Origin of the sequence: Paenibacillus sp. OSY-SE, from assembly GCF_000283315.1 — a bacterium.
Taxonomy (GTDB): domain Bacteria; phylum Bacillota; class Bacilli; order Paenibacillales; family Paenibacillaceae; genus Paenibacillus_B; species Paenibacillus_B profundus.
Genome location: NZ_ALKF01000185.1, coordinates 1 through 114,389, shown reverse-complemented (window position 1 = coordinate 114,389; position 114,389 = coordinate 1). Strand labels below are relative to the sequence as shown.

The following is a 114,389-nucleotide window of genomic DNA, read 5'->3' as shown; positions in this document are numbered from 1 at the left end:
TCAACTCCCTTTATCTCGCCTCCAATGCAAAAAGCCGACCTCGTGCGGTCGGCTCTTTCAGGTTTTTGGTGGAGGCGAGGGGAGTCGAACCCCTGTCCGAAGATAACGCAACAAAGGCTTCTACGGGTGTAGTCACAGTTTTGATGTCACCCGAGCATCGCCCCGTAACCGGCTATGCTTTGGGTCAGCCTGATTGTCTTCTTCAGCACACCCCAGACGGAGATGTGACAGCGTATCCCACTAAAGTTGAGCCCCTATCCCGCCACATGGGCGATGGAGAGTAGAAGCACGCTAACAGGTTATTAAGCTGCTAAAGCGTAGTTTGTTTGTTGTTTGCCGTTTAAATTGGCGTTCGCGTTGTTGAAGTGGACGCAGCCCCACTACCCGCTACCCGAGCCCGAACTATCCCCGTCGAATCCAAGAACGCCCCCATAATGATAAGCGACACATCTCGCCCATCTGGGGAGTTGGGTCTTGAATTAAGAGAAAAAGTTAAGACATAGATAGTGCAACATTCCACACTATTCAGTTGTCAAAGTGTAGCACTCGTTGTCAGCAACAATCGGATGACTAACTTCTTATCGTTACCGATACGTTTATTATAACACATGAGAGGCGAAGATGTTAGTCAACTTGTTGCCAACGTTACATGCCTTTTCCTTGGTTACTTCTGAGAACTGAGCCAGCACCATAACCCTTAATACTTCTGCCTCTCACGCAGCGCCCGCTGAATCTGGCGGTCCGCATCACGCTTGGCTTCTGTTGCGCGTTTATCATAATTCTTCTTACCGCGGCCGAGGCCAATCAGCAGCTTCGCAAAGCCGTTGCGCACATATATCTTAAGCGGAACAAGCGTATACCCTTCCTGCTTCGTCTGCCCGATGAGCTTGCTAATCTGCGCCTTGTGAAGCAGCAGCTTGCGCGCACGCGTCGGATCCGTAGGATTGTACCGATTCCCTTGCTCAAACGGACTGATGTGCATATTATGGATGAATATCTCACCTTTACGAATGGTCGCGAACGAATCGCTAATATTGGCTTTCCCCATCCGCAGCGACTTAATTTCCGTACCTGTCAGCACCATGCCTGCTTCATAAGTGTCCTCGATAAAATAATCATGGGACGCCTTCTTGTTTTGGGCCAGCACTTTATTCTCACTTTTTTTACCCATGATTGTCCTCCAACGTTACGGCGAATTACATGCTTCCAGCGAGAACATAATCTCGCTTAATGTTACTGCTCTATATACTATTGTATCAAAAAAGATCCATCGGACTCAAGAGATTAACCTTCTTTATCAAAAACCTGCTTTACGAAATCATGCGCACATCCTTGACACCTTTCATACTGAGCAACGCCTCACAACATGCCGCTATCGATTTCATATCCTCTGCCAACACCTTCAATTCGATACTAATCTGGTGCGGTTCATTCGAAGCATCCGATCGTTGAACGCTAGCAGTACTCGTGTCCCCTTCACCTTCCATATCGACCTCATCGTCATTTTCTTGCTCATGTTCATCTAAGTGCTCTTCTTCCTTCTCAGGACTCAGCCGTTTCGCCCAAGACTTCAGACCGGCCCCCTCTTTGCGCATCCGGATGCTGCGAACCGACATTCCCTGCTGCTCCACCTGAGTTGTCATCTCCGTCAGCCATCCTTCTCGCTCTTCCGCGATTACTTCCAGCTGATGAATGCGATGCGCCACCCGGTTCTTAAAGTCATATTTGTTCAATACCCATAACGCTACAAGGGATAATCCACACCCAACAAGTGCAGCCGAAAAAAAACCTGATCCGCAAGCCAAGCCGATAGCAGCCGATACCCACAGTGACGCTGCCGTCGTCAGCCCTTTGACGCTTGTGCCATTACGGATGATAGTCCCCGCTCCCAAGAACCCGACACCGCTGACCACCTGGGCAGCAATCCGCGCAATATCAACATCTGCCTTGTCATCAGCGCTAAGCTTTGGGAAGCCGTACACCGAAATAAGCATAACTAAAGCCGATCCCAAGCTAACCAACATATGAGTGCGAAGCCCAGCAGCCTGACTTCGTTTCTCCCGCTCCAACCCGATAAAGCCACCCAATATTAAAGCTAACACCATGCGCAGCACGACGTGGTAGACGGAAATATCTGAAGGACTCATCTGGCTTCACCCCATTTCTGTGGCTTTAATGTAAAGTATGTACATTATATCATAGGTATGCAGAAAGGGCTTACATGATGCGGAGATTCGCATCATCCACACCTTTGCTTCATTCTCCCCTTCCATCAGAAATACACAAAGTCCGAAGATGACAATAAACTTTGCCTAGTAAATGCGCCATCATGACTCAGACTTTTCTGTCATTACGTCTATACAAAATTATGACTTGTCCTCAACGCAAACCTTTCTGATGGTACGGGAGAATGATCATAAGGACTAGCTACGGACCGCAAGACCGACATCTATGAAAAATACGCAAATGCATGAACGTATGCTCGGCTCGCTGTTCTGAATGAAGGGGAGAGTGAGACTAAGAAGGAATCGACAACCCTTCTCCGAAGCATGACATCACGTCAGAAGGAAAAAGATCTTCCATCATAAAAACGGCCCTCCGCAGAGGACCGCTCCTTGTTCATTTACGAGCCATGAGTTACGAGTTACGAACTGCTTGCTTTACCGCTTCTTACGCACAAACTTAGCGGTTTTGCTGTTAGCTTTGCCTTTCTTGCGCGCAGCTTGCCCCGCTTCCTTCGTTTGCTCGCGAGCTTGGGCGGCAGATTCACCGATGAAAATGCCGCTCTCGGATGTTTTGCGGCCTTTCTTGCCTGCGCCTAATTTGCTGCCCCGGCCTGAACGATAGTCCCCGCCGCGGCTGCCATTCCGGTCGCTCCGATCGTTATCTTCTTGACTCGAACGGCCATAACCGCCGCGCCCCGATCCGAAGTCAAAATTGCGCGGACCGCGATCCACTTCATTTTCTGCATTCGCGATTAGGCGATCAACCCAGTTCGCATTATCTTGGTTTTGATTACCACGGGAACGCTGAGACTGATCGGCACCATTACCTTGGCCAAGGTGAATACCACCTTTGCCACGCTGGTGCGATCCTAAAGGTCTGTGTCCATTTCCCTTGTCAGCGGGTTGATGGGAAGCTCCAGCTCCTCCACTGCGGCGCCCATTACGACCATTCCGGTTCTGGCGCGCCCGGAATTCGCCTTGGTTATACCAATCACCATCGAACTCTTCGGCCTCGGGCGCATGAGGCACCTGCCCTTCAAGGCGTTCCGGAGCATGCTCATCTCTCATGTGTCCTTTCGCATGAGAGCGTCCTTGTCCGCCGCGGACATGCTGCTCACCGCCTGCACCGTACTCGTTATACACGGTATCGTCCGTACGCGATGGTCCGCGTCCTTCTTGATGAGTCGCTTGTGGCAGGTTCGCTTCATGCCGATTCGTGCGTCCACGATCCGTGGATCCACTGCGCCCTGCTCGAACTGTCTGTCCATTTCGCTGGGAACTACCGCGTCCTCCACGCTGCTGCTGGCCACCGCGCCCGTCACGCGATGTTCCGCCCCCACGGGTTTCGCGTCCATTGCCGCGGCCTTTTCGTTCTCCGCCGCGCTGATCCGTACCAGCACGACCGTGCTTGCGCTGCTCAAAGCCGAATTCCCGCGCATCACGCCCACCATAACGCGATGTGCTTGCCACAAGCTCGAAGTCAATCGTATGTTCCTCCATATTGACGCGGCCCACTCGGATGCGGACTTCATCGCCAATCCGGAACATTCTTGACGTACGCTCGCCAATGAGCACCATATGCTGCTCATGGAAGTGATAATAATCGTCGGACAGTTCGCTGAGGCGAATTAATCCTTCTACTGTATTATCCAGTTCCACGAACATGCCGAAGCTTGTCACGCTGCTAATAATACCGTCGAATTCTTCGCCCACCTTGTCCAGCATGAATTCAGCCTTCTTAAGAGCTTCCGTATCCCGTTCGGCATCAACCGCAACGCGCTCCCGTTCCGACGACTGCTGTGCAATATCCGGCATACGCGCATGCAGCTGCTCCAACCGCTTCTCCGGCAGCGCTCCGCCATGGTCGATAACTTCGCGAATAACACGGTGAATGACCAAGTCAGGGTAGCGCCGAATCGGCGATGTAAAGTGCGAGTAGAACTCTGCAGCCAAGCCGAAGTGGCCTGTGCTCTCCGCATCATACTTCGCTTGCTTCATCGAACGGAGCATCATCGTGCTAATGACGGTCTGCTCGCGTGTCCCTTCAATTTCCTCCAGCAGCATCTGCAGCGCGCGTGGATGGACCGAGTTGCCCTTGCCGCGCACGACATAGCCGAAGTTGGCAGCAAAGGACATGAAGTTGAACAGCTTCTCGCTATTCGGCTCCTCATGGATCCGATATAAGAACGGTACGCGCAGCCAATGAAAATGCTCTGCAACCGTCTCGTTCGCTGCCAGCATGAATTCTTCAATCATTTGCTCCGCGATCGAGCGCTCGCGCTTAATAATGTCGACCGGCTTGCCCTGTTCATCCACAATAACTTTTGACTCCTGGAAGTCAAAGTCAATGGCGCCGCGGTTCATACGTTTGCCGCGCAGCTTCAGCGCAAGCTCCTTCATCAGCATGAAGTTGTCGACCAAATACGCGTACCGTGCCGACACTTCCGGATCCTCATCCTCGACAATCAGACGAACGTTATTGTACGTCATCCGTTCCACCGTACGGATAACGCTTGAAAAGACATCGTGCTTGACGAGCTTCGCCTTCTCGTCGAACTCCATCTCACAGGACAGCGTCAAGCGGTCCACACGCGGATGAAGCGAACAGATTCCGTTCGACAGCCGATGCGGCAGCATCGGAATGACGCGATCGACCAAGTACACGCTGCATCCGCGCGCGTACGCTTCACGGTCGAGCGCCGAACCTTCACGGACGTAATAGCCAACATCGGCGATATGGACCCCGAGCTTGTAATGGCCATTCGGGAGCTTCTCCACATAGACGGCATCGTCCAAGTCCTTTGCATCCTCACCGTCAATCGTCACAATATTCAAGCCGCGCAAATCTCTGCGGCGCTGGCTTACAATTTCCTCTTCCGTAATGGCATCCGGAACCGACTCTGCTTCCGCCATTACTTCATCCGGGAATGCCTCTGGCAGCTGGTGCTTGCGGATGATCGACAAAATGTCGACGCCCGGGTCGTCTTTATGCCCGAGAATCTCAATGACCTCTCCTTGCGCAGCCGCTCTGCCTTCCGGATAATTTACAATACGGGCTACGACCTTCTGTCCGGTCACGGCTCCGTGCGTATCTTCCAGCGGAATAAATACGTCGCGGTTAATCCGCTTGTCGTCCGGCACTACAAAGCCGTACGTTTCATAATGCTGAAACACACCGACGATCTGTTCTACGGCGCGTTTCACGATGCGTATTACTTCACCTTCCATACGCGTACTTTCAAATGTTTTATTTGTCACGCGAACAAGCACCGTATCCCCATGCATCGCTGTCTTCAAATCATTCGCATGAATATATACGTCGGGATGACCCGTTTCTTCCGGAATAAGAAAGGCGAATCCTTTCGCATGCGCTTGCAGACGTCCCCGCAGCAAGTTCATGCGCTCCGGCACGCCGTAGCGATCCGAACGGGTACGAATGATCTTTCCCTCTTCCTCCAAGCGATTAAGCATAATTAAGAAGGCTTTAAATTCAGCCGCGCCTTCAATCGTAAAATGCTGCTCCAATTCCTGATAGGTCATCGGCTTATAAGCGGTTTCACGCATAAAGTCCAACAACTGTTGTTCCGATATCATTACCTCACCTCACACCTTGCCATGACCTGCATGATACAGTATACCAATATATAACCTAGTATACACGAAATTAAATGGTTACATCCCGGCTCTTTGCCACCATGTTAAGCCCATTAGGACAAAAACCTGAAATTGTTCTTATTTGCACCAATAAGGCCCCTTACTTTTCCATAATCTATGCCATAGGACGGTAATGTAATGGACCAGCCAGCAAGGACTTGTCTCATTTTTTCCACGATCATCGCCAACTATCCTCATGCATTCCTCTCATGATTCCGTGTTGATAAACAAAAAAAGCGAGGATCTCGTCCCCGCCTTGCGTTCGAATTTATACGTTATGCTTTTACAAAGTAAGCCACAATCATAGAAAGGATAAAGAATCCAGCCGCAAGACCGACTGTCGCACGTTGCAGGAACAACTCCAGACCGCGTGCCTTTTGCTTTCCGAAGAGATGTTCCGCACCGCCGGAGATGGCGCCTGACAGACCGGCACTTTTCCCTTTCTGCAGAAGCACAATGCTAATCAAGCCAATCGAAAAGATGACAAGCAGAATCTTCAAAAAAATTGTCACATTTACACCTCCTAATGCGTGTTACACGTTCGAAAAGCATAAAAACAGTATTATTATTGTAACACAAGGCTAAGCAACAGGCAAGGCTTGCCCGCTCTGTTCTGTTTATAGTTCTGTAATAGTGCCATTATCGTACCGCGCAAAGGGAAAAACAGGGGGCTTGGGCGCTCTAGCCTCATCTTCACTCCAACTTGGCCAGCCAGCGACCTTGAAAAAGAAAAAGCGAGTTCTGCGCTGCCACGCAAACCCGCTGCAATCTGCCACACTAGAGGACATCGCCCCTCTATTCTTCTCCGTGTTCCACCAAGCGCAATGCATTATGGCGCACAGGGCCCACATATTGGTTCAGTCGGAAAGAATGCCGAATCGCCTCTGTAATGAAGCGCTTGGCCGTATGGATGCTGTCGATAACGCTATGCCCCTTCGCAAGCTCTGCCGCCACTGCCGCCGAGTACGTACAGCCTGCCCCATGCGTATACGTTGTATCGATTAAATCGGCCTCCAACACTTCAAAGCCCTTGCCATCATATAACAAGTCGATCGACGTCGGGAGGCCAATTTTGGAGCCGCCCTTCACCAGCACATAACGCGCGCCATGCTCCTGAATAATCGCAGCAGCCTGCTTCATATCGTCCAAGGAGCGAATTGGCGCTGTGCCGGCGAGCTGTGCCGCCTCGAACAGGTTCGGCGTAACTACCGTTGCCTTCGGTACGAGAATGTCACGCAGCGCATCATTCGTCTCTGGATGCAGCGCTTCGTCCGCGCCTTTGCATACCATAACCGGGTCAACGACAATATTTGGAATGTCGTGCTTCTCAATCGTACGTGCCGCAAGCTCAATAATATCGATAGAACCAAGCATCCCAGTCTTCATCCCTTGGATGCCAATGCTTAGAATCGTCTTCAACTGCTCCTCTATCGTGGATAGCGCCACCGGAAAAACGCGATGCGCCCAATTGTCATTCGGGTCCATCGTCACAATTGTTGTCAACGCGGTCACACCGTATACTCCGCGTTCTTGGAAGGTTTTCAAGTCCGCTTGAATGCCGGCGCCGCCGCTGGAATCCGAGCCTGCTAACGTAAGAACTTTCATGATTGATTTCATCGTTTCGTAACCCCTTTATATGCCGCATTGTATACATTCATTATAACCGAATTATAGCGGCATATCTCGAGTTGACAAGCTATTTTTCGACAATGGAAATATTGCCGGCGTCCGTCCGCACTTGAATGACCATATTGCTCTTCATCTTCGATTCCGGCGAGGATACATTACCCAAATTCGCTCTTGCATCATACACGCCGTCGAACAAAGGGGAAACCAATATTTTGATGTTGCCTAAATTGCTTGACGCCTGTATCGGATGAGAGTTCTGCTGTTCAATAAATACGTTGCCCGCACTCGCATCTACATCGACCGGTCTGGTCGTATTCAACAGCTTCACTTCACCCAGTGAAGCATTAACTGTAATCGCGGCATCCACGTTCTCGGCTACGATTTTCCCGGCATCCGATTTCAAATTCACCTGCTCACCCTTCACCTGCTTCACAATCACCTGACCCAAGTTGCTCTCGGCATCGAGCTGCTTGACCTGTCCGTCCGTCATCACGAACGACCCCATTGCTAGCCTTGCTTGAAAGCGATCCAGAACCAATTCCTTCGGCGCATGAATATGAATCTCATGGTGCTGTTGACGGGAATTGAACTGGAATAAATTCAACCATTCCGCACTTTCGGTATCATCATAGTCCAGTCGAAGCACACCGTTCTCAACTTTCGTATTGCCGAGCTTCTGTATCGTCTGTTCAGGCGCTTGCCCGGATAGTTCAATTTTACGTTGCTCGTCAAAGTGCCAATTCACTTTGATCTCGCCCCGGTTCGCCTTCATTTCAATCTGCTTCAAATCAGGCTCTATCGCAAGGCTGTAGTTATAGCCGGGAAGCTGGGAATATAATAGTTTATCCATTCCGAAGTAAAACAGGCCTGCGATGCCTGCCACAATGCAGCCGATGCCCAGCAGGTTTAACCATACTCTTCTCATCTATCTTCTCTCCCTTCCCACATGAGCAACCCAGCGGATATAGCTCATATTGAGCCGCGCATAATTGCGGAACAAAGCGACCATTGCTTGAGTCAGGAAAATGCCAATTCCGAACGCGAGAACGATCAATGACATTTCCGCCCCATAAAAAACTCCGCCCAACGCCAGCTTGACAACATACAGAAGCGGAGAAACTAAAAAGCTGATTGCTGCGCCGCCTATTCCAATGCATACGCCCCAGCCTGCGACTAACAATGGCACAATCAACATACTCGCAAAGAAAACGCCAATGATGCCAAAGACGGTGCGGGAACGAACTGCGCCCGCTTCAGGCCCCGGGGGATACGGCATGGAGTGGTTCCCTTGACCATTATCCCATCGGCTGTCATAACCATGCTGCATTCCTGGCTGATGATTCATCTCTTGCCAAGGCGGCGGCATTTCATTGCTCCCGTTCATATGAGCGGCGTTCATAGGTCCATTGGAGAAGGATGGCTTCTCATCACGGTCCCCTAATAGCTCAACAGCAAGCTCTTCTGGATCGCCTAATTCCTTCGCGATTTCTTCCTCTGTCCGCCCCTGCTGCTTGCCAAATTCAAAGTGTGCATCATATTCCGCTAGTATTTCATTCCTGTCTTCCTCAGGAAGCGGCAACAGTCCAAGCTTCAGCTTTAATAGAAAATATTCTTTATGCACCTTATCTCACCCCTAGATCATATCGTTTGTATTCTTGTTCATTTCCACATTTGCTTATGGATTAGCTTCCAAATTTACTTCTGAAGATACATCTGCATCTCCGTCCACGGCTTCCGCCAGTAATGTGGCTACACCCGATACGAAGCTCTCCCATTCCGACACCAGCTCATTCATGTACGCTTTGCCTGCCGGAGTAAGCTTGTAATACTTGCGCGGCGGCCCTTCCGTCGATTCCTGCAAATAGGTCGTGCAGTGTCCGTCCCCTACCATGCGGCGGAGTACCGGATATAAGGCGCCTTCCGCGATTTCCACATGCTTCGAAATTTGCTGCGCCAATTCAAAGCCGTAGCGGTCGCGTTGATTAATGAGCACCATGACGCATAGACCAAGCACGCCTTTTTTAAATTGTATGATTTCTTTCAACCCCGTCACCCCCTAAACGATTCGTTATATACATCATTCAGTATTGTTCATTAAATAGTAGCTAGCAATAATTATATCGTCCTCACTTCCATTCAACAAGAGATTTTCATCAAAACTAGCCTCAGGTCCAGCTCGATCCCGTCTTGCGACGAGTGTGTCCGCATAGCGCCACAACAAAGAAGCCGAACTCCAACGGAGTCCGGCTTCCAAATCTAACGTTCCGCTAATGCGGATACGTCTTATTTCTTCAAGTTGTAGAAGGATTTCAGGCCTTCATAGCGAGATACGCTGCCCAAGTTGTCCTCGATGCGGAGCAATTGGTTGTATTTAGCCACACGGTCCGTACGGGAAGGAGCACCTGTCTTGATTTGACCCGCATTTGTCGCAACTGCGATGTCTGCGATTGTGCTGTCTTCGGATTCACCGGAGCGGTGGGACACAACTGCAGTGTAACCTGCGCGTTTTGCCATTTCGATCGCTTCGAACGTTTCTGTCAGCGTACCAATTTGGTTCACTTTGATCAAGATGGAGTTACCGATGCCTTCGGAAATACCTCTTGACAGACGCTCTGTGTTCGTAACGAACAAGTCGTCACCCACGAGCTGAACTTTGCTGCCCAATTTGTCAGTGAGCAATTTCCAACCTTCCCAATCGTCCTCGGAGCAGCCGTCTTCGATAGTAAGAATAGGGTATTTGTCCACCCAAGAAGCGAGCAAGTCAACGAATTCAGCGGAAGTGAAGGATTTGCCTTCGCCTGCCAACGTGTATTTGCCGTCTTTGTAGAACTCAGTAGAAGCTACGTCCATGCCCAAGAATACTTCTTCGCCTGGTTTGTAGCCGGCTTTTTCGATCGCTTCGATGATGATTTGGATTGCTTCTTCGTTCGAACCCAGGTTCGGTGCGAAGCCGCCCTCGTCACCTACAGCCGTATTCAAGCCTTTGCCTTGCAGTACGGATTTCAGGTTGTGGAAGATCTCAGCGCCCATGCGAAGCGCTTCTTTGAAGTTCGGAGCGCCAACTGGCAGAATCATGAACTCTTGCACGTCCACGTTGTTGTCCGCATGCTCACCACCGTTGATGATGTTCATCATTGGCACTGGCAATTGCTTCGCATTGAATCCGCCAAGGTACGTGTACAGTGGCATATCAAGCGCGTGAGCTGCTGCGCGTGCTACAGCCATGGATACAGCCAGAATTGCGTTTGCACCCAATTTGCCTTTGTTCGGCGTGCCGTCAAGCTCGATCATCGTACGGTCGATCAATACTTGATCCAAAGCGTCCATGCCGATAATTTCAGGCGCGATAATTTCATTTACGTTTTTAACAGCAGTTTCTACACCTTTGCCCATGAAACGGCCTTTGTCACCGTCGCGAAGCTCAACAGCTTCGTGAGCGCCTGTGGATGCGCCGGATGGCACGATAGCATGGCCAAATCCGCCGGATTCCAATTTCACTTCTACTTCTACTGTAGGGTTACCACGAGAGTCAAGCACTTCGCGTGCGTAAACGTCCATAATCATTGTCATGGTTGTACAACTCCTTTATTCTTTGTTGAATTTATTATAATGCAAGATAGGCAACGTACAAAATCCATACAGTTATTTCTTGGAAATCATCGATGTTCCGGTCATTTCCTTCGGCTTCGGCAGCTGCATCAAATCGAGAATCGTCGGTGCGATATCGGCCAAAATGCCGTCTTCACGCAAGGTGACGTTCTTGTCCGTTACGATGAACGGAACCGGATTTGTCGTATGCGCCGTGAACGGACGGCCCTCTTCGTCGAAGACCATATCCGCGTTGCCGTGGTCCGCCGTAATCAGGCAGACACCGCCTTGAGCAAGCACCGCTTCTACGACCTTGCTCATGCATTCGTCCGTTACTTCCACCGCTTTGATCGTCGGCTCCAGCTTCCCGGAGTGACCGACCATATCCGGATTCGCGAAGTTCAAAATGATCGTGTCGTGCACGCCGGATTCGATCTCGCGCACAGCCGCTTCCGCTACTTCATATGCGCTCATTTCCGGTTTCAGATCATATGTGGCAACTTTAGGCGACGAGATAAGCACTCGTTTTTCGCCAGGGAGCTCCACGTCGCGGCCGCCACTGAAGAAGAACGTAACGTGCGGGTATTTCTCCGTCTCCGCAATACGCAGCTGCTTCTTGCCTTGTTGGACAAGCACTTCGCCAAGCGTATTGTCGAGCTCTTTCGGTTTGTAGGCTACGAAGCCCCCGACCGTTTCTGCGAACAGCGTCAAGCAGACGAAGTACAGATCTTTCGGACATTTGTCTCCACGATCAAAGCCGCGGAAGTCTTCGTTCGTGAATACTTGCGACAATTGGATCGCGCGGTCCGGACGGAAGTTCGAGAAGATGACTGCATCGCCATCTTGTACAAGACCAACCGGTTGATCGTTCTCGTCCACAATAACCGTCGGCATGACGAACTCGTCAAATACAGAGTTCTCGTACGATTCCTTTACGGCTTGGATCGGATCGCGATATGTCGGGCCGTCGCCGTATACCATGGCGCGATAGGATTTCTCCGTACGCTCCCACCGTTTGTCGCGATCCATTGCATAATAACGGCCTTGAACCGTTGCAATTTGTCCGACGCCGATATCGTTAATCTTCGCTTGCAGACGCTCGATGTATTTAATCGCACTATCCGGAGCTACGTCGCGGCCGTCCAGGAAGGCGTGAATGTAAACATTCTTCAGCCCTTCTTTTGCTGCCAGCTCCAGCATGGCCAACGTATGGTCAATGTGGCTGTGCACACCGCCGTCAGACAGCAGTCCGTACAGATGCAAGTTTTTGTTGTTGTCTTTCGCATGGCGTACTGCGCCGAGCAGCGTGGCGTTATCGAAAAACTCCCCTTCACGAATCGACTTCGTAATCCGGGTCAAGTCTTGATAGACGATACGGCCGGCGCCGATATTCAAATGTCCTACCTCGGAGTTGCCCATTTGCCCTTCAGGCAAGCCCACCGCTTCGCCGCAAGCTGTCAGTGTCGTGTGCGGGTACATGTCCATATAGCGGTCGTAGTTCGGTTTGTTCGCTTGAGCAACAGCGTTGCCCTCAGTTACATTTCTAAGTCCGAAGCCGTCCATGATGATGAGTGCAACAGGTCTAGGTGCAGACATTCTACTTCGCCCCTTCCACCAAGGAGACGTAGGAAGCCGGCTGCAAGCTAGCGCCACCTACCAATGCGCCGTCAATGTCGCTTTGCGCCATATATTCACGCACATTCTCCGGCTTCACGCTGCCGCCGTATTGAATGCGGACCGCTTGAGCCACTTCATCGTTGTACAAGCCTGCAACAACGCTGCGGATGTAGCTGATGACTTCATTCGCATCTTGCGCTGTAGAAGATTTGCCTGTGCCGATCGCCCAGATTGGTTCATATGCGATGACGACTTCTTTCGCTTGTTCCGCAGACACGCCTTGGAACGCCGCTTCCGTTTGCACTTTGCACACGTCGTTCGTCTTGCCGGATTCACGCTCTTCGAGCGATTCGCCCACGCATACGATTGGCAGCAATCCGTTACGGAATGCCGCGTGCACTTTCTTGTTTACGATTTCGTCCGTCTCTGCGAAATAAGCGCGGCGCTCGGAGTGGCCGATAATAACATAATGCACGCCAAGATCCTTCAGCATCACACCGCTGATCTCACCTGTGAATGCGCCGGAATCTTCAAAGTGAAGATTTTGTGCGCCAATTTTGATGTTCGTGCCTTTCACTGCTTCAACAAGCGCAGGCAAGTTCGTAAATGGCGCGCAGATGACGCTCTCCACGCCGTCTACTTCCGCTTTGCCCTTCACTTCTGCTACAAAGGCAGTCGCTTCCGGTACCGTTTTGAACATTTTCCAGTTCCCTGCGATAATCGGTTGTCTCACGTGAATCACTCCTCTACACGTAAGGGAAGCGGCTCATTAGCCGCTGTCGCTTACTTGTTTAGTTGCTAACTGCTTACGATTACTTATCGTTCAATGCCACAACACCTGGCAATACTTTGCCTTCCATGAACTCAAGGGAAGCGCCGCCGCCTGTGGAGATGTGGTCCATCTTGTCTTTCAGCTTGAATTTCTCTACTGCCGCTGCAGAGTCGCCGCCGCCGATAATGGTGTAGCCTTGCGTTTCCGCACATGCTTCAGCTACCGCACGCGTGCCGTGAGAGAATGGCTCAATTTCGAACACGCCCATTGGTCCGTTCCATACGATGAGCTTAGAGTCCTTGATTACGTCAGCGAAAATTTCACGCGTCTTCGGTCCGATGTCAATGCCTTCCCATTCTGCAGGAATGCTGTCGACTGGCACGATTTGCGTGTTTGCATCTGCACTGAAGTCATCAGATACGACGATGTCAACGGGCAGGTACAAGTTTTTGCCGAGCTCTTTTGCTTTCTCGATAAAGCCAAGCGCAACCTCCAGCTTATCGTTGTCGACCAACGATTTGCCGATTTCGTGACCTTGCGCTTTGAAGAACGTATACGTCAATCCGCCGCCGATGATTACGTTATCAGCAATCTCCAGCATTTTGTTGATAACATCGATTTTGTCTTTTACTTTCGATCCGCCAACGATAGCGGTGAACGGACGTTCCGGGTTGGACAAAGCTTTGCTCAATACCGACAATTCTTTCTCCATCAACAGGCCGGACACGGCTGGCAAGTGATGCGCGATACCTTCTGTGGACGCATGGGCACGGTGCGCTGCACCGAACGCGTCATTCACATACAGATCCGCGAGCTCCGCGAATGCTTTCGCCAATTCTGGATCGTTTTTCTCTTCGCCTTTGTGGAAACGCACGTTCTCCAATACGATCACGTCGCCGTTTTCCATTTTTGCAATCTCGGCCTTCACGTTCTCGCCAATCGACTCATCGAGCTTCTTGACTGATTTGCCGAGCAATTCGCCAAGGCGAGCCGCAGCAGGCGTCAGGCGCATGGAATCAACCACTTCGCCTTTGGGACGACCCATATGGCTGGCCAGAATGACTTTCGCACCTTGCTCCACCAAGTATTTAATGGTTGGCAGCGTTTCTTGAATGCGTGTATCATCCGTAATCTTTCCGTCTTCCAATGGAACGTTGAAATCTACCCGCATAAATACGCGCTTACCTTTTACGTCTACATCACGTACGCTTTTCTTGTTCATCCCCGTGTTCCTCCTATCGTGTGCTTGAACCGCTTCACGCCTCTCTTAGAAAGAATCGTTATCAGGTTCTGTTATTCTGTATGGTTCATCATTCTTTCTCTATATCATCTGTATTTACATTACGGTGTTCGATATGTGTATGATTCTGTATCAATCGGTTCTATCTATAATAAAAATTCGTTATCATCGCATAATGACAGGCTTCGCTATGACTATGGCGATGTAATATTCCGTATCGGTTCTCGACATGCCTTGCTTATGGATCAAAGAGGAGACCGCAACGGTTACTCCTCTTTGATTGTCAAGCTATATAATTACAGACCTTTTTTAGCGATGAAAGCTGCCAAGTCTACAACGCGGTTGGAGTAGCCCCACTCGTTGTCGTACCAGGAAACAACTTTAACCATGTTTCCGCCGATTACCATCGTCGTCAAAGCGTCGATTGTGGAGGAAGCTGGGTCGCCATTGAAGTCGCTGGATACCAATGGCTCTTCGGAGTAGTTCAAGATGCCTTTCAAAGGACCTTCAGCTGCTTCTTTCAAAGCTGCGTTAACTTCTTCAACCGTTACGTTTTTCTCGAGTTCTACAACCAAGTCTGTAACAGACACGTTAGGTGTAGGAACGCGCATGGACATACCATTCAATTTGCCTTTCAATTCAGGCAATACGAGGGATACCGCTTTAGCAGCGCCTGTCGTAGTAGGAATGATGTTTTGAGCTGCTGCGCGTGCACGACGAAGGTCTTTGTGCGGCAGGTCAAGAACGTTTTGGTCGTTAGTGTAGGAGTGAATTGTGTTCATCATACCTTTAACGATACCGAATTTGTCGTTCAATACTTTAGCGAATGGCGCCAAGCAGTTCGTTGTGCAAGAAGCGTTGGAGATGATAGTATGGCTAGCTGCATCATACTTGTCTTCGTTAACGCCCATAACGATTGTGATATCTTCGTTCGTAGCAGGTGCGGAGATGATAACTTTCTTCGCGCCGCCTTTCAAGTGCATTTCAGCTTTGTCTTTCGCTGTGAAGATACCAGTGGACTCAACAACGATTTCTACGCCGTTAGCGCCCCAAGGCAAGTTTTCAGGGTTGCGCTCTGCAAATACTTTAACTTCTTTGCCGTTAACGATAAGCGCGCCTTCTTTAGCTTCAACCGTAGCGTCAAGAACGCCATGAGTTGTGTCATATTTCAACAGGTGAGCCAGTGTCTTTACATCTGTTAAATCGTTGATTGCAACGATTTCTACTTCCGAGTTGTTCAGAGCCGCGCGGAATACGTTACGTCCAATACGACCAAAGCCGTTAATACCAACTTTCACCATGATGATTCCTCCCATTTCCGTAAAAGGTTTAATTATTTATTGCTCAAGACGGCCCGAAGGCACATCGAGACCACATTGGTTCACAACTTCTTCTGCTGCCGCTTCGTCGATGACCAGAATATCTTCATGGCCTGAGCGCAAGACTGCGGTAATCGCCTCACCCTTGCTCTTGCCCCCGGCGACAGCAATGACGACCTCGGTGCGGGAAATATCTTCTAGACGCAAGCCTAATGTAAGCATCGTATGAACGACACGCCCGTCTCGGTCAAAATAGTATCCGAACGCTTCGGCGAGCGCTCCCGCTTGCACTAGCTGCTGCACAGTGGCATCGTCCACACTGCGCCGCTTCGCCATCACCAAGGCATCGCCGATTCCGTGCACGACGATGCGCGCTTGACGGATGACCTGCAATATATCTTGGATATTCGGCTCTTGCTTCAATGACTGGTACGCTTCTTCACTCAGCAAATCTGGCACGTGCAGTAATCGATACTGTGCGCCTAGACGCTTTGCCATCGTGGAAGCGATGGTGTTCGCTTGATGCTCTAAGCTCTCGCCAAGCCCTCCACGCGCAGGAACGAACCAGATCCCTTTCAGCGGCGATGAACTCGTCAATTGGTCTGCCATAGCAGCCAACGTGGAGCCGCCGGTTACTGCGACAACATCTTCCTTGCCCATAGCGCTGTTGAGCGCTTTGCACGCCGCTTGGCCCAACTCTTGCTTCACGGCAGCTGATACATCCGAATTGCCTGGTACGACAATAACCTGCTTCAAACCGAATGCTTGGCGGATACTTTCCTCTAGCTGACGCATACCGAGCAGCTCGCCCATGAAGGGCTCCAGTTGTTGAACAAGTTGCCGTCCCTCTTCACTGATTCGCATACCCGTGCTATCCGTTTCAATCAGGCCCTGCGCCTTCAAGAGGTCGGTTTCGGCACGAAGCACACGCTCGGTCATCTGCAATGATGTCGCCAGCGTTCTTCTTCCGATGCTTTCGGACAACATGATTTGATGCAGGATGGTGTAACGCTTCTTCAACAGTTCAATGAGTTCGGGCAGAAGTCGTTTCTGTATCTCTAACCAATCACGCATTCTCTCCACTCCTGATCTCCCAACCATTGGACTCAAAACGTCCCATCGCAACATTTTTTGTCCCACCACTATTCTACCGAATAATTGTGCATCTTGCAAGTATCCCGCATCTAGAATGTACAAGCATCGTGAAACTTATTCATAGCTTTACATCTTAGCTTTCAGGGACGAAGGCGCCTAAGACTTACTTAACCGTTTTCCTGTGTCAAAACGACAAATTTATTGCATTTTTTTATAATTTAGTTTTTATAATTTAGTTTTGGATAGCACACAATGACTTATTCCTGCTTTACTTTTTATTTCGCATATTTTAAAATGAATGACAGTCAGTCATTTTTGAAAGATGGGCGGTGTATACGTGAATTATAAGAAAGAAGCAAAATACGAAGCGCTGCTGCAATCCGCAATCGCACTTATTTCCGAAAAGGGCTTTCAGAAGACTTCCGTCGGTGACATCGTGAAACAGGCAGGCGTCGCACAAGGAACCTTCTATATCTATTTCCCGTCGAAGAATGATATCGTTCCGGCCGTAGCTGAGCATATACTTGAGCATTTGTTATCGCTGGTACAGGCAGAAGCCGAACCACTGGATAGTTTCTGGGATAAATTGAAGGCGGTCATCGACGCGTCCTTTGACATGACGTCCAAGTACAAGGAGGTCATTCTCTTATGCTACTCCGGTCTCGCGCTCCATCATTCCTTTCCGAAGTGGGAAGCCATCTACCAGCCTTATTATGACTGGTTTGCGGAGCAGCTTGCGGCAGCGCGGCATCATGGGGAGGTGTCTCTACAGTCCGATAGCAAGTCCGTCGTGCGCATGATCATTAATATGATTGAGCAGACGGCGGAAACCTACTTTTTCGTAGATATTCAGCAAGGTCGTGTGGACCCGCAGCCGTTGAAGGATGAACTGTTCTCTTTTATACAGCGCTCTTTGAAATAACTAACGGCTGTCATGTTTAATGCGTGTTCAAAAGGGCCACTTTTCAGCACCGAGAAGATTACAAGAACTCGAAGAAGGAGGAGCGCAATGTAGACGAGACTACATGAGCACCGGACTTCGAGAGTGAATGCAAGATTTGATGTCGAATCACATCTTGGGATGCATCGTGATCAAAAGGGGGCTTTTTGAACAACTTCGTTCACACTAATCATCCGGATTGACACAAATACAGGAGGTAATATACGTGGCTTGGCTACTCGTGCTTGGTTCTGCGATACTGGAAATCATTTGGGCGTCCGGTCTGAAGTATGCGACCCACACTTGGGAATGGATCATCGTCATCACCTTGATTACCGTGAGCTATTTAATGCTCATCCAATCGTACAAGAAACTTAACGTCGCAATCGCCTATACAGTGTTTGTCGGCATCGGAACGATAGGCACTTATGTAACAGGGATTTACTTAGGTGAAGATTTCAACGCCCTGCAAATTATGTTCTTACTCATTCTGCTCGGGGGCATCGTCGGCATGAAGATGGCTACTCCCAATGAAGAGAAGAATGGAAAGGAAGGCGCATAATGGCTTGGTTATATTTGATACTGTCGGGATTTGAAGAAATTATTGCGGTCATTGCCATGAAATATGTAGATGGATTCAAGAAAAAAACTCCATTAGTCATCATCACTCTCGGACTGGCCGCTTCCATCTGGCTGCTCACGCACGCCATGTCCGTTATCCCGTCCGGAGTGGCTTACGCAGTATGGGCCGGCGTCGGCGCGGTTGGCATTACGCTGGTCAGCTTGTTCTGGTTCAAGGAGAAATACAGCCGGACGCAATTCGTTTATTTAGGACTCATAGTCGTCGGCATTATCGGTCTTCGCCTCACGACATAATTACTAGTCACACCGGGCCGAACGGGCATAGAGGTTGGTTTTAACGCCATAAGGAATGTTTGCTTTCACTTTATCGCTTCACGGAGCTCAAACATTCCTTAATGGTCAAAAGGGAGCTTTTTGAACAACCTCTACTTGCAATTCACACATAGTTGTTTTATAATAATTCTTGCACCTTTTATACAAATGCGCCCGTGGTCCAATGGATATGACGTAGGCCTCCGGAGCCTGAGATCAAGGTTCGATTCCTTGCGGGCGCGCCAATAGTATCTTGTTGGTGCCTTAATATGAAGCACTCGTACGTATATAGGCTACATAAAGTCGAAAGCATCTTGATCCTCTCCTTACGCATAGGGGGACGGAGAAGGGTGTTTTTTTCATTTTATACCGCTCTGTCGGGACACTCACTGCAACAGCATATCTCCTTCACGCCTTATTCGTTACGCGCCCATCATCGCTGCTATGCAACACAAGCCCACCGAGTATTTCAGCTCCTTTATTGTACTGGTCGCATGTAGCATCTATTTTTCATTATTATCACGAAAAGTAGACCTCGAAGCTGTAGATGTAATTTTACAGTTCATAGGCTTAAGCATGACTTATTGCAAAGCGTAAGCTCCGCTCCTTTCCGTATTTTTATTACAACTATATAGGTAGCTGCAAGGTAGGCCGGTGTCGAAGTTAACCCATTGGAAAATGTACAATAGAATATAAGGTTTCGGTCGCTCAACGGCCTGTAGACTGGATTATGTCCAGTGAATTGGGCTATTTTCCTCAACTGATGTAGAAAAAGTGCCAAAGCACTGTATAAAATCCAATAGAACCTGCCGTAAAAGGCATACACGCCGGTTCTATTGCACAAAATCCAATGAAGTGAGGCAAGCAGGCAGGACTATGCCGACTTCTTCACCAACTCTTCTTCCTTTCTCCTCTATCCCCTTTCCAGCACAAACTGCCAACGCTCTGATTGCACCGGACATCGCGCGGTCATGCTCAGACGATAGAGCGAGTCGCCCCAAGCGGCACGCAGCTTCTCGCCTTCCAATGCAATCGTCTCCACCTGGATATCCCACATCGTCTCGTCATACGACATGTGCGCCTTCACTCCGCCCGCTTCATCTTGCAGCGCAATGACGCTGCGATGAACGTGCGGTTCATAAGCACACATCCAGTTCAGCACCACGTTCTGGCTTGGCTCCGCGAGCTGCACCGCCTCTTCCAGAATGATGCGGGACGGGGCGTCCGCCTCCCGCTGCAACGTGTACGTTCGTGTCCATTGACGTATGCCGGAATCGGCCGGATAGGCCGGAGCAATGTCCACAGTAAGCCGGGATACCACGCCGTCTGCCTCATGACGAACTTTACGCGTGCGATATTGACCACCATCCGCTTGCTCTATTCCGTTCACTTCCGGAACATTATGATAGCCGGACTGCATCGTCCAGATCGAATAGCGCTCCGGGCTGAACGTCTTCGCTGTATACGTGCCGACCCCTGCATCGATCCATAGCGGGCTGCCGTCCGCATATACGATGAAGCTGCCGATATCGTTATGGTTATGGCTTTCTCCGTTATGACCGCCCTTGGCGGCAAGGAACCAGCCCTGAGCGCCGCCCCGCTCCCGCGCGACCATCACTTCTACGCCAGCCATCCATATATCAAGCGGCAGCTCCAGCTCCGATTCAAGCTCATCCGCTTCCGGCATCGAGAAGAGCTCAGACAGCATACGCTGCAAACTAGGAATCTCTTCTCCTTCCCAGTGACGGTATTCATGCTGCTGCCGATATGCGTGCAGCCCGAATGCCTGCAGCTGCGCATCCCCGATCACATGTCCGAATTGGGCGATTAATCCGGCGGGTACAGAAAGCTTGGCAGCCGAATCTGCAAAATTCACATACGCCTCGCCTCCGATGTGCATATGAAGGATGTATTTTGCCATGTTCCGAATTTTAGTGTCATCGAACACCGATACTGCTCCGTCCGTGGCGCTATGCAACAATTGCAAAGCATCATACAGCGATGCAGCAGCACGCCCCCAATAAGCTGGCCCTTCATCGCATCCCCCGTCCTCTTTATAGGAAGCGATAAAGCGGTCCAAGCTGCGAAGCGCCTTGTGAACCAAGGAGACGCGGCGCCGCTCGTCCTCCTCGATAAGCAGCAGAACAGCCAAACAGTTGGAATTGCACCAAGGATTCCAATTGTTTACGAGCATATCAGGCTGGAAAGACATCCACCAGTAATTATCCTCCCGCTCGTACGAGTCCAGAATGCGCACATGAAGCTCCCGGCGCACACGCTTCCCTAGCTGCGGACAATGCGCATCCAACGCTTCTCCCAGCAAGTAGTACGACCAAGCTACCAACGCAGCCGTCTCTCCCGCACCCAAATCGATGACCGGCTCATCGATATCAGGAAGCGAGTAGACCTCTTTGCGGCTAATATCGCTTAAATGGGCCGGCCAGCACCAGGTGCTCTCCTCGCATACCGCCCAGATGCCGTTCACGATATCGTCGAGAAAGCGTCCATTGTATTCCATGCTCTCGGCCAAGACGAGGCGGACCAGCGCCTTACGGCGCGCAAAGTAGGCCTCCTGGTATCGTGTGCGGTTGCCTGTCCGCACATAATCCATATACAATGAGGCCGGCAGCACGGGCCACTCCGCATGAAGATAAGTCTCCCCTTGCGCTATCCAGAACGCCCGTATATCATCCGCTAGCCGCAGCCAGCTCTCCCGGCGTGCAGCCTTGGGAAACGGCTCATATGCATAGGATGGAATCAGCTTCTCTTGCAACAGGTCCAGACTATACCGTTCTATCAGCATATACAATCCTCCCATTTTTCTCTTTATGAATTGCTTTGGAACTTAACGCAAGCGCTTACATTTATGCTATACTAGAGCATGTTTCACCCCAACATCTTAAGATCATGTTAGGAGGGGCCGTACGTTGCTTGCTGCCATGACCAAAAAAGTCTCCCATCTGCTGCGTCCTGTCTATCACAAGCAAAAGATGCTTATTTCCATGCTGCTGCTGGCGACCATCCCCGTGCTTGTGTTGGGGCTGACCATTTCTAACGTCCTGACTTCTACAATACGGGAACAAGCCACTCTATATAATACGACTTTGCTCCAGCATGCCCAGAGCAAGATGAACGATCAGATCAAAAAAATTGATGAACTCCTGCTTCAATATACGTATTCCGATAAACGTGCCTATCCCGGCATTCTAGCTCAATTCGCGATGAAAGAACTGTCCGCGCGCCATCCTGAAGTGGTGCGCCAGCTTCAGAACGTGCTCGTTAACATCCGCAGCGGCATGGAGCATGTCATCGAGCTCGATTTTTATTCCTTCCAGTCTGCACGCATTCTGACCTCGGATAATCACTTGCTGAGCGAGGAAGAGTTCCGCGACCCGCTCGCGCTGGATATGGCCAGGCACATCTCACTGCAAGGCGTGTGGATCGATACGCGCACCAGCATTCCAGCCAACAAGCGCATTGACCGGAACGTACTGACATTAATCCGGCCCGTAGCCGAGGATTCTACCGAGAAGAAGTCGATTACAGGTGCCATTATTGCCTACCTCGATGCCGACACGCTCGGCAATCAGATGTCAGCGAAGAATAGCTATTCCACACTCTCCCTCTTCGTAGTGAACGGGCACGGTCAGATCATTCTGGATACCGATCGCAGGCAGATCGGCAGAGCGATCAATCTCGACAACTTAGAGCAGATCAAGAACGCCGAGCCGCTGGCACAGATTCGCACCCGGCTGAATGGAGTCTCCTCCGTCCTAAGCGTTCTGCCTTCCCGGAATCAGGATTGGTACTACATATCGGCGATCTCGGAAGACGAGCTGAACCGAAGCGCGAATCAGGTGCAATGGCTAACCATCGGCATTTCGTTAAGCTTCGTCGCCATTGCCGCATTCCTGTCTCTGCGAGCAGCATCTAACTTGTACCGTCCGGTCCGCAAGCTGACCCAGGCCATTCAGCCGCTCCGCTCGTCAGATCAGCCAGCAGGCCAGGAAAGATGCAATGAAATGGATCAGGTGCACCGGGCTATCGAAGCGATGATACGCGAGAACCAGCAGCTCGAGAGCAGCCTGAGCCGCTATCGGGACAAGATGGAGCAGCATACGCTGCATCAATATTTGCTCGGCAGCATCCAAGAGCACGATGCGCGCGCTGACATTCAATACGGTCAGGATGCTTCCTATATCGCTATCATGCTGCTCACCTTCGATACGTGGAAGCTGCATGCCAAATATCCGCACGATGATCAATACTTGCTCTACTTCGCCGTAGAAAATATGGCGCTCGAGCTTGCTGAGCGTTATGGTCAGGCGCACTCGCTCATGATGAAGCCTGGACAATTCGCCGTCTTTATTTCCAGTCAGGAACCGCTCGAGCCGGAGGTGCTGAAGCAAGCCAGCGCCGACCTGCTGCATGCCATTGAGACGTATCTGCAGTTAACCGTCACCTTGTCCGTCTCCTATTCTCTGCAAGGACTCGGCGGACTCCCTGACGCCTACAAGCAAGCGGAACAAGCTTCACGTTACCGGTTCGTGCTGCACGAAGACCAGGCCATCTTCATTCATGAATTGGACCCTGCCATGAGCATCCAGCTGGAGGATATTGCAGAGTCCACCTACAAGATTGTGGACAGCTTGAAAGCTTCGAAGCTCGAGCCCGCGCAGACCGAATTCATACATCTCATGGAAGGATTGAAGGAAGGTGCCGTCTTCTCCGTAGATTCGGTGCACGGCTTCTTCTCCCAGCTGCTGGGCTCGATTCTCCGCTGTATGCAGCAGCATCACAGTATGGAATTCAAGCCGGAGCTGCAGCGTCTGCTGCTCAGCAGCTTGTCCGCGCAGCAGACGCTGGGCGATGTGGAAGCGTTCTTCCTTAAGGAAGTGTTCCAACGGCTGAAGGTGGCGCTCGATGAACAGGCTCATCCGAAGCATACAGAGCTTATCCAACGCATCGTCACCTACATCCATGAGCATTACGACCAAGACATCTCGCTGCAGCAATGCGCAGATGCCATCGGCTTGAATACGTTCCAGGTCAGCCGATTATTCAAGAAGCATACAGGCCGCAACTTCGTAGACTACGTCATTACGTATCGCATCGATCGGGCGAAGGACATGCTCCTCCATACCGACTTGCGTATTCAGGACATTGCCGAGAAGCTTCGCTATACGTCGGTGCAAAATTTTATCCGCACATTCAAGAAGACGACGGGAACGACACCGGGGCAATATCGCAAGCACATGTCAGAGCAATAGCCGGACGCCTGGCAGCTCGCGCGTCGCGCCGTTAAGCTTCCGTCGCGGTCCGCTTCCGGATCGCTTCCCGAGCTCACGGTGCCCTTACACCTCCAAGCCAATAAGCAGCAGGCGTAATGTCGGAACGCCTGCTGCTCAGCACTTTAACTATCCTTTTACCGCGCCAAGTGTCAACCCTTGCACAAAATAACGCTGCAAGAATGGATAGAGCACGACAATCGGGAACGAAGCCAGCACGACCGTCGCCATCTGAATCGATACCGAAGGCGGGAGCGGAACGTTCGGATCCAGGTTGGAAAAGATATCGGCCTGTCCGATGAGCACCACTTGACGCAACAGAATTTGCAGCGGCCATTTGTCCGGGTCGTTCAAATACAAAATCGCAGAGAAATACTGGTTCCAGTTCCCCACCGCATAAAATAGGGTGAACGTCGCCAAAATGGGCAGCGACAACGGGAATACGATATGGCCCAAAATTCGCAAATCTCCGCAGCCGTCGATGCGGGCCGACTCGATGACGCTCTCCGGCAGCGATTCGAAGAAGTCGCGCATGACCAGCATGTTGAAGGCAGAAATCGCTCCCGGTAGGATGAGCGCCCACAGGGAGTTAATCAAGCCCGTCCCCTTGACCACCAGGTACGTCGGAATCATGCCGCCGCCGAACAGCATCGTGAACAGCACCATGAACATAATGACACGCCGGGCGCTGAATTGCGGCCTAGAGCACACATAGGCCAACAGGGCGGTCAGAACGACATTGATGAGCGTCCCCATAACGGTCAGCCACACCGTATTTTTCAAGGAAATGAAGAATACGCCTGTATCAAAGATGTAACGGTATGCCTCAGTCGTCCAAGTCGACGGCCAGAGGATGAACCGGCCTGACAGCGATTCCTCCGTCGTTGCGAACGACATCGCAAAAACGTGAATAATGGGAAGTATCGTGACCAGAGCCAAAACAATAAGCAAAGTCAGATTGATGGCATTAAACCACCGATCCCCGCTCCTCATGCGCTGTAACAATGATGCTCACTCCTTTCATGCCGCCGCACGCGTTCAAGCCAATCCGCACGACGGCAACGTGCTATTGCCTAGCCTTATCCATCAGCCTTGCTTGCGCTTCTGGTAAGCCTCGTTGAATTCCTTAATGACCTGTTCCCCGCCTCTGCCTTTCCACTCTTGGATGATCTTGTCGTAATCGTCCACCGGGCGCTCGCCAAGAATGATTTTGTTCACTTGATCCGTCAGGAATTGATCCAGTTCTTTTCCTTTTTCGCTGTATGTCGGCGAAAAGAGGCCAATCGACTGATCGCTGTACGGTTCGCCCTCTAAGGCGACTTTGAAGTTCTCATCCTTCATTTTCTTCAATTCGTCCCAATCATCCGGGTTGTAGATCCATTCTCCCTCTGCCGCGTGGTTGGTCAGCACATATTTACCTGTGCCTTCGGTCAAGCCTTTGTCGGTCAGGACGTTCTGGCCGTTCTCCTGCTTATGATGCTCGTTCTCCACGCCCCACTTCATGAATTCGGCCCCTTCGTCACCGATCTGATCGTCCAGAATGGAGAGCAGCTTCTTCACCTTATCCTCATCTTTGCCAAGGCTTGCCGGCATAACGAAGAACCCATAAAAACCGTGATACTTGCCATAGCCCTTATAGCCGTCCGGACCCGTCAACGGCGGAACCGAAGTGACGCGGAAGTCTTTGTTGACGCTATAGGCTTTGTCGAAGCGGGCTTTGCTGAAGGCGGTATACGCCCAGTTGCCAATAATGCCCGCTTTGCCGGTCAAGAAGTCCTCATCGGCCTGTGTGCCTTTCTTAATCGTATAGTCCGGGCTGAATAGGCCATCCTTATAAGCTCTTGCCAGGTATGACACCGCATCCTTCGCGTTCGGCATCAGGTACCCGTGCGTGATGCCTCCCTGGCCATCCTCGAACCAGCCGAACCGGAGCGCCCGGTAAGAGCCGAACAGGCCGTTGAAGCCGCTGAACGTGCCGTCCAATGCGAAGCCGTACGTATCTTTCTTGCCATTGCCGTCTGGATCGTTAAGCGTGAAGGCCTTCATCACTTCATACAGCTCATCGTAATTGGTCGGCATCTTCAAGCCCAGCTTATCGAGCCAATCTTGACGAATGACCATCGCGTGGAACGGAATGCCGCGCAAGCGCGGAACGCCGTAAATATGTCCTTCATACGTCAGCATGTCCCAGATTTCTTGCGGAATCTTGCTCAAATTCGGATAATCCTTGATGTAATCTTCGATGGGCAAAAACATGCCGCTCCCCGCCCAGTTGAAGTAATTGGCGTTCGGATCTTCCATCAGCATCATATCCGGCATGTCTCCCGAGGCCACTGTAACGCCGACCTTATTCGTGTAATCGCCCGCTGCCACAGGAATATATTTATACTCAATGCCGTATCTTTCCTCAATCGCCTTAATGCCCGTGCTGTTCGTCGTCGGAGGCGCCGCCCCATACAAAATGTTCATTGCCGAGACACTATACTTCTTGCCGGCATCTCCCGTGCTCTGACCTCCGCTTGCATTCGATTCCTTGCCGCCGTTGCCGCAAGCCACCAGCATGCTGGCCGCCATTGAGCACGCCAAAATTAAAGACAGCACTTTTTTACCCGGTAATTTCATGATTACATCCTCCCTAGGTTCATTGTTGAATCATGATGGGCATTCTATGATGTAAGCACTTACAAATTGCGGAAGCAACCGATTTTAGAATACGCCGCGCTCCCCCATGCGTTTTGCCAGCTTGTTGGCGCCGAAAATCATAATCAGCCCAATCAAGCCTTTCAGCAGCCCGACCGCCGTCGAGAAGCTGAAATTGCCGTTGACGACCCCCGCTTGATACACATACGTCTCGATGACTTCCCCGACGTCCCTGACGGACGGGTTCAGCATCAGGAAGATTTGCTCGAAGCCGACATCCAACACACTGCCCAGCCGCAAAATGAACAGGACAACAATCGTGCTGCGTATGCCCGGCAACGTGATGTTCCATATCTGGCGCAGCCGTCCGGCACCATCCATCTTCGCCGCTTCATACAGCTCCATATCGATGCTGGAGAGCGCCGCTAAGTAAATGATCGTGCCCCAGCCCGACTCCTTCCAGATGACCTGCAGCACCAGCATGAACCGGAAGTTGTCCGAATTGGACAAAATATCGATTTTCGACAACCCCATATCCAGCAACATGTTGTTCACGGCACCGTCGCTTTGGAACATCAGGTAGAAGATACCGGCCACGACAACCCAAGACAGGAAGTGAGGCATGTAGAAGACGGTCTGCAGCACGCGCTTGAACGACCTTTTGGATACTTCATGAATCATAATCGCCAAGAAGATCGGAATCGTGAAAGCGAATACAATTTGATAGAAGCTAATAATGAGAGTATTCAAAAAAATGCGGCCGATATCCGGATTTTCGAATATGCGGTAAAAATGCTTCAGGCCCACCCACTTGCTGTCCCAAATGCCAAGCATCAGATTGTAATCCTTAAAGGCGATTACTACACCAAGCATCGGAAGATACTTATACACAACAAAAAACAATAGGCCTGGCAGCGCCATCAGCCACAAAAACCTCTCGTTCCAAAACACCTTCCATATGCGGCTCCATATTCCGTTCCCTCTTGCCTGAATGTCCGGAGTGTAAGAGGATGCTCTTGCTGACATTGACGTCACCTCCTTTGTGTCCCCATTCTAGGTCACAAGCTCATGGCATGGAAACGTTCACTTTTTGATGCTCATTTTTTGTACCCATACAAATACACTGCAAAAAATGATAACATAAGCGGCATGTCTTTTTTTTTAATAGGAACACATTTGTCCCTGTTTCGTAAACAAAAAAAATAGTTTGACCATCTTTGACTTTTTAAAAAAAATTCGTTATGATATGGCTATAGTTCATGATTCATTGGACCCGACTTACGTTTAACGGTCCAGGATTTGGTTAATATTCTAGTTAAGGAAGCTGAGGAGGGATTATCGTGAGTTACGTTCCTGTAGTTGTCGAACAGACGAATCGAGGAGAACGATCCTATGACATTTATTCCAGACTGCTGAAAGACCGCATTATCTTTCTCGGAACTCAAGTCAATGACGTAGTAGCGAATTCGATTATCGCACAGCTGCTCTTCTTGGCTGCTGACGACCCGGAGAAAGACATTCATCTGTATATCAACAGTCCAGGCGGATCCATCACGGCCGGCATGGCCATCTTCGATACGATGCAGCATATTAAGCCGGACGTGTCTACGATTTGCGTAGGTATGGCCGCTTCGATGGGCGCATTCTTGCTGAATGCCGGAGCGAAAGGCAAGCGGTTCGCGCTGCCGAATAGTGAAATTATGATTCACCAACCGCTCGGCGGTGCCGAAGGGCAAGCGACGGATATCGAAATCCGGGCGCGCCGCATCCTGAAGATGCGCGACAAGCTGAATCATATTTTGGCCGATCGCACGGGGCAGCCTCTCGAACGGATTGAAAAAGATACGGATCGCGATTACTTCATGTCGGCGGAGGAAGCGTTAGAGTACGGTCTAGTAGATAAAGTGCTCGGAAAGATCTAATCTTTCACATTAGCTTCATCTTTCATCACAGCAAAATAACATAAATAAGCTGCTCGTGTTGCGTATTATCGCAGACGGCAGCTTTTTGTTTGACTGTATGCTGAAATATCAATGGACCTTCCATGCGCTTTCACCGTATTACAATATATGATTAAATAATAGTGATGCTTCAACGATAATTCCGTGAAGAATAGGAGGTGGGAACTTGCCAACTGTGAGAGATATAGCACGTGCAGCAGGTGTGTCACCAGCGACCGTATCGCGGGTGCTTACGGGCAAGGGGAACACATCCTCCGAAGTGAACGAAAAAGTGGCAAAAGCGATACAGGAGCTCGGATACGTACCCAATCAAAATACACAGCAGAGGTTCCCGGCAGCCGGACCTCGAACCGTGTGCTATACGATCGCACGTGATCCCAGTGAAATTTTCGGAAATCCATACTATGCCAATGTGCTCCTAGGCTTATCCAACGCTACCCAAAAATACGGATACGACTTGCAAATTTCCACATTTCGTTCTGTCGAGCAACAGGTCGAAAAATGTTTGAAATTGTATAAAGATAAAAGAGTGGACGGTTTTATTTTGTCGGGAGTGCTATCAGCAGATAAAAGCACGCTCATTCAAAACCTGCAGAAGCATTCCGTTCCGTTTGTCATGATCGGCCGCAGTCTGCAACACAACATCTTTTGTATCCATAGCGATAATTTCCGTGACGGATATGTAACCGCGCAGCATTTAATTGATGAAGGATACCGACACATTTTGTTTTTGACTGAAAGCTTGGATTTGGATGTTGTGCGCGATCGGATTGCGGGATATAAGCAGGCACTGCATAACAATGGCTTGGAGGCTGGTGACGACAACGTTATCTTGTTCGGTTCGGAAGAATCGCACATGATGGAGGCGCTGGACCAGTACAATTCTGACGGCAGAGCATTTGATGCAATCATCGCAGCCGATAGTGTCATGGCGCTCGGTGTGCTGAAATATTGCCGCGATCGCAACTTGCGCGTGCCGGAAGATGTCGGTATTATCGGCTTCAATGACGCCGCATTCCTCAATAAAATATCACCATCGATTAGCTGTACCACCATTCGAGGAGAACACCTCGGATTAGAGGCGCTTGAAATGCTAATCGAGCTGCTGGACGACCCCGAGCGCATTAACAAAAATAAAACGGTCACTCTGCCTTCAGAGCTCATCGTGCGCCAATCCACACAGCGAAGAAGCCGTCTATCAAAGGCCTAATATAGGAAATAGACGCCGAGATACGATACTCCCGGCGTCTTGTCGCATTACCACTGCAATTCAATCAATCGATCACGAACACCTGCATCGAATCCTCCCACTCCCACTCTCCTCATCATTTGTTCAATCGACCTTGACCGCCTTCACACTCGGTATCGCTTTCAGCCGTTCGACGAACTTGCAAATCGGAGTTTGCTTAGGAAGCACGACCGTCATCGTAATGTGCAACGGCGGCAGCGACTCTATCTCTTCCCGCGCTGCAGCGGCGTCCACTGTGCCATCTTCCACGTTCAACTTCTTAATCTCTATCCGTTCGCCGAGCAATTGCTCCGATATCGTGCCTAGCGTCTCGGTGCCGCCAGCAGAAATAATGTGGACCGAATGGGCTTTATTCGCCACGAGATACCGAAGTTCTACCTTGTTCAGCACTTGTAAGGAGACAAAAACGAGCCCACACGTCAAAATTGCCGGAAAATAAAATCCCGCGCCCACCGCCAAGCCAATCGCGGCCATCACCCAGAGCGTTGCCGCTGTCGTCAACCCTTTTACCGAGGTTCCTGTACGAATGATCGTTCCAGCGCCGAGAAACCCGATACCGCTAATGACCTGCGCAGCAAGACGAGCCGGATCGAGCCGGACATTCGGTTCATCGACGAAGGTGTTAAAGCCATAGATGGACAGCAGCATAATGAGTGTAGAACCGATGCATACCAATATATTGGTGCGGAATCCGGCGGCGTGTTGATTCAACTCTCTCTCAAAACCGATAATTCCTCCGAGCACAAGCGAGAGAATAAGCCGTAAGCATATGCTTGCCGGATCCGCGATCCAAGGGCTTGCCACCCCATCTCCCCCTTTCTCCCGCCAATCCTAATGCCAGGCCAATATCTGTTAGGTCTTCGTCGCGCCCGCCGTCAAGCCGGAAATGAGGAACCGCTGCAGGAACAAGAATACGGCAGCAATCGGAATCGCAATCAGCATGGAGCCCGCGGCAAAACGGGTAAAGTTGTTGCTGAATTCCTGATTGACCAGATTGAACAAGCCAACGGCAAGCGTATAGTTTTCCGAGCTGCGAATGACGATGCGCGGCAGCAAAAAGTCCATAAACGGCGTCATAAAATTAAACAAGGCGACGACAGCCAAAATCGGTTTTGCCAGCGGCAAAATAATTTGGAAGAAGATTCGGAAATGCCCTGCGCCGTCAATTTTCGCAGATTCATCCAAGTCGCGCGGTATCGTGTCGAAATAACCTTTAATCAAAAACGCATGCATCGGAATCGACGACCCGACGTAAATCAAGATTAAGCCTGCCAACGTATCCAGCAGCCCCAAAATGTTCAGCAAAATGTATAGCGCGACCATCCCCATAAGCACTGGGAACATTTTGATCAACAAGATTGCATACAAGCCATGCTTGCGCCCTTTGAAATTATAACGGGAGAACGCATACGCTAAAAATGTCGTCACGATGAGCGACAGCACGGTTTTCCAGCTAGCTACAATGAGCGTATTTTTGTACCACAGCGCATACTGGCTGCTAGGGTCCATGAAGAGCCACGAATAATGTTCAAGCGACCAATTTTCCGGTATAATCTTGGCGCTGTATAAGCTTGTACCTGGATTAAGCGAGACACCTAAAGCCCATATAAGCGGATACATAATGACGATAAACATGAACAGAATGAATGTATATATCCCGGTAAGCTCCAGTCTTGATTTCCATTTCGCACTCATTAGACGTTACCCTCCTCCTTGAACGAACGAGTCTTCCTAAATTGGAAAAAGGCGACTGTCGCCACAATCAGACCAAGGATAATGGAAATGACCGCAGCCATATTATAATTCAACGTTTCAAAAGTAAGCTTGTATACCCACGAGATAACGATATCCGTCGAACCTGCCGTCTGGCCGCGAACCGGAGGTCCACCTTGGTTGAACAAGTAAATCAGGTTGAAGTTATTGAAATTGCCTGTATATTGCATAATGAGAAGCGGCGCAGTCGCGAACAAGACGTGTGGCAGCGTAATAAAGCGGAATCTCTGCCATTTGGTTGCTCCGTCGACCTCTGCAGCCTCATACCAGTCACTCGAAATACTTTGCAGCACACCTGTAAACAAGGCGAACACAAAGCTGAAGCCTAGCCATACTTGCACGATAATAATCGCAACTTTCGTCCATAGCGGATCAGACATCCACGGAATCGATAAGCCGAACGGCGCCAGTATTTGCCGGTTAATCGCTCCGAATTGATCGTTGAACATGGCGGCAAACACGAGAATGGAGACGAATGCGGGCACCGCCCACGGCAAAATGAGCATCGTCCGAATAAACTTTTTAAATCTCACGCGCTTGTCGTTAACGATAACCGCTAAGAACAGCGCCAGCGAAATCTGCAGCGTCGTCGCTACAAACGTCCATACGATCGTCCAAGATAGGACCGAGAAAAACGTATTTCGCCAAATTGGAACCGCAAAAATATTTTTGAAATTGTCGAGTCCTACCCAATCCAACAGAAAGCGAGGGGGCGAGTTATAAATGTTATAGTTCGTGAACGCCAAAGAAACCATGAACAATAGCGGCAAAATAAGCACGAAAATAATCATGAAAATCCCCGGTCCCACGAGCACGTACGGAACCCCTTTATCCCATGCTTGCTTAAATCCTTCACGAATCGAGGTAATCCTCCAGCCCTCGCGAATCTTGCGGGCTTCGTTCCGCGCATCAGTTAGGTTGATCCAATAAAACATGATGAGAAACACCGTCAATATAACGGAGATGATGCCTTGAATAATCAGTGACCGGGAATCATCAACACCTTGAATCGTTCCCAGCGTATATAAACCCCAGTAACCAATATTCAAAAAATCAGCGAATGCGACCAGAAACGACAAAAATAAAACTAAAAATAGAGAACCTTTCATATATCTTCGGTTATAGAATTGCCCCAATCCCGGAATGATGGATAGCAGCATCGCCAATTTCGGATTATGTTTGCTTATTTGCGGCTTGTCGGTTCGCGCATGTTGTTCTCCCAATCTAATCAAGCCTCCTCATTTACACCCGTTGCAGCGTCATGATGCGGGTTGGGATACGCTAGAAGTATCCCAATCCGACATTACGTCCTATTTATTTGCATTATTAATGGCGATTTGTTCTTTAATCTGAACAACTGCTTCATCCAACACCTCTTTGGTGTTCTGTCCCTTCGTCAAGAAGACGAGCGCATTTTTCATAGGCTCCCATGTTTGGGAGATTTCCGGATTGTTCGGTGTCGGCGTAGCGTACTTCGCTTGCTCTGCAACCGCCGAGAAATACGGATGCTTCGTTACTAAATCGCTTTCAAGAATGCCAGGACGCGCTGGGATTTCACCAGCAGCTTGGAAGTGGCTGGCCCCGTTCTCATCGTTCGTAATGAACAAGGCCAGTTCAGTAGCCCATTCTTTATGGTTGGAGAACGGAGACAGTACCAGACCTTTCACTCCGAGGAAAGAAGGAGGACGTTGACCGTTATCCAGCTTCGGCAGCGGAACCGCGCCAAGCTTGTCTCCAAGCGCCTCTTCATAGTTCTTAATCGACGATGGAACCGAGATGACGGCTGCAACTTTCCCTTCCTTGAACAATCCATCAAGGACGTCCCCATTAATCGATGCCGGGATGAGCCCTTTTTCGAACCATGACTTCACCAGCTCTGCTCCTGTGACGGAGCCTTCGTTATTCAATCCGATATCATCGACGTCGTAACCTTTATCCTTGTCATATCCGAAAATGTAACCGCCATTGCCTTGCAAGAACATGTTAGAGTAGTAAAAATTCGTTGCATCGAATAAGAAGCCGTATTTATCTTGCGACGCATCCGTAAATTCAACCGCGAATTTCTCCAGCTCTTCCCACGTTTCAGGAGCTTTCGGCATCAGCTCCTTGTTATAGAACAATGCTGTCGTTTCGACAACCATCGGCATGTTGTAAATTTGGCCATCCACCGTAACGGCTTGAATAGCTTCCGGTGAATATTGGCTGATTTGCTCCTCGCTGATTTTGAATGGCTCAGCCAAGCCTTGCAGAACATTGCGGCCCATCGAATTATGCGTTGCGCTCCATAAGTCAGGACCACGGCCTGAAGGACCATCGAGTGAAAAGGCTTTCGCTTGTTGGCGCGGGTTGAACGGAATGACCTCGACCTCAATGCCGGTCTTCTCCGTGAACTTCGCCGTAATGGCCCGCAGCGATTTTAATTCGGGCTCATTTTCCGCCCCCCATACTTTAAGCTTGTCCGGTTTTGCAGGCATTTCGCCTTCCTGTTGCTGCTGATTCGTGTCCGCATTCGGCTTCGCTTGTTCAGCGTCGCGCTTCGGACCGCAAGCAGTAAGTGACAAGATGACAGACAATGAGAGCAGCAGCAATACCATTTTCTTAGCCATGATTTAGTTGTCCCCCTTGAAATGAATGTCGTTTTTTATTCGTACACGTGCTGACCGAGGTGGTCTTTATGCAACGTTACCGATTCGCATTTGCCTTCCGAATCAAGAATAAATTGCACAACACCCGCATTATACACGGGATAGGTGTCGCCTGGATTGGCGATCTGTTTCATATCTGCAGTCGTCTGGCCATGTCCGAATACGGCAATGTGCGCTTCCGTTCCGCAATAAGCCTTGAGCTTCACATCGAAAAACTTTTGTACGCGCTTTCGTACAATTGCATGATTTTCCGGCCAAGTCGGCCACCACTTTTGCTTTACATCTTGGTAGTCTGCAAATTGCACATGCGGGAATTCCGTTAGCACTTGCTCACAGCTTTCCCAATCATAATCGCGATAGTCTTTCCATTCCTCATTGAAAATTTCAGACATTTCGGGAATAAGCACGATGTCCAAGCCTTTGGCCTTGGCGAGCGGTGTCGCCGTCTGAATCACTCTGCGCAACGGGCTGCAGAAGATAGCCTGCAATGGAATATCTGCGAAAAAGGGCGGGATTTGATCCGCCTGCCATCGCCCTAATTCCGACAAGCTGCAGTTCGGTCCGCCTCCCTGTCCAATATTCATCGTCGATTGCGCATGTCGAATTACATATAAGTGCATAGTAAGATGTTCTCCTCTTCATTGAAATCATCATCCGCTTGGCGGGCAGCTCTCTCTTTATACGCCGCTCTGTTGATAGAATAGTTGACCGGCTTCAAGGTGAGTCGTATCATTCAGCTTGATTAGCTCTGTTGCATGCTCACGGAAAATGATATGGTTCATGCCCGTATTCGCTTGGGGGAATCGAATATGCGCCGATGAAGCGATACCTAACGCCTCACGAATCAAATACTCGTTAAAGTTCCCATGGCAGAATACCGCGATCCGCTCCTCGCCGCACATTCGCAGCTGCCGCAGCACTTCGCGCGCACGCTGTACGACGAGCTCGTGATAGTCTCCTCCCGGATACACCCATCCGTCTTTCTCTATCGTGTCCTGGAATGTCGCTTCCGGAACGTAGTCCAGTAACGATTCCAGCGAAGGCCCCATGTACAGGTCGCCTTCTCTCACTTCGTATAATTCCTTCCGTACCTGAACCGGCAAATGAAGCATTTGTGCCAGAGGCTGCGCCGACTGCATCGCTCGAATTAACGGACTGGCGAATATGGCGGTAATGCCTCTGTCTCGTAAATACATCGCCGCGTGTCCGGCTTGTACGAGGCCACGCTCTGTTAGAGGCGAATCAGGCATATCCCGGTCCGGCATCGTATTGCCGACCGACTGCCCGTGCCGCACAAGATAAAGTTCCATAATCGCTCCCTTGCTAACCTTCAATTACTTAATATTTCTGCTTACATCTGCTGTCGAACACAGCCTTTGTTGTTATGTCGGCTGAGCCTTATTCGCCCTTGAATTCGTACCTGTCGGTCGATTGGCGAATAACTAATTCTGACGGCAGCGTTACATTTTTTTTAAGACTCATCGCTTGAGGCTGATCAATGATCTCATTCAATAAATGGAATGCTTCCGCTCCCAAGCTAGCCCCGTTCATCTCCACACAGCTTAGCGTCGGAGACACTTTGACTAGATATGGCGCATCATTGAATCCGAGAATCCCCACATCTTCCGGCACGCGCAACCCTTTAAGCTGGCAGAACTTCAATACACTGAGCGACATCACGCTATCTGTCGCCATAACGCTATCGAAGGCAATTCCTTCATCCAGCAAGTGCTGCAGCGCTTCCATAATGTCGTCTTCTTCCGCACCGACTTGAACGATACGATTAGGGCCGACGTCCAGCCCGAATTGCTGCACGGCTTGTCTGTAACCAGAAATTCGCGCTCCAAATACGTCCAGCTGCGTATCTTGTGTAAATACGACGATATTTCGGTACCCTGCTTCAATAAGATGTCTGGCAGCCATATATCCGTCCCGCATATTATCGTTATGCACGGAGAACACCTCGTGATGGAACGTGCGTCCGATCAGCACGAAGGGAATATGCTCCTCATGAAGCGCTTTCAACAGCCTTTCCTTGTCGATAGATAGCACCCCGGTCAATATGAATCCGTCTACCTTCTGTTGCTTGTACAATCGCAAGCATTTCTGTATCTGCTGCTCCACACAATGATACACAGCAAACTGCAAATCCATGTTATGCTGTTCGACTGCGCTCGATAGCCCGTACAGTACACTGTCAAAGAACGGGTTCCCGAAAATGTCCATCGAGTTCCTTGCGATGGTTAAGCAGATGGTCCTGCTGTTGGTAGACGCAGGCTTCACGCCCGCAGGAGGCACATAATTCGTCTCCCGTATCGCCTTTTGGACCTTAGCCCGTGTTTCTTGCGATGTGTTGCCTTTATTCGACAATACTCTTGATACAGTTGCTGGAGATACACCAGCCAATTTTGCAACATCCTTCATATTGGCCACGAAATACCCCCTACATTGCTATGAAACAAAAACCTGAAATGATTGAAACATGTTTCATACATATTAAACCACACATCAATATAAATGAAAAGGATTAATTTGTTTCAGGCTCAATTTTTATGTTTTCTGTGAAAAACAAATGAGAAACGTCCCTCTTTCTCTGAAACAAGTCATGTTTATGTTGCACGTATGATGAAACAATTTCTTGGATTATTGGCGTTTAGCGACAACGGAGAGAAGCTTCCGATATTAATCCATAGATATGAAGTATAAGTATCCTCTAAAGAAATACTGTATCGGCTTTAAAGTAATAATCTTCGCAAGTAAGTACTTCTCTCCTTTTCTGTACCTTTACCCGTACTGCAACCTCCAAGCGATTCTCCTAAGCTGCTGTCTAAATGAACAATGATTAGTGATTCTGAAAAAAGTATCCCCTCTCTTTCTTGACCTTTTACTCTTCATAATATAAGTGAATAATAACATTTTTTTACAACAAAATGAGAGCACTTGTTCTTGCTATATCATAGGAATTCACACATTTATTTGTGAGTTATAAATAAAAATCTCCTTAAATATATATAGAAAGGAGGCCTGTATGTGGATTAGTCAGATATATTCAGCTCATGGCTTACTGTTGTGGGTAATTTTGGATTCCATGTAGCCATTACAATTTACTTTTGAAAAGAAAATTGATTCCCTACAGCAAGACAATTCAAAGTTTGACTGAACGAACCATAAACAATAACAAGTAAGACTAAGAAACGGAATTATTACCTGTTTACTTGGTCTTTTCTAAAGGATTTTTATACTACCGTATCGAACTCTTCAAGGTACCTTCCCGCAAAAATACTAGCCGGACTTGAAGAGGGAGAATATCATTTCGTTACAAGTTATGGAGGTTTTTTATGATACGTCGTTTACTTATATGTGTTTGTACACTAATTGGTACGGTCATTATCTTAAATTTTCAGGATATTCAAAACTTAATGGATCCTGGTACTACTTTTAAGAAAGAAATTATGGATAATATAGAAGACAAAGAAGTTTCATCTTTAGAATTTTATTTTTCCTCTAACGAGAATGAAATAATCACAAAAGACAAAAAGGATATCAACCGAATTTTAGAGATATTGTCTGAAATGAATTTGAAGAGAGGTAAAAATACTACTGATAAAGAAATTTGGATAGATGTAAGAGTACAAGGTGAAAAAAGGTATCTGTTGGCTCTGAGCGACGATAAAAGTCAAATAACAATAATTAATTACAGGGATAAAAAAGATATAGTAAATTATTATACAATAGAAAATAATTTTGATTTAGATAAAATAAAGGACATACTGAATAAAGTAAGTCAAGAGTAAAGGGCTGAACTTTTTTCAAACCTCTCATCCTCAAACCGTACACGAGGCTTCCCTTATACAGCTTTCCGATATTCGTCATACATTTGCATGCAAATTGAGCAGTGTTTTTAATCCCATTGTTTAACTAAGTGCCTTACTTCTTGCATTGAAATCATCGCCTTCTTCGCTGTCTCTACTTCGTTGGCCTATCATCGGGCGAATCGTTATATGATATATCCAATCCAGCTTAGCTAAGCTAGTCTGGCTGATAGAGTAGTTGCGCCAGCCCTGTACAATATGCTCGTCTATTGAACATGATCTCATGCTTGGAGGCCATAATTTAATTATCTTCTCGTATTCGCCCACTGTCTTCTTCCATTACCCCGGAATTTTACGAATAAGCTTGAGCAATCGCTTGTTGGTAATTCTTGTTTCAAAAACATAAATGCAAAGGGTTAATTTATTTTACGCTATATTTTTACGTATTACGTGAAAAACAAATGAATAAGAGTCTGAGTACCATGAGACAAATCGCTTTTTTGTTACACCAAAACTGAAACAAGCAAAAAAACCGTTTATTAACATGTAGCAGATCCGTTCCACAATCCTGGCGATAAGTGAATAGAGCGTTACTGAATAATTGACTGATTCATATATGTAAAATATTGATGTTACTTCGTGGACAAAGTAAAAAAATCTCCTATTGTAGAGTTACTTACGCGTTATCAATAAACGCCTCAACAAAGGAGATTTCTATAAATAAATGTTCTCGCCAATTAGCTTGTTTGCTTCTTATGATATGTAGTGCGACTAACTCACAAGATGCAGTCTCTTATGGTGAAGCTCATATATATGTTGACAATGACTTGAAACAGTATCATCGTGAGTAACGATCACCATTGTCATTCCGTTCTGATGAAGGGCATGGAATATCCTCAATATAGACTCTTCGGTTACCTCATCCAATGAGCCAGTAGGCTCATCAGCTAATAATATTGAAGGTTTTTTAACTATGGCACGGGCTATTGCTACTCGCTGACGTTCTCCACCTGATAAAGATGATATGTCTTTTTTGATGTGACTTTCAATATCCATATCATGTAAAACTTCTTCAACCCTACTTTTTATTTCTCCTCTAGGTATCCTGAGATATTGCAGTGGCAGTGCAATATTATCGAAAACATTTCGATCATCTAGTAAGTGGAACTTTTGCGTTATATAAGCAACGTGATTCCTTCTGTATTCTGCCAGTTGCTTTGCTGTAAACCGTGAAATATTGGTTCCGTTAAAAAGCATGTCACCTTCTTCGAATGGAAGCAGGCCTGCTAAAATATTGAGTAAAGTAGATTTTCCACAACCGCTCTTCCCCTTAATAGCGATAGATTCTCCTTGATGGATTTGAATATTTACATTCTCTAAGATGTTCGTGTACTGTTTCCCATCAATAAATCTTTTTTTTATTCCTGCGAGTTCAATCATCGTATTGGTTTGTACCTCCTTAATCCCCGATATTTATATCTTTCATAATTGGGCGGAACAAAAGCTTACTCGCCAGCAAGAGGCAAATGATAATACTCATAGAGATACAAATTAAAAACATAAAAAACTGTGTTTGAAAATCACCGATTTTAAGAATCTGATCTAGAACAATGAAGCTTGTTAAATAAGCAGCCAGTATAATACTAAATATTTCGATCCACTGCATTTTTATAAGTCCAACTTTAGTAGCCCCATTGATATAATGAATGGCGAAAAATGATAATCTCTTTTTCTGTTGTAGAAATAAAATGATAATGATAATAATTAAATTTAATAGAGCTGTAGAGAGAAATACAGTTTGGACTAAGGTTTTATCTTCTTGTAAAACGGTCATTAAACCCCTGTATTTTAGGAAATGTGGATTCAGACCGATAAAAGAATAACTTCCAATAGATGATTTTTGAGCAATCGCGTTAATCCGCTGCATCATTGATTGGTTACTTGATGGGTCATTGTCTGTAATAATGTAGCCGTTGATCATAGCAAAATAGCTAGCTTGTTGGAATAATTCATCTACTTCTGAAGTAGGCTTATTATCATACTCTCTATAAGGGAGCAGGATATATTTGTCCAAGTAAAACTCCGTATCATTATTAAAGTAAAGCTTACTGTTTTCCTTTAAAAATCCAATAATTTTGATAGTAAATGACTTATTATAAAAATTGATAGTCGTTTCATCGCCAATATGAAATACATTTCGATAGGAAGCTCCCAACAATACTGGTACAGTATCCTCGAAACCCTTAAATTCATGTTCACTCCAAATCGTTCCTTCTGCTGCAACTAAGCCAAAAAAGTCAAGAGCCTGCTTATTCATTTGAAACGATTTAACAGCGGTAAATGTAGCATTTTCTATCTTTGTCTGGTACTTCCTGTTGCCTTGCTCATACCCCTCAATAAACTCATCAGGTAGTCCATTATCCTTTAATAGGAGATGGTGATTGAACATAGCTAGATAGTCAAAATCATTTGTATGATTTAGTTCATTGTAATAGTTTTTTAATCGTTCGAGATAATCCGGTTGGCTAACAAAATCTTGGTACACTTCGCCATCATAATAACCATCAAGCAACTGATAGATGGACTTTCCTTCATAGATCTGTTGAAGACCATTACTTTCGTAATTAAGCTGTTCGATAAAAGAAATGAAGGTTCCTATAATGATAAAAAATAAAGTAAGCTGAAGATAAAGAACCATCGTTAATAATTTATGCTTTTTTAAATAAATTTTCAGTTCGTTTAGGATCATTTGCTGATTGCACCACCTTTTGATGAAGAAGCAGCTCTGAGAAACAGGCTTAACAAAGACCAGGCGCTAATCAGAAAAAGAATGACGATCCATATCATTTGTTTAAAAAATGATCCGGAATCAAAAATAGAAATAAATAAAAACATCATAACTCCCGGGACAGTAATATACATGAAGACTTTAAAGAATAGCTGTCGAATAATTTTATTTTTTGCAATACCCATGATGAATAAAATATACAACTTCTTCTTTTCTGATTCGTACCAATACCGTATAAATGCTAATACACTAAGGAACAAAAGGAGATAAAACTCAAAAATTAGCAAACGATATAGAAAGGGGATATTTGCCGTTCTCGATAGCCCTTTTTGTGTACTTTCAATCAGAGTGAGCATAGGAAATTTTTTGATTAGATTTTCGGTGATTTCAGTCACCGTTGATTTATTATCACTATCAATAATAATTCGCATATCAGGTGTTAAAGGCGTCTGATCAGGTTGATAGAGCAAGATTAGATAGTCAACTGGACTCGCAAATGATGCACCCATAATTCCGATTACTTCATAATTTTCTCCATTAAAAGATACACGCTTCGCACCGTTACTGTCCTTAGCGTACTCTAACATTTCCCTTCCAATAACCGCTACCGGCTTCTTTTCTTCATGAGTAAAAAAACGACCAGATTCGATCGGAGGGGACCAATCACTATTATGATCTTTAAAAAAGCGGTAGGTATCATTATATTCTATGAACAGTCGATAACTGGATTGTGAAAGCTCAGTTTCGACCCAATCGTTATCACCGTTATTCATTAATACAGCATGATGATTAGAATAGAATCCATTGGACAATTCGTTGAACCTTTCTTGCTTATCGATATAAGTTAGAAAAAGGTAATACATTATATAAAGGCATAAAAAAAGTAAGGTGAAAATAATATCTTTTCTTCTCAGTGTAAACATCTGCTTTCCTCATTTCACTACAGATTAAGCAAATACTAGAGGCTGCTTTATCTCCCTTTTCTTCGAGATAAAGTAGCCTCCTAGCAAATTATCTTTGTAAACGAGTCACATGCAGTAGCCCTCTATCCCCCCTAAATTCTTTCATGTCATATTCCAATTTCGAATTCCTATGGAACTGGGGACACAAAGGTCCTGCTTTTCTCTTATCTTTTAGTCTAAGAGAGTAATTCTTTTTTTGAAGCTGTAAGATGTATGTATCAAGCTCTTGACTAAGTTCAATAACATACTCATCATTGAAACTTTTGATATCTACTACTGCTTTTATTAAGCGTTGACGCAGCTCTTCAATTTTATGAAGAATTATAGATTCCTCTTCATTGGGAATATGATTTGAAATAATCATACCCACCTTTCTTAAGTGAATCACTTAGATGAATTCATATTCTTGATAACCTCTTAATCTGTTGATTGTGTAATAACCTTAAAATAGGTTTCGTCTATTCGTAACAATTTTCCATTCACAAAACTTTTCGACATTTTATTTGTAATTTAGACACTTTTTGACTTCAATAAAAGAACAAAAAAAGGAAGAGAAAAGTAATCAAAGATTACTGCCCTCCCCTAAATGGATGACTCAACAACCTGTTGCCGTGCCCATACGGGCAATATAAATACGATTAAATTAAAACAATCATTCGCTCTGATACGGGCATTTACATCTACATAATGCAGTGCGCTTAACATATAGCAATCAATTGCATCTTCAAATCGCTTTTTTATTATTAAGTAACCGGCTTTTAATTTAAAATATAAAGCCAACTCTGATTTTTTAAACGGTGTATGATAATCAGCGTTCAGTATTCGAGTTTCATCTCCTATCAAGTGTTCTATTGCTTCGATATCTTTATTCTGGAGGTATAGTTCGAGAAGCTCGTTAATAACATGAATTGCAGTATTTGGTGAGGATTGATCTAAACATATTTTAAGTTGCAATATTGCGTGATCTCTATTTCCCTTTTTACCTTGTATTGCAGCCTCGTTAAGCTTAATATTTTCTTGAATCTCGGGAAAAGGGTACTTTTTACATTCATACAGATACTGCTCCGCCAAAAAGTAATCGCCTAAATAGTAATATGAATTGCAAATAAGAAGCAGGGCACGCGCTTTCGTGAGACGATCGCTCGTATATTCCTTAATGACAGCAATACATAGCTGAATACATTTCTCATAAAGCTGAAGCGCGTAAGCATGAAACCCTAGTTTGAAGTGTAACAGCGCCTTGTCCTCTTCTGAGAAAAAATTGATGTAGTGCAACAGATAGGTTCCGGTGTGAAAAGTCAGATCCAGCTTGCTGAAATCATTTCGCTCCATCAAATACGTTTGGAATAAGGCCTTTGCAACATAAGGCTGTATGCCATGCTCTCTGGCGTACTTGGTGATAATTTCAAATAAGCCAAGTCTGACCGTAACATCTGTCACCGACTCAGTCATGCTGTATAGTTCTTCGATCAGGTCATAGCTGTCCTCACCGTCACATTGCAGGAATCGGACAGCAATCTTCTCTATTACCTTCACGTCACCTGTTTGAATAGCTTCCAGCAGCATTTGCTGCAGAACAGTCTTACGCCTCTCCGTCACAATGTAATGACTGACAACATCCGCATATGGAATGGACAATGGGGAAGACAGCGCCAGAACGGTGCCCAATTCAGGATGCTTCGTCTCCCCTCTCTCGATTTTCGAAATTGTTCCTTTCGGAACGCCCGAGAGGGCTGACAACTGATGTAAGGTGTATCTTGCCCTCTTCCGATGATCGTGAATCAATTCACCTACGCGCCTCAGCTCAGAACCCATATCATCACCTTCTTTCGAGCCCCAATTTTACATACAAATATTCCCTATTCATTTATTAACACCTTACTATAAATCCCAATCTCTGTAAACGTCCACTGGTCAATAAGCACATCAAAAACCACATGCTTTCAACCCATCAACAGAATTTTTCACTTTCTATTCGCCGATAAAAACATTCAATAAATTAAAGCCAAATAAATGATATACAGACACAAGCAGTACCCATTATGATATGGGTAAATTTAACTATAAAGGAGGTATTTGTTGTGATGAGAAGGCTTGTAACTGTGTTCGCACTGATTGCATTAAGCTTTGCTTCCCTTTCTGCAACGACATCCGCAGCGAGCACATACCATTGGCCGGTGCCTGATTCAACCCGAATCACACAAGGCTTTAAGGGAAATGCTCACAAAGGCATCGATATCGGAGGCAGAAGGGCCGGCGTTGCCGGCGACACTATCGTAGCCTTCTATGGCGGAAAAGTTGCGCGAGCCGGTTGGTCCACCAGTTATGGATGGGTTGTCTACATTCATCATTCCATTAATCATACAAATTATCAGTCCAGATACGCACATATGAACAAATCCCCCGTGGTATCAACAAATAAAAATGTGGTTAAGGGGACCAAGCTGGGAGAAATGGGAAACTCGGGCCAAGCGCAGGGGGTTCATTTGCATTTCGAAACGAGAAGATGCAGCGGAGCTTGCTTGACAGATAATTCTTCGACTGCAGTTGATCCAATCTCTAACTTCTTTCCTGGATATAAAAATAACGTTCCTACCTCCACTGCCCCCGTTGAAAAATCCGATCACGACAATGAGCTTGAAGTGTTCTACAGCATGGAGGAGATCCGTGACATGAGCATGGAAGAACGAGTGGCCAAAGGCATTCCGTTCGAATCAATCACATAAAATAAACAGTGCCATTCCCGTCCTCTGATGGGTACGGCAGATGTTGTAAACCGAGGTGCATGAAGAATGAAAAAAATAATTGCGGTATGTATGGCAATCTTGCTTATTACAGGGTGCAGTGCCTCCATGCAGACGGGCGCGAAGGAACAGAAGAACACATCCGTAACAGTCGCCACTATTTTGGATGTGATCCGTGTGACGGCTCCTGACAAGCTGTCAGGCGAACTGCTTCAAACATCGAACAAAATCTCCTTGTTCTTATGGTTGCGGGACGTGGAGAATTGGACAAATCAACTGCTCCGTTATTCGCAGCGTCTCACATTGACGGAGAAAGATAAACAATTGCTCACCGAATCGCTGCAGGATTATTATAGCGGGGAACAAGCTCTGCGAATATTTGACTCCTACTTCCAGAAAGGAGCTGACGGAACATACACGTTCAAGGAACAGGAATCGTTCGGCGTGCTCTCTTCCGTTCAATTCGCCTTGCAGGTAAATATCAAAGAAGCGGATGGACGGTATAACATCGACATAGCAGGTAAGTACAGCGACAGCCTCGAGGAGCTAATGGAGTCGGAAGTTGAAGAGCGCATAGCGGTGCTGCAAGACACACTGCTTATCGATAGCGTGGAGCCTGTAACCGGCACGTTCGCTAAATAACAAGCTCCAGGATGCGCCGGTGGCTTAGCCCCTCCTTCAGTTGGACTTTCACCAACTAAATAATGCGTGCCTCTGGGCGCGCTGCAACGAAAAGGGCTTCATTACCGAAGCCCTTGGTATCCGCATTCTTACTTCTTCTCTCCCTTGTATCGTTTGAGAACAACGATTTTCAATACATCTCTTACGATTACCCTGCGAGGTGCTATTGCATCATAAGCACTAGATCCCAATCTGGACTCTGGTCACTGAGTAAAGAAGCAAGAACCAAAGCCACACCCGACGCCCCTGTCAGAAATCCTGCCTCGTCCACTTTCGTATAAACACCCATCTGATAACTCTCATCATAATAACCGAATAACGAATCTGGCTCGTACAAGTCGAGCACATCCTTGGCAAATCGGTCTCGCATGGAACGCAATGTTTCATGCCCCGTATCCGAATACATGCGTTGAATTAAATGAAGTAATCCACCCACACCATGACACAACGTCCCTGATGTCAAGCCTCCCTTCCTATGCGCTCGATTGGAAATTTCCATGTACGCCCGCAAGCTTATTTCTAACCATTTCTCATTCTGCAAGGCTTTCCCTGCCAGCCATAGCGACCTCGCAATTCCTGGCACACCATAGCACCAGGAATCTCGATATTCCAGCTCGGCACTAGGCAAGAGCCGCTCCTGCTCCCACTCTTCGAACGAGATTCGACCTGCAAAGAAGGTACCCGTTTCACTCCTTATGGACCATTTACATACGAATTCCGCTAACGTATGAAGATCAGACGCAACTGACTCAGCTTGTATCCCATGTAAATAGGAAACACTCAAGAAAGCTAGAGGTCCGGATATCCCGTGAGACAGGCCCAGATTGAAGTTTCCATTCGGATATTTCGCTTTCTCCTCTGCCCGAAACTGATTCATGGAAGATATATGCCATGACGGAACGATTTGCCCTGCAACCTCCTTCTCTCCACAATAGAGATGAAATAGTGTCACTGTATCCTCCCATATCTTCCTCATCCCGGAACGTTCACTGAACAACAGGGCAACACGGCCCATCCCAGATAACCCTTGGATTACATCGTAATCCCCCATCATCATATTGCCCTCATTCCAGTTACATCGGATACGGTCAATGATGAACCCCATCTTTTGTTCATACAAATCTGCGAGAGTATCCATCATTTTAAGATAACGTGTCCGTTTACGTGATAAAGAGTGGATCCCGACCAAGATACCAGCCAAACCGTTATAGAGGGATAAATGTTGTATCCCTTCTTCTTCAATCGTTTTCTGGAGTAATTCTAAATACCTATGTCCAATCAGATCCCAGCCCTCATGTGGAAACAAGTGATCCATTTGTCCCATCAATAAACATATTCCTGGAAATCCACTGGCCAAGCTAATATCTCTCCACCTAGCATAGCTCATTCCATCCAATTGTTCCGGCGGCACTTCGCGCATTCGTTCGCGTACTTGCTCTGGGTCCTTGTACCGCTCTGCGATGTCACGAAGAACCTCTTCCACCCTCTCTCTTAACTCGCCTCCGACCGGTAGCCATGGCGCAGAATCATTACGTACTAGTTCTACCATCATGAACCAACCCTTTCCAACATTTCTGGATCTTCTTCATTCTTAAAGGGACTGGCCTGCACATTAAACATCTCTGCATATACTCCCCCTAGCGTCATGAGCTCCTGGTGCGTTCCTGATTCAATAATACGCCCTTGATCCATAACTAAGATTTGATCCGCCAGACGAGCTGAACCAAATCTATGGGTAATAAAAATACCAATCCGCTCCTTCATCAGATCACGGAATAACATGAACAAATCTCGTTCCGATATCGGGTCCAGGAAAGAACTGGGTTCATCCAAAATGTATACGTCAGCATTTCGCATAAATGCACGCGCAATGGCGATCCGCTGCCATTGTCCTCCCGAGAGCTGGTGCCCGTCGTCAAACCATCTTCCAAGCTGCGTGCCCAATCCCTCGGGTAATTGTTCAATGATATCATCAATCGCTGCATACTTAGCCGCATTCATTATTTCAGAATCATTCGTCAACTTCTCAAGCGAACCAAATCCAATGTTGTGTCGGACCGACATCTCATACTGTACAAAGTCTTGAAACACAACACCAATTCGCTCCTGGAATTCCCGAAGGTCTACCTCAAGCAAATTACGGCCATTTACTTTCATGACACCGTTATATCCTCCATATAACTGCATCAGCAATTTAACCAATGTAGACTTTCCCGATCCATTTTTTCCAACCAACGCCACTGTCTTCCCCCTCTCCAGCGTCAGTGAAACATTCTGAACCGCATCGTATGGCTTACCCGGATATCGGAATGACACATTCTCCAGTGAAATTTGCTCAATTCGCATACTGGATTCGTTACAATCTTCCGATTGGCGAGACAGTTGCAACTGAAGTTGTGCGGGGTCTGAGCTGGGGAGCGTCAGGAAAAGAAATAATTGATCCAAGTAACGATTGTTTTGGGTAAATTGCACGCCCCCTTGCACAATCGAATGCATCTGACTTTGTGTCAATGTGATTGCTTGAATATATCCGAATAAACTGCCAATTAGAATCTCTCCCATGTACGCCTCCCCCAAGGCAAGACCGATCAACCACATCAAAACAACTAACTCCAACAAGTCATAAATGAGCGTAATCCGCATGCGCTTTGCCAGCATACGCCGATCTATTATAAAGAAACTTTGCATAAGATCACGATATCGTTGCAATAAAAAGGAGCCTAATTTAAACATTTTTATTTCCTTAAAGCTACGGTCATTCGTCAATAAATACGTCGTATACCACGTTTGGCGGCTCAATGGCGTACGCTCCATGTCAATCTGGAATTGCTCCCGATTTATCTTCAATACAGAATAAGTGGACACGGTAGATATCAGAATCAATACAAGCACGACCCACCATTTCCATAAAATCAGCAGCACGGCCGATGAAATTACTGTAATCACGCCTGAAGCAATTCCCATCATTAGAGTCAGCATTTGATAAGGGCGGTAACCCGCCTCTTGTTGCGCACGCTTTAGTTGATCAGATACTGTAGGATTTTCATAGTCCTGTAACCCAAGCGTAGTTGATTTCTTGCAAATCATAACGTTTAAGGATTGAGTGATATAGTTCTGGAAATTGCCTTCTACATATCGATGAACAGCTTCGATCATGTTCTTGAAGACATAGACAAGCATGAAAATGATGAATTGCTTCATCAACCACGCTTCTCCCAACTCCCAAGCCATAGAAACACTATTCAATAGATTCTGAGTTGCCAGCAGTGTAACGACGGGCGTAACCCCTTGGAGGATGTAAAAAATCAAACTTAATATCGTGTATCGCTTACTCATCTGAAACATCATTTTGATTAATTTCCAGCCTTGTTTGAAAGACCTCCACATCGTTGGGTTTCCCGCCTCTGAGTTTTCTTGTTGCTGAGTCATCCCCTTTTCCTCCGATATTGAATCAAGCTATTTACCGCGTGTCGAACCAGAATCATAATCTTCCGTTCCTTATCCCGATCAACCCCAAGCAGACGATTCATATGCATGTGGATGACACTAAGCAAGATATTTTCCATCGTGTTCGTCAACGTGTCCTGCTGCTTGGATAGTTCACCTGCATAACGTTTAACCGCTTCTGCTCTTACGTTCAATATATTATAAACAGCGAAAGCATCAGTATGAGCGGACTGTAAATCTTCGTGCTCCCCCCCTAACAATTGCATCAACATCCTCCGCTCCTGACGGAACTCATCCAGATATTCCTTCACATCATATCGCTTATTGAGTACAGCATTCATTTCTTCATCAGAGTAGCCGAATTGGCGGAATAGTTCTACCACGCTTAGCACCGCAACCGTCTCTTGGCTCACCTGAATCTGATTAAATCTTAGTAAATACACCAATTGTGCGGAGACATCGCTATCATATGAAAATACTACTTCTGCCAAAGGCATTAACTGCGGCCCGCCGTAACGTTCAATTTCTGGCTCGTACGTATCAATGACAACTTTTGAAATCATCCCTTCGTGGAGTAAAGTAGTCGTCCATTGGTAGAATAAAGGCAGTAAATCCACACTTCCCTGTTCAGAACGCACGTGAAACCTCGCCCGAATATGTCGATCGGGATCTGTATATCTGATATAATATGCATAATCTACGATGCCAACTTCTCTGCACTGTCGACAGAATGCTTCCCAATATCGTCCTAAAAATTCATCTTGGCGGCTGTCCAATCCATATAATTTGGCATAAAACCAAGAGCCGCCCGGAAGAACGATTCGTTGTCCGGCTTCAATGTGTCGGTTGGAGCATCCCTCTGCCTTCAAATCCGATTGTCTTGCAACCGAGACTTCTTCCATCATTTCTTCCTCGCCCGGAACTCGTCGAACGAGCGGAAATACAAATTCGGCAATCAAGCGGCCATCGCTACGCTGAATCGGATGTTTATCAAATCCGCCAAGATGTTCAATCAACGCGATTTCACCTTCGGCCTTCAGGTCTTTACACACCTCATCCACATGCAGAGGATTCTCTAGGTCAAGCAAGATTCGATTGTCGAACTGAATCATATGCACATATCGCGGTACGTTCCATTCTTTACAGAAAGCCCGCAGCTTCATTTCTAATGTCGCTTCTCCCTCTTGTTCCTTGTCTATCCTGATTTTCCATGTCGAAGGACTCAAAATTACATTATTATAACGGATACGCGGTATGTATGGCGACTCGGCAAGCGCTCCAAAATCCACCATCTTCCATCTTCGATACATTTGCTGCTTGGCTTCGCGCAAGAAACGATACACGTTGGGGGTATCTATAATATTAAGCATATGCCCAGCCGTGGGAATAACTTCTCGATTGTGACGAAGCGACTTGATGTAGAACCGATCGTTGTCCACCCCAACGACCAAGTCATTTATATAGATTTCCCGGTCGTCCGACAACCTTGGATTTGTGCCGATCCCCATTTCGTACTCCCGGAAATTCTCTGTCAAGACTACATTTGTTGCTCTCCCTGCACTTGGCAAATATGAAATTTCCGTAATCAATTTGTCCGCAGTTAACCGTTGTTCCTCTTGCTGAATGAGGCCAAACATATCCTTGAATGAATCTCCGAACATATCAATAAATCTGCCAAAGGTCATCCCTGCTCCGGTCGATCCCGGATTTGGCCCTAAGATTAATGTATACTCCCCACTATCCAGATCTCGTGCATGGCGTGCTTGAAGTAAAAAATACAGTTCCATCGATGGTAACGAAGGACGCACGTTACCGCTTTTCTCCTCCATCATTTCTTGGATCATATCTTCAGTCAGAACCAGTTCACACTCTCCCCTTTTTAAACAAGTTACTAACCATCTCATCATGCATTGTTGCTGTTTCGTATCATAAGCAGGCGGGGGATTTTTTATATTTTTTCTGCTCTTGGGATAACGATACGTCGCTGGGGGCCCTAGTCCGATTTCATCATCGAGCATCTCCAATAGCGGAATTTCACGATACGGACCATACCTTTCTAAAAATTCAAAGCGGTACTCTTCTAAATGCTGATTATCGTGCTCGCCCGAAGAGAGGCAAGACAATAACTCCGCAACGCGCTCCACATCTTTGCGAATTCGTTCAGGTAACACTATAGAACGATCTTCTAGAGACATGTCAATCTGCAGCGTGGAAGAGACATCAACGATCTGTTTCATCTTCTGCTGCAAGGTCTGCAGCATCTCTTCCCCTTCGCCAATCAATAGTTTTTCATAACTCCGAATCTCATCACATATTTGGAATAACGCTCTCTTCAGTTCATCCATCCCCTTCACAGGCTCCAAAATAGATAAGATATAAGTAAAGGGATCGGTTGTCGTAGTTGGAGGACGCAGTGAAGAAACCAAAAATTCCTGCTGGAACAGCTCCCAAACGTAGCGATGAATTGTCTCTTCACTCGCTTCTCCAAACTGAGATTGGAGATGGTTAACGAGTTCAAGATAAGAAATGGGTGTCGCACATACCTCCATGACCACATCGAATACCATCGAAGCACGTACTGAAACGCTATCATTCTCGCCCAGACTAAGAGTTCCATATCGCGTCGTATACGGAATCTTCGCTCTCTCCCCTTGTCTGTATATGAGAGAATTACGTTGCACTCTAAGCTGCTTGACAACCGATTGTTGACGCTCTATCTTCTCCACAACCTTCAACAACCATTCCATATCCGGTCGGACCCGCTTACGATAGGCAGAGATATCTTCAAGCTCAATTTGAGACTGTTCACCGAACTGTCCATAGGTAACGCCAGAAAATAAGCCAAACGGTGTAGGCCGAGTCATCATTCGAATTAAATACCGCATAAAACCTTTAATTACTTGTCCCTGCTTACGGGGATTTCCTTCGTTACTCAGATGGCCTAACGACTCTAGCAAGCTTGGACTAGAGACCGCTATCGCTTCTCGTATTACAGGAGTCTGGGATAACTCGATAAGATGAGCAATGGAAGCCCGTCGCAATTCCTCTTGATCTTCGTAATCAAGTGAAAAATATTCCTTGAATCGTTCCATGGTTAACAGGGGGGTACGTAACATAAAAAAATCTAAAGTTCGATAAGAAAATAATTCCCGTGACATGTATAATTCCTCCAAAATCGATTTATCGGAGCTTGCGCTTATCAGAACGGATTTGAATACATTACCGAAATGTCTAAAAAAAAGAAGCCTTCCGATTCTAGCAATCGTTGAAGCTCCATCCATTGGCTATCCTAAAAGCCGGCTGACTTTCACTACAAAATATAGGAACAAGGGTTTCAGGAGTTCCCCTTGCTGCAAACGAAATCCCAATTAAATGCTGTTGTTAAAACAAACTTTAAATACTCTTCGTTTTCCACCGCACAAAGCTTATAAAAGAAGTCACCATCAAACTGCCAAGTATATACACCCAAAAAATGGAATGACCCGTCGGACTCAACACATCAAGGACTATAGAAAAGGGGTTGTTCATAATAATGAACTCTGAATTGATAACACTCATTAGGAAAGGAAAGCAAAATATGATCATAAAAGCTACAACGGACACGGGGACAAAAAAGCAAATAACACTACTCATCATGATCATTAATAAGCATGTAAGGACATGCATCAAATACAGCTTTATCGTATACAAATTAGCTTCCCAAAAACCAATTGGTTCGGTGGTATGATAGAGAATAGCCGATTGAGAATGCGGCAAAAATATCCATCCTGAAATCATTGAAATAACGTATGTACCTATGATAAAAACCAAAACAACCTCTAACAACGCAATCAATTTGATACTCCAGTGTTGATATCGCCGAAACGGACGCAGCATATACAGTCGGTAGCAACCTGAATGAATCTCATCGCACAAGGTGCTAACAGCAAATATAGGCAGTATGATGGCTTGAATGATAAATGACATATCCTGCAGAACAAACCAAGACAAGTTGAGGTTGTGCAATGCAGCCTTACCCTCGCCATAATCGTATAACCCTACACCACTATATATAAGTTTTGCTATATATATTGCGAGAATAAGCAAATACGCACTGCATAAGATGAGCACTCTCTTCTTCTTCCAGATTCGTTCCCGCTCACTCATCCATAATCCAATCATGACACCACTCCTAATGCATGTAGTCTTCGTAAACGAACCGACGATATGCGAGCCATACACACGCTACAATATGGACAAGCAATATGATAAGTAGAAGTACAAGCACAAAGTTATTTCCAACCAACGCATGATGAATCCCGTATCTCTGCATAAGCGGGATAAAAACAAGTGCAATAATACCATTCAATAAGGGTGGCATCCCAGCGCCAAAATCGTAAATAAGTCGTTCAAAGATCAATGGAATAATAATGTAGCCGAATCCAATACCTATGGCATAAGTAACATCCTTACAGTACATGGCAATAAATGACGTTAGACTGCAAAGCCCAAGCAGCGTTGCATAAGCAAGTAAATATTGTTTCAATGTATCTTGGAAAATGGTGTCGGTTGCAATGGATGGATTATACACACCCTGCGTAATGCCAACTGCTGCCGGAAGTCTTACTAGACCAGTTATTCCCATACACATTCCAAATACGATTAACAGCAACAATACGGTGGTACAGAGCACAATCATCTTACTAATAAAAATTCTTCCCCTTGAATACTGACGCAAAAAAAGGAGACGAAGTTGACCTCTCCGGAATTCTTCAGTAAAAATAGTTGTAACAAAAGGTAAAACCGCAAAATTACAAATAATAGGAAGATACAAACTTAGTCCCGAGAACATAAGCTTGCTTGATGGCGTATAATTCATACTTTCAGGCGAAGTCATGCTATTAAGCCATAAGAAATAACTTGCTGTAAAATAGGAAACAACCGGGATTGCAAGGAAAATAATCCACACCCATTTCCTTTGCCATAATCGCTCAAATTCACTGTATATCAATGAAGTCATGATTTCATCAACTCAATGAATGCATCTTCTAATCGCATTCCATCTGACACCATATCTCCAATATTCCCCATCCAAATGATCGTCCCTTCCCGAATAATAATAAGCTGATCACACATTTGCTGCAGCTCATCAAGCAAGTGGCTGGACACAAAAAAAGTCAAGTTTTTCGTATCGCGCAAGTTGAAGATAATGTTGCGCAATTCGTGCATCCCCATAGGATCAAGACCATTCGAAGGCTCATCTAATAGTAATATTTCAGGGGTACCTAACATCGCTTGGGCAATGCCCAGACGTTGCTTCATCCCGAGAGAATAAGTTTTAACACGGTCATCCCCTCTGGACTCAAGCCCCACAGATTCTAACAAATGCTTAATATGAGCTTCCCTGTCAGAAGAAGAAATATCAGGATGGAGGCGAGATAAATTACGCAGCACTTGTCTCCCGGTCATATATTCAAAAAAAACAGGGGATTCAATAATACCGCCAATTCGGGATAAAGCTTGCGCGCGCTCTTTGTGCAGATCGAATGAGCCAATGCGAATATGCCCGCTGGTCGGCTGTATTAGCCCTGTCATCATACGCATTAACGTCGTCTTTCCGGCACCATTCGGACCTATAAACCCATAAATTTTTCCTTTTTCCAGCGTAAAGGAACTTTCAGTCACGATGGTTCTCTTCCCTATTTTTTTTGTTACATTCTCCACTTCAAGAATGAAATCAGACATGCACAACCTCCTCGTCCAGACGTTAGATGTCCTCACTCAAGCACTTAACAGAGTGAGGACATCTAACATGGAACCGCTATCGTCAACTCGCTCATTAAGTATTTACCGAGAAACCGTATTTAGCATAAATTAAAACAAGTGTTGGTGAAACAACCTTTATCCTTCGTTATACACGATTCCGTGCAGCCCGTAGTAAATCTTTTATCACAACCTGACAGGCTCGTAAACATTGGTTCGAACTTATCACTTGATTTATTTACCTGAACATCTAAATCGAACGGATTGTTAGCCATCTTTATCCCTCCCTTCTTATGAAATGGTACATACGCGTGTGCATGTAAAAATGCCAGGTACATCTAACCCAGCATTCCACAGAAACCTTGAACAGGTCTCCCCTTCCTATATTAACCAACTTATAGTATTTTCATAGGGTTATATTTTCCTCCCACTATCTCTGTCAATTAGATTCATTTCAAAAAAACCCCGATGTTTTGCAACTCTAACCGCTTCTTTACTGTTACCCACTTGTAACTTTGAAAGAATATGTTTCACATGCGTTTTAGTAGTTTCGAATCCTACATGCATCATTTCACTTATTTTTTTTTTCGAATAGCCTTCATGTAAATAAGTTATAACCTGCCTCTCAGTCGGTGTAAGCAAGCGTTGCAGCACTTCCAGTCTTAGCCTTCGGAACTCATCGCAAAGAACTGGAGCAGCGTCGGGATGAATCGCCACACGATGATGATATGCGTCGCGAATCGCTTCTATGACGTCTTTATAATGGTGTTTCATAATAAAATTAACTGCTCCAACATTGAAGGTGTCTGCAATCACTTCGAAATTACTGACTGAGGATAAGAAGATAACACTAATATTCTCTCTCTCCAAAATTTTTTGCACGGTATCAAGTCCGTCGTAATGTGGCGGGGTCAACATTACATCTATAACAATTACATTCACAGTTGACTGTTCTACGCAACGAATCGCTTCTTCTTCTGTCTCTACACTTGCGACATAGGTCATATCGTGCTGCTGCTTCACATATTCGCCGATTAATTGACGCCATTCCGGATCCGTTTCGACATGTAAAACATGGATACTTTCCATACACGCACCTTCCGCATAAATATTTCCAGATATCACGCTTAAATGTACATCATTGGGGCCAAAGAATCCTCCTTTTTTCCACTTTTTTTCAAAAACATTCCGCACCATTGGCCTATTTCTTGGTTTTTGAAAAATGTTATAGGATATGCGGGTCTAATCTCCTGCGTTAGTCTTCAATGAAGCTGAAAGATAGGTCTGTGACTTGAAAGTGTAAGTTAGCTTAGTGGATTCTAGTAGTATAAAGATGAGGGTGTATGCAACCGTCGGTTAATTGCGTTATTTTGATTATACAAATATTCCCTTGCAGTTTACTATAATATTACCTCTAACCCCCTATTTTGTAAATTATTATTGTACTCGCTGCAATTTTCACCTATAAAAGCACAGCCCCATTCCCGTTACGAAAACGGAAAAAACAAAAAAAGGGCCGCATCGCTTCCGAGACGATGCGGCCTATATATGTTCTAGGGGTAAACTGTAAACCATGAGAAAGATGAAACGGATTTCCTTGTGCAACGGATGACTCCGGCTAACCAAGGTCCAAGATCAATGATCGATTGCTTGGCAACCCTCCTTTACAAGAACTCATCTGTCATTCGGTCCATAATCAGAATACTAGAGCTACATTAAAGAAATCTGAAGTGAACCTTAAAATTAGATAAAAGAGGATTATAAGCCTTGCCATTCCCTTTACAGGTGCAATCGTTTACAATTAAAGTGTTGCGTTTTTATAACAACCTCGCCTCTTTGCGCACTTTATCGGATACCGACGAGTTGTCGGTCACATCCGTTTTTTTGTATACAGCTATGATACACAGGGGGATGCGGAAATGAATTGGAATCACTTCAAATCGAAGCTGTTGTTAAAGTACATTTTCTCGTATGTCTTAATCTTTCTCATCCCGTTGGTGGTGCTGACCTTCTTCATTTATCAGAACGCCGTCAATAACTTGCGCTCTGAAATCGAACAATCGAATGTCAATCAATTGAACCAAGTCAAGCTAAATATCGACGCCCGCATGACCGAACTGCGCGATATCGCCACCCGGATTTCCTACGATGATCAGTTGACTCCATATATGGTGCGCCATCCTTACTATACGCGCGAAGCGATTCAAGCGCTGGACAAGTACAAGGCGAACAGTTCAATACTGGACGAGGTCTTCTTGTATTTCCGCGGCGACGATGTCATTTATTCCTCCCGAGGGTTAACGAGCCTAGATGTGATGTTCGATCAATCGTACCTCTTCGAGGATTGGAGCCGAGAAGACATTGTCAAGGATTTGAATCAGGTTACTTATCCAACGGTTCGCCCGGCGGATTCGGTGAGTACGAACATGCACCTCAAGAAGTCGTTGCTCGCTTATCTCGTGCCTGTTACACCGAACAGCTCATATCCGCATGGAACCGTACTGTATTTAATGGAAGAATCCAAGCTTACGGGACTAATGGACTCCATCCTGAATGACTTTAATGGCAATAGCTACATTTTCGATCAAGACGGTCGGGTTCTGGCTCGCAACAATAATGGGACCGCAATTCCTGCAGATGAGGTGCACGTCCTGACAGAACTGGGCCCTGGCATCCACAGCTTGGCGTTGGACAACAATCCGCACTCCGTCGTCGCGGTCAAGTCCGAATTGAACGGATGGACGTATGTGACCGCCATGCCGAGCGATCAATTTTTCGGGCGCGTCTTCCATATCCAAACGTTTTTCCTGCTTGCCTTCGTCGTGGTTGTCTTGGCCGGTATTTTGGCGGCTGTCCTCCTGGCCAAGAGACAATATCATCCGATCCATGATCTGATGGAATTCGCCAAGCTGAACACAGACTCCAACACACCGGCTCCGGCGAAATCACGCAACGAGCTGGAATGGATACGCCAGATGCTGCACGAGTACAGCACCCGTGTCGATATCCAGGAACCGTATGCGCGGAACCAGTTCCTGCTTATGCTCTTGAAGCACGGGACACCTGAGGATCAGGAATCGGAGCGGCTAATGGAGATGTTCGGCATCGAACTGCCTGGCAGCCATCACTTCGTCATTGCTATGGCGTGGGACGAATATCCAGGCATACCGCAAACGGCTCAGGATCGCCAAGAAATCAGTCAATTGCTGACCGAGGTGGAAATTCCAGAATACAAGGCGCACGCTTACGGCGTCGAGCTGCCGCAGTCTGATCAGATCGCGCTTATCGTCAATATGTACGGGGAAGAGGAAGACAAGCTGTCGCCGAACTACCGGATGGAGCAGATCGTCGAAGCGTTGCGCGTCATCGTGATGGAGAGTTCTCACCTTATCCCGTCATTCGGGATCGGCACTAGCTATCCCAGTCCAGCGTTGCTGGATCAATCCTACATTGAGGCAGCTTCCGCGCTGGAGTGCCGCATGGCGAACGGCAAGGGCAGTACGACCTACTTCGAGAAGCTATCCCAGACGCCTAATGACACCTTCTGGATACCGAAGGATGCGCTGCTCAAGCTCGTCCAAAGCTTGAAGCACGGCAATGAGATCGTCGCTGTGCAAATGATCGGAACCATTTTTGCCAATGTGAAAATGCAGTCGTTGTCCGTGTCGCTCTTGCGTTGCATCTGCTTCGACATTTTAAACACGCTGCTCAAATCAGCATCAGAGCTTGGCATGGACGAGTTCGTTTATGATATACCGAACTTGACTTCCTTCGAGTCTCTGGAGGAGCTGGAGCAGAAGCTGTGCGCGCTTGCATCCAAGATCTGTAAACAAGTAGAACAGAATACAGAATCCGAGCAGCACTCGCTCATGGATAAAATTATTGCCCATGTCGATGAGCAATATGCCAATTACAACCTTAGCCTGGAGCAGCTTGCGCAGAAATACTCTATCTCTTCATCCTACTTAAGCCGCGCATTCAAAGAGAAGACAGGCAGCAATTTCTCGCAATATATCTGGCAGCGCCGGATGGATGAAGTCATCCGGCAGTTGCTGACGACCAGCGATCCGTTGAAGGAAATCATTGTGCGAGTCGGTTATTTGGATACGCCGAACTTCATCCGCAAGTTCAAGAAGGAAACCGGGTATACCCCAGGTCAATACCGAAAGCTGCATGCCACCGATGCGACAGCGGCAGCAGCGGACGCCGACGAAGATTGATATAAGTTCGTAGAGTGCAGGGCTGAGGAAATTTCAGCCCCTCCTCCTCAAACCTCGCGAGGTTTTCCCTCATCCGGATTTCAGCTTGTTGCATTATGGTTTATTCTTTAATCGATCCGATCAAAAGGCCTCTAATGAAGTATCGCTGCAGGAACGGGTAGAACAGAATGATCGGGCCTATCGTCATAATCGCAGTCGCCATTTTTACGGACTCATTCGGAAGCTGAGTAGCCGACATACCTGAAACCGTTGATTGCATCTGCTGAATCATACTGATCTCCGAATTTAGTTTAAAGAGCAAATATTGCAGCGGATAGAGGCTAGGGTTGTCAACGAGCATGATTGCATTAAACCAGTTATTCCAGTATCCAATCCCGTAGAATAATGTAATCGTAGCGAGTACGGGCATACTCAGTGGCAAGAAAATTCGAAACGCGATAAAGATATCCCCCGCTCCATCAATCTTCGCCGCTTCTACAAGACCATCCGGAATTTGCCTCATATAATTTCGGACCAAAAATAAGTTGAATGGCGAGAATAGCAGAGATGGAATGATTAAAGCCCAGATCGTATTCTTCAGCCCTAATGCCGTATTCATCATATACCAGGGAACAAGTCCGGTATTGAATACCATCGTCACAAAGAAAAACATAGCGAGTTGATTGCGGTATTTCACATGCTTGGCTGCTAAAGTATAACCTGCCATTGCAGTGATCAGTACGGCTAGCGCTGTCCCGACGACTGTAACGGTAATTGAGATCATATAGCTCTGAAGCAGCGGTGAATTGCCAGAGAAGAGCAGCTTATATGCGTCAAGCGACAGCTTCCCAGGGAAGAAGCTGTATCCATTGACTTTAATCATCGTTTCATCTGTGAATGATACGATGAGTACCAACAAAAGAGGCAATGTGCATATAATCGACACGAACGTAATGAATATCACATTCACGTAGTCAAACCATTTATTTTGTTTTTTCATATGTATCATACCTCCTTAGAATAGGGAATTATCTGGACTTGTCTTCTTCACTATCCAGTTCACGCCGAATACAAGAATGAACCCGACTACAGATTGATACAGCCCGACGGCCATTGCTTGAGATGGGTTCCCGATTGTGCGTAAAGCTCGGAAAACATAAGTATCAATGACATCAACGGTTGGATATAACAACCCATTGTCTTTTACGATAGCGTAGATCATATCAAAGCTGCCGTACATAATCTTGCCTAAGGCAAGCAGAGATAAGATAATTACAGTTGGCATCAACAGAGGCAGGGTGATGCGGCGAATCTGCTGCCAACGGTTGGCTCCATCGATCTGTGCCGCTTCGTACAGCGTTCCATCAATACCGGTAATAGCAGCCAAGTAGATAACTAACGAGATACCGACATCCTTCCATATGTTGGCACCAACTAGAATGGCTACCCAATATTGTGGTGAGGAGTACCAGTTAATCGGATCCATGCTCATGATTGAGAGCGTTTTATTGACTAGGCCATAATTCGTTGCAAATAAACTGTAAATAACATAGCTGATAATGACCCATGACAGGAAGTTAGGAAATAAGATCGTAGATTGCGCGATCTTAGAGAACCACTTGTTCTTCAACTCACTAAATAATATGGCTAGCATTAATGCACACAATGTACTGAAGATAATGAAGAGCACATTAAGTCTTACGGTGTTAAAGGTAACTTGCCAAGCACGGTCGGATGCAAAGAAAAATTTGAAATTATCCAGACCTACCCATTCTGACCCCCATATCCCCATCTTGAAATTGAACTTTTGAAAGGCAATGACCATATAAGGCAATGTTAAGTAACCGAATATAAATGTATACAGGGCTGCAGGGAGAGCTAAAAAATAGGCGGAACGATTTCTTTTCAGCTCACGAAAGACAGGAAATGTACGTTTCTTTGAGTTCAATAGATATCAACTCCTCAAGTAGAATTATATGACTCCACACTAAGATATGAGCAAGAGAGAGTAAACTTTGAATATATATAATGGTCCTATTTTTCAAATAGAGGCTTATTCATTTTTTTAAAATAGATATAATTTTCCGTACAATGAAGTGAAATGCGAAGTGTTTCCTATATAATAAGGTGATTAGCAGCATGAAGGATCGACATCATTCAATAGGTGGTGCGGCAAACGATGAGGGTTAAACCAAAGATATTGCACTATGCAGCTTACCGTAATATGCTTTTAAGTTTCATCTTGTTAACGGGTGTAATTGTTGCCTTGATCTGCGTAACGATGTTTATTCTTTTCTCGCGAAGCTCCTCAAAGGATGTAGGTGAGATATCGGAATCCATGCTCGCGCAGACAAGCTATGCAGCCAATATATTAGATGAACAAGTTCATGAAATCGGGAATCATCTCATTAATAACCAAACCATCATTTCGTCGATGTTTAAGAATGAAGTTAACTATATTGAAGAGTATCATACGGTCAATTTATTAAAGGACATCGAAACGACATACCCTTTTCTAGGGTTTATTGGGATATATAACGGCTATACCAACCGTTATATCAATACGAAGGGAATCTCAGCTAGTAACGAAAGCGCTTTACTTAAAGAGCTGAATGATTCAGCGGAAAAGATGTATAGCACCTTATTCCCTCGCAAGATTGTGAATCCAGCTGACGGACAAGAGAAGAATATGCTGACCTTTGTGTTGCGGCCAGGCTACACCTCTTACCTGCCGAAGAAGAGTGCTATAGTCATCAATGTTGATGCAGACTATTTGAAGCAATTAATAGGAGGCTTAAAGAACAAGAACTCGAATTATTTAATCACAATGGATAAAAACGGGGTCGTGCTCTCACATTCAAAAGAGAATCACTTTCTAGAACCATATTCGGGTCAGACTTATATCAATAAAATATTGCATACGAATGACAGCAGAGGAAGTTTTATCGATCACATTGATGGGCAGAAAACCCAAGTCAGCTTTGTGAAGTCAGAGCAGTTAAATTGGTATTTTGTCAGCGTAAGTCCGTTTCAAGACCTCTTTTTTAATATGAATCATCTTAAGGCTTTCACACTTACCATTGCCTTTATCATATTTGGAATTGGAATATTTCTGTCAATTTGGTTGACCAATCAAATGTATAATCCAATTCAGCGCTTATTTAATAAGATTATGGGATCATCTAAGGATCTGGAAACGGTTACGGAACGAATAAATGAATTCCACATCATGGACCAATCGTTTTCGAACATATCGCAGAAGATCGTAGAGATGGAGTCAGCCGTGGAGGTTGCACGGAGGAGCAGCCTGTTCCGATACTTGAATGGCAGCCAAAGCGATCTCACCAATCGCTACCATGAGCCCCTGCAGGGCCCTTACTTCAGAATTATCGTAATGAGCATTGATTCGATGAAACCGTTTAAGCAGAAGAACTCCGATCATATGCAGTCCCTTATTCGCTTCGCTATATGTAACATCGCGCAAGAATGGATGGTCTCGGATAACCACTCCACAGAGACTGAAGTGATTATTATTAATGACCAAGAGATTGGAATACTGATACAAATGAAGACTTTCGAGGACTCGCCTGATCTGGTGGCTTGTCTGGCCGAGATTCAGCGGTATGTAAAGGAGTATTTTAAGTTATCAATCACCATTAGTATAGGCGCTATTGTGGATGATGCTGAATTGATACGTGATTCTTATTACAATGCGCGTGAAGCTGTGCACCAACGTTTTTTCCAAGGACAAGGAAATATATTTGATTATGAAAATGGAGTCTTTGCTCCAACGGATTCGGAAATAGACTACCCTTACAATATAGAGAAGAAATTAATAGAGTCGATTCAGATGAATCATGTTGTGATGATAACACGCCTAATCGGACAGTTCATAGACCATTTGCAGCGCTACAATTACCATCAAGCACTGTTTTTTCTTAATCAGCTATTGATGTCTCTGAATAACCACTTCAACTTAACAGCAGCTTATGCCTTCGAACAGCGAGAATCATATATGGAGATGGCATTTCATCTGTCCTCTTATGAAACGTTGGAAGAGATTGCTGATGACTTAACAATAATATGCCATTCGATTTGTGAGCAGGTTGAGGCCAAGTCTAAAAAACGCAATGTTGAAGGGATAAACAAAGTGAAAGAATATATTGATAAAAATTTTTGGAAGCCTGATATATCTGTCGATAGTTTAGCTGACTATGTGAACCTGACACCCGGTTATTTGGGCAAGCTGTTTAAGACCCACTTTAATCAATCTGTTAATGATTATTTGAAAAATGTACGTTTGGAAAAATCCAAGCAACTCCTGCTTGAGACTTCAGATTCTGCAAATGTCATAAGTGAGAAGGTAGGTATCTACAACACAACCTATTTCTACACTTTATTTAAGAAGAAATACGGCTTGTCACCGGCACAATATCGCAATGAGATGCTCCTTCAGAGGCAGGAATTAGAGTCTTAGAGTAAGCGATTTATAAAAAAATGAATGTATCGTGCAAAAGTAAAATAAGCAGAAGGAGAGATTTAGCGGTTTTGCAGAATTTCAAAGTTTACACAAACTTATTGCAATAACTATGATGGAAGCGGATCCATGAGATCAACTTTATCATAAGGGAGAGTAGACGGATGAAAAACAACTTCAAGAAGACCTGCTTGACCGTACTAAGTTTGTTAGTCATGTTATCGCTAGTCTCTGCTTGCGGAAACTCCACGGAGGCAGAACCTACCGAGCCATCGGGTGCAACTAACAGTACTCCAACCAGCTCGACTAAAGAGAAAAAACTGGTGCGTTATGTTATGCCTGGTACGGCTCCACAAGACCAAGCTGCTGTTGAAGCGGCCATTAACAAGAAGTTAGAAAAAGACGGACTGGATCTGACCTATCAAGCTACATATATTCCTTGGGATGTATGGGATCAAAAAACGAACCTGATGATGTCCACAGGTGAAGAGTTCGAGCTTATCCATATTATGCATGATAGTAAAGGGCCAAACGTCCTCGCGAATAACGGAGGAATTATCCCAATTGATAAATACCTCGACGAATATGGTTCAGAACTGAAAAAAAGCTTGCCGGATTGGGTATGGAATATTGCCAAGATTTCCGGAGAAACGTATTTCGTACCAAACTTCTGGCTGGATAGTGCCTATGCGGATGGTATGGTAACCGTTCGTCAGGATCTGTTGGATGCTAACCATCTGCAAGCGCCACATTCAGCAGATGATCTCATTCATATCGCAGAGACTTTAAAGAGCAACTGGCCGGATGCCAATAAAGATGTGTATATTCGGACACTGAATACAGAACCGGCGTATTACCTGCATCCAACCTATGAGACTTATCCATTTACCGTATTTCAGAATCTAATTCGCGTGGACCAAGAGGGTAAGATATCGGCTTGGATTGAGAGTGACGAATTTAAAAAAGATGCAGAATTCTACCGAACTGCTTATCAGGATGGACTCATTAATCCCGATATTCTGACTGCGCCAACTGAGGTGTTAAACAATGAGGAAATGTTAGGACGCTTCTTATTTAGAGAAGGCGATGGCATATCTGACACACTGCCTCAAAAAGTACCAGGAGCTAAATTGGAAGGATATTTCTTAAAAGATACGGTCAAATTCAGATCCTATGGTGTTCGTAATTCTAATGGTATATCCGCTACATCTCCGCATCCAGAAGCAGCGATCCAATTCTTGAATTGGGTATATAGCAGCCAAGATAATTTCGATCTTGTCCTGTACGGAATTGAAGGCGAGCATTGGAAGAATGTTGGTGAAGGTAAACTAGATATACTCAAGGTGGATAGTAACGGCAATCCTTCTTATCAACTTGCCTCCTGGATGCTTGGACACGTCGAGATGATCCGCTGGGCGGAAAATACGAACCCGACGATTCTGAAATACCGTGCCAGCCAAAGCGACGATGCTGTGAACAGCATAACACTGGGCTTCAACTTTGACGCAACGAAAGTAAGTGTGGAATATACGAATACGATAGCAGAATTCAATACCAGCATATTACCGATTAAATTGGGCTTGCTTGACTATGAGACTGCATTCCCAGAGGCACTGAAGAAGATGAAGACAGCTGGCTTGGATAAGGTTGTCGCTGAATACGAACGCCAATTCCAAGAATGGATGCAATCGAAGTAAGCGATGCCATTCTATGAGATAGCATGTTCAACGACATTTGCAAGGAGGATATGATGGAACTATATAAAGATAAATCAATAACTGTTGAACAGCGGCTAAATGATTTGCTTGGCAGAATGACCTTGAAGGAGAAGGTAGGTCAGTTGAATCAGAGAATCTTCGGCTGGAATGCATTTCGCAAAACGGCAGATGGCTTTGAACTGACAGAGCACTTCATGGATGAGGTGGCGTTCGGCGATGGTATGGGTGCGCTGTATGGATTATTTCGTGCAGATCCATGGTCGAAGGTAACCTACGAGAATGGAATTAACGCAGCGAATAGCGCTAAGGTTGCAAATATGATCCAGCGCTATTGTATGGAACATACGAGATTGGGGATACCTGTGCTGTTGTCCGAGGAATGTCCGCATGGCCATCAGGCGTTGGATGGGACACTGACTCCGACCAATATAGGTATAGGCTCCACATGGAATCCGGCACTAGCGCAAGAAGCCTATGCACGTGTAGGCGCTGAGATTCGGGCGCGCGGCGGTCATCTCGGGCTGGTATCCACGTTGGATCTGTTGCGCGATCCACGCTGGGGGCGTTCAGAGGAATGCTATGGTGAGGATCCGTATCTAACGGCGCAATTCACGGCTTCAGCTGTGAAGGGCTTGCAAGGAAGCTCCACTGAAGCCTTGAGACATCCGGATAAAGTAGCCGCTGTGCTGAAGCACTTTAGCGCTCAAGGCTCATGTGAAGGGGGCCGCAATGCGGCCCCCGCTTCCATCGGCGAACGAGAGCTGCGCGAGATTCACCTTTCTGGTATGGAAGCCGGTGTAGAAGCAGGCGCTATGGGATGTATGGCTGCTTACAACGAGATTGACGGTATTCCATGTCATGCGAATCGAAAACTACTCACGGGAATTCTGCGTGATGAATGGAACTTCCAAGGCATCGTAATGGCAGATGGAACAGCGATTGACCGACTGCTGCTGCAGGCGGGCGATTATGAATCAGCGGCAGCCATGGCATTGCGTGCAGGTGTCGATCTAAGCTTATGGGATACCTCATTCAGTACGCTAGAGCGAGCTGTGTTGAATGGAAAAGTGGAGATGTCGTACATCAATCAAGCGGTTAGCCGGGTATTGCGCCTTAAGTTCGAATTAGGACTATTCGATAACCCCTTTACAGATGAAGTGGCGGCTATTGATGTTATCGGGAGTGATGTAACGCGAAAAGTAAATCTGCAGCTAGCGAGAGAATCGGCTGTACTCTTAAAAAATGAAGGCAAGCTGCTGCCGCTTGATTCCAATGTTAAACAGATTGCTGTGATCGGTCCGAATGCGGATCAGATCTATAACCAGCTGGGGGATTACACAGCTACTCAGCGTCCGGGTCACGGTGTAACGGTACTGGAAGGAATCAGGAAGGCAGCGGGTTCCGCTCAGGTCGCGTATGCTAAGGGCTGCGGCATTCGCGATATGTCTAGAGAAAGCTTCGCGGAGGCAGTGAATGTGGCCAAACAGTCCGATGTAGCCATATTGGTTATGGGAGGCAGCAGTACCCGTAACTTCGACATACAGTTTGATATTAATGGTGCAGCCATCGTGACAGATGGCAAGCCCTCCGAGATGGACTGTGGAGAAGGTGTTGATGTAACAGATTTGCGACTTGGTGGTTCACAGCAGGAATTGATCCGTGAAATTGCAGCAACCGGTACACCAATTGTACTCGTGTTGATTCAAGGCCGTCCTCATGCGATATCTGAGGTAGTTGATCAGTGTTCAGCTGTCTTATGCGGTTGGTATCCGGGGCCTGAAGGCGGTCAAGCTATCGGTGAGATTTTATTTGGCAAGGTAAATCCGAGCGGAAAGCTCACGGTAACTATTCCATATTCCTCTGCCCATCTTCCTGTTTATTACAATCACAAGGATCTGGGGCATGAGCCGAGATATGCGGACAGTGTGCAGATATCATCATATCCATTTGGCTATGGAGAAAGCTATACATCGTTCAGCTATCATAATCTGCATACCGTTCAACCTCAATATTCCATCCGTGACTTGGAGGAAGGCGGATATGCAGAGATTCTGATCGACGTTGAGAATGTCGGCCCTGTTGCAGGAGCGGAAGTTGTTCAATTGTACATTAAGGATATGGAGGCTAGTATAACTACCCGCGTCAAAGAACTGAAGGGATTTCAGAAGATATGGCTAGCCTCTGGCGAGAAGCGGACTGTACGATTTCGATTAACGCGGAAGGAGCTTGGTATTTGGGCCGCAGACATGAATTATGCAATAGAGCCCGGAAGTGTGATGGTGATGGTTGGTGGCAGCTCAGAGGATACGAAAAGTGTAAGGATTCACTTAGTAAGCTAGTTATCCTAGCTTGGATAGGAGCGCGTAGTATAGAAATAACCGGAAGCATTAAGCTCCCGGTTATTTCCCATTCCATTACTTACTGGAGTTCCATTGGTCATAAGCAGCTTGGTAAATTTCAACGATGCGCTCGCCGCCCATTTTTTTGCAAGTTTCAATATATTTATCCCAGTTGCTAAGAGGTTCTTGTCCCGTTACGAATTTCGCTTCCATTTGCTTCACATACGTATCCAAGTCGGAACGCAAGCTGGACGCTTCTTGCTGATCTTCCTGAGACAAGTAGACGCTAGGGAAAGGAACTTTACTGATCGGAGCTATTTTTTCTGCCGTTTCCTTTTTGAGCCATGCTTCGAATTCGCCCTCGAAACCGCGCTTCACATTGTCATTCGACAATTTTGGAACAACGGTAGCATAGTCAGGCGTTAATGTCGCCCGATATTCTTCACGATCACCGCCGCCTGGTACAGGCAACCATTCCTTCGTATGATCGTCTTTGTTCACATACTTCCAGAGGATGCCTTCAGGACCATTGCTAAGCAGTTCAGCACCTTCTTCGGAGTACAAATAATCAACCCAACGAATTGTAGCTTCAGGATTTTGGTTCTTGTTCGTGATAGCGAATGCGCCTTTAGCCAGACCCGGGTGCTTCGCAGCTACTGCCGGAACGTTACTATTCACTGGAGCGTACATTGGATCCGTCATGTTAGGTTCTCCGCCCAATGTGAAGTAAGCATGGTAGTCAGCGAACAAGCCGACTTGGTTGTTTTTACCTTTCGCTTTCTTCTGTTCGTCCGTTTGCGAGAATGTTTCCTTATCCAGCAATCCTTCGCTCCACAGCTTGTTCAGGAATGTCAGATACTCCTTGTATCCTGGTTCCATCGGCGTATAGTGGACTTTATTTTCCTTATCGGCATAAATGACTTCGTTATAAATCCCCCAGGAACCCAGCAGCCACATACGGAGATCGTCCAGTTTAACGGAAGTGAGCGGAATTTCATCTTGTTTGCCGTTTCCATTCGGATCCTCTTCTTTGACGCGTTTCAAGTAGGTGTACAATTCGTCAGTTGTGGACGGAACCTTGTCCATGCCGAGCGCTTTCAAGAACTTGCCGTTGTACCACATTGGACCGCGATACCAGCCAGCATCCAAATCAATGTTCGGCAAGGAATAGATATGACCGTCAGGTGTTGTAATCGATTTGCGGATATCTGGATTATCGTCAAGTATTTTCTTAAGGTTTGGCGCATAATTCTCAATCAAGTCTTCCAATGGAAGCAAGACGCCCTGTCCGCCGTAGTTTACTTCGTCTGAAGCTTGCAGTTGTCCTGAGAAGAATACATCCGGATAGTCACCACTTGCAAATACTAGGTTTCTCTTTGTATCAAAGCTGTCGATTGGAGCGTTGCGGAATTCAAGCTTGACGCCCGTCATTTCTTCCATCTTTTTAAAGAACTCCATGTCCTTCCAGTTTTGAATACCTGCATCTTGACCCATCATCGTCAATGTGATCGGTTCTTTTACGATTGGGAAGCCTTCCTTGTTTACATTGCTTGCGGTTTCTTCACCGCTCTTGTTGCCTTCAGCAGCAGGCGTGTCCGATGACCCGCTTCCGCAACCGGCAAGAAGTGTGAAGATCATGGTCATGGACAACAGCATTGCCCACGTCTTTTTTAGCTTTTGCATTGCAAGATCCTCCCTTTTTATGAATATCATTATACCTCTTGGACTTGCATATTTATAATAATCAAAGACAAGAAATCTTTGGTTATCATTTTCGGCAACCTATTATATAGGAGATATAGCGATTAACCTTTGACGGAACCAATCATGACCCCCTGCACGAAGTAGCGCTGCAGGAACGGATAGACAGCGATTACCGGCAAAGTTGAGACAATGATGACCGCATACTTGACCAGTGAAGCCACCTCTGCCTTGTTGTTGAGCGCCGCAGCGACCGATGCGTTAACCGCCGCACCTGTTGTCTCCGCAGACATTTCCTGCAGAACGAGAATCTGGCGCAAAATCATCTGCAGCGGATATTTTGCCTCTTCGTTCAAATAAATGAGGGCTCCGAAGTAGCTGTTCCAATGACCAACGCCGTAGAATAAAGCCATAACGGCGATAATTGGAGCCGACAGCGGCAATACGATCTTGATGAACAGCCTCATGTTGGTACAGCCGTCGATATGCGCTGCCTCCTGCAATTCCTTCGGTATCGTGGACTGGAAGAAGGTCCGCGCCACGATGATGTTCCATACGGAAGCCGCTCCCGGCAGAATGAGTGCCCACATGCTGTTGATGAGTCCCAAGTTCTTAATCAGCAAGTAGCCCGGTACGAGACCGCCGCCAAAGAACATCGTGAACATGAACATTGCCATGAAGAAGCCGCGACCGATGAAGTCTTTACGGCTCAACGCATATGCCGCAGGCAAGGTCACGAGCAGGTTAACTGTCGTGCCGATCACCGTATAGATAATGGTATTTTTATACCCCGACCATATTTTGGCATTTTCAAACACTCTCAAGTAGCCGTCGAACGTAATTCCTTTCGGCAATAACCACATTTCACCCGAGTTGACCAGCTTAGGATCGCTGATGGATGCACTGATGATGTACAACAGCGGATACGCTACAATAACGAATGCCAGTAAGAGATAAATATAGTTGCATACAATAAATATTTTGTCCGATCTTGTTTCTTTCACGACAGCAGCCATGTGCCACTCCCTCCTTCTACCACAGACTTGTTTCGCTAGTACGACGCGCAATTTGGTTGACTGTGACGAGCAAGATTGCGTTAACCACCGAGTTGAACAAGCCTACAGCGGTGGAGAAGCTGTATTGAGCATCTATCAGACCGGAACGGTATACGAAGGTCGAAATAACGTCTGATGCTTCCATGTTAAGCGGGTTCTGGAGCAGCAAGATTTTCTCGAAGCCAACGCCCAGAATGCTGCCCATGTTCAAAATGAGCAAAATCGTAATCGTCGGTACAATGGTCGGAATATTAATGTTCCAAATCCGTTGCCACCGGCTCGCACCATCCATAACCGCCGCTTCATGCAGCTGCGGATCGACACCGGACAGAGCAGCCAAGTAGATGATGGTTCCCCACCCCGTACTCTGCCACACACCGGACAGGACGTACATAGTCTTGAACCACGCCGGGTCCGTCAGGAAGGATGGCGCGTCTATACCCAAGAAAGTCAGAATGTGAATGATAATACCTGACGAAGGCGACAAGAACGTAATGATAATACCAGCCATAACGACCACGGAAATAAAGTGTGGCGCGTATGTTACCGTTTGCACAGTTCTCTTGAAGAAGCCGTCCTTCACTTCGTTAAATGCTAATGCCAATATGATGGGAAGCGGGAAGCCAATCGCCAATTCGTACAGGCTGATGCTGAGCGTGTTCCACAACAGATCCCAGAAATAGTAGGAGTTAAAAAATCGTTCGAAGTGATCGAATCCTACCCAAGGGCTCCCCATAATCCCCTTTGCCGGGATAAAGTTTTTGAAAGCAATTTGAATCCCGTACATCGGACCATAGTGGAAAATGAGGAAGTAAAAAAACGCAGGTGCTATAAACAAATACAGCTCCCAGTTTTGCAGCATTTTTCTCCAGGTTGATTTCTTTTTAATTATAGTTGTCGGTTCCACGTTCATTGAAAGGGCACTTTGTCCGTTTCCTTGCATCGTGTCCACTCCCTCCTTTCAAAGTTTCGCGTATCTATAATTGTCGCTGTGCTAGCAGTGCTTGCGATTTTCCGTTTCGTTCCTGCTAGCGCTTACATGTATTATTGTAGGCATCCGCCTGCTGTACCGTAAATATGTCGATTCCGCATTGTCATTTTAAAAGCGCTCTCAACCCGCGTGGTTGCTGGCTTTTCAATATTTGGAGGGCGCTGCCAACAAGCAGCTTTCTAGTGTAAAATTGGTCAAAATTGATGTTAGCGGTAACGCAACAAATTCAACACATTTGCATATTTGCTGATTACAATGGCCCCCCGGGCGCGCAAAGAGACCGCCGGAAAATAATCCTTGGCGGTCTGACGATTCAACATTTATTCGTATCTTCCGTTGCGGCAGCTTTCTCGAATCCGATTGTCTTTTGCTCATTATCATTTATCGTTCAGGTTATGATTTTACATACAAACACAAGCACGATGACGACCACGCCAAAAGAGATAACACCTGCAACCTTAGCAGGGTGAGTTAGTTTGTAGCTGTTAAACGGAGTTATTCGATTTACAGTGAACCAAAACAAATAGGTGCCTAATAATAGGATCAGACCCCCTAAAATCATATTATCCATTGAATTAGCAAGGCCCAAGACATGCTCAACAAAAAGAACCCATAGATAACCTAAAAAAGCATGTATAACGATTGAAAGCACCCATTCTTTAATGTTCATAAACATCCCCTTATTTAAAGGTGAAAGCAGAAATATGTTCAATCCTCAACAGGACACCTGCTATTCCATCTCCCCTCTACACATATTTTATACGGAGGCACGTAACAACCTATAATTGTTGCCCCGGCGCATATAAGTTTTCCGTAGGGCACTTTGTCTGCAAATATACAGGCCGTCCCTACCATCGCTGCACATTTTCCATCATAGTTGTCCCCTCTGTCCTCATATTTTGTACATTGCCAGCAATAGGTATTGGATAAGATAGTATCGCTATTTAATTCTTGTAACTCTTGAGCTTCATTAGTAATAGCCGAGAAATAGTCTTTGAGGTTTTCATTGACTGCGTAAGAATGCAGGATACTTTCAGCATGATCTCTCAGGTATACTTTTCCATCAGAATATGAATTACTATAGTCTATTATGAAAGTTTCGACTTCTTGTTTGTTACTATCATAGGTAAAGGTGAGGAGCGAAGCTAATTGAATTATATTCTTTACCTCATACCCATATTCAAATTCAAATTGAGCAATATAGCCGTACGGTTTATTGTTCTCATCACGAAGATCATTCACTAGTTCAGGTTCAACGTGTAGTAAATTATTCTTGTATTTCACATAATTCAAATCACTTCTTACCATTTGCAGGAACTCTTCCTTACTAGGAAATACACTACTTTCGGTTGCAAAAGAATTTACACTGAAAAAGACACTGCTGATCACAAGCACAGCTAACAACATACTTAACGTTTTTTCGATAATATTTCTCCTCATTTGTACTTGCCTCCTTTTTAATTGTTAAATATGGAAACCAAGCCCAAATCCCTGTATTATTTACGTTGAAAAAGGAAGGAGAAATGAGCTTTAACGCCTACCACCAGTATTCTTTCAGCTTTAAAAGTCCGGAGTGCTTCTGTAATGTGGAACTAGAACGCTCAGCACTGCAAGAAAAAGAGAAGTAGCACATATGCGTTACTTTGTGTACGATTTAACCGATGAACGCTCCGATATTATTCTCTCTAGCTCGGCCAGCAACACCCCATCGATGCCGAATAAGGAGTTCACGCTTTAGCCCATTGTGAAAACGGATCCTTGAAGAGTGTATTCTCAGATTTAGCTTCCGATTAGATTTCTGTTCTACAAAGGTGGCTAATATAGCTTATACAGACTAACTAACGCTTATGAAGTTCTTTGATAAGAAAGTCTGAGGGGATCATTCATGGTTCATGTGTATATTATTTTCGATATTCTTATGCGCTCAATAACAGGGGGGAATTAAGTTGAGTAAATGAAGTGGGTTCAATTATTACTTTTATCGTGTTTATTGGAGTTGTAAAAAACATACCATATATGCCCAAAAATGTAAAGTGGGATAGCGATAAAGATAACTGCTCGATGGGTAGCTGAGCCTGTGACGAGGGGATAGTCTTCTTACGGATAGTGTCATGGACGAACAGCAAATAGAGGTTTTTCGGTAAGTCCGCAGAAAGAGAATTGCACTTTATAGTTTAGAACGATAGCCTGTATGTGACATATTATCCCCTCCTGTGAATAGCGTTGATGCGATGACTTAGCTTGACCACAAGGAGGAGAATACGTCGATATTTATATATTCATACGATTGCCTAAATTCCATCCTCATCCAAGCCGGCAGAGACTTCGCCTGCCCCGTACAGCTTCCGGTATTGCCCCGGCGTATACCCGGTTTCCTTCTTGAACTTGCGGATAAAGTTCGGCACATCCAAATAACCGACACGCAAAATAATGTCCTTGAGTGGCTCGTCACCGCTCTTCAGCTGGCGGACGACCTCATCCATGCGCAGTTGCCACACATATTGCGAAAATGTCTGACCGATCTTCTCTTTAATCGAACGGCTCAAATAGGAGACAGATACTCGATAAATCCCTGCTAGCCGCTCAAGGCTAAGCTCATAATCTGAATAGTGCTGCTCAATGTACGCAATGACTTCATCGGTGAGCGAGCGCTGCTCCGTCTCTTGCAGCTGTTCCACTTGACCACAAATGTAGATAGCCAGCTCGCACAGCTTCGCTTCCAGCTGCTCTAACGTCTCGAAGCTCGTCAAATCCGGCACACGCTTCGCCATCTCCGCAAGCCCTAGCTCTGATGCGGTCTTCAGTACCGTATTAAGCAAATCAAAGCACATGCAGCGCAGAAGCGCGATCGACATGTCTTGACTATGCAGCTTGCTGAACAGGGCGCCAATAGTGGCGACCGCTACGTTGGCGTTGCCTTGCTTCAAGCTCTGGGCCAGCTTAATGAGCGAGTCCTTCGCAATCCAGAAGTCATGATCCTGTTCATGAGACAGGTTGGAAAAGAAGGTGACGCTGCCCTTTCCGTTCACAATCCGATATTCGAGTGCAGACGCAGCCTCGATGTAGGATTGGTTCAGTTGTTCGGGACCGGCGTAGCAACCGCCGATTCCCATCGTCGGCACGACCTGTGTATGCTCCAAGACCATGCTCTGCATCTCTTCGATGATCGACTCCATACAGATTTGTTCATTATCAGCCTCATCCGCAGTCATGCTGACCATAAGAGCAAGCTGAGCGGGCTGCGACAATTCCACCCCATATACGGTCGCTTGCGCATGGCTTAGTTGAAGTTCGGCAAGCTTCTGCAACAGCGCCTCCCGATTGTCCACGGAAAAAGGCAATTCCTCACTATAATCCCAAGCCATAATAATGACGAACAAGCGGTTGCCCGGCGTGGAGGCGCCGATCATATGCAGCATGTCTTCTGCTTCCTGGCGGCTCGGAGCCCCGCGTTTCAGCAGTGTCAGGAGACACTGGTTCCGCGCATATGGCTCTTGCAGATCGACTTGATTCTGGTAGGACAACAGCGTTTCCCGTATCCATTCCAGCTCGGTTTTCCCTTTCGGCAAGACGTGCTCTGAATTCTTCTTTAGATTGGCAAATTCCATCAGATCGCGGATCGGGTGGTACTGCCGTCGAGCCAGCTGCACGGCCAAAATAGAGCCGAAGATAAGGACGACGCCAAATATCATGAAAATAAACGTCTGGATATGCACGACGCGGCCAAAAAACTGTTCCGATGGCATCGCTGTAACATAGGTCCAGCCATTCGCTTCCGATTTGACGGCTACGACGGAGTGGTCCACATTACCGAAATTGGCGCTATGAATGCCGGAGGGTATTGAGGCTAGCTTAGCCATATCAGCTTCAACCATCGCATCCCCACGGCTTGTCGCGGCAAGTACTTGGCCATCCACACCAAAAATATAAGCGTTTCCTTCGAAGTTGCCGAGAACCGAATCCATAATTCCAGTAAGCATTGACTCTTCAATGAGATACATGACCGTACCGTGGGAATAAGTCTGATTCGGCGGTATTGGAACGAGATAAGCAAGCATTCGGTTTTTCGCATTCCTGTTCACCGTAACCGAATCGGACGGACGAAGCGTCGGGAGGTTGACCGCGTTCAAGTCCTTGACGAATGTCTCCTTATCCCAATTCATAAACGAATAGCTGTGATCGATGAGCGTATCGATGGACATCAGTCCTCTCGAAGAGTATATGATGTCATCGCCGCGAAAATATAAAAACAGCTCATTGATGATGGAACTGTTCGCTTTGTACTTATCCAAAGCCTCGATCGCTTCGCCGCTATAATAGAAGTGCTGTACCATATAGGGTGTCAGCTTGCTGTCGAAGCTTATTCGCGCGGCGATTTCGCTCAATTCCGTCATCCTGCCATCGATGTTCATTTTGGCTTGTTCCAGGTGGCTAATGCCGGATTGTTCAATTTCAGAGCGCAAGTTATTGACCGCGTTCTCATAAATAATAACCGTCATAATAATTATGGGAACCAGAAAGATCGATAAGTACGACAAAATATACTTTATCAGCAGCTTGGATTTAAAATGATTCCATCGCATCTTCCGATCCCCTCCCATAGTTCTATGTCAATGCGTGCAAGTTGTAGGAAAAAGGCTGACTTTTATTGTAAGCGTTTTATATTATACCATACTGAAACCTATTCTTATATAAAATTCGACAAATTATGACTCTCACCATTCGACAAGCATATGTTAATTGTTGCTTAATTACAAGCTTTGTATTATTATTCTACTATATTCGAACAATCGAAATTATGAGAGGGGATTTTATCGATGGCAAGCTTTGTGTTGGTGCATGGCGCATGGGACGGCGGCTATGTGTGGAAGGACGCAGCGGCGCTGCTGCGTGACGCGGGACATGAGGTATATGTCCCTACTCTGACCGGACTCGGTGAACGAACGCATTTGGCGCATCCCGATGTAGGACTGACCACTTTTATTCAAGATATAGCCGGGGTCATTCAATACGAAGATTTACAAGATGTCATCCTGGTCGGCCATAGCTACTCCGGAATGGTCATTTCAGGGGTAGCCGAACGATTGCCTGACCGCTTGAAGCATCTTGTCTTTGTTGATGCGGTCGTTCCTTATGACGGCGAGTCCATAGCCAGCATCTCAGGCCCCCATATGGCCGAGCAATTTCCAAAGGATGCCCAAGAGACAGGCGATGGTTGGAAAATACATCCGCGTGCGACATCTGATTGGAGAAAGTCACCTATGACGTTGTTGTCGTTTACCGAACCAGTCGACATTAATCATCCCGAAGCTGCCCACATCCCGCGTACATATATCGAGGTGCTGGACAATCCCGAGCAATGGCCCATGACTCCTGTCTTCCGGAAATCGGCACAGCGGGCGAAAGATTCCGGGTGGCGCCACGTTGCGGCAGAGTCGGGCGGACATTGGGTTATGCAGACCCAGCCACAGAAGGTGGTTCATATTTTGAACGATTGTATATGACAAACCTCTAAACATGTTTTAAGGCTGCCGGAACATCGTTCCGGCAGCCTCGTCAACCTTCATATTGCCTGGCTTCTACCGCCAAATGGCTGAAAAGTCGTAGCCCACCAGCGTCAATGTTCCGAATCTATCGAAATCTGCGACAATTTTGTCTTTTCCTTTGCTGGTGAAGCTTAAGATGCCCCAATCCCCATTGCTAAAATCTTACAAAAAAAAGCTTGATAACGCAGACTTTGGGTCTACGCCACCAAGCTTATTGAATCTCTATTACCGGCCGCTTTTCAGTTCTGTCCAGAGACGGTCGTACAATTGAAGATGCTTGCCCACATCAATCAGCCACTCCGTGCGTTTCAGCTCGTCTTCCGACAGGTTGATCATCGGATTGTCCAAGTATTCCTTGCTATGGAATTCCTTCGCCTTCACGATCGGGTTGCTGTAGCCGATCGATTCGTAGTTCTTGGCGCTGTTTTCTGGATCCAGCATGAAATTAATGAACTTTTGCGCCAGCTCTTTATTTTTCGTTCCCTTCGGGATCGCATAGTTATCCGACCAGATCGTGCCGCCCTCTTCAGGCACCACATATGCCACATCCGGGTTCTCTGCTGCGATTACCGCCGCGTCGCCAGACCATACCGTTCCGATCCAACCCTCTTCCGCAATCATCTTCTGCTTAATGTTGTCGGTGTCGAAGGCCAGCACGCTTGGCACCAGCTTGCGCAAATCATCAGCCGCCGCATGGATGTCCGCCTCTGCTTGCGAACTGTTCGACTTGCCGGCTTTCTTCAGCGCCATCCCGATAATTTCACGATTGTCATCCAGCAGCAGCACTTTTCCTTTGTACTCTTCTTTCCACAAATCGGACCAGCTCGCAGGCGTTTCTTTCACGTATTTTTTGTTATACGCGATCCCCGTAACGCCCCATGTATACGTGATGGAATATTTGTTGCCCGGATCAAATTCAGGGTTCTTGAAACGATCCGCTGCGTATTGGAAATTCGGAATTTGATTTAAATCAAGCGGTTCAAGCAGATCCTGCTTAATCATGCTTGCCACCATATAATCCGAAGGCTGGATTAAATCATAATTCGCCCCGCCGGCTTTCAGCTTCGCCAGCAGTTCCTCGTTGTTGGCAAAAATGGCATAGTTCACTTTTACGTTATTCTCCGATTCGAACTGCTTAATCATGTCCATATCGAAGTTGTCCGCCCAGCTATACAGATTGAGCGTCTCTTGCTTCGAAGAGCAGCCTGCCAGTGCGGTAAGTGCCAACATCCCGGCCAATACGACCGCGAACCATTTCTTTTTGTTCAATTTACTACCCCTCTCTGATCCTGCATATTCCTGCAGATTTTCATCATGAAAAAATATATTAGAACGGCAACATGGAACTCCGTTCGTTTCCGTTGCCGCGGTTCAATAACCACTGCGCCAGCACAATGAGCGCAACGCTGACGATAATCATCAGCGTGCACAGCGCATTGATCTCCGGTGAAATTCCCCGCTTGACCAAGCCATAAATATAAATAGGCAAAGTGGTCGAATTCGGTCCGGCGACAAAGAAGCTGATCATAAAGTCATCAATCGACAAGGTGAAGGCCATAATCGCACCAGCCAGAACACCCGGCCAGATAGACGGCAGCGTCACGAAGCGGAACGTCTGCCACGGCGATGCGCCAAGGTCGGAAGCCGCTTCCTCCAGCTGCTTGCCCATATTGGCCAAGCGCGACGATACGATAACGTACACATACGAGATGCTGAACGTAATATGGGCGATAATGACCGTCAGCTTTCCAAGCGGGACTTGAAATTGGCTGAACAGAACGAGCAGCGACAGCCCCATAATAATATCCGGCACAATAATCGGCAAATATAGGAGCCCGATGACGCCCTTCTTCTTGCGGCTTGCCATACGGCGAAGCGCAAGTGCAGCCATCGTACCGAATACGGTCGACACAACCGTTGAAATGACGGCAATTGTTAAGCTGTTCCCAAGTGCTTCCATCACTTGGCGGTTATCGAACAATGAACCGTACCATTTCAATGTGAATCCGCTCCAGTTCGAATTGATGCGCGAGTCGTTGAACGAATAGATGATAATCATCAAGACAGGCACATAAATGAACAGAATCAACAAAGCCGAATGGAACGCGAGCAGCGGATGCTGCTTCCCTTTGCCTGCAGCCTTCATACTCTCGCCTCCTTCGATGCTTCATAACTGGAGCGAAGAGCCCGATTGAACAGCCCGATAATAATAAGCGAGCTCAGCACGAACAAGACCGACAGCGCAGATCCATAAGGCCAATCGCGTGCGCCGAGGAATTGGTTCTGAATAATATTGCTGAGCATCTGCGCTTTAGCGCCGCCGAGAATATCGGTGACAACGAACATACCTGCCGTTGTAATGAACACGAGCACACTCCCGGTCATGATGCCCGACTTCGTCTGTGGAAGCGTAATATGCCAGAACGACTTCCATCGCGTGGCTCCCAGGTCACTTGCCGCATCCAGCAAGCGATTGTCCATCTGCTCCAGAGCGACATAAATGGGCAGCACCATGTACGGAATGAACGTGTAGACCATCCCGAGCAGAACAGCTCCCTTCGTATAGAGCATCTGAAGCGGTTCCTGTATAAGCCCAATATCGATTAAGGCATTATTCACCACGCCTTGCGTGCGCAACAGCAACACCCATGCGTATGTCCGAATGAGGAAGTTAATCCAGAATGGAACCGTAATCAGAATAAGCCACAGCTTCTGCCGATTCGGACTTGCGTTCGAAATATAATAGGCTAGCGGATAGCTTAGCAATAAACAGATTGCCGTCGTCAAGACCGACAGCCACAACGTATCCCAATAAATACCCAAGTATAGCGGGTCAAAAAAGCGGGCGTAATTATCCAACGTAAACGAATATACGACATTGCCCAACTCGTCGCGTTGCATGAAGGACACGGCAATGACGGCCACCATCGGCACGACGAGAAAGACCGTTAGCCACAACACGACCGGCGCAATGATGCCGAAGGAGCGTTTCATGGGCCGATCATCACCTCATCCTGAGCGTTCCAGTTCACACCGACGCGCTGTCCAATTTCCCACTTCCGTTCATCCGTGAAGTCCAAGGCGACGGTCACATTCGTCTGCTCATGCGCAAGATGCACGATCAGCTTATGAATGTTCCCTAAATAGACGATATCTTGTATAATGCCAGATTTGCGTGCATCCTCCGGTTCAGCCGCAATACGAATCTTCTCCGGACGAACGGCAAACATATGCTCTTCATGAAAAACATTGTTCTCCCCAACGAATGTTGCTGCAAACAACGTCTCCGGGCGTTCGTATATATCTTTAGGCGAACCCACTTGTTCCACGCGTCCATTATTCATAATAACGATACGATCAGACATCATCATCGCTTCTTCTTGATCATGCGTCACATAGACGAAGGTAATCCCTAGATTGCGCTGCAGTTGTTTCAATTCACCCTGCAAATTTTTGCGCAGCTGCAGATCCAATGCGCCGAGAGGCTCGTCCAACAGCAATACCTTCGGATGGTTCGCAATGGCACGCGCAATCGCGACACGTTGCTGCTGTCCACCTGACAGCTGATGCGGAAAACGCTTTGCCAGTGGTGTAAGCTGGGTCAGACGAATCGCATCCGCAATCCGCTCACGCTGCTCCGCCTGCGGGATTTTTTTCATTTTAAGGCCAAACTGAATATTCTGCTCCACGGTCATATGCGGGAACAGTGCATAATGTTGAAAGACTAGATTCAAGTTGCGCTTATTCGGAGGTAAATCGGTAACATTTTCTCCATCAAGCCGAATCTCGCCTGTCGTTGGTTGTTCAAATCCTGCAATCATGCGTAAAATGGTCGTCTTACCACAACCACTCGGACCGAGCAGCGTTAAAAATTCCCCTTCGTCAATCTTAAGCGACAAAGGATGCACAACGGGTTGCCCGGCAAAATGCTTTTCCACATTTACCAGTTCAATCATTAGCATCAACCCCTCATATCGTCAGCCTATCAAGTAGAAACGATGCTGTATTGTGAGAAATGTAACGTTCTTATCCATTAAGCAAAAAAAGCCATATCCATTGGTATGGCTTTCCGTCCAGATCACGTTGGCGTTTTTGCATATCCAATATACATCGTTTTTTCTGACGATACAACTATTTTTACGTAATTTCGACAAAAACATACATCCAACTTCAAGGGATTGACGTATTTCCACCATGTTAAGGTCTGCAATCCACTTATTTGAAGGAAATCGGTATTTTCCGAATCCCCTTTCACATTCTAGGGCTTATGGCATCAAAAAACAACCCCCAAACCGCATTCTGTTGATCTGCGCTTAGGGGCTGCCATCGTTCCGTATTATTTCATTTGAAATTGTACTTGCACTTGCGCGCGCAACTTCACTAGTCCCCCTTGCGGAGACGACACGCTATTCGATGCGCTGTCTGCTACCTTCATCTGCTCCGACATGATTCTCACTGGAGTCCAATCTGCGCCGGACTCGACAATCGTGATCGCCATGCCTGCTTCCCGATTGGCTGCTTTCGCTAACGCTTGAGCTTTCTTCGTCGCATGCTGTACCGCTTTCTCCAGCACCTGAGTCTCATAATCCGATCGTTTCTCTGTGTCATAATTAATCTGCATGATGCGGTTCGCCCCTGCACTCGTAGCGGCATCGACCAGACTGCCCAAGCGGGCAAGGTCGCGATAAGTCACTCGTACCGCATGCTGCGCTTGATAAGCGACAACCTTAGGCTCCGTATTCTCGGCGTATTTGTATACCGGATCTACAGAGAAATTGGTTGTTTTCAAATCTTTGTCCTGCACCCCGTATTTTTGGGTGAGCACCTGCTTCACCTTATCGAATGCAGCCGCATTCTTCTGCTGTGCTTCCGCAGCCGTATTGGCACGGGTCTCCACTGCGATATCCACATACGCCACGTCCGGTGTCACTTCTATCTCACCTATACCCGAAACACTAATCGTATCCTTCAGCATCACTTGTTCCCCTGCCGCATGAACTGGATTAGGCGCAATCGCCCCTGACACTCCCACCAACATCGCACCAACTAACACGACAGCTGCCGCCGTCCGACGCCAAGACGTCATTTGCACCCCAACCTGACCCATATCCATTCCCTCCACATCGTTTAGATTTAAGATTGACTAACCTCTTGTCTTCTAAACGTTACCAAGGGAAATTATGTTGCAAAGCTTGCGACGAAATATCGAAATGAATTTTCGATGATCTTATTTTCCGGACGCCATCGTTTTTTAATTCAATATTCCACAACAGTTATCAAGAATTAATTACCATTTCACAGAAAAACACAAACTTCAAACACTCGCGCGATATACGCTGTCAATGATATAAAATATTTGAAATAGAATACATAAATTTTCATATTTTACTTTGATTAACCTATTTCTAGCTTGCAGGTCGTGGTATGTTATAGGCGCAAACATATCCTAATTGTTGATAGAGGAGGTAATTTTTGTTGTTTAAGAACAAAGTGAAACAAACTCTATTGGTTGCGCTTGCCGTCAGCATGCTGGCACCTGCCTCTCTTTTTGCCAAGTCGGCCAATCAAGAACAATTGGACCGCATATACGGTCCCGAAAGCGGCTATTCCGCGATTTACAAGAAACCGTTTCAGACGCTCGGACCCGCTTTATATTTATGGTCGTCCTCATTTTCAACGACAACCAGCCATCAAATTAAAGAGGATATAACGATTCCAAGCGACTCCGTCCGGAGTACCATTTATGTGAATGCCAGCTCGGAGAAAAATACAGGCAGCAACAGCACTTATGAAATGCATTTGGAAATGTATGTTCCGTGGAGCGGCTGGATCCTTCAGCAAACGAAGTCGGGCGAAGTCGGTTGGCAGAATGAGCCATTTTATTTTTATAAAGTGAAGGCCGGAGAAACGTACCGTCTGCGTATCAAAGGAAACGTCAAAGGCTCAATCGATGTATTCAATCAATAAGTCATACACATAACTTGAACGGCAACAAGGACCTGGGTATTCCCCAGGTCCTTGTTATGTTCTACAGCGGTTTCCAGAACAGTTCACCCGCCGGCATCACCTCGATGCCTTCGATCGCTGTCCGCACCTCACTATTCGAAAAACAACAGTTCTCTTCGCACCTGCCAACGCTCTCCAGAAATCGCCTTGAGGCATACTTTCCGTCAAATAGGTAGAACATTGACTCTTCTCATTAACGAAATGTTCCGTTCGTGCAGTGGCATGCGCAGACTGACGGTGATCCGCATCAACCTCCGCTTTGTTTCATTCTCCCATCCCGTCAGGAAATGGCACAACCAATTTACCACTCTCATTGACTTCCATCTTAATTGGCCGCTTCATGCTATGGTATACGGACACGGCACGTGCCTTATCCTCGACGTTATCCCTCCTGACTGTACGGGAGAATGGACATAAGGGCCATTACATATTCCCGTTTGAAAGGGACGAGGGCTGCCAGCTGCCATTCTGAATGAAGGGGAGAGTAAGGCAATGAATGGAACAGGCATGCCTTCTCCGGCATGGGTAAAGTTACGTTTTGATTTTTCGCTCCACAGAACTTAAACAGTCCTTAAAAACAAAAAAAAGAAAGAGCCTTGAGGCTCTTCTCTTCTGTGGGTAGCTGTGGGTAGCAGCTGCGTATCATTCATACGTAAATCAAATCGCGTTAGTAACGATCAGTTCTCCAATTCTTCCTTGCTCACGAGCACGACTAAAGCGCTTACAGCCTGATCGGCGTCCGCACCGTCGGCCGTAATGGTAATGGTCGTACCGGAGCTGATTGCGAGACTCATGATCCCCATAATGCTCTTCGCATTCACTTTCTTATCTTCTTTCTCAACGAAGATATCCGAAGAATATTTATTCGCTTCTTGAACGAACAAGGCCGCAGGTCTAGCGTGCAATCCTGTCTTCAAACGTACGACAACTGGTTGTTGAGCCATGCGAATCATACCCCCTATATTTCATGTATAGTTTACTTTAACACAAATTTACGCCGCTTTGCTTCATTTTATCACATTATAGCATTATAAACGATTTTAAACTAGGAATAAAGTTGTTTCACTTCGTTTCCCAAACCGTTATCCGTTGCGAATTCGCTCGGCCAGCTCATCGATTTTGCGAAGGCGATGGTTGACGCCTGACTTGCTCACCTTTCCTTTAAGAAGCTCTCCTACTTCCGTCAGGTTGATATCCGGATGCGCCAGACGCACTTCAGCCACTTCTCGCAGCTTCTCTGGGAGCTGTTCTAAGCCCAATTCCTTCTCAATCAAGCGGATATTATCAATCTGCCTTACAGCAGCACCTATTGTCTTATTCAAGTTTGCGGTCTCACAATTCACAATGCGGTTCACGGAATTGCGCATATCGCGCATAATCCGGACATCCTCGAATTTGAACAGTGCTTGATGCGCCCCGATAATATTAAGGAACTCGATGATCTTCTCGCCCTCTTTAATGTACAGGACGAAGCCCTTCTTCCGCTCAATGAACCGCGCATTCAGATGGAATTCATTGGCCAAGTCCACAAGCGCCTTGCAGTGCTCTTCATACATCGAAGAAATCTCCAGATGATAGGAGGATCCTTCGGGATTGTTCACCGAACCTCCTGCCATGAATGCTCCGCGCAAATAAGCCCGCTTACAGCAATTGTGCGCGATTATCCGTTTCTCTATACCATCCGTGAACTGAAATCCTTCCGATACGATGTACAGCTCATGGAGTATCTCCTGCACGCGCGTCGGAATGCGCACGATATAGACGTTATTTTTCTTCAAGCGCATTTTTTTACGAACGAGAAGTTCAGTATGCACCTGAAAATACTTTTTAATCAACGTATAAATGCGGCGGGCAATCGCTGCATTTTCCGTCGAAATATCCAAAATGATTTTGCGATTCGAGGAGAGCTGTACTGAACCATTCATACGCATAAGCGCTGACAGTTCCGCCTTTTCGCAGCACGGTTCGGATTCAACCATTGTTAATTCTTTTTTCGTCTGTGCCGCAAAAGACATCGTCACTCACCTCTTTCGTAGCATCCAATTCTCCACCAGCTGATATATATGATGGCTAAGTTTATCCGCATCATGACGCAAATACGTTCGGAATAATACTAACGAGTCCGCAATGACCTTATAGCCTCGATTCGTCACTTCCTCCAAGTCCAAATGAACCGCCTTTGCCCCTTGTTCGGCATAACGATCCTGTACTTGCGGCGGTATTTCTCCGTCGTTGACAATGACATAGTCGAACATCTGAGTGCCGACATGCTGCTGTACGGCCATCAAGTGATCGCTCACCGCGTAATCATCGGTTTCTCCCGGCTGAGTCATCACGTTGCATACAAATATTTTCACCGCATCGGATTCCCGTACCGCCTGAGCCAGCTTCGGAACGAGCAAAGTTGGAATAATGCTGGTGTATAAGCTGCCTGGACCCATTAGAATGGCATCCGCTTGTTCCAGCGCCGCTACCGCCTCCGGCAGCGCCTCCACGTATTCAGGCTCAAGAAACACCCTGTTAATTCGTTGCCCTGCCTTCGGAATGGACGATTCCCCTTCGATAATCGTTCCATCGGCCATCTCTGCCTTCAGCACCACTGCCTGATCAGCCGCCGGAAGCACACGCCCCCGGACAGCCAACACACGGCTTAATTCTCGTATTCCAGATACAAAGTCTCCGGTAATATCGGTCATTGCCGCAAGAATCAAGTTCCCCAAGCTGTGACCAGCCAGACCGGAACCGTTCTGGAAACGATACTTCAACATTTCAGACAGAGAGGGCTCGACATCGGCCAGCGCCGTCAACACGCTGCGAATATCCCCCGGAGGCGGCATCTGTAATTCACTGCGCAGAATGCCTGAGCTGCCCCCATCATCCGCCACTGTAACGATGGCAGTAATATCAAGCGGCTTCTCTTTGAGCCCGCGCAGCATGACGGACAGCCCCGTTCCGCCACCCATCACCACGATACGCGGAAGTTCACGCTCTTCTCCTTTACGTGCCATAGCGACCTCCACTAATGTCGATCCCGCTCGGCATCACGGTGACTCACACGAACGACTTCCGTGTCGCTGGCGCCGATCATACGACCCAAATATTCTGCCACGGCAACGGAACGATGCTTTCCACCGGTACATCCGATACCGATTACGACCTGACTTTTCCCTTCCTTACGGTACTGCGGCAGCAGGAAATTAAGCATATCGAGCAGCTTCGTCAAAAAAGCCTGAGTCTCCGGCCATTTCATGACGTAGTCGTATACTTCAATATCCTGTCCCGTTCGAGGACGCAGCTGTTCAACATAGTGCGGATTTGGCAAAAAGCGTACGTCAAATATTAAGTCCGCATCGATTGGAACACCGTATTTGAAGCCGAATGAGGTCACATTCACCGACATCGTGCTCTGATCCGTATGCGTGAACCGGGACACGATTCGCTCTTTCAGCTGCACCGGCTTCAGATTGCTCGTATCAACGACCTGCGTCGCCCATCCTTTCAAATCCTCCAGCAGCTTCCGCTCCTGCTTGATGCCCTCAAGCGGCAGCCCGTTCGGATAGAGTGGATGACGACGGCGGCTTTCCTTGTAACGTTGCACTAATACCGCGTCGGTCGCATCCAAGAACAAAATTTCACAATTAATCGTATAGTGCTCTCGGATATAATTTAAGGATTCAGATAAGGCCGTAAAAAATTCACGCCCTCGCAAGTCAATAACGAGCGCTACTTTCCCGATCTTCCCTTTGGATTGCTCAATAAGCTCTGCAAACTTCGGTATGAGAACCGGAGGCAAATTGTCCACACAGAAAAATCCAAGATCCTCCATGCTTTGAACTGCTATTGTCTTCCCTGCACCGGACATCCCTGTAATAATGACGAGTTTCGCGAGTGCTGTCATCTCTGTCGATTCGATCATCGTTCGTCCTCTCCCTTACCGTCGCCGACTACGAACGCAAGAACAAACCTGCCGCACCAATCATACCTGCATCATTGCCAAGTTCCGCTGGAACAATCGATACGCCGCGCGTAACCGGATCAGGTGTTAGTTTCATGAACGTTTCACGGATTTGGTCAAATAAGAACTCGCCGGCTTTGGACACGCCGCCGCCAATAATAAACCGTTCCGGATTCAGTGTCACTGCAACAGCAGCCATCGATTTCCCCAAATAATAAGCAGCACGGGAGACGATTCGGCTGGCCGCTTCGTCGCCGGCTTTGGCAGCGTCGAATACATCCTTGGCCGTTATGTCTTCCACTAAGGAAAGCGAAGTGCGATCACCGCGTTCCACGGCATCTTTCGCCATGCGAATAATACCTGTTGCCGAAGATACGGTCTCCAGACAGCCCATCTTGCCGCATCCGCACTGAATCGCTTCCAAATCCGGAATAACGGCGATATGGCCGAGCTCTCCAGCTAATCCGGCGAAGCCTTGAACGATCTTCCCATGAATAATAATCCCACCGCCAACACCTGTGCCCAGCGTGTAGCAAACGCAGTGGTCGATTCCTTTGCCCGCTCCGCTCCATGCTTCGCCAAGCGCGGCAACATTCGCATCATTATCGATCTTGACCGGCTTGCCAAGACGTTCTTCCAATATGGAACGAATCGGCACATCCTTAAATCCTACGTTGGGCGCCAGCACGATAACGCCTTCCTTTACATTCGTAAATCCTGCAACTCCCGCGCCGACTCCAGCCACTTGGCTCCAATCGTAAGGCGACTCCTCCACGATTTGGCGAATATATTTCTCGATGTTATCCATGACGATATCGGGACCTTTGGGAACCTCTGTCGGCCCTTCAAACGTTTGCAGAAGTCGTCCTTCCGCATCGCAAATACCGACTTTGATTGCCGTACCTCCCAAATCGACACCCACGTAGATTTGCTCAGACATGCGTCATCCACCTTTTACTCATAATCGTATGGTACTTCAGTACCCACTATACGCGAACCCTTTAGTCAGGTCAAGAGAACGGCCTGCCGTTGAAATGGATCCGAAAATCGGAAAATCATGATGTAAAATACGGAGCCCGCGGGCTCCGTTCATCCAAAATGTAATAGGGAAAACCGACGGAACGGACCGCTGATTTAGTTGCTCAACGTGCTGCTCCAGTCATGCGTCATGCTGCCTTCGAGGAATTTCTCGCAGTCGAGGGCGGCTTGGCATCCGGAGCCCGCGGCGGTAATTGCTTGGCGATATTTCATATCATGAACGTCGCCGGCTGCGAATACGCCTGGAATGTTCGTCTCGGACGTGCCTGGCTTCACGACGATATAGCCTTGGTCGTTCAACTCAACGCTCCCTTTCAAGAAATCCGTATTCGGCTTATGGCCGATAGCGACGAACAACCCGTCCGTTTCAATTATTTCCTCAGCGCCTGTTTCGTTGTTCTTCACTTTCAATCCGGTAATGCCCATGCCGGTTCCAACGACTTCAAGCGGCGTTCGGTTCAAAGCCCATTTGATCTTGCTGTTGTCCTTTGCACGATCCTGCATAATCTTCGAAGCGCGCAGTTCATCACGGCGATGCACCAGCGTCAGCTCGGAAGCAAAGCGAGTCAAGAAGTTCGCTTCTTCCATCGCCGAGTCCCCGCCGCCGATTACGACAATTTTCTTCCCGCGGAAGAAGAAGCCGTCGCAAGTCGCGCAGGCACTTACGCCTTTACCCAAGTTCTCCTGCTCGCCCGGGATGTTCAGATATCGTGCGGAAGCGCCAGTCGCTACGATTAACGATTCAGTCACAATCTCTCCGATGCCTTCCACTTGAAGCGTGAACGGGCGCTTGGACAAGTCCACGTTCGTGACCCAGCCCGACTTGAACTCCGTGCCGAAGCGTTCGGCTTGCTTGCGCATGTTGTCCATCAGTTCAGGACCCATGATGCCTTCAGGGAAGCCTGGGAAGTTCTCTACATCGGTCGTCGTCGTTAACTGACCACCTGGCTGCGGACCTTCGATTACGAGCGGGTTCAGACTGGCGCGCGCCAAGTAGATTGCCGCAGTATATCCTGCAGGACCCGTGCCGATTACAACCGATTTGTATACTTTGTTTTCCATAGAAGTGAGGCCTCCCTCAGTATAGTGTGGTGTAATAAATACTTGTTAAAAAAGTGAATTTTCAGCACCAAGAAGGAACTTGCGAAACAACCTCTACAACAATCAGGTTAAAGTTTGCTTTAATCTATCTTCCACCTGACAGGTATCTTCCATACGCTTTACGTGCTTGGCGACCGTCGCCGCGGATACATCGTACCGCACAGCAACATCCTGATAAGACAATGGGCGACGGTACATCTTCGCTATGATATATTCCAATGCGGCCGCCCAGCTCGAAGCCTTCGTAATACGAGGCACTTCATCGGGATAGAGGTGCGTAATGAACTCAATCCACAGCGTCTCTGCATCGTGCATTTGAAAGAGGTCGTATTCCTCTTTCATATAGTCGCGCACCATATCCAGCACTTGCTGCCAATGCGGCTCCCAGGTTGGCAGACGATTGGCGATATGGTTGCTGCTTATTTGTATCCGTTCACCGTCCCACTGCACATCGATAGGTCCCTTAACCCCTAACATGCGCAGGACATATAGCGTAACCTGCTTGATATAAGCATCTTGGTCCGGGTCAAGCAACAGCGTCCGCAGCGCTTCCTTCGCTTCCTCGTCTGCCAGCAGGCTCATTGCTTGCAGCGCCTGAAGCCTCACTTCCGGCTCACCGAACCGAAGCGCCCAAAACAGAGAGGAGCGCACGAGCGGATCGGATTTGATCTGCTGCTCCCAGTCCTCCTCATAATCCATCGTGGATGCCGATTCCTCCATCCGCTTCCGGGCTGTGGAGCGAGTGGCGCGTTCCTGGGCCTTCCGGCTCGTCTCCTCGTACGGAAGTCGATAATGATAGCTTGGCATCGGATCGAGTCCGCCTTCTCCCCGCTGCTGCAATTGTTCCAAAAAGTATGTCGCTACGCCAGATTCAGGATCCAGCCGGCGGCAAGATGCCCACCATCGGGCCGCCTCGTCATATCGGCCCATATGGCATGCTGCCACCGCTGCATAATGATACAAGCTTGGCTCACGCTGCATCCCCCTTGCGACCAGGCGGTGCAGATGGCGATAGGCTTGCTCGTGTTCGTCGAGTATACCCATCGTCGTGGCTAACTTGAACACATGTTCACGGTGGAACGGTTCGATCTTGACCAGTATATCGATCAGCGCCCGCACCGTATCCTCGTGACCGGCATGGCGTTCGAATATGGCCAAATTGCATAATGCATGCAAGTTGCCCAAGTCCCGCTCCAATACCCCGTTCAGCATCTCACGCGCTTCATCGAATCGGCCCATGTAATAATAGGCTAGCGCTAAATTGTTGCGTGCAGCCAAAAAATCGGGATCGGCCTCCAAAATTCGCTGCAGAACTTTCTCCGCTTCGACAAATCGCCCTGCTTCCAATAGAAGGCGGGCCTGCTCATGATCCTCTACTGTCTGTTCTAGTCCATCCGGAGCATCCGGCGCATTCGCCGTTCCATTCGCATCCCCGGCAGCATGCATACCTCCAGCAGCTTCGTAATCATTTCTTTCTGCCAAAAACTCATCTTCCGCTTCACCGTTCAAAGACCCGGAAAAAGACTCTTCCGCAGAAACGTCCTCTGCCGAATTCGTTCGGCGAGCCGGATTAAATGGGCGATTCAATTCGTAATGAATCATTTCCAGCATCTCTTCCGCCTCTTCGGCGTATACGCCGTGACGATCTCGAGCCAGGTACATCTCTAGCATTATTTCGGATTCCTCGAATTGTTCCATATAAGCGAGGTTGTTCGCCATATAGTAATAGCACTCATTCATCTCCGGATCGAGTTCATTTACAATATAGGCTAAGATTTGATTCGACTCTTCGAAGCTCCCTGTTTCCGCGAGCGCCCCAGCCAAGTTGCATTGGTGAATCGGGTTATCCGACTCACATTCAACCGCCTTGCGAAAATATCTCAATGCCTTGTCGTAGTGCAGCCGATCCAGCGACTTTACCGCGCGCTCCGAGAACGCGACAGCATCGGCCGGGAACCCTACCACATTGTCCTGTTCCATCACGTGATCCTTTTTTGTACACAGTGGCTTCTGTTCTGCCATCGCCAAGGCACCTCCTGACACGTCATTTTTGTACACATACCCCCCAGTATAACATAATGACGCGCATTTCCCTCATCCCTTTCACGAACCTTCATAAGGAAAAATAGAGCCCTTAAAACTGCGACAGGCGGACCAATTACGGAAGACGCCTGCGTTAGCAACGAGCAAGTCCCATCGCTGAAAACGATCCCCTGCTATTAATTACCTACACGCCTTTGTACTTAAACAGCGTGCTGATCGATCCGCCGTTCGTAATGATGCGCGTCGCTTCCGCAAGCAGAGGCGCAACGGACAATACGCGAATGACATCGGAACGCTCCTCCGGAAGCGCTATGGAGTCCGTTACGATAACCTCGCGAATATTCGGGTGTTGAAGCTTCTGCAGCGCCTCCCCGCTGAACAGCGGGTGCGTGGCGCATACGAATACATCTTCCGCCCCGCGTACCTTCAATCCATCGACTACGTTCACAATCGTGGAACCGGTATCAATTAAGTCCTCGATTATAATCGGGGTGCGTCCCTTCACGTCTCCGATGACATGCGTAATGACCGCTTCATTGTGGGCAGGGCGCTTCTTAATCATAATAGCGAACGGTGAATCCAGTTGATCGGCAAGCTTCTCCGCGGTGGATGCCCGTCCAGCATCCGGCGACACGATAATCGGGTTGGCTATCTCTTTCTCCTTCAGGTAGCCACTGATTAGATCTAGCGCTGTCAAGTGATCGACCGGAATGTTGAAGAAACCTTGGATGGCGGACGCATGCAAGTCAATCGTAATAACGCGTTCGGCGCCAACCGTCGTCAAGACATCCGCTACCATCTTCGCCGATATCGGCTCCCTTGGCGCTGACTTGCGCTCCTGACGGGCGTAGCCGTAATAAGGAACGATAATGTTCACCGTACGGGCAGAAGCCCGCTTCGCCGCATCGATCATGACGAGCAGTTCAACAAAGTGCTCGTTAATCGGATGGGAGAAGGATTGAACGAGAAATACATCGCAATTGCGGATCGTCTCTTCAAAGTGGACGTAAATCTCTCCGCTCTGAAAGCGGGACAGCTTCACATTTCCTAGCGGCACACCCAATTCCGAGCAGATATGTGCGGAGAGCTTCGGATTGGATGAGCCAGAGAAAATGCGTAATTTACTACTCGGCATACGGTAAGGTTCCCCCTCATATTGAGAAAATGAATACCTCGGCCTCAAACTCCACTCGTCTACATGACACCTTATGCGTTGGGACCATTCTAAATGATTCCTGTTTTCAGTTGATAATAATTCTAATCTTATTATACCGAGAATCTCGCGTTCTATCAACGAACAAACACGACATTTGTCCCCCTCGCAAGCAACCTTCACAACTTGTTCAATCACAGCCGCTGCCTTTGAACACGATCATGCGAACGGCTTCAGTTCATCCTCTATTCTCCGCTCCATAATGTCATGACAAAAAAGGCAATTCACCCTTATCTTCTTGGTTGAGAAGACAGCTAGGGCTGAATCGCCTTAAAAAGGAAGGTAATCCTCTTACACTTTTCCGTGCTCGTCATACGTATCCCGTCGTGGCGCCTGATGTCTCCGTTTCAGCTCAGCCAGCACGTCATCCAGAGGCAGCTTGCGCTCGCGAAGAAGGACGAGCAAGTGGAACAACAGATCACCTGTCTCATTCCGCAGTTCGATGTTATCGCCGTTCTTCGCGGCAATGATAACCTCGGCTGCTTCTTCACCGACTTTTTTCAATATTTTGTCGATGCCTTTATCGAACAGATACGACGTATATGCCCCATCCGGTCGCTCCGCCTCACGCTCTGCGATCATGCGTTCCAGGTCGGAGATGATAGACAGCGGCGGGGCAGATTCGCTGCTCTCCTGCTCCGCGCATACATCGAAGAAGCACGTATAACTTCCCGTATGACAGGCCGGTCCGTTCGGCACCACTTGCACGAGCAGGGTGTCCCGATCGCAATCCGCTGATATCGATACGATGCGCTGCGTATTGCCGGAGGTCGCGCCTTTATGCCATAGCTCTTCACGGGAGCGGCTCCAAAATACCGTCTCTCCCTTTTCACACGATAACTTCAGCGACTCCCGATTCATATACGCCACCATCAGCACTTGCTTGGAAGCCGCATCCTGCACAACCGTCGGAATCAAGCCTTGTTCGTTCCATTGCAGCTGATCTGCAAGTTCTTCCCGCTGGATAGCTGTCTGCATTGCTGTCATCGCACATTCACCCCTTGTTCTCGCAGCGCTGTCTTCACTTCTGCTATCGACACTTCTTTGTAGTGGAAAATAGAAGCCGCAAGCGCCGCATCTGCATGACCTTCTGCGAAAGCTTCTACAAAGTGCGCCGCATTCCCTGCTCCACCGGAGGCGATGACAGGAATGCCAACTTCATCCGACACAGTACGGGTAAGTCGAATGTCAAAGCCATCCTTCGTTCCGTCCGCATCCATGCTCGTCAGCAGAATCTCGCCGGCCCCGAGCTGCTCCGCTTCCTGCGCCCATGCCACGGCACGAATACCAGTCGGAGTGCGCCCTCCATGTGTATATACTTCCCAATCGCCCCATGCATCGTTATACCTTGCATCAATCGCGACGACGATGCACTGAGAACCGAAGCGCCGCGCACCTTCCGTAATAAGCGATGGCTGCTTGACCGCGGCCGTGTTGATGCCGATCTTATCCGCTCCTGCGCGCAAAATTCGCATCATGTCATCTACATGGGAAATACCGCCGCCAACGGTAAATGGAATGGAGATTTCCCCTGCTGTCTGACGAACGACCTCTATCATCGTCGTTCGCCCTTCCACCGAAGCGGAAATATCGAGAAAGACCAACTCGTCGGCGCCTTCACGGTCGTACAGCGCCGCTAGCTCTACCGGATCACCGGCATCGCGCAGTTGGACGAAGTTCACGCCTTTGACAACCCGGCCGTCCTTTACATCCAAGCATGGAATTATCCGTTTCGCTAACATGTCAGCCCCTCCGTTTCATCTATCCGTTGTCGGCGGCAAGCGCAAGCTTCACCGCTTCTGCTAAGTCGATGCTTCCCGTATACAGCGCTTTGCCGACAATCGCTCCGCCGACGCCATCTGCCGCATGCGCGGCCAGCTTGCGCAGATCATCCAGATTGCTGACGCCTCCAGAGGCGATAACCGTCTGGCCGGATGACTTCGCTAAAGCGACGATTGCCTCGACGTTCGGGCCTTTCATCATGCCATCGCGCGAAATATCGGTAAAAATAAAGGTCTCTGCACCGGCACCAGCAAGCTCGCCAGCGAGCACTTCAGCCTTGACCTCCGACGTTTCGAGCCATCCGCGCGTGGCAACATATCCGTCACGGGCGTCTATCCCGATCGCGATGCTCCCGCCATAACGCGCAAGCGCTTCTACCACAAACGCACGATCTTCAATGGCAGCCGTGCCGAGAATGACGCGCGCCACGCCGGCTTCAAGCAGACGTTCCACATCGGGCAGCGTGCGCAGGCCGCCGCCGACTTGAACAGGTGCGTTGACGGAACGCGCAATGTCGGCAATAAGGCCGTCATTGACCGGGTGTCCGGCTTTCGCGCCATCTAGATCGACAAGGTGGATCCAAGCAGCCCCGTCTGCTTCCCAACGCTGGGCTACCTCTACCGGTTGATCGTGATAGACCGTCTCCCGGCCGTAATCGCCTTGCACTAACCGCACGCATCGGCCTCCTCTAATATCAATGGCCGGATATATCGTAAATGCCGCCATAAGCTGTTTCGCCTCCTAGTTTAGATGTAACCGAGTCATTTCCGCTGATCTAATTCCTTGCGTTGCCTGTTAGCTTCAGGAACCGAGCGAGAAGCTGCAACCCGAGCGATCCGCTCTTCTCCGGGTGGAACTGCATGCCGTATACATTATCCCGCCCGACGATGGATGTGACCTGCTTCCCGCCATACGAGCAGGTTGCGATCACATCGCTTGCCGAGCCCGGAAGCACGTGATAGGAATGGACGAAATAGACGTGTCCCTCTTCCAGCCCTTCCGTCAACGGGTGCGCCGGCTGCCGCCACTTGAGCGGATTCCAGCCCATATGAGGCACTTTATAGGAGCCCCCTTCGAATCGCGTGACGCGCCCTGGCAGAAGTCCAAGCCCTGTATGCTGCCCGTGCTCTTCACTTACATTGAAGAGAAGCTGCATGCCAAGGCAAATGCCGAGTGTCTGCTTCCCGGCTTGCACCGCCTTGCGCAGCGCGTCGTCCAAGCCGCTGTCCTGCAAGGCTTGCATGGCATCGCCGAAGGCTCCGACTCCAGGAAGAATAATGCCGTCCGCGGCAAGCATCTCTGCAAGCGAATCCGTAACTTTGACGTCATATCCAAGCCGTTCAACCGCTTTGCTCACGCTGTGCAAGTTACCCATCCCGTAATCGATGACGGCGATCATGGGCTAGAGCACCCCTTTCGTAGAAGGCACGCCCTGCACCCGGGGATCGATGGAAGTTGCTTCGTCTAATGCACGGCCTAACGCTTTAAATACCGCTTCAATCATATGGTGCGTGTTCTGCCCGTAATGCACGATGACATGCAGCGTAATCCGGGCCTCCAGCGCCAGCTTCCATAGAAATTCATGAACAAGCTCCACAGTGAACGCACCGACCTGTGCAGAAGGATACGAAGCCCGATACTCGAAATGCGGACGATTGCTTACATCAATAATGACTTGCGCCAATGCCTCGTCCATCGGCACGAATACGGACGCGTAACGTCGAATGCCTGCCTTATCCCCCAGCGCTTCCTTCAGGGCAAGTCCAAGGCAAATGCCGATATCCTCTACCGTATGGTGATCATCAATGTCAATGTCTCCCACCGCTTTGACCTGCAAATCGAAATGTCCGTGCTTCGTAAACAAATCGAGCATATGATTCAAGAACGGAACGCCGGTGTCGTGCCGGCTGTTGCCTGAGCCATCAACGTGAAACGATAATTGTATATCCGTCTCGTTCGTCTTGCGAGCGATGTCCGCTTGGCGAACGCGATTTGCAGCATTTTGTGTCATATGTGGTTCCGCCCTTCTATCCGAAAATGATCTGCAGATTATCGCAACGAGCATGTTGCGCTTGCATGAATGGATGATAGTAATAATGTCTGACAGCAATGAATACGACGCAACAAGGTTCAATCCCGCAGTCGTACCTCTATCGCACGCGCATGCGCCTCAAGGCCTTCATGACGCGCCAGCTCCATAATCGTCTTACCGTTCGCCAGGAGCGCTTCCTTGCTGTATCGAATCAGACTTGATTTCTTCATGAACATATCGACATCGACCGGAGAAGAGAACCGGGCTGTCCCGTTCGTCGGAATAATATGATTCGGTCCGGCAAAGTAATCCCCGACCGGCTCGGAGCTATAAGCGCCGAGGAAGATGGCCCCTGCGTTCTCAATCGATCCGACCCATTCCATCGGGTCTTCCGTCAAGATCTCCAAATGTTCAGGCGCTATCTCGTTGACCATCTTTACGCCTTCGCGCAAATCGTCCACGATGAGGATCGCTCCGTATTGCTCGATTGATGCCGCCGCGATATCCCGACGCGGCAGCACTGCAAGCTGGCGATCTACTTCCGCCGATACCGCATCGGCGAGCGATGGGGAATTCGTAATAAGCACCGCTGACGCCATCTCGTCATGCTCTGCCTGCGAGAGCAGATCTGCCGCGACGTAAGACGGCCGGGCGTTCTCATCGGCCAGCACCACAATTTCGGAAGGACCAGCGATGCTGTCGATATCGACGACGCCGAATACTTCCCGCTTCGCGAGCGCCACATAAATGTTGCCTGGTCCACAAATCTTGTCGACCGGCGCAATCGTCTCCGTGCCGTATGCGAGCGCGGCGATGGCCTGTGCGCCGCCGACCCGGTACATCTCCTTCACGCCCGCTTCCGCCGCGGCCACGAGAATGTATGGATCGATGCCATCTGTGCCGCCGGTTGCAGGCGGCGTGACCATGACGATCTCCGGCACCCTCGCCACCTGTGCGGGAATGACATTCATGAGAACGGAGGACGGATAAGCCGCTTTGCCGCCAGGCACGTAGACGCCTACCCGCTTAAGTGGACGTACAATCTGCCCGAGCAGCGTACCGTCTGACTGGAATTCCATCCAAGAGGTGCGCTTCTGCTTCTCATGGAAGCGGCGAATATTATCCGCGGCCTGCCGGATAGCCGTCAGGAACGATTCTTCCACCCGCTTGTATGCCGCTTCCACGTCCGACTCCGTAATGCGCAGCTGTTCGGAAGAGATCCCAACCTTATCGTGCATTAAAGTATACTCCTGAACAGCCGCATCTCCCTTTTGCCGCACATCACGCACAATACGCTTCACCGTTTCAATCTGCTCAGGGGTGCCATAGTCCACTTGGCGCGTCATTCCCCAGTCAGCCGCCTTCACTATCCGCATCGTTTCTCCCTCCATTTTGATCATGAGTGTATATCTATAGTTCCAATTTCTACAATTACAACGTTACTTGCGGTGAAATGACCGCTTGAAGCCGATCGCACAACCCTTGAATGAGTTCATTTTTCATGCGATAGCTCACTCGGTTCGCGATAAGGCGGCTCGTGATGCCGAACATCTCTTCCAACTCGACCAAGCCGTTCTCCTTCAGCGTCTTCCCCGTCTCCACCATATCTACAATCCGATCCGCAAGCCCGATGAGCGGGGCCAGTTCTATCGATCCGTTCAGCTTAATCACTTCGACCTGCTGACCCTGTTCACGAAAATATTGGGAAGCAACGTTCGGATACTTCGTTGCGACCCGCAAATGAATGACCGGCTTCCATGAAGGGAGTCCGATAACCGACATGCGACAGCGGGCAATGCCGAGATCCAACAGCTCGTATACGTCCTTACTTTCCTCCATCAGGACGTCTTTGCCCACGATACCGACGTCCGCTACACCATACTCCACATACGTCGGCACATCCACCGGCTTCGCCATGATGAATTGCATCTGCGCCGCAGGGACATCGATAATTAATTTGCGCGAATCATCCTCATCCTCAGGCACTGACAGCCCGGCTTCTCGAAATAAAGCCGATGCTTGCTTATAAATACGCCCTTTCGGCATAGCTACCTTTAGCCAGTCTTGCATAAGTGGCACCCTCTTTCCGTATTGCGGTCAATTCAACTGATCCACACGCTGCGTGATGACGATTCTGCCTTCGGCCCGCAGCCGGGCCGCTTCCGTCAACGCCTCTCTGCGGCACAGTTCGTCATAATGGATGATCGTGGCGGCTGCTCCACGTTCGTTATCCTGCTGATCGGACGATATGGCATCCATAATGCGCGTCGTCTTAAGTGCGAAGCCCGTAGCTGGCGCTGAACGCCCGAATTGCTGCAATAAATTATCATACCGCCCTCCGCTCATTACCGGAAAGCCCATCTCGGCTGCATAGCCCTCAAAAATCATGCCTGTATAATAAGAAAAGTCACCCATCATCGTCAGATCGAGTACAATATGCTCGCTGACACCGTAAGCTTCAAGCACTTCCCACACCTGCTCCAAATGAAGGAGGGAAGCCTCCATAGCGGGCTCATCGGCTATCCCCCGTGCGGCTGCCAACACGCTTCGACCGCCCCGCAGCTGAAGTACGGCTTCCAATCGTTCCTTCTGTTCAGCCGTCACCGTCAGGGCGCTCACCTGCTCGCGGAAGCCGACAACATCCCGCTGTACGAGGCACTGCTTAAGCCGTGTCTGCGGCTCCCCGCCCTGCGGCAGCGTATATTCAAATAAACCTTGCAAATACCCGTGGTGACCGAGAGCAACCTTAAATCGATCGATTCCCGTCGCCTTCAGACACGCTATCGCCAGTGCAATCACTTCCGCGTCAGCTTCCGGAGCTCCATCACCGACCAATTCGGCTCCCGTCTGATAGAACTCTGCTTCCCGACCCGCCTCTTCCTCCATGGAACGAAACACGTTAGCGTGATAAGACAGCCTAATCGGAAACGGCTCCTTGCCCAGCAGCGAGGACACGACGCGCGCTATCGGGGCCGTCATATCGGAACGAAGCACCATCGTCGTTCCCCGTTGATTCAAGAGCTTGAACAGCTTATGATCCGAGGTGGAGCTTGCCGTGCCTACCGTATCATAGAACTCCATCGTAGGAGTAATAATCTGCTTGTATCCCCAGCATTCCATCGTGTGGAGCGCTTCACGCTCGATATACCGCAGCTTGCGCACGGCTTCAGGCAAATAATCACGAACACCTGAAGGTTTCTCGAACATTCTTGGCTTTGTCATCCTGTCACCCCGCCCTTGATGCTTTAGTGTGTTAATATATTACCAAGTTACCTTATTAGCAAATTGAAGAAATTAAAAGTATATTATCACGGAACGAACGGCGCGTCAATCCTTTCCATTCCACAGTTCCTCTCAAAACTCCCTCCTACAGAAGGACCTTGCTCAGGCAGTCCACTTACGGAAGCATCCTCTCGACCAGTGCATGCTCAGACAATTGTACGCAACCGCTTGCTCTCCGTTAAGGAAGCCTCCTTTAAAAGCCCTTTTGACCACTCTCCCAACTATTCAGAAAATGAGCACAATATCATTGCCTGATTGGCAAAGATCATCCTTACTTAACAGTAGTTATTAGCCCATTCCTCCATCATAACAACAATATTTTTTTTCCAATCCTTGTGCATCGGCCCCAACATTCACACACCGTACGTCTATTAAACTTCAGCGCATTTTCCAATATTATTCTCGCATGCAAAATAGACCATCCGATTGAAGATGATCTCAAACAACTCAAATATAAAACAGTATTGGTTCCACGATGCAACCTCGGTCGACTTGGCTGTACTCACCATGCCTTTGCAAATACCCATTGACTTGGCTCACAGTACCATGGCTCGCCTTCCTGCTGTCAACTCCCTAGCCATTCACTACATGTCCGAGTCAATCATCACGTACCGAGCCTTTCATCGCACAGCCTGAAGCATTGGGAGAGTGGCCAAAAGGGCAAATCGATACAGGATGGCGTGAGAACGCGAGAACGAGTTTTCCGAAATGCGCAAACGGAAGAGAGAGACCGCAGCATTCGAGTCCACACCGATTGACTGGCCTGCGTATTTTGTGGAGAAACCAGCTAACGCCGCATTCTTCTCGGCTGAAGGTACCTTCGGAACGCTTCACGAGGATGAATAACCGTATTCAGAGAATGGTTTTATCCAACGCTAAAATAAGCCGCCTGCGCATTTGCACAGACGGCTTATCCTCCTTCTCGAACCTTCCTCAAGCGCCCGAGCTGGTTGAGCTTACAGATACCCTCGAGCTTCGGCGTCTATTAGCCAACGATCGGCTTGGAGGGGCGCCCAACCCTACCCATGCAAAGGGAATAAAGCTGAACGCGAGCGATACAACGAGCCACGACATGCCGAGAGCAAACATATACCCCCCGGCCAAATAGAGCGGATACAGCAGCGATTTGCCCTGATGCCAAGGCACCTGTCGATAAACGGCAAGAAAGATGGGATGCACCAAATAGATGCCAAAAGACAACTCCCCCAATCGAACCATCGCACGGCGCAATAACTCCGGCAGCCGGCGTTCCAAATAAAAGGCCAACTGCATGAGAACGATAGCCGACAACAATGTATGAACGTTCCATAACAGCTCGTAAACTAACGAATCCATAATGCGCCCTGTAGAACGGGTCCAGAACCAAATCTGCACATGCAGAAGCGCGCATACGAGCCAGCTTGCCCACAGAAGAGCCGTTCCGACACGGTAAGACCTTTGCACGCCCTTCATTCCCAACGAGCTTAACCATGGTCGCACGCGCTCGTAATTCAATCCCAAATAAGCACCCAAGAAATAATAGCTCATATACGATAACGCAATGCTGCCTTTCGATACAACTTGCAAATCATATTTATTCCATACGACAAATCCCCACTGGAGCAACAACCCAAGGGGAATCGCCCAGGCCGTTATTTTCCGTGAGCGGAACAGCTGCAGCATTAGCGGAAACAAAAGATAGAACTGAATGCTGATGAAAACAAAATATAAGTGGGTATACGCTGAACCAGTTAGGATTTGAGTGACAAACGTCCGTATCAACTCATCCCAGCCTCGATCCGTGTAGATCGTCGTATGTACGAATGTAAAATAAAAGATTGAACTAAGGATATACGGAATAATGACATACCGCAGTCGATTGCGATAAAATTTCTTGAGCACGGACGACTGGAGCATTTCCCGCCCGCCATAGTTATAAAATAAGACAAAGCTGCTCAGCAAAATGAACGTTGGTGTACCGTATTTGAAAAAAATATTAAAAAACGTGTACCCATAATACATTTTCGATCGAGTCATCTCTACAGCCGCATCCGACGTTGCATGGACGCTTATTACACCAAGCATGGCCAGCGCACGAACGATAGGTATCGCTGTTATGCGCTCCTTGCGTGCCGCCATCTTCATCCCCCCCTTTAAAGCTTGTCCTCTATTCATCTATTGTTATTTTCCGGTAAATAAGCGTATTTTTTGTAAAGAGGAATCGATTTGGAAGTGCAGTCCGAAGGAATCCCGAATCAAGCTTAGTGGTAAATACCACTTTCCGTTCTTTACGATAGGTGTACGCTCCAAGCCCAGTGCCGTACCGTTCCATTTGACGACATACGGCGATTTGGCACGGGACAGCTTCGTCCTCAGGCCCCGGTTGCGCATTTGCTCAATCAAGTCAGCCGAATGAATCTGCTGATTGCCAGCATTGATGCGGTAACCGTTCAGCTTCGAGCGCTGGTTAATGCCCGGCTTTACCATAAATGTAATGTGGATCCCAAGTTCCCTGCACGCCTTAAGCACATCCTGGGTATAAGCCCCGTATGGAAATGCAAGCACGCTCTGGTTGTTTCCGAGCATCTCCTTCAACCGCAATTCGGCGGTGCCCAGATCACGCTTGATTCGGTCTATATATTCCTTGTCCGTTTCCAACCTCTGTTCCTTCGCTAGATACAGATGACGGGTCAGCATCGGTCTCTGTTTTCCTCGTTGATCAATCGAAGCGTAGGCGTGTGAATCATATGTATGGCTATAAAAGCTCATCCCATGCTGTTTCATTTCCCTCATTTGCTCCCAAGTCAATTTGGGACGCCCTATCTGCTTGCGGTTATCGATCGAGGATACGATGACGAAATTGGTAGCCGTTATACGATATTTTAACAAGATAGGATACACTTCGGTATAAAAATTCTCATACCCGTCGTCAAAGGTCAATAAAACGGCATTCGGCGGTACCGTTCCCCCGTGCAGCATAAAATGTATGTATTGCTCCATCGTAATAAAGTGAAAATTGTCATTTAGCATGTGCTGCAGTTGATCTTCCAACTGGTCTGGTGAAATGAACGTCATGTGACTCGGATTTTTCTCTATGTTGTGGTACATCACAGTAATAACTTCGTCTCGATAATGAATAGGCTCGTAATTCCAATGTGATTCCCCATTCGCCGTCGATGACAGCTGCAATTCGTTGCCTCTAGCCTGAACTTTAATCCCGTAGGCATGAGCCAGCACATCGGTTGGAATGTACCACTCATCTCCAATCTGCACTGCGAACCTGTCTTCGCGTGCCTTCCCTTCCCATTCAATCCGGTACGATAATGCTCTAGCTCCATCCACTTCCGTGAACACAGTCGAGCAAAGGACAGCTAAGAGCAGTAGGGCGACTGCTGCACGTTTCATCCACATCACTCTAATTCCCCTCAATTTTCTGTCATTACATACATAACAAACTAGCATAATTCTCCTGTATTGTCATTCCTATTTTTCATACAGGATACCCAATCTCCTTGAAATGCAAAGACCCGCAGCATCTCAAGTAAAAAAACCGGAAGCTCTGGCTTGGCCATTTCTTCCGGTCTACAGTTATGCTATTCTGCCTGCTGCTGTGTATTCTAAGTTGAGTGAGAGGACTCGCGGATCACCTGCATCGGATTGCCACCTACCATTTGTCCAGGCAAGACGTCCTTATGCACAACCGTTCCCGCAGCTACTACGGCGCCGTCTCCAATGGTCACTCCGGGCAAAATCGTACTGTTTGCTCCGATCATGACGTTGCTTCCGATCCGAACGGTTCCGAGTCGATACTCATGGATCAAATACTCGTGTGCCAAGATTGTGGAATTATACCCAATAATGGTGTTGTCTCCGATCTCGATGCGTTCCGGAAAAAATACATCCACCATCGCCATCAGACCGAAAGCCGTGTATTGCCCCACTGTCATATGAAGCAATCGGCGGTAAATCCACAGCTTGACCCGTAAGGAAGGGCAGTACCGGGCCACCTGGATGCATATGAAATTCCACATGCCTTTCCAAGGACTGACCGTACGGTATATTTGCCACAAGCTGTTCGGGCCTTTTACAGGATGCCGCTCAACGTCTCTCACCCTTCATCCCGCTCCAATCCGACGATCGCGTACAAGTCGCGCATGTCATGAATAATATGGCGAGGCTCATACTGACGCAGAACCGATTCTCCCTTCAACGACCACGCCACGCCGCAGGATATCGCACCCGCCGCATTGGCGGATTGAATATCTGCAGGGCTGTCCCCCACCATAAGTGTGGTAGCCGGATCGGCCTGCAGCGCCTCGATAGCCTGCAGCACCGGTTCAGGGTGCGGCTTAGGCTGCTTCACGTCCTGAATGGTAACAATCGTACCCATTTGCTCGTACAGCCCGAACATGCGCAGCGCCCGCTCGGTCGTAAGACGCATCTTCGTCGTTACGACCCCGAGCCGTATTCCATGGCGATGCAGCGCTGCAATGACTTCGGTGACGTGGGGGAATTCGCGCACCAGCTCATCATGGCGGGCAATGTTATATTCCCGATAAGCCTTTACAAGATCATCCACCTGCTCCATCCCCGTAAAAATACGGATTTGATGGTCCAATGGAAGCCCCATGCTCGGGATGATCTGCTCTCGCGCGAACGGAGACGGCGTCTTGTCTTTCAGCACGTGCAGGAAAGTCTGGATGATAAGCTCATTCGTGTCGATAATGGTTCCGTCCAAATCAAATAATACCGTTCGAATCATATGCTAAGTCTCCTTCGTCTGACTGTCAGCCTCCGGCGCGTTCATGGAAGCATCGTCCGTCGCAGGCTCATCGCTCTCTTGCTCAAGATCATCGTCCGCCTCGAGGGACCCGGAATCGGAATCCGATATGCGCTCCGGCTCCTGCCTTGGCTTATTCTCCTGCATTGCCGCAGAATTCACGGCATTGTTCTTTGAGTCATCAGCTTGAATGTTGCTGGTGCTAATTCCTTCGCTCTGTTGAGGCGCAGCATTTGCCTGCATACGCGCAGATGTAATTGGCGAACTGTACAGGGTATTCGCCACTCCTGTTGCACGCCGGACAATGATCAGAATAATTCCCGCCACGATGAGGAAGATGGCGATCAGCTGCGAAATACGCACGTTTCCGTAGTCGGGATCCAAGAAACCTGGTTCAAATAAGACGTACATCGGTGACCATAATGCATCCACCAATGATACGACCCAGTCCGAGCCTTGATAGGCCAAGCTGTCTGTACGCAAGCCTTCGATGAAGAAACGGCCAATCGAATACCATATCAAGTAGCTGATGAATACCTCTCCGCTGCGAACACCGCGCAGACGGCGCAGTCCGAACAAGAGCAGGACGCCGACGAAGCTCCATACCGATTCATATAAGAATGTCGGATGATGAAACGTCCCGTTCACATTCATTTGATTGACGATAAAGTCGGGCAGATGAAGCGTATTGCGCAAGAAGGACTCAGAGGCAGGACCGCCGTAAGCTTCTTGGTTGACGTAATTGCCCCAACGTCCGATCGCTTGTCCGATAAGCAGTCCGGGCGCGCAGAAGTCAGCGATGCGCCAGAAGCTGTACCCCTTTTTCCTTACATAGATAAGGGCACAGATGACCGCACCGATTAAAGCGCCGTATATCGCAATGCCCCCATGCCAAATTTTAAAGATTTCAAGCCAGTCATCCTTATAATCGTCCCATTTGAACGCGACGTAATACGCACGCGCGCCCACAAGGGCGGAAGGTACGCCGAATAATAATAAATCCATGAAAAAATCTTGGGAAATGCCGAAGCGTTTCCCTTCGCGAATAGCCAACAACAGACCGACCAGTGCAGCCGTACCAAGAATTAGGCCGTACCAATGCACCTTCAGCGGTCCAAGCTGAAAGGCTATCGGATCGAGCAACAATGTTGCCATCCTTCACACTCCTTCATTCATCCCATTTACACGCATGCTGCGAAATCAATCGAAATCTTCCATATCCTCTGCGATCGTTTCCGTCAGCTTATTGGTGAACTGCAGCGCCGCGTTGTAACCCATGCGCTTCAGTCGATAGTTCATCGCAGCCACCTCGATAATTACAGCCAAGTTCCGTCCGGGACGCACCGGAATCGTCACAAGGGGAACATCGGTATCAATGATGCGCGTCTTCTCCTCGTCAATGCCGAGACGGTCATATTGCTTATCTTGCTGCCAATTCTCCAACTTAATGACCACGCTAATGCGCTTGTTATTACGAATCGCCCCTGCCCCGAACAAGGTCATGACGTTAATAATGCCGATACCGCGAATTTCAAGCAAATGGCGAATCAGTTCTGGCGCGGAGCCATGCAGTTGAAAATCAGAAGTTTGCCGAATCTCTACGGCATCGTCGGCGACGAGCCGGTGTCCACGTTTGACAAGCTCCAGTGCGGTTTCACTTTTTCCGATTCCGCTGCCTCCCGAAATGAGCATTCCAACACCGTATACATCGACCAGAACGCCATGAATCGTCGCGGTCGGCGCTAACTTTTTCTCCAGAAAGTTCGTAATGCGGCTCGATAGAATCGTCGTCGCCATTTGTGAGCGCAGCAAGGGAACCTGCTGTTCTTGACAGACGTCAATCAGCTCCCGGGGCACATCAAGCCCTCTCGTCACAATAATGCACGGCATCTCCTCGGAGCAGAACAATTGCATCCGTTCTCGCTTCGCTTCCGGCGATAACGTCTCAAAGAAAGATAATTCCGTCTTGCCAATGAGTTGAACCCGTTCTTTCGGATGGTATTCAAAATACCCGGCCATCTCCAGCCCAGGACGATGCAGATCATCGACTGTAATCGGTCGTTTCAAGCCTTGCTCGCCAGCCAATACCTCCAGGTGGCACTGCTCCACCATTTCGGCAACTTTCACCTTCTTGGCCATCGTCGTTCACTCCTTCGTCTGGCGGCACTTCATTCATCTGTAATCCCATTGCGGCGAAGTGCCCTTACCTCATTGTAATCATCGTAAAGGAAAACGACGTGCAAATCAATGTGCCAGTTCTCGCAATGACAACCTGCTCGGGACAAGAACCGTACAGATAGAACAGAAAAGGACTCCTAAGTCGCTCTCCAATCTAATTGGGGGCTAAATAGGTTCAACTTATATAGATCGCTTTTTCAATCTATGAAAAATACTCGTTTACAAGGGAATGAGTTGCTGCTGTTCTGAATAAAGGGGAGAGTGGAGCAAAGGCTCGAACGGGCGTACCTTCTTTGGGGAGGTAACATGACTCCGAGGCGGAAGGCATACACTATCCAAAAAAGGCTAGCCGGAATGGCTAGCCTCTGTGTTTTCATTGATTAGTTTTCGAACAGGTTCAATTCTGAGTCTTTATCAAAGACATGAACTTTATTCATATCGATGGCAAGCTTCACGTTTTGACCTTCTTTCGAGTTGGAACGTCCGTCAACACGTGCGATGATCGTCTCTTTGCCTACGCCTGTCAAGTAAAGGAACATTTCATGACCCATGTTCTCCGTAACATCAATGGAAGCCGTGAAGATGCTGTTAGGCGATGCTTCCAAGAATACAGGCTCTTCGTGGATATCCTCGGAGCGAACGCCGAGAATAACTTCTTTGCCGATGAAGCCTTTTTCCTTCAGCACTTGTGCTTTACCTGCAGGTACGACAACATCCAATCCCGGTGCCTTGAAGCGGAAGTTACCGCCTTCTTCAGACAAGGTGCCATTAATAAAGTTCATTGTCGGAGATCCGATAAAGCCTGCAACGAACATATTCAATGGGTTATTGTAGAGGATGTCTGGTGAAGCCGCTTGTTGAATGATACCATCTTTCATAACAACGATACGGTCACCCATCGTCATTGCTTCGATCTGGTCATGGGTTACATAGATAACCGTCGTTTGCAGACGTTTTGCCAGTTTGGAAATTTCAGAACGCATCTGACCACGCAATTTCGCATCCAAGTTGGAAAGCGGTTCGTCCATCAAGAATACTTGAGGCTCACGGACGATAGCACGGCCGAGGGCAACACGCTGACGCTGGCCACCGGACAATGCCTTCGGCTTGCGGTCAAGCAAGTGCTCGATGTCGAGAATGCGAGCTGCTTCACGTACACGTTTATCGATATCTTCTTTTTTGAATTTACGCAGTTTCAGACCGAACGCCATGTTCTGATACACGTTCATGTGCGGATACAACGCGTAGGATTGGAACACCATCGCGATGTCACGGTCTTTCGGAGCCACGTCATTAACTAGGCGATCGCCGATGTACAATTTACCTTCGGAAATTTCTTCAAGACCCGCAATCATACGGAGTGTTGTAGATTTACCGCAACCGGAAGGACCTACCAATACGAGAAATTCCTTGTCTTGAATGTCCAGATTAATGTCTACTACCGTTGGATTGTCGGAACCCGGATACTTTTTGTAAATGTGCTCTAAACGTACGCCTGCCATGTGCGTTTCCCCCTTAAACATTTTTATCATGAAATCGGTTACTTATATCTTAACTAAACCCTGTACAAATAACTATACACAAGTTGCACAAAAAATGAATGTCCTATTTCGTTACTTTGTACAATAGCAAAATGAGCTTCACTAGTACGGCGTCCGTAAACTTGCGCACATCCAGTCCTGTTTCATGCTTTATTTTGTCCAGACGGTACAGTAAAGTATTACGATGGATATATAATCTTTTGGCCGTCTCGCTCACACTGCAATCATATTGAAAAAAAGTTCCAAGTGTCGCCATCGTCTCTACATCTGTAAAGCTGTCCGCCTTCGTCACAACACGTTGCAGGAATTGCTTGCGCACTTCGTCCGAAATACTGTTCACGAGACGCTCTAGGTGTAGCTCCCATGGCAAATGTATATTGTCCGTTACATGAAACGTACGTCCCAAATAAATGGTCTCCCGCAGCTGAGCTACGACGCCTGGCATACCTTTCACCGGTGAGAATGGGTATCCAATAGACAAATGGCTTTCGCCTACCCATTCATTCGCGAGCAGCTCATACAATCCGAGGCAGAACGATGTCAGCAGTTCTTCCATCGTTTCCCTCTCGTCTTCGTCATCATCTGCTTCATTCGCTTGGGTCAGCTGTTCCGGACACAAAATAAACCATTCTTTTTCAGATAGCGGAAGCAGAATGAGATCGCCTCCAAAATAGGATTTCATCAATCTATATAAATCCTTGTAACCAGGACCTTCCCGGTGCGCATGTTCTGCAACAAGCAGGAACGGTACGACTTGGGTGAACATTTTGTTTTTCCAGGAAAATGTATCAGGAACCTCTGCGCTTCCATCGCCTTCCCTCATACGTTCGATAATCCATTGTCCCAACATTAGCGCCTGCTGCTCATCGCCCAAATGCGTGCTGGGAAGCACAGGCTTCGGCTGGTGCTCCATCCAGAGGATGAGCTCGATCCATTGCCGTTCCTGTTCCGTTAAAGCATGTTCATCTACCTGCATGAGTTCTGTTGTCGATGTACCTGACTTCCACAGCAGCACCCAGTTGCTGTTACGCTGATGCATGACTACGGGAGCCGATGACTGCCGCTCGAAGTCCTGCGCCTTCGTCCAATCGTGCCACTCTTCGGTTGGTACTGACAACGGCACCAACTTCTTGCCGAGAATTCGTTCGATATGCAGCTGCAAAGCTTGCTTTTCCATGATTGTTCACTCCGCCCATTCGTCCGTCTTCTTTTGTCTCATTGTATCATAACTGAGCGTATCCCTTCAGCATCTCCCATTTGTACAAAAAAAGCAGCCTGCTCCTCTACTTAGAGTCACAGGCTGCTGCACATTATGATAACGATACTATATTAACGTTACAACTTCCACCGACTTTACAACAAGCGCGCTTCCTTGATCAGGTCCGATACCAAGCCGGAAGCTGCACCCGGAGAAATCCCCTGTATGCTCTAGCCTAACTTCTCCATCCACAGTAATCGTCGCGCGGTCCGACTCCATTTTCCAGATCACTTCCGTCCATTTATTCGGCAGTGCCCCCTTGCCTTCCGCCCAAGTCTCCTCTTTGGTAACCGGATCGATGAAGCTAAGCGCTCCGCCCGTATGGAATTTCACCTGTGCAGAGGCGCCTCCATACAGTACGAGCGAGTTCGTATCCGTCCGGATGAGACTCCGACATTGAAAAGGCACTGAGTATGCCGCCTTCGTACGCGCATCTCCCCATTGATCATTATAAGACAACCACAGCCCATCTCCCGTTATGACTGGATGACAGACCTCAGCCGGGATCAATTCGTCTATCGGCTCTCCCTCGCTTGAGACGGCAAGATGCGGAACCCCTTCTGACACCGCAAGCGGCTCGACGAAGAAGGAACGTACCGTCACCTGACCATTATCACACCCAACACCGGCAAGTCCGACCGTATCTCCGAAGTAACCCTCTTGGGCATGAAACAATTGCCCGTCGAGATGTATTTCCATGGAACGTTCCCGGATCGTCCATTCGACACGCACCCACTGTCCATACGGTACAGTCCCTTTTCCCGTGTAGCTGAACGTTTTATGCAAGCTCGGGTGATTGACGTAGAACTCTTCGCCTGCTCCCCCGCTTGCAGATGGGCCGTAGTTGAATGTTAATTCTCCATGAGGGCCAAACAGCAAGCGTAAACATCCAGCCTCCAGGCGAAGCGTTGTCTCTATCCGAATTGGAGTGCGGAAGGATTCATCCGTTACCGCTCTTCCCGTTAGCACCAAGCCTTCTGGCGTCAGCTCTCCCTGTGTCAAGTTACCACTTACCGCAAGCCAAGTCCCGCCGCCATCATATCGGACAGCCGCGGCCTCCATTGGTTCCGATCCGTTCCCACTCTCTGTCTCACCCGGATTTCCGCATACCATGAGCAGATTCCCATCCGGATCGCGCAGCGTAAAGAACGCCATGCCTGGATATTGTTCAATCTCCCACTCGATCGGAATGCCATTCTGCTTCGCGAATCGGTATGCGGCATGCACGTCTGGGGATTGGAACATCAGGAGCGGCCGCTCTGCCATCGATAGTCCGCGATCATATCCGTGCTGATCGAGCACAAGACCGCTCCCCCCATCCATTGTGATCTCGTGAACCTTGTCGGTTACAGACGATCGGTCGGGCAAGCCGAACAACTTGTGATACCAATTGACAGAGCGCTCCATATTGCTAACGTGCATGAATACTCCACCGATACGGTTTTTTACTGGATGAATTTGTTCTGCTGCCTTTGTCGTTTGATTCATAGTTACTCCTCCTATACGGAAATGATTCAGCTTCGAAAGCCTTCATTTCATATGGATGCGCCAAGCTCACTATTTCTTACATCATATCATTGAATATTTTAAAAAAAGATTCAGATTCGTCCGACCTTACGCTCTAGCCAATCTGCCGCTTCTTCCAGCGCGTCTACCGCTTGCCGTTCTTCTGCAACCGCCCGTTCCAACAGCCGCACGGCTCGTTCAGCAGGACCCGGTCCAAGTGAATTGCCGCCGAACGGCAGCGGAAACAAGCGCGATAGCGCAGCCCACGCTTCCGCAACCGTCGTGTAGCTAACATATGCATGATGAACGGCCGGCTCCGCTTCCCTGCAGACATTATTCATTGTGCCATCTGTTAATCTTGCTTGGAGGAACCGCGCTGCGTTGCGTCTCGCTTCAGCCGTATAGGCAGCATGATACGCTACCGATAGCGGATCGGCTATCTTGCTTTCTCGAAAGGCTTCTATCCATGTCACATATGCGTCCAATCCGACGGCGCAGCCTGGCAGTATGGCCTTCTCGTGACCGCGTATATGGCGGACGGCTTGCACGAAGACACGGTTTAGCGTATCGCGCCATGACACCGGATGACGTGTCCCAGGGATGACTGCGAACCATTCGGCATCCGGATGATTGCGGCCAAGCTTATCGTATGGCAGCCGTTTGCCGCTTACCGTCGTGTCCGTCACCATCCATTCGCTGGCTCTGTCATCGAAGCCGCAGATGAGACCGAACTCGGCGCTTGCTACGTTCCATGCAACAATCGGAGTGCCGCGCATAATGGAGTCCTGCATCTGCTCCATCGCTCCAATCAGCTCGTCCGGCTGACGCAGAGTCAGCCCGGCTCCGCCAAATATGACCGCTGAATAGCCTAGATTGCTCCAACCAAATCTCATTGTCTTCGCCCAATCAAAGGCATATGCGCTGCTCAGTCCAATATCGGGAGTCGCATATAGGCAGAAGGCGTGCCCTGACAGCCCCATCACATCGGTTAAGGAGACATTGCGGATGCCCGTAGCCAGAAGCGTCTCCAATATCGTAGCCGCCATCGTGTTATGCGCAGCAGCGAACCAATGATACCTTGCCCCGCTTACAATCCCGCATTTTTGAAGCCCCCGTTGACGGCGGCCAGTTACATATTGCGATACCTGTGCTTGAAAATTCGCATCGCTCAGCTTACGCCGCGCTCGCGACAATGCGGTATAGACGGCTCCACTCTTCATCCCAAGCCGGGCAGCCACTTCCGGAATCGGCAATTCAGCCAATGCATGTGCTTGCAATACAGCACGCTCCCGCTCACCTAGGCGCTCGAACAGACGTTCAAATTCAGCCAGTGCTTGCCGCTTAAGTTCAGCATCGGCAGGGTCTACCAGGTTTGCACGCAGATCAATCTCCTGCTGAGCCAGGTGCATCGTCTGCTCCGTATCCATACCGTCATCCATTGCCCAGCCTGTCCACCCAGCAGAGCGTGCTCTAGCAGTGCTCCTCAACTCCATCAGAGCACGATTGCGCACGATCATCCGCAACCAGGGAACGAATTTATCCGGATCCTTCAGCGTGTTAAGCTTCTGAAGCGTCTGCAGAAGCGCATCTTGCACAATATCTTCGGCCGACACGGCGTCACCTATAATGCGGCGAGCCCACATAACCATCTGGGCCCGATGGCGTCGAACCAACTCGCCGAATGCTTCCCGGTCTCCAAGACGCGCTTGACTAATTAACGCCGTCAGTTCTTCCGTTCGCAAGCCGTCAATTCTCATGGTGAACCCCTCCGTTCTCCACCACCAAGCCGTATCTGTCTTCCTACGTTCTTGTCTTCGTACTTATATTTAACGCCAAGTGCCCATATCCTTCCGCAACACGTTCATAAAAACAAAAAAAGCCGGACTTGATTATTCTCAAGTCCGGCTGCCATAATAAACCGATATCCACGTTCATGTTCTCATTGTTCAAAGTTGAAAGCCGATTTTACGTTGTTGGCGAACGCGTATCCGCTCGTCGCATCCCAATTGATCGACCAGGTCATCACACCGCGGAAGTTCGGATAACCTGCCTTTCTTTGCATTGAATACGTTCCGCCATACGGCGTACCCTTCACAAGATATTGGAGCGCTTTGGCCACGTCCGCCGCCGAGGTGTATCCGCCCGACGGCGCGGCGCTCGGTACGGAAGGCAGGCCGATCGCCACCTGGTCCTCCCGCAGCGGTTGGAATATGTTGTTCGGATTGCGGTTAATCGGGAAGCCATACAGCAGCATTTCCGCCATGGCAACCTGGAAATCCGCCGTACCCTGATTATAGACTCGGCCGTCCAGCGCCTCGTTGCCGCCGGCGTTATAATGCTGCACATGTATAAATGTCAGCTTATCACGCAGCCCGTGGATAACGGGCAAGTACGCCCCCCACGGCCCAGCGTATGAGACAATACCTCCTTGCACGTACGCGGTTTCCGGCGCCATTGTCAGCATAAAGTTCGGTCCGATATTATTGCTAAGCTGCCGGACGGCGGTAATCAGGTTTACGATTTTCGGCGTCGTCGGATTGCGGTAATCCGTATCCCCGCCGCCAAGAGAAATCGAACCTCCCTCCAAATCGATGTCAAGCCCGTCAAACCCATAGGTTTGAATTATGTTCGTCATCGAATTCACAAAATTTTGTATGTCGGTATTGTTATGAAGCTCGACCGAGCCGTTCTGCCCGCCTATGGATATAAGCACCTTTTTGCCTTGACTGTGAAGGTGTGCAATATCCGACTGGAATTCGGCGACAGTCGCATTGTATGGCGTAAAGCTTAATGTGGAGTGGTTCCCTCCCGTCGTTTCGGCGAAAGCGACTTGAATGACATCGTACTGCGGGGATACGTTCCTTAACTTCAAAGCTGTCGAACCGTTATCGAAATTATGCCAATATCCGATCAGTAATTTATCTGGAATCGGATCAGGATTCGGCCCCACGGAGCCTGTCGTCACGGTTACGGCATTGCTTGAAGCCGAGACGTTGTCCGCCGCATCCTTTGCCTTAACCGTGAATGTATAAGACGTATTCGGCGTCAGCCCGGTCGCCATATAAGAAGTGAAAGTCGTCGTTCCGGCAAGCGTCCCGTTCTTAAACACATCGTAGCCGGTTACGCCGACATTGTCCGTCGCGGCGCTCCAGCTCAACGAAACGGTCGTCGAAGCGGACCCGGTAGCTACGAGGTTCGCCGGAGCTGACGGCGTCTGGGTATCCGGGTCCGGATCGGGATCTGGATCTCCTCCTCCTTGCGCCGACCATAGTGCAGGCACGTTCGGCGGCTCCCAACCTGGAAGCGAGGTATGTGGCTGCAGGCATTTATAAGCAGTGCCGCTGTAATTGACCACATCGCCAGTCTGATAATTTGTGTTCGGTGACCATTGCTGCGCTGCAAAAGCGCTTACAGGTATTAAGGAAAACAACACGATCAACACGAACAGAAAAACAAATGTTTTTTTCTTCGTTGTCTTCATTTTCATCATATTCCTCCCTCAATCAAGTCGTTATCTTGCCAATTTGCATGGTTTCAGGCTCAAACTGTCTGGATACCGATGATTTTCTCACATCAACTCTTCTAGTTCACCCTACCATGTCTCTAAGGATGCTGGCCTTCAGCCGTATATATCACCTCCCCGTCGGAATGGCATTCGCTTCCGGAATGCCGCATAATACGGCTTGCGGCTCTCCGAAGACATCTCCGAAAGTTCACAGTTTGGTCACAAAAGTTGTATCTCTAATAAACTATTTTTCCAGTGCCTGTTTCAAGGATAAATATCTACAGCAAGGGATATTATTCTATTAATCCGGACAATATCAAAAAGCCGGACTTGATTGTTCTCAAGTCCGGCTGTAAGTAATCATATTCATATATCGTGTACTGATGGTGCAATGCCGTATAAAACAAAAAAACTTCAATAATATTGAAGTTGATTGTATAACTGGTGAGCCATGAAGGA

At 47.8% G+C, this 114,389-nt stretch carries 92 protein-coding genes, 1 tRNA gene, 1 other RNA gene and 1 pseudogene; 17 read left to right on the top strand and 78 right to left on the bottom strand.

Features of this window, described 5'->3' with window-relative positions:
- Positions 1-66: 66 nt before the first annotated feature.
- From ssrA to A372_RS0116640, 15 genes are all read right to left on the bottom strand, one after another.
- Positions 67-431, bottom strand: a transfer-messenger RNA (tmRNA) gene (gene ssrA, locus A372_RS36440).
- A gap of 266 nt (positions 432-697) precedes the next feature.
- Positions 698-1,171: an SsrA-binding protein SmpB gene (gene smpB, locus A372_RS0116710; protein ID WP_019422025.1), complete on the bottom strand. Its 474-nt coding sequence runs from the start codon at positions 1,169-1,171 to the stop codon at positions 698-700.
- 139 nt (positions 1,172-1,310) lie between these two features.
- Positions 1,311-2,147, bottom strand: a complete 837-nt coding sequence (locus tag A372_RS0116705; protein WP_019422024.1) for an MgtC/SapB family protein — start codon at positions 2,145-2,147, stop codon at positions 1,311-1,313.
- Between the two features lie 513 nt (positions 2,148-2,660).
- Complete coding sequence (rnr, locus tag A372_RS0116700; RefSeq protein ID WP_019422023.1) at positions 2,661-5,819, bottom strand: ribonuclease R; 3,159 nt, start codon at positions 5,817-5,819, stop codon at positions 2,661-2,663.
- A gap of 335 nt (positions 5,820-6,154) precedes the next feature.
- Positions 6,155-6,391 carry a preprotein translocase subunit SecG gene (gene secG, locus A372_RS0116690; protein ID WP_019422021.1) on the bottom strand — a complete coding sequence of 79 codons (237 nt, stop codon included), beginning with the start codon at positions 6,389-6,391 and terminating at the stop codon, positions 6,155-6,157.
- A 283-nt stretch (positions 6,392-6,674) separates the two neighbouring features.
- Positions 6,675-7,496, bottom strand: a complete 822-nt coding sequence (gene pdxK, locus A372_RS0116685) for a pyridoxine/pyridoxal/pyridoxamine kinase (RefSeq protein WP_019422020.1) — start codon at positions 7,494-7,496, stop codon at positions 6,675-6,677.
- A gap of 79 nt (positions 7,497-7,575) precedes the next feature.
- The gene (locus A372_RS0116680; protein ID WP_019422019.1) at positions 7,576-8,433 is read right to left on the bottom strand and encodes a DUF4097 family beta strand repeat-containing protein; all 858 of its coding nucleotides are present in this window, start codon (positions 8,431-8,433) and stop codon (positions 7,576-7,578) included.
- Positions 8,434-9,129: a DUF1700 domain-containing protein gene (locus A372_RS0116675; RefSeq protein WP_019422018.1), complete on the bottom strand. Its 696-nt coding sequence runs from the start codon at positions 9,127-9,129 to the stop codon at positions 8,434-8,436.
- A gap of 54 nt (positions 9,130-9,183) precedes the next feature.
- A complete protein-coding gene (locus A372_RS0116670) occupies positions 9,184-9,552 on the bottom strand; it encodes a PadR family transcriptional regulator (RefSeq protein WP_019422017.1) in 369 nt (122 codons plus the stop codon).
- A 239-nt stretch (positions 9,553-9,791) separates the two neighbouring features.
- Positions 9,792-11,078 carry a phosphopyruvate hydratase gene (gene eno / locus A372_RS0116665; RefSeq protein ID WP_019422016.1) on the bottom strand — a complete coding sequence of 429 codons (1,287 nt, stop codon included), beginning with the start codon at positions 11,076-11,078 and terminating at the stop codon, positions 9,792-9,794.
- A gap of 72 nt (positions 11,079-11,150) precedes the next feature.
- Positions 11,151-12,692, bottom strand: a complete 1,542-nt coding sequence (gpmI, locus tag A372_RS0116660; protein WP_019422015.1) for a 2,3-bisphosphoglycerate-independent phosphoglycerate mutase — start codon at positions 12,690-12,692, stop codon at positions 11,151-11,153.
- Position 12,693: 1 nt separating this feature from the next.
- Positions 12,694-13,446: a triose-phosphate isomerase gene (gene tpiA, locus A372_RS0116655; RefSeq protein WP_019422014.1), complete on the bottom strand. Its 753-nt coding sequence runs from the start codon at positions 13,444-13,446 to the stop codon at positions 12,694-12,696.
- Positions 13,447-13,525: 79 nt separating this feature from the next.
- Positions 13,526-14,707, bottom strand: coding sequence for a phosphoglycerate kinase (locus A372_RS0116650; protein WP_019422013.1), 1,182 nt, complete (start codon positions 14,705-14,707; stop codon positions 13,526-13,528).
- Between the two features lie 314 nt (positions 14,708-15,021).
- Positions 15,022-16,026: a type I glyceraldehyde-3-phosphate dehydrogenase gene (gap, locus tag A372_RS0116645; protein ID WP_019422012.1), complete on the bottom strand. Its 1,005-nt coding sequence runs from the start codon at positions 16,024-16,026 to the stop codon at positions 15,022-15,024.
- Between the two features lie 36 nt (positions 16,027-16,062).
- Complete coding sequence (locus A372_RS0116640; RefSeq protein ID WP_019422011.1) at positions 16,063-17,118, bottom strand: sugar-binding transcriptional regulator; 1,056 nt, start codon at positions 17,116-17,118, stop codon at positions 16,063-16,065.
- 358 nt (positions 17,119-17,476) lie between these two features.
- Here A372_RS0116640 and A372_RS0116635 point away from each other — a divergent pair, with 358 nt between their 5' ends.
- From A372_RS0116635 to A372_RS0116620, 4 genes are all read left to right on the top strand, one after another.
- Positions 17,477-18,061 carry a TetR family transcriptional regulator gene (locus tag A372_RS0116635; RefSeq protein ID WP_019422010.1) on the top strand — a complete coding sequence of 195 codons (585 nt, stop codon included), beginning with the start codon at positions 17,477-17,479 and terminating at the stop codon, positions 18,059-18,061.
- 244 nt (positions 18,062-18,305) lie between these two features.
- Complete coding sequence (locus A372_RS0116630; RefSeq protein ID WP_019422009.1) at positions 18,306-18,641, top strand: DMT family transporter; 336 nt, start codon at positions 18,306-18,308, stop codon at positions 18,639-18,641.
- The gene (locus A372_RS0116625) at positions 18,641-18,955 is read left to right on the top strand and encodes a DMT family transporter (RefSeq protein ID WP_019422008.1); all 315 of its coding nucleotides are present in this window, start codon (positions 18,641-18,643) and stop codon (positions 18,953-18,955) included. The genes A372_RS0116630 and A372_RS0116625 overlap by 1 nt, the downstream gene beginning before the upstream one ends.
- A gap of 188 nt (positions 18,956-19,143) precedes the next feature.
- Positions 19,144-19,218: transfer RNA gene (locus A372_RS0116620), tRNA-Arg, on the top strand.
- A gap of 668 nt (positions 19,219-19,886) precedes the next feature.
- Here A372_RS0116620 and A372_RS0116615 read toward each other — a convergent pair.
- The gene (locus tag A372_RS0116615) at positions 19,887-21,776 is read right to left on the bottom strand and encodes a heparinase II/III domain-containing protein (RefSeq protein ID WP_019422007.1); all 1,890 of its coding nucleotides are present in this window, start codon (positions 21,774-21,776) and stop codon (positions 19,887-19,889) included.
- Between the two features lie 124 nt (positions 21,777-21,900).
- On the opposite strand from A372_RS0116615, the gene A372_RS0116610 reads away from it, so the two are divergent.
- Positions 21,901-24,243, top strand: coding sequence for a helix-turn-helix domain-containing protein (locus A372_RS0116610; protein ID WP_019422006.1), 2,343 nt, complete (start codon positions 21,901-21,903; stop codon positions 24,241-24,243).
- Positions 24,244-24,390: 147 nt separating this feature from the next.
- On the opposite strand, the gene A372_RS0116605 is transcribed toward A372_RS0116610, so the two are convergent.
- From A372_RS0116605 to A372_RS0116595, 3 genes are all read right to left on the bottom strand, one after another.
- A complete protein-coding gene (locus A372_RS0116605; protein ID WP_019422005.1) occupies positions 24,391-25,266 on the bottom strand; it encodes a carbohydrate ABC transporter permease in 876 nt (291 codons plus the stop codon).
- A gap of 81 nt (positions 25,267-25,347) precedes the next feature.
- Positions 25,348-26,883, bottom strand: a complete 1,536-nt coding sequence (locus A372_RS0116600) for an extracellular solute-binding protein (RefSeq protein ID WP_019422004.1) — start codon at positions 26,881-26,883, stop codon at positions 25,348-25,350.
- Between the two features lie 84 nt (positions 26,884-26,967).
- Positions 26,968-27,927: an ABC transporter permease gene (locus A372_RS0116595; RefSeq protein ID WP_019422003.1), complete on the bottom strand. Its 960-nt coding sequence runs from the start codon at positions 27,925-27,927 to the stop codon at positions 26,968-26,970.
- A gap of 314 nt (positions 27,928-28,241) precedes the next feature.
- Between A372_RS0116595 and clpP the strand changes: the two genes are divergently transcribed.
- Positions 28,242-28,823: an ATP-dependent Clp endopeptidase proteolytic subunit ClpP gene (gene clpP / locus A372_RS0116590; RefSeq protein WP_019422002.1), complete on the top strand. Its 582-nt coding sequence runs from the start codon at positions 28,242-28,244 to the stop codon at positions 28,821-28,823.
- A gap of 214 nt (positions 28,824-29,037) precedes the next feature.
- The gene (locus A372_RS0116580; protein ID WP_237728546.1) at positions 29,038-30,072 is read left to right on the top strand and encodes a LacI family DNA-binding transcriptional regulator; all 1,035 of its coding nucleotides are present in this window, start codon (positions 29,038-29,040) and stop codon (positions 30,070-30,072) included.
- 123 nt (positions 30,073-30,195) lie between these two features.
- On the opposite strand, the gene A372_RS0116575 is transcribed toward A372_RS0116580, so the two are convergent.
- From A372_RS0116575 to A372_RS0116545, 7 genes are all read right to left on the bottom strand, one after another.
- Positions 30,196-30,915: an MgtC/SapB family protein gene (locus tag A372_RS0116575; protein ID WP_019421999.1), complete on the bottom strand. Its 720-nt coding sequence runs from the start codon at positions 30,913-30,915 to the stop codon at positions 30,196-30,198.
- Between the two features lie 48 nt (positions 30,916-30,963).
- Positions 30,964-31,806, bottom strand: a complete 843-nt coding sequence (locus A372_RS0116570; RefSeq protein ID WP_019421998.1) for a sugar ABC transporter permease — start codon at positions 31,804-31,806, stop codon at positions 30,964-30,966.
- A complete protein-coding gene (locus A372_RS0116565; RefSeq protein ID WP_019421997.1) occupies positions 31,806-33,107 on the bottom strand; it encodes a carbohydrate ABC transporter permease in 1,302 nt (433 codons plus the stop codon). The genes A372_RS0116570 and A372_RS0116565 overlap by 1 nt, the downstream gene beginning before the upstream one ends.
- Before the next feature lie 87 nt (positions 33,108-33,194).
- Positions 33,195-34,490: an extracellular solute-binding protein gene (locus A372_RS0116560; RefSeq protein ID WP_019421996.1), complete on the bottom strand. Its 1,296-nt coding sequence runs from the start codon at positions 34,488-34,490 to the stop codon at positions 33,195-33,197.
- Positions 34,491-34,525: 35 nt separating this feature from the next.
- Positions 34,526-35,149 (bottom strand): histidine phosphatase family protein, encoded by a 624-nt coding sequence (locus tag A372_RS0116555; RefSeq protein WP_019421995.1) that lies wholly within the window; start codon positions 35,147-35,149, stop codon positions 34,526-34,528.
- A 57-nt stretch (positions 35,150-35,206) separates the two neighbouring features.
- Complete coding sequence (locus A372_RS0116550) at positions 35,207-35,839, bottom strand: histidine phosphatase family protein (protein WP_019421994.1); 633 nt, start codon at positions 35,837-35,839, stop codon at positions 35,207-35,209.
- Between the two features lie 88 nt (positions 35,840-35,927).
- Entirely contained in the window at positions 35,928-36,953 is a 1,026-nt protein-coding gene (locus A372_RS0116545) for a LacI family DNA-binding transcriptional regulator (RefSeq protein ID WP_237728545.1), read from the bottom strand.
- 914 nt (positions 36,954-37,867) lie between these two features.
- Between A372_RS0116545 and A372_RS0116540 the strand changes: the two genes are divergently transcribed.
- Positions 37,868-38,323: a hypothetical protein gene (locus A372_RS0116540; protein WP_019421992.1), complete on the top strand. Its 456-nt coding sequence runs from the start codon at positions 37,868-37,870 to the stop codon at positions 38,321-38,323.
- A gap of 789 nt (positions 38,324-39,112) precedes the next feature.
- Here A372_RS0116540 and A372_RS0116535 read toward each other — a convergent pair.
- The 5 genes from A372_RS0116535 to A372_RS0116515 all read right to left on the bottom strand — a co-directional run bounded on the left by A372_RS0116535 (position 39,113) and on the right by A372_RS0116515 (position 43,906).
- The gene (locus tag A372_RS0116535; RefSeq protein ID WP_019421991.1) at positions 39,113-39,781 is read right to left on the bottom strand and encodes an ABC transporter ATP-binding protein; all 669 of its coding nucleotides are present in this window, start codon (positions 39,779-39,781) and stop codon (positions 39,113-39,115) included.
- Positions 39,782-39,800: 19 nt separating this feature from the next.
- Positions 39,801-41,090 (bottom strand): hypothetical protein, encoded by a 1,290-nt coding sequence (locus tag A372_RS0116530; RefSeq protein WP_019421990.1) that lies wholly within the window; start codon positions 41,088-41,090, stop codon positions 39,801-39,803.
- The gene (locus A372_RS0116525; protein WP_019421989.1) at positions 41,087-42,052 is read right to left on the bottom strand and encodes an ABC transporter permease; all 966 of its coding nucleotides are present in this window, start codon (positions 42,050-42,052) and stop codon (positions 41,087-41,089) included. Before A372_RS0116525 ends, A372_RS0116530 begins: the two co-directional genes overlap by 4 nt.
- 88 nt (positions 42,053-42,140) lie before the next feature.
- Positions 42,141-42,455 (bottom strand): aspartyl-phosphate phosphatase Spo0E family protein, encoded by a 315-nt coding sequence (locus A372_RS34100; protein WP_019421988.1) that lies wholly within the window; start codon positions 42,453-42,455, stop codon positions 42,141-42,143.
- A gap of 218 nt (positions 42,456-42,673) precedes the next feature.
- On the bottom strand, positions 42,674-43,906 hold the full coding sequence (locus A372_RS0116515) for a helix-turn-helix domain-containing protein (protein ID WP_019421987.1): 1,233 nt from the start codon (positions 43,904-43,906) through the stop codon (positions 42,674-42,676).
- Between the two features lie 269 nt (positions 43,907-44,175).
- Between A372_RS0116515 and A372_RS34095 the strand changes: the two genes are divergently transcribed.
- Positions 44,176-44,817, top strand: coding sequence for a M23 family metallopeptidase (locus tag A372_RS34095; protein WP_019421986.1), 642 nt, complete (start codon positions 44,176-44,178; stop codon positions 44,815-44,817).
- 66 nt (positions 44,818-44,883) lie between these two features.
- Positions 44,884-45,477 carry a hypothetical protein gene (locus tag A372_RS0116505; RefSeq protein WP_019421985.1) on the top strand — a complete coding sequence of 198 codons (594 nt, stop codon included), beginning with the start codon at positions 44,884-44,886 and terminating at the stop codon, positions 45,475-45,477.
- 202 nt (positions 45,478-45,679) lie between these two features.
- On the opposite strand, the gene A372_RS0116500 is transcribed toward A372_RS0116505, so the two are convergent.
- The 7 genes and pseudogenes from A372_RS0116500 to A372_RS0116470 form a co-directional block, all read right to left on the bottom strand.
- On the bottom strand, positions 45,680-47,068 hold the full coding sequence (locus tag A372_RS0116500) for a lanthionine synthetase C family protein (protein WP_019421984.1): 1,389 nt from the start codon (positions 47,066-47,068) through the stop codon (positions 45,680-45,682).
- A 278-nt stretch (positions 47,069-47,346) separates the two neighbouring features.
- Positions 47,347-47,862, bottom strand: a pseudogene (locus A372_RS39585) (ATP-binding cassette domain-containing protein); the annotation flags it as partial.
- A 1,079-nt stretch (positions 47,863-48,941) separates the two neighbouring features.
- The gene (locus tag A372_RS0116490) at positions 48,942-52,121 is read right to left on the bottom strand and encodes a lantibiotic dehydratase (RefSeq protein WP_019421982.1); all 3,180 of its coding nucleotides are present in this window, start codon (positions 52,119-52,121) and stop codon (positions 48,942-48,944) included.
- A gap of 235 nt (positions 52,122-52,356) precedes the next feature.
- Positions 52,357-53,124 carry an ABC transporter permease gene (locus tag A372_RS0116485; RefSeq protein ID WP_019421981.1) on the bottom strand — a complete coding sequence of 256 codons (768 nt, stop codon included), beginning with the start codon at positions 53,122-53,124 and terminating at the stop codon, positions 52,357-52,359.
- A gap of 10 nt (positions 53,125-53,134) precedes the next feature.
- Positions 53,135-53,962, bottom strand: a complete 828-nt coding sequence (locus A372_RS0116480) for an ABC transporter permease (RefSeq protein ID WP_019421980.1) — start codon at positions 53,960-53,962, stop codon at positions 53,135-53,137.
- Positions 53,959-54,687: an ABC transporter ATP-binding protein gene (locus tag A372_RS0116475; protein WP_019421979.1), complete on the bottom strand. Its 729-nt coding sequence runs from the start codon at positions 54,685-54,687 to the stop codon at positions 53,959-53,961. Before A372_RS0116475 ends, A372_RS0116480 begins: the two co-directional genes overlap by 4 nt.
- Before the next feature lie 432 nt (positions 54,688-55,119).
- Positions 55,120-55,902, bottom strand: coding sequence for a response regulator transcription factor (locus A372_RS0116470; protein ID WP_019421978.1), 783 nt, complete (start codon positions 55,900-55,902; stop codon positions 55,120-55,122).
- 722 nt (positions 55,903-56,624) lie between these two features.
- On the opposite strand from A372_RS0116470, the gene A372_RS0116465 reads away from it, so the two are divergent.
- Positions 56,625-58,925, top strand: coding sequence for a helix-turn-helix domain-containing protein (locus tag A372_RS0116465; RefSeq protein ID WP_019421977.1), 2,301 nt, complete (start codon positions 56,625-56,627; stop codon positions 58,923-58,925).
- A 100-nt stretch (positions 58,926-59,025) separates the two neighbouring features.
- Here A372_RS0116465 and A372_RS0116460 read toward each other — a convergent pair whose 3' ends face one another.
- Both A372_RS0116460 and A372_RS0116455 read right to left on the bottom strand, forming a co-directional pair.
- The gene (locus A372_RS0116460; protein ID WP_019421976.1) at positions 59,026-59,904 is read right to left on the bottom strand and encodes a carbohydrate ABC transporter permease; all 879 of its coding nucleotides are present in this window, start codon (positions 59,902-59,904) and stop codon (positions 59,026-59,028) included.
- A 15-nt stretch (positions 59,905-59,919) separates the two neighbouring features.
- Positions 59,920-60,852, bottom strand: coding sequence for an ABC transporter permease (locus A372_RS0116455; protein ID WP_019421975.1), 933 nt, complete (start codon positions 60,850-60,852; stop codon positions 59,920-59,922).
- A gap of 231 nt (positions 60,853-61,083) precedes the next feature.
- Between A372_RS0116455 and A372_RS0116450 the strand changes: the two genes are divergently transcribed.
- From A372_RS0116450 to A372_RS0116440, 3 genes are all read left to right on the top strand, one after another.
- Positions 61,084-63,381, top strand: coding sequence for a helix-turn-helix domain-containing protein (locus tag A372_RS0116450; RefSeq protein WP_019421974.1), 2,298 nt, complete (start codon positions 61,084-61,086; stop codon positions 63,379-63,381).
- 164 nt (positions 63,382-63,545) lie between these two features.
- Complete coding sequence (locus A372_RS0116445) at positions 63,546-65,078, top strand: extracellular solute-binding protein (RefSeq protein ID WP_026011115.1); 1,533 nt, start codon at positions 63,546-63,548, stop codon at positions 65,076-65,078.
- 53 nt (positions 65,079-65,131) lie between these two features.
- The gene (locus tag A372_RS0116440; RefSeq protein WP_019421972.1) at positions 65,132-67,438 is read left to right on the top strand and encodes a glycoside hydrolase family 3 N-terminal domain-containing protein; all 2,307 of its coding nucleotides are present in this window, start codon (positions 65,132-65,134) and stop codon (positions 67,436-67,438) included.
- Positions 67,439-67,513: 75 nt separating this feature from the next.
- Here the strand turns inward: A372_RS0116440 and A372_RS0116435 are convergent, their stop codons facing one another.
- The 6 genes from A372_RS0116435 to A372_RS0116405 form a co-directional block, all read right to left on the bottom strand.
- Complete coding sequence (locus A372_RS0116435; protein WP_019421971.1) at positions 67,514-69,121, bottom strand: extracellular solute-binding protein; 1,608 nt, start codon at positions 69,119-69,121, stop codon at positions 67,514-67,516.
- A gap of 122 nt (positions 69,122-69,243) precedes the next feature.
- Positions 69,244-70,155: a carbohydrate ABC transporter permease gene (locus A372_RS0116430; RefSeq protein WP_019421970.1), complete on the bottom strand. Its 912-nt coding sequence runs from the start codon at positions 70,153-70,155 to the stop codon at positions 69,244-69,246.
- Between the two features lie 16 nt (positions 70,156-70,171).
- On the bottom strand, positions 70,172-71,137 hold the full coding sequence (locus tag A372_RS0116425) for an ABC transporter permease (protein ID WP_019421969.1): 966 nt from the start codon (positions 71,135-71,137) through the stop codon (positions 70,172-70,174).
- Positions 71,138-71,573: 436 nt separating this feature from the next.
- Positions 71,574-71,855, bottom strand: coding sequence for a hypothetical protein (locus tag A372_RS0116415; protein ID WP_036704471.1), 282 nt, complete (start codon positions 71,853-71,855; stop codon positions 71,574-71,576).
- Between the two features lie 38 nt (positions 71,856-71,893).
- The gene (locus tag A372_RS0116410; RefSeq protein WP_019421966.1) at positions 71,894-72,625 is read right to left on the bottom strand and encodes a hypothetical protein; all 732 of its coding nucleotides are present in this window, start codon (positions 72,623-72,625) and stop codon (positions 71,894-71,896) included.
- Positions 72,626-73,476: 851 nt separating this feature from the next.
- A complete protein-coding gene (locus A372_RS0116405) occupies positions 73,477-75,768 on the bottom strand; it encodes a helix-turn-helix domain-containing protein (protein WP_019421965.1) in 2,292 nt (763 codons plus the stop codon).
- Positions 75,769-76,002: 234 nt separating this feature from the next.
- Between A372_RS0116405 and A372_RS0116400 the strand changes: the two genes are divergently transcribed.
- Positions 76,003-76,689, top strand: a complete 687-nt coding sequence (locus A372_RS0116400) for an alpha/beta fold hydrolase (RefSeq protein WP_019421964.1) — start codon at positions 76,003-76,005, stop codon at positions 76,687-76,689.
- 267 nt (positions 76,690-76,956) lie between these two features.
- On the opposite strand, the gene A372_RS0116395 is transcribed toward A372_RS0116400, so the two are convergent.
- The 5 genes from A372_RS0116395 to A372_RS0116375 all read right to left on the bottom strand — a co-directional run bounded on the left by A372_RS0116395 (position 76,957) and on the right by A372_RS0116375 (position 81,838).
- Entirely contained in the window at positions 76,957-78,000 is a 1,044-nt protein-coding gene (locus A372_RS0116395; protein ID WP_019421963.1) for an ABC transporter substrate-binding protein, read from the bottom strand.
- A gap of 58 nt (positions 78,001-78,058) precedes the next feature.
- Complete coding sequence (locus A372_RS0116390; protein WP_019421962.1) at positions 78,059-78,877, bottom strand: ABC transporter permease; 819 nt, start codon at positions 78,875-78,877, stop codon at positions 78,059-78,061.
- Positions 78,874-79,725, bottom strand: coding sequence for an ABC transporter permease (locus A372_RS0116385; protein ID WP_019421961.1), 852 nt, complete (start codon positions 79,723-79,725; stop codon positions 78,874-78,876). The genes A372_RS0116390 and A372_RS0116385 overlap by 4 nt, the downstream gene beginning before the upstream one ends.
- A complete protein-coding gene (locus tag A372_RS0116380; RefSeq protein ID WP_026011113.1) occupies positions 79,722-80,693 on the bottom strand; it encodes an ABC transporter ATP-binding protein in 972 nt (323 codons plus the stop codon). Before A372_RS0116380 ends, A372_RS0116385 begins: the two co-directional genes overlap by 4 nt.
- Before the next feature lie 374 nt (positions 80,694-81,067).
- Entirely contained in the window at positions 81,068-81,838 is a 771-nt protein-coding gene (locus tag A372_RS0116375; protein ID WP_019421959.1) for an SIMPL domain-containing protein, read from the bottom strand.
- Between the two features lie 368 nt (positions 81,839-82,206).
- On the opposite strand from A372_RS0116375, the gene A372_RS0116370 reads away from it, so the two are divergent.
- Positions 82,207-82,698 (top strand): hypothetical protein, encoded by a 492-nt coding sequence (locus A372_RS0116370; RefSeq protein WP_157259591.1) that lies wholly within the window; start codon positions 82,207-82,209, stop codon positions 82,696-82,698.
- A 716-nt stretch (positions 82,699-83,414) separates the two neighbouring features.
- Here A372_RS0116370 and A372_RS0116360 read toward each other — a convergent pair.
- The 16 genes from A372_RS0116360 to A372_RS34090 form a co-directional block, all read right to left on the bottom strand.
- A complete protein-coding gene (locus A372_RS0116360) occupies positions 83,415-83,681 on the bottom strand; it encodes an HPr family phosphocarrier protein (RefSeq protein WP_019421956.1) in 267 nt (88 codons plus the stop codon).
- 138 nt (positions 83,682-83,819) lie between these two features.
- Positions 83,820-84,752, bottom strand: a complete 933-nt coding sequence (gene whiA / locus A372_RS0116355; protein WP_019421955.1) for a DNA-binding protein WhiA — start codon at positions 84,750-84,752, stop codon at positions 83,820-83,822.
- A gap of 6 nt (positions 84,753-84,758) precedes the next feature.
- Positions 84,759-85,745, bottom strand: coding sequence for a gluconeogenesis factor YvcK family protein (locus A372_RS0116350; protein ID WP_019421954.1), 987 nt, complete (start codon positions 85,743-85,745; stop codon positions 84,759-84,761).
- Between the two features lie 11 nt (positions 85,746-85,756).
- Complete coding sequence (gene rapZ, locus A372_RS0116345; protein ID WP_019421953.1) at positions 85,757-86,653, bottom strand: RNase adapter RapZ; 897 nt, start codon at positions 86,651-86,653, stop codon at positions 85,757-85,759.
- 28 nt (positions 86,654-86,681) lie between these two features.
- On the bottom strand, positions 86,682-87,632 hold the full coding sequence (locus tag A372_RS0116340; protein WP_019421952.1) for an ROK family glucokinase: 951 nt from the start codon (positions 87,630-87,632) through the stop codon (positions 86,682-86,684).
- Between the two features lie 194 nt (positions 87,633-87,826).
- Positions 87,827-88,792 (bottom strand): thioredoxin-disulfide reductase, encoded by a 966-nt coding sequence (gene trxB / locus A372_RS0116335; protein WP_019421951.1) that lies wholly within the window; start codon positions 88,790-88,792, stop codon positions 87,827-87,829.
- Between the two features lie 102 nt (positions 88,793-88,894).
- Positions 88,895-90,853 (bottom strand): tetratricopeptide repeat protein, encoded by a 1,959-nt coding sequence (locus A372_RS0116330; RefSeq protein WP_019421950.1) that lies wholly within the window; start codon positions 90,851-90,853, stop codon positions 88,895-88,897.
- A gap of 205 nt (positions 90,854-91,058) precedes the next feature.
- A complete protein-coding gene (locus tag A372_RS0116325) occupies positions 91,059-92,009 on the bottom strand; it encodes a ribose-phosphate diphosphokinase (RefSeq protein WP_019421949.1) in 951 nt (316 codons plus the stop codon).
- 369 nt (positions 92,010-92,378) lie between these two features.
- Complete coding sequence (gene hisIE / locus A372_RS0116320; RefSeq protein ID WP_019421948.1) at positions 92,379-93,074, bottom strand: bifunctional phosphoribosyl-AMP cyclohydrolase/phosphoribosyl-ATP diphosphatase HisIE; 696 nt, start codon at positions 93,072-93,074, stop codon at positions 92,379-92,381.
- Complete coding sequence (hisF, locus tag A372_RS0116315; RefSeq protein ID WP_019421947.1) at positions 93,071-93,829, bottom strand: imidazole glycerol phosphate synthase subunit HisF; 759 nt, start codon at positions 93,827-93,829, stop codon at positions 93,071-93,073. Before hisF ends, hisIE begins: the two co-directional genes overlap by 4 nt.
- Before the next feature lie 19 nt (positions 93,830-93,848).
- A complete protein-coding gene (gene hisA, locus A372_RS0116310; protein WP_019421946.1) occupies positions 93,849-94,595 on the bottom strand; it encodes a 1-(5-phosphoribosyl)-5-[(5-phosphoribosylamino)methylideneamino]imidazole-4-carboxamide isomerase in 747 nt (248 codons plus the stop codon).
- Between the two features lie 49 nt (positions 94,596-94,644).
- Entirely contained in the window at positions 94,645-95,268 is a 624-nt protein-coding gene (hisH, locus tag A372_RS0116305) for an imidazole glycerol phosphate synthase subunit HisH (protein WP_019421945.1), read from the bottom strand.
- A gap of 3 nt (positions 95,269-95,271) precedes the next feature.
- Positions 95,272-95,880 carry an imidazoleglycerol-phosphate dehydratase HisB gene (gene hisB, locus A372_RS0116300; protein ID WP_019421944.1) on the bottom strand — a complete coding sequence of 203 codons (609 nt, stop codon included), beginning with the start codon at positions 95,878-95,880 and terminating at the stop codon, positions 95,272-95,274.
- A gap of 119 nt (positions 95,881-95,999) precedes the next feature.
- Complete coding sequence (hisD, locus tag A372_RS0116295) at positions 96,000-97,277, bottom strand: histidinol dehydrogenase (RefSeq protein ID WP_019421943.1); 1,278 nt, start codon at positions 97,275-97,277, stop codon at positions 96,000-96,002.
- Between the two features lie 55 nt (positions 97,278-97,332).
- Positions 97,333-97,971, bottom strand: a complete 639-nt coding sequence (gene hisG / locus A372_RS0116290; protein ID WP_019421942.1) for an ATP phosphoribosyltransferase — start codon at positions 97,969-97,971, stop codon at positions 97,333-97,335.
- A gap of 27 nt (positions 97,972-97,998) precedes the next feature.
- On the bottom strand, positions 97,999-99,123 hold the full coding sequence (locus A372_RS34090) for an ATP phosphoribosyltransferase regulatory subunit (protein WP_083858864.1): 1,125 nt from the start codon (positions 99,121-99,123) through the stop codon (positions 97,999-98,001).
- Between the two features lie 768 nt (positions 99,124-99,891).
- Between A372_RS34090 and A372_RS37415 the strand changes: the two genes are divergently transcribed.
- Positions 99,892-100,029 carry a hypothetical protein gene (locus A372_RS37415; RefSeq protein WP_019421940.1) on the top strand — a complete coding sequence of 46 codons (138 nt, stop codon included), beginning with the start codon at positions 99,892-99,894 and terminating at the stop codon, positions 100,027-100,029.
- A gap of 87 nt (positions 100,030-100,116) precedes the next feature.
- Here the strand turns inward: A372_RS37415 and A372_RS0116275 are convergent, their stop codons facing one another.
- The 11 genes from A372_RS0116275 to A372_RS0116225 all read right to left on the bottom strand — a co-directional run bounded on the left by A372_RS0116275 (position 100,117) and on the right by A372_RS0116225 (position 113,912).
- Positions 100,117-101,301: an acyltransferase gene (locus A372_RS0116275; RefSeq protein WP_019421939.1), complete on the bottom strand. Its 1,185-nt coding sequence runs from the start codon at positions 101,299-101,301 to the stop codon at positions 100,117-100,119.
- A gap of 42 nt (positions 101,302-101,343) precedes the next feature.
- A complete protein-coding gene (locus A372_RS0116270) occupies positions 101,344-102,573 on the bottom strand; it encodes a polysaccharide deacetylase family protein (protein ID WP_019421938.1) in 1,230 nt (409 codons plus the stop codon).
- Positions 102,574-102,779: 206 nt separating this feature from the next.
- On the bottom strand, positions 102,780-103,274 hold the full coding sequence (locus A372_RS0116265) for an acyltransferase (protein ID WP_019421937.1): 495 nt from the start codon (positions 103,272-103,274) through the stop codon (positions 102,780-102,782).
- Positions 103,271-103,924 (bottom strand): pyrophosphatase PpaX, encoded by a 654-nt coding sequence (gene ppaX / locus A372_RS0116260; protein WP_019421936.1) that lies wholly within the window; start codon positions 103,922-103,924, stop codon positions 103,271-103,273. The genes A372_RS0116265 and ppaX overlap by 4 nt, the downstream gene beginning before the upstream one ends.
- Before the next feature lie 3 nt (positions 103,925-103,927).
- The gene (lgt, locus tag A372_RS0116255; RefSeq protein WP_019421935.1) at positions 103,928-105,097 is read right to left on the bottom strand and encodes a prolipoprotein diacylglyceryl transferase; all 1,170 of its coding nucleotides are present in this window, start codon (positions 105,095-105,097) and stop codon (positions 103,928-103,930) included.
- Between the two features lie 45 nt (positions 105,098-105,142).
- Complete coding sequence (hprK, locus tag A372_RS0116250; protein ID WP_019421934.1) at positions 105,143-106,081, bottom strand: HPr(Ser) kinase/phosphatase; 939 nt, start codon at positions 106,079-106,081, stop codon at positions 105,143-105,145.
- 419 nt (positions 106,082-106,500) lie between these two features.
- The gene (locus tag A372_RS0116245) at positions 106,501-107,622 is read right to left on the bottom strand and encodes an ABC transporter ATP-binding protein (protein ID WP_019421933.1); all 1,122 of its coding nucleotides are present in this window, start codon (positions 107,620-107,622) and stop codon (positions 106,501-106,503) included.
- Positions 107,623-107,725: 103 nt separating this feature from the next.
- Complete coding sequence (locus A372_RS0116240) at positions 107,726-108,838, bottom strand: PucR family transcriptional regulator (protein ID WP_019421932.1); 1,113 nt, start codon at positions 108,836-108,838, stop codon at positions 107,726-107,728.
- Positions 108,839-108,985: 147 nt separating this feature from the next.
- A complete protein-coding gene (locus A372_RS35510; RefSeq protein ID WP_019421931.1) occupies positions 108,986-110,407 on the bottom strand; it encodes a VOC family protein in 1,422 nt (473 codons plus the stop codon).
- A 110-nt stretch (positions 110,408-110,517) separates the two neighbouring features.
- Positions 110,518-112,182, bottom strand: coding sequence for an RNA polymerase sigma factor (locus tag A372_RS0116230; protein WP_019421930.1), 1,665 nt, complete (start codon positions 112,180-112,182; stop codon positions 110,518-110,520).
- 182 nt (positions 112,183-112,364) lie between these two features.
- The gene (locus A372_RS0116225; RefSeq protein ID WP_019421929.1) at positions 112,365-113,912 is read right to left on the bottom strand and encodes a chitinase; all 1,548 of its coding nucleotides are present in this window, start codon (positions 113,910-113,912) and stop codon (positions 112,365-112,367) included.
- Positions 113,913-114,389 lie beyond the last annotated feature (477 nt).

Bases quoted from the DNA above. Each gene is read 5' to 3' on its own strand.
- smpB (WP_019422025.1), bottom strand. From the start codon at position 1,171: ATGGGTAAAAAAAGTGAGAATAAAGTGCTGGCCCAAAACAAGAAGGCG.
- A372_RS0116705 (WP_019422024.1), bottom strand. From the start codon at position 2,147: ATGAGTCCTTCAGATATTTCCGTCTACCACGTCGTGCTGCGCATGGTG.
- rnr (WP_019422023.1), bottom strand. From the start codon at position 5,819: ATGATATCGGAACAACAGTTGTTGGACTTTATGCGTGAAACCGCTTAT.
- pdxK (WP_019422020.1), bottom strand. From the start codon at position 7,496: ATGAAATCAATCATGAAAGTTCTTACGTTAGCAGGCTCGGATTCCAGC.
- A372_RS0116680 (WP_019422019.1), bottom strand. From the start codon at position 8,433: ATGAGAAGAGTATGGTTAAACCTGCTGGGCATCGGCTGCATTGTGGCA.
- eno (WP_019422016.1), bottom strand. From the start codon at position 11,078: ATGACAATGATTATGGACGTTTACGCACGCGAAGTGCTTGACTCTCGT.
- gpmI (WP_019422015.1), bottom strand. From the start codon at position 12,692: ATGTCTGCACCTAGACCTGTTGCACTCATCATCATGGACGGCTTCGGA.
- A372_RS0116650 (WP_019422013.1), bottom strand. From the start codon at position 14,707: ATGAACAAGAAAAGCGTACGTGATGTAGACGTAAAAGGTAAGCGCGTA.
- gap (WP_019422012.1), bottom strand. From the start codon at position 16,026: ATGGTGAAAGTTGGTATTAACGGCTTTGGTCGTATTGGACGTAACGTA.
- A372_RS0116640 (WP_019422011.1), bottom strand. From the start codon at position 17,118: ATGCGTGATTGGTTAGAGATACAGAAACGACTTCTGCCCGAACTCATT.
- A372_RS0116625 (WP_019422008.1), top strand. From the start codon at position 18,641: ATGGCTTGGTTATATTTGATACTGTCGGGATTTGAAGAAATTATTGCG.
- A372_RS0116615 (WP_019422007.1), bottom strand. From the start codon at position 21,776: ATGCTGATAGAACGGTATAGTCTGGACCTGTTGCAAGAGAAGCTGATT.
- A372_RS0116600 (WP_019422004.1), bottom strand. From the start codon at position 26,883: ATGAAATTACCGGGTAAAAAAGTGCTGTCTTTAATTTTGGCGTGCTCA.
- A372_RS0116595 (WP_019422003.1), bottom strand. From the start codon at position 27,927: ATGTCAGCAAGAGCATCCTCTTACACTCCGGACATTCAGGCAAGAGGG.
- A372_RS0116570 (WP_019421998.1), bottom strand. From the start codon at position 31,806: ATGAGTGCGAAATGGAAATCAAGACTGGAGCTTACCGGGATATATACA.
- A372_RS0116560 (WP_019421996.1), bottom strand. From the start codon at position 34,490: ATGGCTAAGAAAATGGTATTGCTGCTGCTCTCATTGTCTGTCATCTTG.
- A372_RS0116555 (WP_019421995.1), bottom strand. From the start codon at position 35,149: ATGCACTTATATGTAATTCGACATGCGCAATCGACGATGAATATTGGA.
- A372_RS0116550 (WP_019421994.1), bottom strand. From the start codon at position 35,839: ATGGAACTTTATCTTGTGCGGCACGGGCAGTCGGTCGGCAATACGATG.
- A372_RS0116545 (WP_237728545.1), bottom strand. From the start codon at position 36,953: ATGAAGGATGTTGCAAAATTGGCTGGTGTATCTCCAGCAACTGTATCA.
- A372_RS0116540 (WP_019421992.1), top strand. From the start codon at position 37,868: ATGATACGTCGTTTACTTATATGTGTTTGTACACTAATTGGTACGGTC.
- A372_RS0116535 (WP_019421991.1), bottom strand. From the start codon at position 39,781: ATGATTGAACTCGCAGGAATAAAAAAAAGATTTATTGATGGGAAACAG.
- A372_RS0116530 (WP_019421990.1), bottom strand. From the start codon at position 41,090: ATGATCCTAAACGAACTGAAAATTTATTTAAAAAAGCATAAATTATTA.
- A372_RS0116525 (WP_019421989.1), bottom strand. From the start codon at position 42,052: ATGTTTACACTGAGAAGAAAAGATATTATTTTCACCTTACTTTTTTTA.
- A372_RS34100 (WP_019421988.1), bottom strand. From the start codon at position 42,455: ATGATTATTTCAAATCATATTCCCAATGAAGAGGAATCTATAATTCTT.
- A372_RS0116515 (WP_019421987.1), bottom strand. From the start codon at position 43,906: ATGGGTTCTGAGCTGAGGCGCGTAGGTGAATTGATTCACGATCATCGG.
- A372_RS34095 (WP_019421986.1), top strand. From the start codon at position 44,176: ATGAGAAGGCTTGTAACTGTGTTCGCACTGATTGCATTAAGCTTTGCT.
- A372_RS0116505 (WP_019421985.1), top strand. From the start codon at position 44,884: ATGAAAAAAATAATTGCGGTATGTATGGCAATCTTGCTTATTACAGGG.
- A372_RS0116500 (WP_019421984.1), bottom strand. From the start codon at position 47,068: ATGATGGTAGAACTAGTACGTAATGATTCTGCGCCATGGCTACCGGTC.
- A372_RS0116490 (WP_019421982.1), bottom strand. From the start codon at position 52,121: ATGTCACGGGAATTATTTTCTTATCGAACTTTAGATTTTTTTATGTTA.
- A372_RS0116485 (WP_019421981.1), bottom strand. From the start codon at position 53,124: ATGATTGGATTATGGATGAGTGAGCGGGAACGAATCTGGAAGAAGAAG.
- A372_RS0116480 (WP_019421980.1), bottom strand. From the start codon at position 53,962: ATGACTTCATTGATATACAGTGAATTTGAGCGATTATGGCAAAGGAAA.
- A372_RS0116475 (WP_019421979.1), bottom strand. From the start codon at position 54,687: ATGTCTGATTTCATTCTTGAAGTGGAGAATGTAACAAAAAAAATAGGG.
- A372_RS0116470 (WP_019421978.1), bottom strand. From the start codon at position 55,902: ATGGTGCGGAATGTTTTTGAAAAAAAGTGGAAAAAAGGAGGATTCTTT.
- A372_RS0116465 (WP_019421977.1), top strand. From the start codon at position 56,625: ATGAATTGGAATCACTTCAAATCGAAGCTGTTGTTAAAGTACATTTTC.
- A372_RS0116460 (WP_019421976.1), bottom strand. From the start codon at position 59,904: ATGAAAAAACAAAATAAATGGTTTGACTACGTGAATGTGATATTCATT.
- A372_RS0116450 (WP_019421974.1), top strand. From the start codon at position 61,084: ATGAGGGTTAAACCAAAGATATTGCACTATGCAGCTTACCGTAATATG.
- A372_RS0116445 (WP_026011115.1), top strand. From the start codon at position 63,546: ATGAAAAACAACTTCAAGAAGACCTGCTTGACCGTACTAAGTTTGTTA.
- A372_RS0116440 (WP_019421972.1), top strand. From the start codon at position 65,132: ATGGAACTATATAAAGATAAATCAATAACTGTTGAACAGCGGCTAAAT.
- A372_RS0116435 (WP_019421971.1), bottom strand. From the start codon at position 69,121: ATGCAAAAGCTAAAAAAGACGTGGGCAATGCTGTTGTCCATGACCATG.
- A372_RS0116430 (WP_019421970.1), bottom strand. From the start codon at position 70,155: ATGGCTGCTGTCGTGAAAGAAACAAGATCGGACAAAATATTTATTGTA.
- A372_RS0116425 (WP_019421969.1), bottom strand. From the start codon at position 71,137: ATGCAAGGAAACGGACAAAGTGCCCTTTCAATGAACGTGGAACCGACA.
- A372_RS0116415 (WP_036704471.1), bottom strand. From the start codon at position 71,855: ATGAACATTAAAGAATGGGTGCTTTCAATCGTTATACATGCTTTTTTA.
- A372_RS0116410 (WP_019421966.1), bottom strand. From the start codon at position 72,625: ATGAGGAGAAATATTATCGAAAAAACGTTAAGTATGTTGTTAGCTGTG.
- A372_RS0116405 (WP_019421965.1), bottom strand. From the start codon at position 75,768: ATGCGATGGAATCATTTTAAATCCAAGCTGCTGATAAAGTATATTTTG.
- A372_RS0116400 (WP_019421964.1), top strand. From the start codon at position 76,003: ATGGCAAGCTTTGTGTTGGTGCATGGCGCATGGGACGGCGGCTATGTG.
- A372_RS0116390 (WP_019421962.1), bottom strand. From the start codon at position 78,877: ATGAAGGCTGCAGGCAAAGGGAAGCAGCATCCGCTGCTCGCGTTCCAT.
- A372_RS0116385 (WP_019421961.1), bottom strand. From the start codon at position 79,725: ATGAAACGCTCCTTCGGCATCATTGCGCCGGTCGTGTTGTGGCTAACG.
- A372_RS0116380 (WP_026011113.1), bottom strand. From the start codon at position 80,693: ATGCTAATGATTGAACTGGTAAATGTGGAAAAGCATTTTGCCGGGCAA.
- A372_RS0116375 (WP_019421959.1), bottom strand. From the start codon at position 81,838: ATGGGTCAGGTTGGGGTGCAAATGACGTCTTGGCGTCGGACGGCGGCA.
- A372_RS0116360 (WP_019421956.1), bottom strand. From the start codon at position 83,681: ATGGCTCAACAACCAGTTGTCGTACGTTTGAAGACAGGATTGCACGCT.
- whiA (WP_019421955.1), bottom strand. From the start codon at position 84,752: ATGTCTTTTGCGGCACAGACGAAAAAAGAATTAACAATGGTTGAATCC.
- A372_RS0116350 (WP_019421954.1), bottom strand. From the start codon at position 85,745: ATGGCACGTAAAGGAGAAGAGCGTGAACTTCCGCGTATCGTGGTGATG.
- rapZ (WP_019421953.1), bottom strand. From the start codon at position 86,653: ATGATCGAATCGACAGAGATGACAGCACTCGCGAAACTCGTCATTATT.
- A372_RS0116340 (WP_019421952.1), bottom strand. From the start codon at position 87,632: ATGTCTGAGCAAATCTACGTGGGTGTCGATTTGGGAGGTACGGCAATC.
- trxB (WP_019421951.1), bottom strand. From the start codon at position 88,792: ATGGAAAACAAAGTATACAAATCGGTTGTAATCGGCACGGGTCCTGCA.
- A372_RS0116330 (WP_019421950.1), bottom strand. From the start codon at position 90,853: ATGGCAGAACAGAAGCCACTGTGTACAAAAAAGGATCACGTGATGGAA.
- A372_RS0116325 (WP_019421949.1), bottom strand. From the start codon at position 92,009: ATGCCGAGTAGTAAATTACGCATTTTCTCTGGCTCATCCAATCCGAAG.
- hisIE (WP_019421948.1), bottom strand. From the start codon at position 93,074: ATGACAGCAATGCAGACAGCTATCCAGCGGGAAGAACTTGCAGATCAG.
- hisF (WP_019421947.1), bottom strand. From the start codon at position 93,829: ATGTTAGCGAAACGGATAATTCCATGCTTGGATGTAAAGGACGGCCGG.
- hisA (WP_019421946.1), bottom strand. From the start codon at position 94,595: ATGGCGGCATTTACGATATATCCGGCCATTGATATTAGAGGAGGCCGA.
- hisH (WP_019421945.1), bottom strand. From the start codon at position 95,268: ATGATCGCCGTCATCGATTACGGGATGGGTAACTTGCACAGCGTGAGC.
- hisB (WP_019421944.1), bottom strand. From the start codon at position 95,880: ATGACACAAAATGCTGCAAATCGCGTTCGCCAAGCGGACATCGCTCGC.
- hisD (WP_019421943.1), bottom strand. From the start codon at position 97,277: ATGCGGATAGTGAAGGCGGCTGACTGGGGAATGACGCGCCAAGTGGAC.
- hisG (WP_019421942.1), bottom strand. From the start codon at position 97,971: ATGCAAGACTGGCTAAAGGTAGCTATGCCGAAAGGGCGTATTTATAAG.
- A372_RS34090 (WP_083858864.1), bottom strand. From the start codon at position 99,123: ATGACAAAGCCAAGAATGTTCGAGAAACCTTCAGGTGTTCGTGATTAT.
- A372_RS37415 (WP_019421940.1), top strand. From the start codon at position 99,892: ATGCGCAAACGGAAGAGAGAGACCGCAGCATTCGAGTCCACACCGATT.
- A372_RS0116275 (WP_019421939.1), bottom strand. From the start codon at position 101,301: ATGGCGGCACGCAAGGAGCGCATAACAGCGATACCTATCGTTCGTGCG.
- A372_RS0116270 (WP_019421938.1), bottom strand. From the start codon at position 102,573: ATGTGGATGAAACGTGCAGCAGTCGCCCTACTGCTCTTAGCTGTCCTT.
- ppaX (WP_019421936.1), bottom strand. From the start codon at position 103,924: ATGATTCGAACGGTATTATTTGATTTGGACGGAACCATTATCGACACG.
- lgt (WP_019421935.1), bottom strand. From the start codon at position 105,097: ATGGCAACATTGTTGCTCGATCCGATAGCCTTTCAGCTTGGACCGCTG.
- hprK (WP_019421934.1), bottom strand. From the start codon at position 106,081: ATGGCCAAGAAGGTGAAAGTTGCCGAAATGGTGGAGCAGTGCCACCTG.
- A372_RS0116245 (WP_019421933.1), bottom strand. From the start codon at position 107,622: ATGGCAGGCGTACGTTTAGAGCACATTTACAAAAAGTATCCGGGTTCC.
- A372_RS0116240 (WP_019421932.1), bottom strand. From the start codon at position 108,838: ATGGAAAAGCAAGCTTTGCAGCTGCATATCGAACGAATTCTCGGCAAG.
- A372_RS35510 (WP_019421931.1), bottom strand. From the start codon at position 110,407: ATGAATCAAACGACAAAGGCAGCAGAACAAATTCATCCAGTAAAAAAC.
- A372_RS0116230 (WP_019421930.1), bottom strand. From the start codon at position 112,182: ATGAGAATTGACGGCTTGCGAACGGAAGAACTGACGGCGTTAATTAGT.
- A372_RS0116225 (WP_019421929.1), bottom strand. From the start codon at position 113,912: ATGAAAATGAAGACAACGAAGAAAAAAACATTTGTTTTTCTGTTCGTG.